The organism is Mesorhizobium sp. B2-4-18 (assembly GCF_006441385.1).
GTDB classification, from domain to species: Bacteria; Pseudomonadota; Alphaproteobacteria; order Rhizobiales; family Rhizobiaceae; genus Mesorhizobium; species Mesorhizobium australicum.
This window is the reverse complement of the sequence record NZ_VFUW01000007.1, coordinates 223,212-338,554: the sequence shown is the minus strand read 5'-3', so window position 1 is coordinate 338,554 and position 115,343 is coordinate 223,212. Positions and strand designations below refer to the sequence as shown.

Here is a 115,343-nt window from a genome sequence, read left to right as displayed (position 1 = left end):
GATCAATGGCGACGGTGGCTCGCTGCTCGGCGCCAAGGAAACGGCCAGGCGCATCGCCGCCGCCAAGGACGGTGATGTCATCATCTCCCACATCAATCAGCCGACCCATGCCGCCGGCGAGGGCGTGGTTCAGGGCCTGCTGGCGCTCAAGGACAAGGGCATGACCTTCGTGCGCCTCGACGATGCCGACGGAACGGGTAATCACGGCACCACCGACTAAGGGCCGGCATCACCCGAATATCAATGCCCCTGAGTGTCTTCAAGCCGAAGCGTTCAGTCCGGCTTGGCCTCGATGCTGACCTTGCTGGCGTAGAACGCGCCGTGGTCGCGGATGTCGGTCATCTCGTCGAAGGGCTGCCGATAGGCCCACATCGCGTCCTTGCCCGCTTCGCCCGCCGGCAGCACGCTCCAATAGCTGGCATCACCCTTGTAGGGGCAGTGCGTCGCGTGATCCGTTCGGCTGAGCTTGTCGAAATCGATGTCGGCGAACGGAATGTAGAAGGCGGCGGGGTAGGGGGCCTCCGTCAGCACTTTCGCCCTGGCGGAAGAAGCGATGACCGTACTGCCGGCGTGGATTGTGACGGTGCCGGAATAGGGCTCTATCGTGATGATCTTGTCGGGATTGCGCTGGAAGCCGGGTGCCGGGTTGGCGATCTTGTCCATGCTGGTTCTCCTTGCCCCGACTTTAGGTGTGGTGGGCGACCGGATAGAACAAGGCCCGTGGTCACAAACAAGCAGACACCAAGCGCCCGTGCGTGGCGCAAGACTGGCCTTGGCGTGGCAGCGGAAAATCAGGCAGCGGTTTTAAAGGCGTCCATCAGCCCGGCATAGGCGGCCGCGATGCCCGCCACCGGGTTGCTGCTTCTCGAGATCGTCTCGACCTTCAGCGCCCCTCCGACGGTTGGCAAGGTGAGCAGGAGGAACTGGCGATTGCCGCCATCACCGACGGATGCCGCCGCGACGTGCTGGCCTTCGCCTTCGTTCTGGACGCACATCTTGAACAGCAGTGTGCCGCCGACCGCTTCGAGCGCGCCGCCGACAACTTCGACGAACTCGTCTTCGGAAACGGTCTTTTCGTCCGGCACCAGATCGGCCAGGCTTTCGGCAAGCGTACTCTCGAGAACCTTATCGTCGAGCGCGTCCATGCGAACCTCTTTCAGTCGCCAATCGCACCCCTTTGCCCGTTAACGAAGCTTAACACCGACGATGGCCGGATTATGGCACTTTTTGCTGTTGGTCCGATCACGAGGAGTTTGCGCCGATGGAATCTATTTGAAGCTCCTGCCATTCGATCGGCGGCAGGGACCCCCAAATTTCAGGAGCGCTTCAGCAACGACCAGACGGCCGGCACGAGGCTGGCCGCGAGCGCGACCTTGATGAGATCGCCGACGATGAACGGCACGACGCCGAACTGCCAGGATTTTTCCGGACCGATGAGCAGCGCCAGCCAGGCAAAACCCATCGCCATCATCACCCCTTCGGCAACCAGCATGGCGTTGAAAAGCTTGATCGGATGACGGTCCCAGCCGCGGTCGGCGGCCCAGCCGACAATCGCCGCCAGGACCACGAAGCCGGCGAGATAGCCGCCGGTCGAGCCGAGCATATAGGCAATGCCGATGCCTTTTTCCGGCGTGCCCTGGAAGACCGGGAAGCCCATGGCGCCTTCCGCCATGTAGAGCAGCAGGGTGGCGACGCCGAGCCGCATGCCGAAGGCGGCGGCGATCAGCAGGACGGCAAGCGTCTGCATCGAGAGGTCGACAGGCCCGAGCATCACCTTGGTCTTGGCCGAAAGAGTCAGGAGCAGCGTCCCGGCGATCGCCAGCAAAAACTGCGTTGCAAGTCGCGCGGCACCTTCCTGCGGCAAGGCCAGGAAAACAAGCGGGCGCGTCGTCGTTGCGGTTGTCATGGTCTTCCCCAATCCAAACTTGCCGCGAACCAGAAATCGCGGTCTTGCATTTTCCTATATTGGCTTGCGTGCTATGCGGCAATCGGTTTTGCGTTCCGGGAACAATGCGCCGACATGGCTCTCAAATTCGATATCAGCTTCGACCCCGCTTACGGCCGAGGTGTAAGCGTGGCCCCCGACGTGCAACGCGTCACGGCCCCTAATCCCAGTCCCTTCACTTTCCATGGCACCAACAGCTACGTCGTGGGCCACGATACGCTGGCGGTGATCGATCCGGGGCCCGATGACGAGGCGCATCTTCAGACCTTGCTCGACGTGATCGCGGGCCGGCCGGTGAGCCACATTTTCGTCAGCCACACGCATCGCGACCATTCTCCGCTGGCGGCCCGGTTGAAGGAGCGCACCGGCGCCCAAGTGCTGGCGGAGGGACCGCACCGGCGGGCGAGGCCCTTGCACATTGGCGAAACCAATGCGCTCGACGCCAGCGCCGACACCGCTTTCGTTCCCGATATCGCCTTGCCGGACGGCGAGTTGGTCAGCGGCGACGGCTGGGCGATCCGGACCGTCCTGACGCCCGGCCATACCGCCAACCATGCCGCATTCGCGCTGGAAGGCACCGGCATCCTGTTTTCAGCCGATCACGTCATGGGCTGGGCAACCTCGATCGTCGCGCCGCCGGACGGGGCAATGGCCGACTACATGGCATCGCTGGACCGCCTGATCGAGCGCGGCGACCGGCTGCTGCTGCCTGGCCATGGGGGACCGGTGACGGCGCCACGCGCTTTCATGCGCGGGCTGAAGACCCATCGCAAGATGCGCGAACGAGCCATATTGGAACGGATCAGGGCCGGCGACAGGACAATCCCCGACATGGTCAAGGCGATCTACAGGGATACCGATCCCCGGCTGCACGGCGCCGCCGGCCTGTCGGTGCTTGCCCATCTGGAGGACCTGGTGGCGCGCGGCGTGGTGGCGACGGACGCCGCTCCCGCCATAGATGGCATTTTCACGCCTGGCCGATAGCCCTGCCGCCGCCCACCCGTTCACCCAAGCATCGTCGCGGCGCGCGATTTGCTCGAAAAATGGCTATTGTGCCGGCGCCGCGCCGATCTGGCCGGCGACTTCCTGATCCAGTTCCGTGAGGAATTCAGTGATGCGCGCGGCATTGTCGCCAAGGTCATGGCGGCCGTAACGCGAGGCGGAGCGCATGTCGACGATGACCGTGTCGCCGTCATCCGTGACGCGAATGGCGACGTCCGCGGGAAGGCCAAGAACGAAACTCGAGGCGACGGCAGTGATTGTCACCTCCGTCTGTCCGGCGAGTTCGGGATAAGGCTCCGAAAGGTCCCAGCCGCGCCGGTCGAGCACGGTTTCAACGGCATTGACGACGGTCTCGAACGGCAGGTCGTAGCTGCGTGCGGTGACCAATGGATAGCTGTCCGTCTGCAACGTCTGCTCACCCGGCGTCGACGGGGACACTGCGTTCATGTCCTTGGTCCGGTCGCTGACATCGAGCGCGGGCGGTTCATCGAAATCGGTCGAAATGTCCCGCAGCGGCGGATAGATCGTCGCCCAGTAGGCGGCAACGCCGTACGGGGTGAGCACCAGCAGCGCCAGCAAGGCGCCGACGGTGAGATCACGGCCACCACGGTCACCGAAATTCCACAGCCTCGCAAAGGCCAGGCCGGCAAACAGCAGCGCCAGCGCCGCCAGCAGGGCAGCAATGCCCAGCACCCACAGGAAGACCGGCGTTTGGACGAGGCCGAACCGATGGCCGACAAAGTTCGTCAGCAAAAGCACCGCTGAAAAGGCGCCCGTGCGCCGCGACCAGCCGGCAGCCTTCGACGTTTGCCGTTCGGGAATGCTAACCATTATTCTCTGCGCTGCCCCAACCCGGATGGAGGTTTAGTGCCTTTTTGCGGAAACACGCAACATCCTCTCAATCCGTCGGCAAGCGATAGTCCCTGAACTGCTGACGCAAGGTGATCTTCTGGATCTTGCCTGTGGCGGTATGCGGTATCTCACCGACGAAAGCGACGTCGTCCGGCATCCACCATTTGGCCACCTTGCCATCCATGAAATCGAGAATCCCGGCCTTGGTCGGTTCCTTGCCCGGCTTGGCAACGACGACCAGCAGAGGCCGCTCGCCCCATTTCGAATGCTTGACGCCGATGGCCGCGGCTTCCGCCACATCGGGATGGCCAACGGCCAGATTCTCCAGGTCGATGGTCGAAATCCATTCGCCGCCGGACTTGATGACGTCCTTGGCACGGTCGGTGATCTGCATGTAGCCGCCGGCATCGATATGGGCGACGTCTCCAGTGTCGAACCAGCCGTCCACGTCGAACTGCTCCGCGCCCGCACCGCCATAATAGGCGCGGGCGACGGCCGGGCCGCGCACCTTCAGCCGGCCGAACGTTTTGCCGTCCCAAGGCTGCGGATTGTTCTCGTCGTCGGTCACCTTCATTTCGACGCCGAAAGGCGGGTAACCCTGCTTGCTCTGGACGTCGAGCCGAGCCTCGCCTTCGAGGCCGGCATAGTCCGGCTTCAAGGTGCACAGCGTGCCGAGCGGCGACATTTCGGTCATGCCCCAGGCATGGATGACCTGGACACCGTAATCGTCCTGGAATTTCGTCATGATCGTGCGCGGGCACGACGAGCCGCCGATCACGACCTTGCCGAGATGGGGAAGCGTCTTGCCAGTCTCCTCCAGATATTGCAGCAGCATCATCCACACGGTCGGCACGGCGGCGCTGAACGTCACCTTTTCCTGATCGAGCAATTCATAGATAGAGGCGCCATCCATCTTGCAGCCGGGCATGACCAGCTTGGCGCCGATCATCGGGCCGCTCTGGCCAAGACCCCAGGCATTGGCGTGGAACATCGGCACCACCGGCAGAATCGTGTCGCGCGACGACAGGCCCATGGCGTCGGGCATGGCCGCGATCATGGCGTGCAGCACGTTCGAGCGATGACTGTAGACGACGCCCTTGGGATCGCCCGTCGTGCCCGACGTGTAGCACATGCCGGCGGCGGTGCCTTCGTCGAAGCTCCTCCAGGCGAAATCGCCATCGACCTCTCCTAGCCACTCCTCATAGGCGACGGCGTTGGGCAGGGTCGTTTGCGGCATGTGCGCCTTGTCGGTGAGCACGATCACTTTCTTCAGCGATTTGACGGCACCCGCGATCTTCTCGAGCAACGGGATGAAGGTGAGGTCGACGAAGACGGCCTTGTCCTCGGCGTGGTTCATGATCCAGACGATCTGTTCGGGAAACAGGCGCGGATTGAGGGTGTGGTAGATAGCACCGATGCCCATGATGCCGTACCAGGCCTCGATGTGGCGGGCGGTGTTCCAGGCCAGCGTCGCGATGCGGTCGCCCAAGGCAAAACCGTCGCGCTCCAGGCGCTGGGCGACCTTGAGGGAACGACGATGAAGGTCGGCATAGGTGGTGCGCACGATCGGCCCCTCGATCGAACGCGACACGATCTCCCGCGCACCATGCTGCCGCTCGGCGTTGTCGATCAGCTTGTGGCACAGCAGCGGCCATTCCTGCATCAGTCCCAGCATACCGGGTTCCTCCATCACGCTTTTCACGGTGCGCTTTTGATCGCATTGTGAAGCGAACCGGGGAATTGTCCAGCGTCCACAAGCGCAGCGGGCGAAAGTCGGAGTTCGAACCTGTATCGGCAAACGGTTGAATCCGGACGGCTTTTTGATTTCGCTTGGCTGCATCGGGCCCGGACCGGCCATCGATGGCGATCTGGCCAGGCGGTTGGCCGATTTGGCATGGGCGCTTGGTCGGCACCAAAGACATCACCTCTATATATCGGCTGAGGGTTCGGCAGGTTTCTCAAGGATTGGAGAATAAGCCGGACATTAGCCGCGGCTTTTAAATTGCAATGCAGCAATGCTGCCGATCAGAACTTCTGCCAACTATTCCCGCTAAATAGATGCTTGCTGGTGAGGTCGCACTGGCGTAGCTCTTGATCTTCGACTGAGTCGAATCGCCAATGGTGAGGGGTCCGGTTCGCTTTGCGAAGGAACGGCCTGCCAAGTGTAGTGGCGATTGCCGACACGGGCACCTTTCGGGGGAAGGGGAAGAAGTTGAATGTCGCAACATCAACGATTGTCGGAAGCCGGCACTTCCTGTTCAGAATTCGTTTTCAACTCATCGGCGGACTGACATTCGCGATCATCGCGCCAGCACTGATCCGGATAGCATCCTATCCGGACGCGATCTATTCGGCCAATCTGCAGATAACGGTCGCGGCTGCCATCATTGCGCATGTTACCGGCTTTCTTGCCTATCGCCGCATTGGCAATTTTCCGGGCGTGGCCGCGGCCAGTTATATCCTGCCGACATTCGTCCTGTCCTACGGTCTTGTTTTCTTGACGATTTTCTTTTTCCGCTTCGAGTATAGCCGGTTTCAGGCCGCCGCCAGCTTCACGCAGTCCACGCTCTGGTATTTCGGCCTGAGCCTCATGACCCGGCGTCTTGAGCCGTACCGGCTGGCCGTCATTCCCGGCGGCAATGTCGAGCGCCTCAGGGCCCTGCCGGGCGTGCACTGGTTCTGGCTCAAGTCGCCCGGCACCGTTATCGAAAGAGTTAACGGCGTTGTTGTCGATTTGCGTGCGGACCTCGGCGCCGAATGGGAGCGCTACATCGCCGACCGGGCGCTGTCGGGCACGCCCGTCTATCACGTCAAGCAGGTCAGCGAATCGTTGACCGGTCGTGTCGAGATCGAACATCTATCGGAGAACACGCTCGGCTCGCTCAATCCGAACCAGGCTTATCTCAAGATCAAGCAGGCCATCGACTGGACCTCCGCGCTTGTCCTTGTCGTGGTTCTTTGTCCCGTTCTGCTGCTGGTCGCCCTATCGATCCGGCTGGACTCGGAAGGCCCCGTGCTGTTTCGCCAACCCCGCATGGGCTACCGGGGCAGGATCTGCACCGTCTACAAATTTCGTTCGATGAGGCAGCAGACCGGCTCCGGCAGCGACAAGGACAAGGCGATCACCAAACGGGATGACGATCGCATCACGCGGGTCGGGAGCTTCCTGCGCAAGTTCAGGATCGACGAGCTGCCGCAGGCCATCAACATCCTGCGCGGTGAGATGAGCTGGATCGGGCCACGGCCGGAAGCTGTCGTGCTGTCGCAATGGTATGAGGCGGAATTGCCGTTCTACCGGTACCGGCACATCGTCAGGCCGGGCGTGAGCGGGTGGGCACAAGTAAATCAGGGCCATGTCGCAGCGGTCGGCGATGTCATGGAAAAATTGCACTATGATTTTTACTACATAAAGAACTTCTCACCTTGGTTGGACGTGCTGATCGTTCTCAGGACCATAAAAACGATGTTCACCGGTTTTGGTGCGCGATAGCCAAATCAGGGCCTGAATCCGATCGCACGTGCAGGAAGCAATGGATCTCGCCTCAAGGAAAATAGCTGTCATCGGACTTGGCTATGTCGGTCTGCCGCTGGCTGTGGCCTTCGGGGCGACCAGGGATGTGATCGGCTTCGACATCAACCCGTCGCGCGTGGAGGCACTGAAGCGCGGCGAGGACCATACGTTAGAAGCCAGCGAGGAGGAAATCGCCGCCGCCAGAGGGCTGAAGTTCACCAGCGAGAAAGCCGATCTGCACGACTGCGGAATTTTCATCGTTACCGTGCCCACGCCGATCGACCGGGCCAACAGGCCGGACCTGAAGCCTCTCGTCATGGCGTCGACGACGGTCGGCGAGGTCATATCCCCGGGCGCGGTGGTGATCTTTGAATCCACCGTCTATCCCGGCTGCACGCAGGAAGTCTGCGCACCGCTGATCGAGAAACATTCCGGGCTGCGTTACAACAGCGATTTCTTCCTCGGCTACAGTCCAGAGCGCATCAACCCCGGCGATCGCGAGCACCGGCTGCAGACGATCGTCAAGGTCACCAGCGGTTCCACGCCAGAGGCGGCGGAGGCCATCGACGCGCTCTATGCCTCGATCGTGCCGGCGGGTACGCATCGTGCCTCCAGCATTGCCGTGGCCGAGGCCGCCAAGGTCATCGAGAACACGCAGCGCGACTTGAACATCGCCCTGATGAACGAGCTGTCGCTGATCTTCGGCAAGCTGGGCATCGACACGTCGGAGGTGCTAGAGGCGGCCTGCACCAAATGGAATTTCCTGCGCTTCACGCCGGGCCTCGTCGGCGGGCACTGCATCGGCGTCGATCCTTATTATCTCACCCACAAGGCCCAGGAACTCGGCTATCATCCCGAGGTGATTCTTGCCGGGCGCCGCATCAATGACGGCATGGGCCAGCATGCGGCGGACCAGACGGCCCGCCTGATGATGCGCAAGGGCATACCTGTCGTTGGCAGCCGGATTCTGGTCATGGGTGCGGCCTTCAAGGAAAACTGTCCGGACTTGAGGAATTCCAAGGTCGTCGACGTCGTCGCGCAACTGAGGCAGTACAATGCCGGCATCGATATCTGGGACCCTTGGGTCGACGCGCAGGAATGCGCACGCGCTTTCGGCACGGCGAGCGTGAAGGAGATGCCCGCCGCGCGCTATGACGGCGTCATCGTCGCTGTCGGACACGCGCAGTTCCGCAGCTTGGGCGTTGCGGGGCTGAAGTCGCTTTGCAAGGACCCCAGTGTAATCTACGACATCAAGGGGCTGTTCCCTAGGGACGTTACGGACGGGCGCTTCTGATGAAGGTACTGGTCACCGGCGCTGCCGGCTTCATAGGCTATCATGTCGCCAGGCGGCTCCTGGAGCGCGGTGACGAGGTTGTCGGCATCGACAGCATCAACGATTACTACGACCCGCAAATCAAGCAGGCGCGGCTGCGGCTCCTGGACGAAGCGAGCCGCAAGACCAATGCCGGCTATCATTTCATCCACGGCGATCTCGCCGACAGGGGCGTGATCGACGGCTGCTTTGCCGACCATGGCTTCGACCGGGTGATCCATCTCGCCGCCCAGGCCGGCGTGCGCTACAGCCTGGAAAATCCGCGCGCCTATGTCGAGAGCAACATCATCGCCTACACCAACATGCTCGAGGCCTGCCGCGGCAGCCGTGTCGGGCACCTGACCTATGCCAGCACCTCGAGCGTCTACGGTGCCAACACCGACATGCCGTTTTCCGAGCATCGGCCGGCCGACCATCCGCTGCAGTTCTACGCCGCCACCAAGCGCGCCAACGAACTGATGGCGCACAGCTACAGCCACCTGTTCGGCCTGCCGACCACGGGGCTGCGCTTCTTCACCGTGTACGGCCCCTGGGGCCGCCCTGACATGGCGCTGTTCCTGTTCACCAGGAACATCCTGGCCGGTGAGCCGATCAAGCTGTTCAACAACGGCAACCACACGCGCGACTTCACTTATGTCGAGGACATCGCCGAGGGCGTGATCCGTGCCAGCGACAGCCCCGCCGCGGCCAACCCGGCCTGGGATTCCGGCCGCCCGGATCCGGCGACCAGCAGCGCGCCCTGGCGCATCTTCAACATCGGCAACAACAACCCGGTGAAGCTGACCGCCTATGTCGAGGCGCTGGAAAACGCGCTCGGCCGCAAGGCGGTGATCGAGCTGCTGCCGCTGCAGGCCGGCGACGTGCCCGACACTTTCGCCGACACTTCGGCGCTGCAGGCGGCGGTCGGCTATCGTCCCCGCACCTCCGTCACCGAGGGGGTGGGGCGGTTCGTCGCGTGGTACCAGGATTATTTTGGGCGGGGATAGCGCGAACCGATAAGGAGGCAGTGTCGTTGCTGAGGGGGTTTGTACGCGCGAACGTGGCGGTCTCTGAATATCTTGACAGGGCTTTGCCGCCACGCCTTCGCGCGGACGGCAATAGCACGTTTGCGACCGAAATCGCGCCGGCGCTGCTGTCTCCGGACACATTGGTCTACGATCTGGGTGGAGGCGCAAGACCGCTCGTCAGCCTGCCGCAGAAGCGGTGCCTCGGGCTCGTCGTGGTCGGGCTTGATCTCGCTGCCGAGGAACTGTCCAAGGCCCCCGATGGACTCTATGACGAGCAGATCGAGGCGGACCTTACCGTGTTCAAGGGAAGGCAGGACGCTGATCTGGTCATATGCCAGGCGACCCTGGAACATGTTCGCGACGGAGAGGGCGCGCTTCGCGGCATCGCCAGTTGCGTCAAGCCGGGCGGTTTGGTTGCCATTTTCTCGCCGTCACGCAATGCCGTTTTCGCCAGGTTGAACCTGATTTTGCCAGAGAGGATCAAGCGGCGGCTGCTGTTTGCCATCTATCCCGACAAAGGCAGGGGTCATGACGGATTTCCGGCTTTCTATGACAAATGCCTGCCAAGCGAAGTGGAAAGGATCGCGGCGCAAAATGGGCTGGAGCTTGTCCAGCGGCGCCTGTTCTGGAGAAGTTCATACTTCTATTCCTTCGTGCCGGCTTTCCTAGCCTGGCGCCTCTGGCTTGGCATCACCGCTCTCTTGCTCGGCAAGGATGCGGCGGAGACCTATGCCTATGTCTTTCGGCGAAAACAGTGATCCGTCGAAGATATTCTCCGCCGGTCCTGGCCCGTTTCCGGTTGCGCCTGCTTTCCAACGGGAGAGGTAGAGCCGAACGAAGCGGTATGGCGGCGACCGGGCTTCGAACCGGATGAAGCGAACGAGGAAAGATAGAAAGTCGCCGGGCGGTCCGGATGCCCGGATCGCCGTCTTCATCCCCTCGCTGCGGGCAGGTGGCACCGAGCGCGCGATGCTTACCCTGGCCCGGGAATTCGATCGGCGTGGGCTGGTGACGGATCTCGTACTTGGATGTGCGATAGGTGAATATCTTCCCCTGGTTCCCGACACGATAAGGATAGTGGATCTGCAGGCGTCTCGCATGCTGTTTTCCCTGTCCGGCCTTATTCGCTACGTCAAGGCGGAGCAGCCGCGGGTGATGCTGGCGGCGCTGCCTCACGCGAACATCCTGGCAATAATGTCGTCCTTCCTGTCACGGCAAGGGGTGCGTACGGTCATATCCGAGAGAAGCAACCTGTCCAGGACCCTTGCGGATACGAAACTGATCCGTGAGAGATTTCTGCCGTTCCTTATGCGAATGACATACGGTTATGCCGACAGGATAATAGCCGTCTCACATGGCGTTGCGGACGATCTGATCAGGCGCATCGGGCTCGACCCGAATTCTGTCGAAGTGATCCACAACCCGTTGGATATAGAACACATTCAGGCACAGGCCAGCGCGCCCATCGATCATCCGTTCGCGGACGAGGACGGCAGGTCCCTGCTGGTCGCCGTCGGTCGCCTCGATTTCGCAAAGGACCATGCCACTCTGATTAGCAGCTTTTCACAGGTCGTAAGGAAACGACCCGTCAAACTGGCGATTGTGGGGGAAGGGCCGCTGCGCGCGTCGCTGCAGACGATGATCGATGAACTCGAGTTGCGTTCCTCGGTCGCCCTGGTCGGCTTTTCGAAAAATCCGTATCCGTGGATGCACCGCGCCGCGCTGTTTCTCCATTCGTCGCGAAGGGAGGGCTTTCCCAATACGATTATCGAAGCCATGGCCTGCGGAGCCAGGGTGGTGAGCACGAATTGCGAAAGCGGCCCAGCGGAAATCCTGGAGGACGGCAAATGGGGGCGGCTTGTCGCGGTGGGCGACGTGCAAGCCTTCGCGGCCGCGATATTGGCCGGCCTCGATGACGTCAGCCCGCCCGACGTCAGACGTCGGGCCCAGGATTTCAGTGTCGAAAAAGTGGCTGACGCGTATCTGCTCGCGATGGGTATGGGCTTGGCGAGCGCTACCCGAAAGGAGATCCCGGATTAAAGTCCTGCATGTCATCACCGGGCTGCACAATGGCGGTGCTGAGGCGGCTTTGTTCCGTCTCTGCATGGCCGAGCACACTCATTCGCACGCAGTGGTCTCGCTTTCAGACGAAGGAAAATATGGCCCGCTGCTTCGGGAGGCGGGGGTGCCCCTGACCTGTCTGTCGATGCCGAAGGGGAGGCTAAGCCTCGGCGGGCTCGCGGCATTTCGGCGTGCCTTGTCAACCCATCGGCCCGATATCGTCCAGTGCTGGATGTACCACGCAAACCTGGTTGGAGGCGTCCTGTCGCGGCTTGCGGGTATCCGGCTGGTGGTTTGGGGGATGCACAATTCCGGTCTGGATCCGCTTGTCGCCCCCTTGGCCACGCGGATGGCGGACCGGGCCTGCGCGCTGATATCCCGGGTGGTCCCGACCCAGATCGTGAGCTGTTCGCAACAGGCGTCACGGCGCCATATGAGTGCGGGTTACTCGGCTTCGAACTGGACGATAATTCCGAACGGTTATGATCTGGCTGTCTTCGAGCCGGATGAGAGGGCGCGCAGTCGGCTGCGTCGGACCTGGTCGATAGATGAAGGCCAATTCGTCATCGGAAGCGTCGCCCGCTGGCATCCCGACAAGGATCACAGGAATCTCGCCGCTGCCTTGGCCAAGCTGTCCGCGCGCGCCGAGTTCCCTTTCAAATGTATTCTCGCCGGCCCCGGAATCTCTCCTGAAAATACCGACCTTGCCGGACTGCTGGACCGTTACGGCGTTCGCGACAAGGTGATGCTGCTTGGTCCGAGCGACGGTGTCGCTGCTCTCATGAGTGCGTTCGACATCCATGTCCTTGCCTCGAGGCGCGAGGCATTCCCTAACGTCGTCGCCGAAGCCATGGCGTGCGGTACGCCTTGCGTAGCGACGGATGTCGGCGATATCGGCATGATTGTCGGCAACACCGGATGTGTTGTTCCGAGCCGGGATCCCGACGCGCTTTCTCGCGCCATTACAAACATGGCTCTGGAAAACCGTGACTCGCCATCCTGGGAGACAAGACAGCAGGCATGCCGCAACCGCGTCGCTTCCGATTTTTCAGTTGAGCGGATGGCAAGGGCATACAGCGCGCTATGGGAGAGATTGTCTGCCAAGGGCTAGCGCACGGAAAACGACCAGGAACAGACAATTATATGTTAAGCTTGCGAGTCATCAGGCAGACGGTGGGGATTGTCATGTTGGAAACCGACAAGCTGTTCGCGGGCTCAATTCCGGAAAACTACGACCGCTACATGGTGCCTTTGATCTTTGAGCCGTTCGCTGCGGATATCGCGCGGCGAGCAGCGGCCCTATCGCCCGGCGCGGTCCTGGAAATCGCCGCGGGCACCGGGGTCGTCACCCGCGCATTGGCGCCAAGACTGTCGCCCGACGCAAGCTATGTCGTGACCGACCTAAACCAGCCGATGCTCGACTACGCTGCTTCGCGACAAACTCCTGATAGCCGCATCGAGTGGCGCCAAGCGGATGCGATGGCGCTGCCATTTGAAGATGCGGCCTTCGATCTTGTCTGTTGTCAGTTCGGTGCGATGTTCTTTCCGAACCGCACGTCCGCTTATCGCGAAGCCAGGCGGGTCCTGAAGCCCGGCGGACGGTTTTTGTTCAATGTATGGGATCGCATCGAGGAGAATGTGTTCGCCGATGACGTGACCAACGCTCTGGCACGGATCTTTCCCGACGATCCCCCGCGCTTCCTGGCACGCACGCCGCACGGCTATCACGACAAGGTGCTGATCCGTCGCGACCTAGAGGATGCAGGCTTCTCTCGAGTGGTGATCGAGACGAGAGCCGAACAGAGCCGCGCATCCTCGCCACGCCTTCCGGCCGTTGCCTACTGTCAAGGCACTGTTCTTCGCACCGAAATCGAGGCCAGGGAAGCTGGAAAACTGGACGCTGCAACCGATTACGCGGCATCCGCCATCGCTGACCGACACGGCAGCGGTGAAGTCGCCGCCAAAATTCAGGCCCATGTAATCATGGCCGAGGTCTAGGTGTCGGCAGGCCCGTTCCGCACGACATGTCGCCCGCCGTACCGCACTCGGATGGCATTCGGAGGGCCGCAGACACCAGCCGGATTTGTGAGCCGCCGGGCGTGAGGATATTGGGAGCTAGGCAATAGGGTGAAGGCGCGGGACGTCAGAAGAGATTACCTGGTTTCACCCTTTGCGCTTACGCCGCAAATGCTTTTGCTTATATCGAGCCTACTTTATTTTGTTCCATTTCTTGCCGGCGGCTTTCAGTACGTTGACGTTGGCGGAAGGAAGTATGATTTTACATATGATTTGGGCACGGGGTATGCCATCGCCGTTTCCATGGTTTGCATCGCCGCGGCGATGGTTGGCTTCGTTCCGAGACGCCAGAGTTTCGAAATTGAGGGAGATAGCCAAGGAGAGTCGTTGATAATAATCGCGATGATCATTATTTTCGGCGGAATTTCGATTGCGAACCCGGCACTTTTCTCCGCGTCTAAGGCGGATGTTTTATCGTCAACTAGTCGGTTTCAGTATATATTTTACAATGCCTGTATCATCGGCGTGGTCTTTGGGGCTCTGGCCGGGTGGAGGAAATCCAAGCTTGTTATGGCCCTGAGCTGCCTAGGATTAATTTTAACGCTCTATATTGGGCATAGATCCTCGGTTGCGATAACTATCCTATCTTTACTGTATTTAAGATACAGGAATGTTCCGTTGATGATGATAAGAAAACGGTATGTTATCGGCGGATTTTCAGCATTCTTTTTTTTGGCGGTGTACAAGTCTGTCTACTCCGCGGTGAAGGCGGGGAATTTCGAACTTGTCGGCCAAAAAATAAAATTCGACCAGTTGTCAGATTCCACCCTTGTCGGGTTGGAGCAGTTCGTGACATTGGCTCATTTGGACCTTATCGTAAAATATAACTACACCTTGCCTTGTTCCAATCTCTGGTTGGTGCCACTTTCTTTCATTCCATTTTCGGATGCGGTCTTCGGCAAGGATGGCTGTACTTACAACGAGCAGGTCCAGCCGCTGCTTTTTCCGGGCTACAGTGGCGGTGTGGCGGCAAATATCTGGGCGGAGTTCTATGCAAATTTCGGATACGCCGGATTTCCGCTGCTCGTCATTATTCTTTCCCTGGTCTGTGTCGCCATCGAAGCAATAATCCGCAACGTGCGCAGCGCGACGCTCAAGTCTGGTCTGATCGTGGCGATCATCCACCTCACATTCTACATCCAGCGCAAGGAACTGCTCGGCGCGTTCATCTCCGCCAAGCGGGTCATCCTTGTGTCGCTTTTCATATTCGGGCTGGTGTATGTCCATCGAAAGTGCTTCCCGCAAGCGCCTGCGATGGAAGCGGGAGTGCGGGGCCTGCGCCGGGACCATGGCTGAGGACATGACGGCGATAGCCAAACCTTCTGGATGGATACGCGCGCGCAGGGTCGCTCGGGACGTCACCATGACCACATCCTCAAGTGGAGTGGCGGCTTTGTGTTCCGTCATCGCGTTGGCGCTCAATGCACGCTCGCTCGGCCCCGGAGATTTTGGCACCCTCGCCGTAATCCAGGCCTATGTCACGTTCATCTCCGGCCTCGCTACTTTTGAGAGTTGGCAGCCTGTCATCAGGCTGTCCGCCAGGTCCCGCTCGCGCCTTGGCCGGGCAGCTTCATGCGGGATCGCGCTCGACGTTTCGGCGGCCGTTGTCGCCACTGCGGTGGCGGTTGGTGGGGTCCTGCTGTTTGGGGAGTCGATCGGCGTATCCCACCAGGATCGGCTTCTGGCGCTGATCTATAGTCTCACCTTGCTGGCCAGCCTCGCGGGCACCCCCAAAGGCGTGCTTCGCCTGAATGGGCGGTACGACGTCATTGCCGGCAATCAACTCGCCCAGGGGGCTGCCGTGGTTGTTGCCTCGCTCGTCCTTTGGGCCATCGAAGCGCCTCTGATCGCCTATGTGGCTGTGTTGGCGGCGATCGGTGCGCTCTACAATCTGACGCTGTTCGTCCGGCTGCTTGTCTATGCCCGACGCGAGAACATCAAGCTATTCAATCCGCTTCGTTCCCGTTCCAGGCGGCGTTTCTTTTGGACATTCCTTGTCATGGCCACTGGGACCAGTGTGCTGTCGACTCTGGTGAGTGCTAGACGACATGTAGCCTTGTTCCTTGTCGCCGGTCTTTTAGGAGATGTTGCCGCCGGCGCCTATTCCGTGGCGTCGCGTCTGGCGACGATGATGTCCCGGTTGACTGGGCCCTTGAACCAGGTGATCTTTCCCGAACTCGCGAGACTGTCCAACGAAGAATCTCCGTCCCGCCTAAACAGGCTGAACGCCCGCATCACGATGGTCTCGGCATGTGTCGCCGCGGGCATGGCGGCGGGCGGTGTCGTGCTGCAAAAATTCATCGTGGTTCTGGCCGCCGGTTCGGCCTATGCCGATGCCTCGCTGCTTTTCGCTATCTTGTTCGCGGCCGAGTGTCTCGGCCTGGCCGGAATGCATTTCAATCCTTTGATCCAGGTTCTGGCCGGAACAAAACCGCTTCTCAAGATCATGGCGTCGGCATTCATCGTCTACCTGCCGCTTTCGTTCGTCCTGTCGGGGTGGATCGGAATTCCGGGTATCGCCTGGGCCGGTCTGATCGCATCGGCGCTGGTCTACACGGCAATGATGGTGGTTTCGCAATTATTGCTGAAAAAGCAGATCCGAATCACGGAAAATATCCCAGGTCTGACAGTTTGAGATACTTGTTTTGCCTACCAAGATACCACACCAATGTTGTGCCTTGGGTGCGCATACTGACCTCGGCCGGGCATCATGTTGCAATCGACGTCGTCGAAACAGGGGCAACGGAGAATTACACACTTGTTTCTCCCAATGTAGTGGCACCATCGGCGCTGTCACGAAGAGTTATGCACATGGGTCCGAGCGATATCCCAAACTCGCCCTTTTCCTTTCCCGGTCTTGTTTCCTACTGGAGACATCTTCGGGTCGAGAATCCCGATGTGGTGATCGTGCGCGGCGTGACGCGATGGTTCTGCAGGGTCGCCGCGTTGTGTGCGATTTTGCAAGGCCGCAAGCTGGTTATCTACGATCAGGAGAATGTCAGGCCTCAGGCATGGAGCGGCACATGGATCCGCAGAGCTGTCTTTCGGCAACTCGGGATTGCGCACTTCACGTCACGGCTCCCGTCGAATCCTGGCTCCGTCGGTGCGGGAGGCGCCATGCCCCTGCCATTCGGAAATCCCTTCGAGCCGATCCGGATCGGAGCGCTGCGAGGCAGGCCGTTGCATTCGCCGCCCCGAATCCTGATGGTGGCAAAATACCGGGAGCGAAAGGGGCACAGTTTGCTTCTGAGGGCACTGGCGGTGATCTCGGCGTCCACACCATTCTCCATAACGTTGTGCGGCGAGGAGGCGACGCATTCCGACGCGGCTTTTTGTGAGGCCTTGCGGCAAGAGGCCCAAGCGCTTGGACTGGCGGACAGACTTCGGTTTCAAAACAACATAGCTCATGACAGGATGATCTCGATCTATGCCAGCCATGATCTCTTGATATTGCCCTCGCGTACGGAACCTGCCGCGGTATCTCCCGTCGAGGCCGCCTGGGCGGGATGTGCCGTATTGATGTCGCGCGACAGCGGCACGAGGCATTACCTCCCTCCGGGGTCCGGGTTCGACTTTGACCCAGACGACCCGCAAGACATCGCTCGCGCGGTTGCCGGGCTTATTGCCCGGCCCGAGGACCTGCGGCTTGCAAGGGATGCATGTTTCATGCGCATTTCTTCAGTTGCGGATGATGACGTGATCTTGCGGTTGTTCGAGACTTTTGGGACTGGAACCGGGCGGACGCGCGCGTCGATGAGCTGAAGGACATCCGGAGGGGCGGGGAGTGGGGTCCGAGGTGGGAAGGAAGATTGTCATCTCGATCAACACGTCCTGGAACGTAGTCAATTTCCGCAAGGGCCTGATCGAGGCGTTGCGGCGGCGCGGCTATGATGTCGTCGTCGTCGCGCCGAGGGACGAGTATTCATCCTTGATCCCAGGGATGGGTTGCCGCCACGTCGACATCGAAATCGACAATTCCGGCACCTCGCCTGTTCGCGACCTTGCGCTTCTGTGGCGCTACTGGCTTATCCTGCGCCGCGAGAAGCCGCTGGCGTTCGTAGGCTTCACCATCAAGCCCAACGTGTTCGGCTCGATGGCTGCAAACCTGAATGGCATTCCGGTCATAAACAATGTTTCAGGGCTCGGCACTGTCTTCCTCCAGGGCGGCCTTCTCCAGGGAATCGCCAAAGCCCTTTATCGCCTGGCGCTGGCCCGTTCGAAGGTGGTCTTCTTTCAGAACGACGACGACCGGATGCTGTTCGTCGGCGCGCGCATCGTGCGCAAGGAACGGACCGCGCTGCTGCCCGGCTCAGGCGTCGATCTCGCGCGCTTCTCGCCGTCGCCGCGCCAGCGCGCGCCGTCCGGTGCCATCGTATTTCTGCTGGTGGCTAGGCTGCTATGGGACAAGGGTGTCGGTGAGTTCATCGAGGCTGCCCGCCTCGTCCGTCGCCAAGCGCCTGCGGTGCGCTTCCAACTCCTTGGCTTTCTCGATGTCGAGAACCGAACCGCGGTCAGCCGCGCCGAAATCGAGCAATGGGTCGACGAGGGTTTGGTCGAGTATCTCGGTGCCACCGACGACGTTCGCCCTTTCCTGGACGCTGCCGATTGTGTCGTCCTGCCTTCCTACAGGGAGGGTACCCCACGCTCACTGCTCGAGGCGGCCGCGATGGGCAAACCTCTGATCGCCACGGACGTGCCCGGTTGCAAGGAGGTGGTGGACCATGCCGTCAACGGTTTCCTTTGCAAGGTCAGGGATGCCAGCGACCTGTCGGCACGGATGATCGATTTCGTGACGATGGACGGCCACTCCAGGGACGCGATGGGGAACGAGAGCCGGAAAAAGGTTGAACGGCAGTTTTCGGAAACGATCGTCGTCGAGAGCTACATGCATCAGATAGAGAAGCTTACGGCTGCCGCCACGTGATGAGCGGCCATCGCCTTCCGCTTCTCGGCCGTGAGCCGGCTGACACCGGATCTATTTCCGTCTTAGCGGCCGATCGCCGGGGCTTCATGAGCCGCTGCCAGTCCACGATTGTCCGACCAGGCGCAAGCTGCCGTGGCTGCATCGGTGATGGTGAACCACCTTCCCGTTCGCCAAGTCTGATCAGGAGCGCTCGCGCGCAGTCACGGGGCAAAGGATATCTCAATTGTTTTTCGGGTAATCTGAAATTCGCCGGCGATAATCAGAACTTTTCATGCGCTATTGCTAAAGTGGTGAGCTCCCAAAGGCACGAGGCAAGTCAAAATTCTAGCGCCGGCGCGAAACAGGTTGGAATTGTGGCAAAAAACTGTTACGCGCTGATGTCATAAACTTTTGATTTGCAAGTTCCAAGGAGCGGCTTCGAGAGAAGGGCAAAACGAATGAATCTCATCGTCAGAACCGTGGTGGTTGGATTTGTTGTTTCCGTCGGTTTCGGTTCCGCTTCCGCATTTGCTCAGAAAGCATCTTGCAGTTGCGCGACTGCCTATCATGGTGCGTCAAATCCGGTTGGATCCATTGTTTCCGTCAATGGCGATGTGATGGTGTCGCAGGCCGCCGGCTACGGCCCGGCCAAGGCAGGAAATATGCTTGATTCCGGCAGTCGTGTGGTGGTCGGCGCCAAGGGGTCGGCGTCCGTGGCCGTTGGCGGCTGCAACCTGGATGTGCCGGCGAGTTCGAGCCTGGATGTCTCTCGCGTCGAGGGCAACATCTGCCTCAAGCTGGTTGGCTCCGAGCAGACCGCCGCCATCCAGCAGTCTGGCGGAGCGGTCGGCGGTTTCGGTCCGCCCGAGGGAATTTTTTCTGGTGCGCTTCTTGCGACCGGCGTGCTTGCGGCCACGCAGGACGACGACAGCGCTGTCAGCCGTTGAAGGCTGTGGCCCATTGCCGTGATTGGCCGCGGCGCGCCGATAGTGTCTTTAGATGGGTTCGTTAACTATATTGCATTAGTAGTTGTTGAAATAGTGTGGGCGATCCTGGCGGGGAATAGCTGGTTTCGATGGGGCGGAAATGACGGGTCGAGTTGGAGTTGTTATTGCTTTTGTAGCGCTCGCAGCGGGAAATGTTTTGTTTGCCGGGTCCGCGGCTTTCGCACAGGCAGCGCAGTGTTCCTGCCTTGCGGCCATACCGGTTTCGGGAAGTGTGGTCGGCCAGTTGACCAACGTCCAGGGTGACGTGCGGATGTCACAGGCTGGCGGTTATGCCGGTGTGAATGGCGAGGCGCCGGTCTATTCGGGCGCACGCATCATGACAGGGGCGCAGGCTTCGGCTTCCCTGGTTGTAGGCACCAATTGCGGGTTCGACGTTCCGGCGAATGTGACCGTCCAGATCGACGCTGTCGAGGGCGGTATGTGCGTGTCGTTCGATGCACCGCAAGCCGCTGTCGTGCCGGCCGGTTCCGAGCCCGGCGTTTTGCCGGTTCTCCTCGGTGCCGGTGCGATTGGCGGTGGCGCGGCCCTTCTTCTCGGCCTGCAGGATGACGATGACGCCGTCAGCCGCTAGTCGGTCCCCAGCGTTCCTGTTCTGCGTAAGCTTGTGAAATGCGTCATTCGCCGCCATGCGGGTGATGCGTTTGTATTTTGTCGAGGCAGCGGCATCGCTTTGCCTCCATGCAGACAGAAACGCCAATGATTGACCTGCATTCCCATATTCTGCCTGGTCTCGACGATGGCTCTTCCAGTCTGGCTGAATCGCTCGAAATGGCGCGGCTGGCAGCGGCTGATGGGACAACGCATATGGTGTGCACCCCGCACGTCATGCCCGGCGTCTATGAGAACGGCACGACAAATATTGCCCAGGCAGTCGAGGCGCTGGTCAGGGAACTTGCTTGCGCCAGCATCCCGCTTGTCCTCTACGTCGGCGCCGACGTTCATGTTTCGCCTGATCTTCCCGACCGGCTGAAGCTCGGCAAAGTGCCGACGTTGAACGGATCGCGCTATTTCCTCTTTGAGCCACCGCATCACATCTTGCCGCCGCGGCTCGAGGATCTCGCTTCCCGCCTCGTTGGCGCGGGCTATATTCCGATCCTGACCCATCCTGAACGGTTGACCTGGATCAAATCGAACTATGACGTAGTCGAGCGATTGAACGCATTGGGCTGCCTTATCCAGCTCACGGCGGATTCGGTCGTAGGAGCCTTTGGCCGGACCGCTCTCTACTACTCGGAAAAGCTGCTCGACGAAGGCAGGGTGGACATCATCGCATCCGATGCGCACGGCCCGTCGAGGCGTCGGCCGGGGCTTTCCCAGGCGGTGGTCGCCATCGCAAATCGGTGCGGCGAAGATGAAGCCTACAATATGGCGGTGAAACGCCCGGGCGCGATATTGCAGAATCAGCTGCTCGCGCCCATTGGAAAAGTGAGCACCAAGAAATTGTATGCCGGCAGCGCGAGCCGTTTCGGCGGATTGGGTCGGCTGTTCAAGAGCGGGTCTCTGGGATGAACATTTTCGATCTTGCCAGAAACAATGCAGGTATGCCGACGCTGGCCGCGTTGCTTGCACTCTCTGCTTGCGCGAGCTCTTCTTCGACATCATCGACGGCCTCCGTCGAAGCGTTGCAACCGACATCGTCTTCGACGGCCCTTGCCGGCGGTGGTGCGCTGCAGGTGGTGAAAGACCTGCCAGCGCCGCAAAACACGCAAAATGGCAGCGAGCAGCCGCTGTCAGCCAACGACGTGCTCGAAGTCAGCGTCTTCCAGGTCGATAATTTGAACAGGACCGTTCAGGTCGATGCCAGCGGCCAGATTTCCCTTCCGCTCATTGGCGCGATGACCGCGGCCGGCAAGACCGTTCGTCAGCTCGAGAAGGAAATCGAGACCGCGTACGGCGCAAAATATCTGCAATCGCCCGACGTGACGATTGTCGTGAAGGAATCGGTAGGCCAGCGCATTACGGTCGACGGCGAAGTCAACAGGGCAGGCATCTATCCGGTGTCCAGCAGCGCTTCCCTGCTGGATGCGATCGCACTCGCCGGAGGATTCAATGCTGTCGGCGACGCCGGCAAGGTCTTCGTCTATCGCAATTTTGGCCAGAGCAGGCTGGTCGCCAACTACAATGTCGAGGAAATTCGCGCAGGCAAAAATCGCAACCCGCGCATCTACGGCGGCGACGTGATCGTCGTTTTCGCTTCGAAGTCGAAAATCGCGATGAACAATCTCAAGGACGCGTTGGGTCTCGCCTCGAGCGCGGCCCGCATTGCGGTCATTCCATAAGACAGGCACGGCCGGCCACGGACAAACCAGGATGACTTTGCGCCATGCTCGATCGCAACAGGCAGCCCCAAATTGCCGGCCCCGGATATGGCCAAGCCCTGTCCGCGGATCTTTATTACGATGGGGCGCAGAATTATAGCCCGTATGGTCGTGACTATGCCGCCCAGGACGAGGGCTTCAATCCGCTCCGTTTGCTGTTCTATGTCATCCAGTATCGCTGGCTGATCGTCATGATGGCCGTCGCGGGCCTCGTCGCCGGTGTCATTGTGACGATGATGCAGACACCCAAATATCAAGCGACGACGCAGCTGGAGGTTCTGGTCCCTTCGGCAAAGGTCTTCCAGGACATTGAGGTGGTTTCCGAAAACAGTGACGTCCGGGCGTTTCTGACCGCCCGGGAGAAATTGAAGAGCAGGGCCTTGGCGCAGCGCGTGGTCTTTCAACTGGGCCTAGCCGAAAAGCCGGACTTCCTGTTTCCGACTCCGAGTTTTTCAATCGGCAACATCTTCTACCGCGCCTTCGGAATTTCCAAATCGCTCTCGATCCAGGAAAAGACGCCCGAAGAGCGGGAAGGCATGGCGATCAAGCGCGTCCTCGATGACCTCACGGTCAATCTGGTGACGAACACCAGCCTGCTGTCGATCACCTTCGTCGACCAGAAGCCGAAATATGCGAGCGATGTCGCCAATCAGGTCGCCCAGAGCTTCATCGATCAACGTCTCGACCAGACCAGCGAGACGTCGGATCTGGCAAGGCAGTTCATTCAGGAGCAGGTCCTGCAGGTCAAACAGAAGCTGCAGAAGTCCGAGGAGGAACTGGTCGCCTATGCCAAGGATGCCGGCATTACCGTCACCGGCGGCGACAAATCGCTGATCGGGTCAAACATCGAGGCCCTCAACACGGCACTCGCGACCGCAATCCAGGAGCGTCTCGATGCCGGGCGGATGGTGGATCAGGTGGACAAGGGGCGTGGCGCCAGTCTCGGTCCGGTTCTGGAGAGCGAAGGCCTGCAGAAGCTCAGTGAAAAGCTCGCGGACCTCACAAGCCAATACCAGCAGAAATTAGGCATCCTGAAACCTGGCTTTCCAGAAATGCAGCAGTTGCAGTCGCAGATCAAGGAACTGCAGCGGCTCTACAACAATGGCGTGCTGGCGATAACCGACTCGCTACGGTTGAAATTTCAGGAAGCGCAGAACAAGGAAGCCGACCTCAAGGCCAAGCTCACGGAGCTGGAAAAGCAGCAGATCGTCTTCAACGACAAGAACATCAAATACACCATCCTCAAGCGCGAGGTCGATTCCAACCGGTCGCAGTACGACGGCCTGATCGCCAAGCTGAACGAAGTCGGCGTGAGTTCTGAGCTCAAGACGCAAAGCGCTGCCGTTGTCGATGTCGCGACCCGGCCCTTGAGCCCTTATTCTCCTCGCCTCAGCATCAATCTTGCAATAGCCTTGGTGCTCTTCATGGCCTTGAGTGCGTCGATCATCTACATCGTCGAATTGCTCAACAACACCTTCACAAATCCGGAGCAGATCGAAAAAGAGCTCGGATTGGCCATGCTCGGCATCTTGCCGCTCGTCGACGACCGGGAACTCATAGCCAGCATAGCCGATCAGAAGTCGGGGCTTTCGGAGGCCTATCGTTCGTTGCGGACGTCGCTGCAATTCTCAGGAGCGGAAGGGGCGCCGCGTTCGCTGCTGATGACCAGCTCCGAACCGTCGGAGGGTAAATCGACCACATCGTTCAAGCTTGGCCAGGATTTTGCCGCTCTCGGCGCAAAGGTTCTGCTTGTCGACGGTGATTTGCGCAAACCCAATCTGCATCGGCTGTTCGGCCTCGACAACGCGATCGGCTTAAGCAATCTCCTGACAAACACCGTTCGCAAGGAAGATCTGGCCGGTATCTTCAGAGCGACGAAATATCCCAATGTGACTGTTCTGACATCGGGGACGATACCGCCGAACCCGGCGGACCTGCTCTCTTCGCCCAAAATGGCGCTGATCATCACCAATCTCGGCAAGCGCTTCGATCTGGTCATCATCGATGCGCCGCCCGTCGTTGGCCTTTCGGATGCGCCGATCCTCGGCCGGCTTGCCGAAGGCACGCTGATGGTGATTTCCACCAACCAGGTAACCCGCAAATCCGCCAAAACGGCTCTGAAGCGTCTACGAGCAGCCGGAGCGAATGTCATCGGGGCAGCGATGTCGAAATTCCAGGTGAACAAGTTCGACTACAACTACGCCTACAAATACATGAATTCCCAGTATTACGAATACGGCACGAATACCCCGAAAATCGAGGGCAAAGTCGATGGTGGAGCAGGCCAGCCCGCGCGTGCAAAGTCTCCTGCGTTCAGGCGTTTGGTTCGTCGCCTCCGTTCTGGTGTTGATGGCTTCGTCGACCGGGCTAAGTCGTCTTCTTGAGACGGGGACGCCAAGCGTCTCTCTCGCGCTGGATCCGTTGAACGTAGATGCTTTGATAGGCGAGATCGCCGGCGAACTGAACCAGACGAACGACGGTGCCGATCTCGACGGGTTGGCCGCAAAGGCCCGGAATGCGCTTCGCTTCAACGTCGCGGATGCACGCCTCTATAGCCTGATCGGTGAGATCAAGTATCGCCAGGGCGAGAAGGACCAGGCGTTCGAACTCTTTGATCGGGCTCGAATGCTGTCCAAGACCGAAATACACGCATTGCAGAGATCCATCGATCGCTCCGTCGAGACGGGCAACCTGGTAAGGGCTGTAGCCGAGATCGATATCTTGCTGCGTCGGTGGCCTGATCAATTTTCAACCGTGGCCGCCGGTTGGCCGGCCATTCTCGCCAATCCCGAAGGGTACGGGGCCGTGCTCGCCGCCATCCGGGCGGAGGCGCCATGGCGGGGCAAGCTTTTTTCGACCCTTGGCCAGAACCCCCAGGGTTTGGCAGCCGCAAACCAACTGTTGCTCGATCTCGCGGGGTCCCCGACGTCTCCAACGTCCAACGAATTGTCGGCCGTGATCGATGGCTACATCAAGCAAAGGCAATATGACCCGGCCTATCGGCTGTTTCTCTTCAGCCTGTCCGACGAGGAACGGAAACTGGGCGGCTACATTTTCAACGGCGGCTTCGAACCGGTCCACAGCGGCAAACCATTCGACTGGGTGATACACGACCGGTCGGGTATGGAGATCACCTTCGCCGGATCGCGGGATGCAGGTGAAAGCGACAGCGGAGCGACGATTCGATTTCTGAACACGCCCGTCAAGAACGCGGCGCTTCAGCAATTTATCGAACTTCCTCCTGGCTCCTACAGGATTTCCCTGAACGCTTCGGCCACGAATCTCAAACTGCCGAAGGAATTGTTCTGGTCTCTCAGATGCGTCGCTCCCTCACATGAGATCGCGCGCTTCAACATACCGGAAGGCACCTTCAACAGGCGAAGCCTGAGCCTGGACTTCACGGTTGGGCCGGCGGCGTGCCCGATGCAGTTGCTGAGACTGGAAACGGCCGCGATCGCACAGAGTTGGCGGTTTCGATATGTCGGGACGTTGGTCATGCACAAATTGAGCATCGAAAGAGTATCGTCGTGAGAGAACGGTCGCGACAGCCCACGCAGTGGGATAAATATCTTCTTGGCTCGGTGCTCTTTCTATCGATGCTGATTGGTGGCGGCACCGCGAGCGGTCTGTACACCGAGACGCTGATCGAGATTGCGGCGGTCATCTCCGCCACGGCGATCCTCTCGAGGCCGTCGGAACAGGCAATTCCCCGCGCCGTGTTGTGGTTGCTTGCTCTTGTGGTTGCGGTGTTCTGTTTTCAGGTCGTGCCGCTGCCCGGCGCCCTGCTCGAGGGGGTGCGACCCGCGGTGCTGCTTGCGGATCCATGGCTGGATGGCGAAAGCCGGTTGCGCTTCGTCAGCGTCGGAGTGGGGCGCACCATCGAGTGCATGCTCTATTTTGTCGCGGCCGCGGCGTTCTTCCTCGCCGTCCTGCGCCTGCGCGCCGAGCAGGTCCACGGTCTTCTGCCGTTCTTTTTCATGGGGGTGATCTGCAATGGCCTGGCGGCGGCGATCCAGTATTCGCTCTCCGATACCGTCGCCATCGAGGGACTACTGCCGTTTACCATCAATGCGGGTCTCTTTGCCAACCAGAACCACTTCTCGGCCTTGCTCTTCGTCTCGATCCCCTTCGTGGTTTATTATGGCTTGTTCCGCCGCCACCTTCTTTCAGGAGCGCTCGGTCTGGTAACCCTCCTGCTGCTGCTTCTGGCCGCCGGTTCGCGGGCCGGCATTTTGATCGGGCTGGCGATCACCGCCATCTCCGTTGTCTTCCTGTCCGCGCGCTCGAGGGTTGGTGGTTATGGCATCCTCGCGGTTTTCATCGGCCTTTCGATCTACACGATCGGCGCGTGGGCAAAGATCGATGCCAAAGTGGTCGACCCGGCCTTCGGACGAGCCGAATTCGCACGGACCACGATTGAGGGAATTGAGCAGAATTGGACCACCGGTGTCGGATTTGGCGCTTTTCAGAAGGTTTACCAGATCCATGAAAAAGGCAGCATGATCTTCAAGTCTTATGTCAATCATGCGCACAACGATTATCTGGAATTGGCGCTAGAGGGCGGTTTGCCAGTTATCTTGCTGATGGTTGCCTATGCGGTGCTGCTGTCCGCATCGTCCACCAGAATTCGCGGGGAACCGTTGCAGAAGGCGGCTTTTCTGTCGCTAGCTTTTCTGCTCGTTCATTCCCTCGTCGATTATCCCCTGCGAACCGCCGCCCTTGCGATGACGTTTGCCTGTTTGAACGGTATTGTCTTTCACCGCGGTTTTGCCGATCGGCTCAACCAGAGGGATGTACCGGGCAAGGCCAGCCGCCGTGACGAGGACAATCTGCTTGTCCCGGCCAGGGCATCGGCCTTGCCAAGGTAGGACCAGGTGGGTTCGGCCGAAGCGGGAGGCGCCAGCCGATTGCCCGTGCGTGGCCAATGCGTTTGTTGTGTGCCGCATTGACAAGCCAATGCATGAAACCTAAGCACAGGCACTCAGGGCCGGGGGGCTTTGGCATGTCGAGGAGAGCTTCTTGAAAGGAATTATCCTTGCTGGAGGCAGTGGAACGCGTCTCTATCCACTAACATTAGCAGTCTCTAAGCAAATTCTTCCCATCTACGACAAGCCGATGATCTATTATCCGCTGAGCGTTCTGATGCTCGCGGGGATAAGAGAGATCCTGGTCATTTCGACGCCGCGTGATCTGCCGGCTTTCCGTGACTTGCTCGGCGACGGATCGGACTTCGGGCTGGCGCTGTCCTACGCGGAGCAGCCGCAGCCCAATGGCCTTGCCGAAGCCTTCATCATCGGCCGCGATTTCATCGGCAAGGACAGCGTGTCGATGATCCTGGGCGACAACATCTATTTTGGTGACGGGCTGTCGCAGCTTTGCCGCGCCGCTGCATCGCGCCAGACAGGCGCTTCGGTGTTCGCCTACCATGTCGAGGATCCCGAACGTTATGGCGTGGTGTCCTTCGACAAGGCGACCGGGACCGCGCTGACGATCGAGGAAAAGCCACAAAGCCCGAAGTCCAACTGGGCCGTCACGGGTCTCTATTTCTACGACAATGACGTCGTCGACATCGCCCCGACCATCCGCCCTTCGGCGCGGGGCGAGATCGAGATCACGGCGGTCAACAATGTCTATCTCGAGCGCGGACAGCTCCATGTTCACCGGCTGGGACGCGGCTATGCCTGGCTCGACACCGGCACGCATGACAGCCTGCATGAAGCCTCTTCCTTCGTGCGCACGATCGAACACCGCCAGGGCATCAAGGTCGCCTGTCCGGAGGAAATCGCCTTCGAACAAGGCTGGCTGAGCGCTGACGAGGTGTTGCAGCGTGCAGCTCGCCTGGGAAAGAACGAATACGCCGCCTATCTGCGCCGGCGTGTCGCCGATCTGTCGGAGGGCTAGATGCTGGAGGTGAGATCCCTTGGCATCGACGGGGTGCTGGAAATCGTTCCCAAACGCCATGGCGACGCGCGCGGTTTCTTCATGGAAACCTACAATGCCGAGCGCTTTTCGCAGGCCGGCATCGATCTGGTTTTCGTGCAGGACAACCACTCCTATTCCGCCGCTGCCGGCGTGCTGCGCGGGCTCCATTACCAGCTGGCGCCGCGTGCCCAGGACAAGCTGCTGCGCGTCATCAGGGGCGCGCTGCTGGACGTCGCGGTCGACATTCGCCGCAGCTCGCCGACTTTCGGAAGATGGGTTGCGCTCGAAATTACCGCCGAAAAAGGCAACCAGATCCTGGTGCCCAGGGGCTTCGCGCACGGCTTCGTCACGCTCGTGCCCGACACCGAGGTGCTGTACAAGGTGACCGACACCTATTCGCCCGAGCATGACCGGTCGATCCGTTTCGACGATCCTGCCATCGGCATCGAATGGCCGTCGCTGGCCGGCGGCTTCCAGCTTTCGGACAAGGACCTCAAGGCGCCGCTGCTCGCCGTCGCCGAGGTATTCGCCTGATGGGTGTTTGCGTGAGGACTGCGGTATGAATTTTCTGGTGACGGGCGGTGCCGGCTTCATCGGCTCGGCGGTATGCAGGCATTTGTGCGCCAACCCGGCCTACCGGGTGACCAATCTCGACAAGCTGACCTATGCGGGCAATCTGGCCTCGCTGCGGCCGATCGAGAACGCCCATAATTACAGCTTCGCCCAGGCCGACATCTGTGACGAGAGGGCGGTGCTCGACCTTCTGCGCCGGCACGACATCGACATCGTCATGAACCTGGCCGCCGAGAGCCATGTCGACCGCTCGATCGACGGACCGGGCGCCTTCATCGAGACCAACATCGTCGGCACCTACAAGATCCTCAACGCCGCGCTGGAATACTGGCGTGGCCTGTCCGACGACAGGAAAAGCCGCTTCCGCTTCCATCACGTCTCCACCGACGAGGTGTTCGGCGACCTGCCTTTCGACGGCGGCATGTTCGTCGAGGAGACGCCCTACGCGCCGTCCTCGCCCTATTCCGCGTCGAAGGCGGCCTCGGACCATCTGGTGCGCGCCTGGCACGAGACCTACGGCCTGCCGGTCGTGCTTTCCAACTGTTCGAACAATTACGGCCCCTATCATTTTCCCGAGAAGCTGATCCCGCTCGTCATCCTCAACGCGCTCGACGAAAAGCCGCTGCCGGTCTATGGCGCCGGCGCCAATGTGCGCGACTGGCTGTTCGTCGAGGATCACGCGCGCGCCCTGGAACTCGTCGCCACGAAAGGGCAGCCGGGCGAGAGCTACAATGTCGGCGGCAATTCGGAACGCACCAACCTTGCCGTCGTCGAGACGATCTGCGACCTGCTCGACACCAGGCGTCCGCGCGCCGGCGGCAGGCGCTATCGCGAGCTGATCTCCTTCGTCACCGACCGTCCCGGCCACGACCGCCGCTACGCCATCGACGCCACCAAGATAAGCCGCGAGCTCGGCTGGACGCCCAGGGAGAATTTCGACAGCGGCCTTGCCAGGACCGTGGACTGGTTCCTCGACAACGAATGGTGGTGGGGGCCGATCCGCGAACAGCGCTATGCCGGCGAAAGACTGGGCGAAGCCCGCAAGGTGGGCGCGTGAGGCTGCTTGTCACCGGACGCGACGGCCAGGTCGCGGCAAGCCTGCTCGCGGCCGGCCAGGCGCGCGCGGGCGTGGAGGTCGTCGCCATCGGTCGCCCGGAGCTTGACCTGGCATGGCCCGACACCATCATCGACGCCATCGCGGGTGCCAAGCCCGATATCGTCGTGTCGGCCGCCGCCTACACCGCCGTCGACCAGGCCGAGGACGAGCCCGATCTGGCCTTTGCGGTCAACGCGACCGGTGCCGGCAAGGTGGCGGAGGCCGCGGCGAGGCTGGGCGTGCCGGTCATCCATCTTTCGACCGACTATGTCTTCGATGGAACCAAGGCCGATGCCTATATCGAAAGCGACCCGACCGCGCCGCTCGGTGTCTACGGTGCCTCCAAGCTAGCCGGCGAGCAGGCGGTGGCATCAGCCAATCCGCGCCACCTGATCCTGCGCACCGCCTGGGTCTACAGTCCGTTTGGCAAGAATTTCGTGAAAACCATGCTGCGGCTCGCCGCCGACCGCGATGAGATTTCGGTGGTATCAGATCAATGGGGAAATCCCACATCCGCGCTTGATGTCGCCGACGCGATCCTGCATGCGGCCACCATGCTGCATGGCGACAAGAGCTTCGCCGCGTTCGGCACCTGTCATCTGGCCGGCAGTGGCGAGACCAACTGGAGCGGCTTCGCCCGTCATATCCTCGACACAAGCCTGAAGTTTGGTGGTCCCTGGGCGCGGGTACGGGATATCACGACGATGGACTACCCAACCAAGGCGCGCCGCCCTGTCAATTCCCGGCTATCGAGCACGAAATTCGCCGGGGTGTTCGGGTGGGATGCGCCTGATTGGCGGATGTCGACGGGGGAGGTGGTGCGGCGGCTGATGGTTGACGAGACGAGACAGATATTGAGCGCATGAACAAGCATCCATCCCCTGAGAACCTGCAAGGCGCGACGCCTGATCCGCAGCCGGCCGACCGACGGCCGGCAAAAGCTCGCACCAAGGCAAAGCCGGCGGCTGCAAAGGAGCCAGCGATCAAGCGCACATGCATCATGGTGCTCGGCATGCACCGTTCGGGCACCAGCGCGCTGACGAGGGCCATCAGCCTGCTCGGCGCTGAACTGCCGAAGAATACACTTGGTGCCAATCCAACGAACCCCACTGGCCATTGGGAGCCGCTGCGGCTGATGGAACTTCATGATCGTATGCTTGCGGAGGCCGGCAGCAGTTGGGATGACTGGCGGCCCTTCGAGCAAACCGATCTTGGCGCCGCTCGCTTACGTTTTTACAAATCGGAGATCGCAAGGCTGATCGACGAGGAGTATGGCGCTGCGTCGCTTTTCGTCCTTAAGGAGCCGAGAATCTCACGTTTGGTGCCGCTTTATGCTGAAATCCTGAAGCGGATAAATGTCGAGGTTCGCTATGTCTTGACGCAGCGCAATCCCTTGGCGGTGATTGCTTCACTCGAAAAGCGGGATGGATTCACATCAGGCTTTAGCGCCCTTTTATGGCTGCGGCACGAGTTGGAGGCCGAACATGACACCAGAGGCAAACCTCGCGTGTTTGTCTCCTATGAAGCTTTGCTTGAAGATTGGCGGGTCGACATTGAGAAAATTTCCGGGGCTCTGCATATAAAATGGCCGCAATCCATCTCTGCGCTGCAGACAAGCCTGTCGACCCATTTCTCTACTGATCATCAGCATCATGCCGCAAGCGCGGATCTGCTCGACGCCGATCCACGCATCGCTGATTGGGTAAAGCAAGCTTACGGTGCGTTGAGAGCACTTGAAAAAGACCCCAATGATCCTATCGCGATGGCGTTGCTAGATGCCGTGCGGATCTCCTTCGACACAGTCAGTCCGGTGTTTGGCGAAGCGTTCTTCGATGAGATGGGTTCGCGCGTCCAAAGATTAAAGCAGGCGAGTTCACTGGCGCAGCATTTAGCGGACGAGAGGGCGGCTGAAATAGACCAGCACACAGTCGAGTTGACGAGTGTCCGTCGAGAAGTGGAGCTAAAAGACGAGCAATTATTACGGCAGCAAGAAGCTCTCAAGCGTTTGGCTGACGAACGCAATGCTGATACTTACCGATACACAACAGAACTCGAAAAGTTGCGAGTGAAAATAGCGAGGAAGGATGTCGAACTCGCCGGAGTACGCAACGCGCTGGCTGAGACCGAGCGGGAGCGGCAGCGTGCTACCGACGCGGAAAGCCGAGAGCGTCATTTAACTCAAGAGTTGGAGGCGCTTCATTTCCGTCATGCAAGTGTATCGTTAGAGCGGGATCAAGCTCTCGGCGAGCTTCAGAGCGTACGAGATCGCCTTGATGCCGTTTATAGCAGTACGTCTTGGCATCTGACGTCTCAACTCCGTTCGACAACGCGTCTCGTAAAGCGCGCATCGTTCGGGCTCGGCTATCCCTTTTCGGTTCTTTGGAACGCTGCAACCAAGCTTTCCCTAAGTCCAGTGCGCGACGTGCGGGCAGCCGGCATCATCAGGCGATCCGGAGCTTTCGATAGGGGCTGGTACCTCAAGAACAATCCTGACGTGGCTGAGTGGCGAATTGATCCGCTGCGGCACTACGTTGTCTTTGGTGCTCGCGAGGGGCGCGATCCAAATTCACGCTTCAGCAGCAGTAACTATTTGCTCCGCAACCCCGACGTTGCGCTCGCCGGCCTAAACCCTTTTGCCCATTTCTTGGCACACGGCAGAAATGAAGGAAGAGAGGGCGAAGGACACGAACTTAGTTCGCCAAAAGAGTCGTTCACCCCACCTCGTCAGCGTCTGAGCCTACCGTCTGTCCTCAGGTTAACTCCCGATGCTTTGCGGTTCTCGGGTGGTGTCGCGCCCCTCGTAGCCACCAGTTGGCGTGTACTTCGTAGAGAGGGCATTAGAGGTATTGGATATCGTATTAGAATTCTGATGCAACGGAGAGCGAAAGAGGAGCACGTTGAGCAGTGTTTCGACGTGGTCTCGCCGCATGACCAAGCATTCCCCCAACGTTCGAAAGTGGTTCGCCGCCATGTTGCGAGCGTAGATATTATAATTTGTGTCCATAACGCTTTGGAAGACGTTCGTAGATGTCTGGAATCCGTGACAGCACGTACAATGCCTCCTTACAATTTGATTATTGTGGATGATGGCAGTGACGAGATAACTGCGTCATATCTGAGAGAGTTTATGATTGGACAGCCTGGTCAACTGTTGAGGCATGAAATCGCGTTGGGCTATACACGTGCAGCAAACGTTGGTCTGAAGGCGTCCAGCGCCGATTTTACTGTCCTCTTAAACAGCGACACTATCGTTACCCCATTTTGGCTTGACCGCTTAGTCGAATGTGCTCAGTCCGACGACAAGATTGGAATCGTTGGCCCTCTGAGTAATACTGCATCATGGCAATCTGTGCCCTTGACGACGGAAGGCGGTGACTGGGCGCTGAATTCGCTTCCAGAGGGTTTGGATGTGAATAGCATGGCCATGTGCGTTGCGGAGTGTTCCCCCCGTGCCTATCCCAAAGTCGGGTTTCTCAATGGTTTTTGTATTCTTCTCCGGCGCTCCCTGATCGAAGACATAGGTTACTTTGATGAGGCGGCGTTTGGCGAGGGCTATGGAGAGGAAAACGACTACTGTTTGCGCGCTTCTGGAGCCGGATGGCTTCTTGCTGTGGCTGAGGACACGTATGTTTACCATGCGCAATCCAAAAGCTACTCCAATGAACGGCGGCGCAAGCTTGTGGAGCGCTCCGATCAGATGCTGCGTGAAAAACACGACAGCCGGATTTTGTTGTCTCTAGATGCTACTAAAGAAAATCCTGGTCTCGCGGCAATGCGGGCCAGAATATCAGTGGGCCCGGAACGCATCCTGAACCGAGATCAAATTCGTGATCGCCATGAGGGGCGTCGTGTCTTGTTCTTGCTGCCGGTACGCGATTCTGGCGGCGGCGCCAATGTTGTGCTCACAGAGGCGCAATGCATGATGCGGGCGGGTGTCGATGTGACGATTGCAAACTTGAAAATGCATAAAGATGCGTTCGAGCTTAGCTACCCCAATGTGGAGGTTCCGATAATCTATCTGGAAAACCCTCAGTCGCTGTCAAAAGTAAAGAACAGTTTTGACGCAGTAATAGCAACTGTATTTTTTACAGTAGAATGGTTTAGGGGGCTAGGGTTAGGCGAACGGCAATGCTTTGGTTATTACGTACAAGATTTCGAACCCTATTTCTTCGATGAATCGGACCCATTGCACGCGCAAGCATTGAGCAGCTACACAGCGATACCAAACATGAAGTTATTCACCAAAACCGCTTGGAACGCCAGGGAGTTAAAACGGTATACCGGCATTGATCCTTCAATTGTCGGACCGAGTTACGATTGCGACCGCTTTTTCCCGAGCGCCCGAGGCGACACCGGTGTCACACGAATCGCCGCCATGATACGTCCGTCAACTCCCCGTCGGGCGCCCGAACTAACCGCTTCTGTGTTAGAGCGCATCTGTCGGAGTGAGCCGAAGCGTGTAGAAGTCCATGTCTTTGGCTGCTCCCCAGAAGATCCGCTCGTGAGGCGATTCGTTCCGCTTCCGAATGCCGTGATAAGAGGCCACCTAAATCCTGACGAAATGTCGGCACTTCTCGCGTCTGTAGACATCTTTGCAGATTTTTCGGTTTACCAAGCGATGGGCCTGACTGCGCTGGAGGCGATGGGTTGCGCCACCGCCGTGGTAGGTCCGGCAAATGGAGGCCTGGGAGAGATAGTCACCGACCACAGGAATGGATTGATCGTGGATACCACGGATGAAAATGCCTGCTACGAGGCGCTTGTGGAGCTTGTTAGCGACAACGAGTTGCTTAGGAAAATACAGTTGGGAGGCGTTGAAACTGCCGCAGGGTACTATTCGGAAGGAGCAGCCGTTCGAATCCTGGACGCTCTGTTTCCTGAAAGCGACCTGAGCCAGTGATTTTGGGAATGTAGGATGTTGTCAAAAAAGCTCAAGGTTCATGTGCTGTTTGAAAGTGGAGATGGTCGGACACCTTTTGGGACCAGCTATATCCGGCTGCTAAGGCCGCTTGGACACCCTTCAAACGCTCAGAGGATCGAACTGTCGTCCGGCGTGGAGTTGCCCGGTGAAGCAATCGACGTTGTCATTGTGGACCGCTTATGGCGTCAAGATTTGGGCGGTGAGGGTCAAGCGGATGTGCAAAACGCTCTATTCTCTGAGCTCGAATATAGAGGAATCTCTCTTGTTTACGCTCTAGATGACAATCTTCTTGATCTAAATGATGAGCCGGGGCGTGCATCTTGGCCAGGGGCGCTGCAACGGACGATATGCCGGCGCTTTATTCAAAGAGCAGTCGGCGTTATCACTTCGACTCCTAACCTGGCAAAGCGTATCGCTAAGCTGAACGGCAACGTTGCTATTCTGCCTAACCAAATAGACGATACGTTATTCAGACGCCCTAGACGGAATGCACTCCCGTCCAAACCAGAGAAGCTTCGCTTTGGATACATGGGCACTTTTACCCATCTGGAAGATCTCTTAGGCGTCATACAGCCAGTTCGTAGATTGATATCGTCAATCTCTGACATTGAATTCGAAGTCGTGGGTGTTGCCGATCCTTCAGATGTTCTTTCTGTGTTCGGGAATCTCCCTGTTCGTCTGTCAAGCGTTCCACACGAAAGTGTCGAGTATCCGAAATTTGTAGAATGGATGCAAAATAAGATAGACTGGGACTTTGCAATCGCCCCTTTAAGCAGAAGTCGATTTAACGACTCCAAATCTGACATAAAATTTCTAGACTACAGTGCACTTGGTATTCCTGCCATATATAGTGATGTGCCAGCATACAGAGATACGGTGCGCCATGAAGGCAACGGTCTTCTGATCGGTACAAATTACGACGACTGGACACGTGCCCTGGAGCAGATGGCCCAGGATGCTGAGATGCGCAGTCGCATTGCGCTCGATTGCTCGAATGAAGTGTGGCATTCGCGGGTACTGGCGGCGCACGCAGGAAAATGGGTCGACTCAATAGAACGTTTCTTATCGGAGAACCGATCGTCGCCGGGAAATCTCAGCTTCAGCGCTTATAATTTGGTCTCGTCTCAAACAGGGAGAGTTTCTTCCGACCTTAAAGCGGGTCAGGATGTTGAGGCCGCTGTGAATTTGAGAAGTGCAAAGAAGGAAAGAGCGAGCCAACAATTGGATAGGCGGCAGAAATTGCTGTGGCACATCGACCCCAGCGGTATAGGCCTGGAAATAGGTCCAGGGTACAATCCACTGCTTCCAAAAGCGCAGGGATATCGTGTCGAGACCCTGGACCATGCGCCTGCCGATGAGCTGCGCCGAAAATACAAAGGCATGGGTGTCGACACAAAACTAATTGAGGAGGTCGATTTCGTTTGGCAAGGTGAGCCACTCGATGGCCTGACAGGCCGACGAGATTATTACGATTTTGTTCTCGCATCACATGTCATTGAGCATACGACGGACTTGGTCAGTTTTGTGCAGCAATGCGAGTCTATGTTGAAGCCGGGTGGAGTGCTTTCGTTGGCTATACCCGATTGCCGGTATTGTTTCGATATTTTCCGAGGTGTAACGACGACAGGAGATGTCCTTCAAGCCTTTCTCGAGAAGCGCAAGCGCCATACTCCAGGAACCATCTTCGACCACGTATCCCTCGCTGCGTTTCTAGACGGCAAGCCGTCATGGCATCATGGGGCCAATGGAAACTTGGAATTCTTGCATACTTTCCAGCAAGCTGAAGAACTATATGAAAGGGTTCAGAGGGAGCCGCAATATTTTGATGTCCATAATTGGCGGTTCACACCGTCGTCATTTTCTTTAATTATGAACGACCTTCGGTCACTTAATTTGATTTACTGCTCCGAGCAGATTTCATTCGACACCGAGGGGTATGAATTCATCGTTAATTTAGCCAAGGGCGGCCCCCGAGGACTTGCTGATCGGTTGGTTCTGGCTCGATGCGCTCGTGCCGAGATCTCCGAATCTCACGTTCCCGCAAAGTAGAGTTGCCGTAGTGGCGGTCGCGCACAACATGCCAAATGCAGATATCGTTTTTTCCCTCGTCCGCCGAGAAGTTACCGGGCGCTACCGCGGCTCCGCCCTGGGGCTGTTATGGTCCCTGCTCAATCCCCTGTTCATGCTCGCTGTCTATACATTCGTGTTTGGTGTGGTGATGAAGTCGCGCTGGACTATCCCCGGTCAGCAAAGCGGCACAGATTCAACGGGGGAGTATGCGGTCGTTCTATTCTGCGGATTGATCGTTTTCCAATTTTTCGCGGAGGTGGTTTCGCTGGCGCCCGGTCTGATCGTTGCCAATGCCAACTACGTCAAAAAGATCGTGTTTCCGATTCAGATCCTACCCTTGGTTTCTGCCGGCGCGGCGTTGTTCCATGCGGCAGTCAGTTTGCTCGTGCTATTGGTCTTCGCCTTCATCGTTTTTGGCCAGGTTCCGCTTACGGTGGTTCTGGCACCATTGGTTTTCGCGCCTCTGATCATCATGGTGCTCGGCATAGCCTGGATATTGGCATCAATCGGCGTGTATTTTCGTGACATGAGCCAGATCGTAGCACCTCTGGTGACGGCGACCATGTTCCTTTCGCCGGTTTTCTTCCAGAGAACCTCGCTGCCCGTATGGCTCCAGCCATGGCTTTCACTAAACCCGCTCGCTATTCCCGTCGAAAGTTTCCGCGACGTAGTTCTTTTTGGTGTGCAACCGAATTGGCTGGCGCTTTGCTACTATTCGCTCGTGGCGATTGCGATCGCATTTCTCGGCTATCAATTTTTCCAAAAGACACGGCGGGGATTTGCCGATGTCCTCTGATAAGCCCGGTGCTTCCGACATCGCTATTCGCGTGCACGACATATCCAAACATTATGTCATGTTCGAACGGCCTGAAGATCGCTTCAAGCAGATGGTGGTGCCGCGGCTGGAGCGGCTGATCGGCCGTCCACCGCGTCGCTATTTTCGCGACTTCGCAGCTCTGTCGCGAGTGTCTTTCGAAGTTGGTCGTGGCGAAACTGTCGGTATCATCGGCCGCAATGGCTCCGGCAAGTCGACGCTGCTGCAAATCATCTGCGGTACGCTGCAGCCAACCAGCGGCTCGGTCGAAGTCAACGGCCGCATCGCCGCGCTCCTGGAGCTTGGTGCCGGGTTCAACCCCGAGTTCACAGGCCGCGAAAACGTCTTCCTCAATGCCTCGATCCTTGGTGTGCCCCGCAAGGAAATGGAGTGGCGTTTCGATGAGATAGCCCGTTTCGCGGATATCGGCCCGTTTATGGACCAGCCGGTGAAGACTTATTCGTCAGGCATGTACGTGCGGTTGGCTTTCGCCACCGCTATCAATGTCGATCCCGATATTCTGATAGTGGACGAAGCGCTATCGGTGGGGGATGAAGCCTTTCAGCGCAAATGTTTCGCCCGCATTGAGGATATCAAGGACAAAGGCGGCACCATCCTTTTTGTCAGTCATGGTGCGCAAACCATTGTGCAGCTATGCACGCGGGCAATCCTTCTTGATGGCGGCGAAAAGATTCTTGAGGGTAAGCCGAAGGCTGTGACCGGCCAGTATCAGCGGCTGGTAAATGCGAGTGCTGATGGCGCCGCGGAGATCCGATCGAATATCCTCTCCATTAAGGGGTCATCTCCAGATGAGCCTTCGGTGGCGAAGGCCCAGGTACGCCAGCAAGCAGTTAGTAATCCAAGTGACAGCTCCCTCTGGGCGGAACATTTGGAAGAATTCCCCGGGGCATTCACGGACATCGGCGATTATCTCGATGACGGCATGCAGTCTCAATCGATTGAGTCTCACGAAGTTCGTGGGGCACGCATTCATAGCATGCGCGTATTGACGCTCAGCGGTAAACCTGTGAACGTCCTCCGTCTTGGGCGTCGTTATGTCTTTGAATACCAAGTCGATTTCATAGCCAGCGCCCGGGATGTTGGGTTTGGAATTTGGATTCGAACCACTGAGGGTTACGGGCTCGGTGGGGCTCAAACCATTCGCTCTCCGGATCAAAGAACGAAGTCTGTGTCCTCTGGGCAATCGATCTCTGTTCGTTGGGAGTTTTCTTGCTCGATGCTTCCAGGTGTCTATTTCCTCAGCAGCGGCGTTAGCGGAACACGAGATTCCGAGCGCATCGTGATGCATAGGATTGTGGATGCGGTGATGGTAAGGGTGGCGCCTGAAATCGGATCGCTTGCGGTAGGGCGTGTCGACTTCGGCGCACAGCCCTACCTATCAACGGTTACCTCAAGGGTTGAGGATCGGTGAGCTTGTGGATGGCAGCCTGGTCGATGCGTTCGAGTCATGAATTGTGAACCAGCAGTAGCCTGGTTCCACTTTAACCGAATTGGCGAAGAATTTTGGCAATTTCAAATGAGACTGCTCGTAGGAGAATATATAACCGGCCCCCTCATTTTGCACGATTGCGAAGAATGGGGACCCGGCTTCTGGGCCATAATCGGCTTTCAGGTCGTATTGCGTCAGGTTTTCGAGATTAAATATCATAGGCTGGAAACAGATATGGAGGGAGCTTGATCGGTTCTTTGATATCTCATGATGTATTCTGTCCAGGTAGTCTTGTCTAATGAGGTCGTCGCTGTCAAGTCCAACCTGTATTCGATAGGGAGGAAGGCCAACAACATCTCGCCAGTAAGTAAAATCAATATGGTATTCGGCCGCTCGCTCAACATCCTCTGTACGAATGAAGCCGTCAACTTCGGGGCGTACGCCGAAAACTCTGATTTTATCAGAAAGGGCGAGAAACATGTCTTGGTGCCAGGGGTTGCACCAGATGGCGATCTCGAATTCTTTGACGGTCTGTGAGAGTATACGTGGAAGCACTACAGAGCGAAAATACGCAAACCGCCAGTCAAACCGTTGATCACTTGGACCGTAATGAAACCGAATTACAAAAGCCGTATCCATCGTTTCCTGCTTAAGACCGTGAGAAGAGGATCAGTGGGCGTCAAGCCGACGCCATCCGATGTCCCAATTCGAGAGTGGCATTTTTCAAGGATTGGAAACATCGGTGACGTGGTGAGCCCGGACGTGATTGAGCATGTCTCGCGTCAACGTACAATATTTTCCACTGACTCCAATCAGGCGAGGCTTTTTTCAATCGGCAGTATCGCAGGTAGCGCCAACTCTAGGACGATCTTGTGGGGGACCGGCCTCATGGACCCGGATCAGCAAGTGTCGCAAATCCTTGCCTCAAATGTGTATGCATTACGAGGCAAGCTGACCCATCAGAAGTTTAAATCGGCGGGCGTCGATGTCCCTGACATCCCACTCGGTGATCCGGGTTTTCTCGTACCCGATTTCCTTCCCCGGCTAGACTCTGAGCAAAGGTTCCGTATGGGGCTTATTCCCCACTACGTGGATCGCCAACATCCTCTTTTTCAGCGCCTTCTTCGCGAAGAGGGGGTGGTTGACGTTAATGTCCACGGCTCACCCGCCGAGTTTTTTCGCACCCTGCAGTCATGCGACGCCATAGTAAGCTCAAGCCTACACGGGTTAATATTCGCCGAGGCATTTGGCATCCCCAATCTTTGGATCAAGCTTTCGGATCGCGTCGTCAGGAGCGGATTCAAATTTCGGGATTGGTTCTCGCTGGCCAATCAGCCTCAGAATCAACCGTATGAACCAGCAATCGACATAGACGTTAATGAATTGGTGGCTCGTGCCACTTTGCATGACATGCAGATCGATCGGGCGGCTATGATTTCGAATTTTCCTAACAGCCGAATAGGCGAGCTTTCGCATGACCTTGGCCAGCGCTCTTATCAGACTTTGTCATCATGCAGGAAAAACCCTTTGCCGATTTTCGTAATCTCTTACAATCGCGGCAAATTCTTGAGAACTGCGATTAATTCATATAGGAAAATGAAAAGAAGTGTCGAAGTAATCATACATGACAACGGATCCGATGACCCTGAAACACTTCACATTCTGGATGATTTAAAATCCGAGGGGTGCATAATATATAAGAGAGAAAGAATTTTTAACCAAGATGACCTCAATGACGTTGATGAAACGATTAAAGACTATTTTTCATCATGGGCCCAGCCAACCAGATATGTTGTAACAGACTGCGACATCGATCTTTCTGTCGCGAATGCCGAAGCGCTCGACGTCTATGACGAGCTCCTTGATCGCTATACCTCAGTGCAATGCGTTGGGCCGATGATTCGCATCCGCGATATTCCACACGATTACCCACTGTTTCAAGATGTGATGAATCGCCACATTGAGCAGTTTTGGCATCGCAAGCCTGAATGGGTGGAGACTTCGCATGGCCGAATTGCCAGTATTGAAGCCCCAATTGATACCACTTTTGCGCTGCACAGAGCTGGCGAGCCGTTTAACAGAATGAAGACGGCAAGGCGTGTCTACTATCCTTTTGAAGCCGCGCACCTCGACTGGTATTTAAAGGCAGCCGATTATTCGTCCTCCGCATATTTCAAAACCTCTTCTGGTTCTATCTCTCACTGGAACAACCTAGCCGCGGACAAGCTTGCGACAAACGGGCCAACGGAGTTCGGCCATTTCATCTATGTCGACACCGATGCAAATGGAGTTTTGGTTGAACGCACGCAGTTCTTAGATCAGGGAGCACCTACTCCTTGATCAGGTCTAGCGCTCCGACCGCGCAGCCCCCAAAAAAACATCTGGCTATGCCTCGCGGCCCGCAGTATGCGATACAGCACGGCGGGGGCCGGAGATGCTGCTGGAAGTGTGATGGTCGCGAATGATTCTCGTGCTCACACACTTTGCTGGCAGTCACTCCGACAGCCTGGAGTTTAGTACTGCCTAATGAATACTTCCCTGGAAGCTGTGTTCGGGCTTAGGCCACAGATTCGGCGCGCCTTCATCATGGTCCAGGATGTGGTCATGGTCCTGGTCGCCGTGGCGCTCAGCCTTGTCCTGTCGCGGTCGGATCTTTCGTTCGGGGCGCTCTCCACGGAGGGCCTTGTCACCTGGGCCGGCATCGTGCTCATCAGCCATCTTCTGTTCAGATATTGCGGCCTCTACACCACGGTCTGGCGCTTCGCCTCGACGCCTGATTTCTTCAACATCCTGAAGAGCTGCGCGATACTGACATTCGTGCTCTACGCCGTTTCGCTGGTCGTGCGTTCCTTTCAGCCTGTCGCGGGGCTCAACGAGCGCCAGTTCATCGTCTTCCTGCTCGTCTCCTTCACCATCATCTCGGCGCCCCGGCTGTTCTACCGCTTCCTGCGTGACGGCGCGAGCTGGGGTGTCCTCAGCGGCAAGGCCGACACGGCGCGCACCAAGCAGGCCCTGTTCGTCGGGCGGCTCGGCGAGGCTGACCTGATCATTCGTTTCACGCGCACGGCGCACCCCCCCGACCATACAATAGCGGGCATCATGGCCACCGAGCATGGCGCACCGCTCGGCACGCGCATTCAAGGGGTCCCGGTGGTGGCGACCCGGCCGCGCCTGATCGATGTCCTGGAGGATTATGCGAGCGGCACCAAAAGCCTCGATCTGCTGATCTTCGGCAGCGGCGCCGAGCATGAGATCGAGGAATATTCGGAGCTGGTCCGCGTCGCGCGTCACGGCGACATAGCGGTCGTGCAGTTCGCGGGGCTTTCGCAGGTCGGCCAGGAGGGAAAGCTCGTTCTCGACGCCGTCGAGATGGAAACGATCCTGCGACGCCCGACTGTGCCATCCGACATCGAGCGCATCGGCGCCTTCGTCGGCGGCAAGCGCGTCCTGGTCACGGGGGGCGCCGGCTCCATCGGGCGAACGCTGGTCAAGCGGTCGCTGGAGCTTGGAGCCGAGGCCGTGCTGGTCGCCGACAATTCCGAATTCGGCATCTTCCAGTTGAGCCAGTATGTCGACGAGAAGCACCATGAGCGCCTCAAGGTCCGCATCGTCGATGTCGCGGACCGGCGCCAGATGACGCGCGTCGTCACGGAGTTCAAACCCGACATCATCTTCCATGCCGCGGCCTTGAAGCATGTTCCGCTGCTGGAGGAGAATTGGGAATCCGCCATCCAGACCAATGTCTTCGGCACGCTTGTCTGCGCCGAGGTCGCCGCCAAATGCGGCGTGGCGCAATTCGTCATGGTCTCGAGCGACAAGGCCGTCGATCCGACATCCGTGCTCGGCATGACCAAGCGGACCGCCGAACAGATCGTCAGCGCGCTGCACGGGACACCGGCCGGCGAACCGGGCGGCCGCCGCGCGGCCACCAAGTTCATCGCGGTGCGCTTCGGCAATGTCTTCGGCAGCAATGGCTCGGTGGCGACCATATTCCAGGCGCAGATCGAGGCCGGCGGGCCGGTCACCATAACCGACCGGCGCATGACGCGCTATTTCATGACCGTCGCCGAGGCCGTCGATCTCGTCATCATGTCGGCGGCCGATGCCGCCTCGCGGCCGGCCGGCCAGGACTACGCCGTCTACATGCTCGACATGGGCAAGCCCGTGCCGATCGTCGAAGTGGCCGAGACGATGATCCGCATGGCCGGAAAAAGCCCCTATACGGATATTCCAATCCGCTTCACGGGCATTCGCCCAGGCGAAAAGCTCCACGAGACGCTGCACGGCGAGGACGAGGAACTGGTCGAGCTCAGCATTGCCAAGATCTTCGGCCTGAGCACCGATGTCGCACTGTGGTCGGATGTCCAGGCAGCACTTGCGGCGCTGCAGCAATCCATGAAGGCCCAGGACAAGGCAGCCTCGCTCACCATCCTGGCCGATCTCGACCGCGCGACGAAGACAAGGGCGAACGCGCGGCAGGGCGCGGTCCCGAAAACGGCCGGGCAGGCGAGCTAAAGCAATTCCAGGAAAAGTGCGCAGCGGTTTTCCGTCCGGAATTGCGTGAAGGCAAGGATGAGCAATTCCAGGAAAAGTGCGCAGCGGTTTTCCGTCCGGAATTGCGTAAAGGCAAGGATGAGCAATTCCAGGAAAAGTGCGCAGCGGCGGCAAGGCGTTTGACATCGGTGGATAAGACAGATCTGCGCATTGCGGTCCTGATGGGCACGAAGGATGGCGCCGCCTTTATCGACGAGCAGGTGCAGTCGCTGCTCGCGCAGACCCATCCTCTGATCGACCTTTGGATATCCGACGACGGCTCCGTCGATGGCACGATTGCCGTCGTCGAAGCCTGGAAGCCCCGCTGGACAAAAGGTCGGATAAATCTGGTGGAGGGGCCACGGCAAGGCTTTGCCGCCAATTTCCGGTCGATGATCCTGGACCCGAGCATCGACGCGGATTGTTACGCCTTCTGCGATCAGGACGATGTCTGGGAGCCCGACCGGCTTGAAAGCGCCCTTGGCTGGATGCAGGCGTTTGATGCTGACATTCCGCTGATGTTCTGCTCGCGAACCGCGACCATGACCGAAACCGGACGCCTGGTCGGCCATTCGCCGCTGTTTAGCCGTCCGCCGTCGTTCCGCAATGCGCTGGTGCAGAGTATCGCCGGCGGCAACACCATGCTGCTCAACCGCGCGGCGCGCGATCTGCTGGCCAAGGCCTCCGCGCGCACCGGTTTCGTCAGTCACGATTGGTGGGCCTATCTGATCGTCACCGGTGCCGGCGGGGTCGTCCGCTACGATCCGCGGCCATTGGTACGCTACCGCCAGCATGCGGCAAATCTGGTCGGCGCCAATGCATCGTGGCAGGCGCGGATCTCCCGGCTGGGTCGCCTGTTCAAGGGCCAGTTCGCGGACTGGACCGATCTCAATCTTGCCGGCCTTGCCGTCAATCGCGATCTCCTTACGAAGGATGCGGTGGCGTGCCTCGACCTGTTCGCGAACGGTCGGCGAGGTTCCCTTTTCCAACGCCTGGGCGCCCTGCGCAAAAGCGGCGTCTATCGACAGACTTTCGCCGGCACCCTTGGGCTCTATCTCGCCTTTGTCCTGGGTCGTATCTGAAATCGCGGACCGCGCGGCGCGCTTGGTTGGGAAGGCGACCTCGTGCTACGCCGGCCGGATTGACGGGCATCGCTGGCGGTTATCGCGTAGAGCCCTGGCAGGGAGCCCTATCGGCCACATGAAGACAGCCAAGACAATCTTCGATCTCGCCGGTGCGGCTGTGCTGCTGGTGGCAACCTCTCCCATTCTATTGCTGGCCATTGTCGCCGTCCGGGTATCCTCGCCCGGTCCGGTGATTTTTTCACAAACGCGGATTGGCCGCGAAGGTGTGCTTTTTCGCTGCCACAAGTTGCGGACGATGTACCAGGGAACGCCATCCTTGCCCTCGCATGAGACCCCGGTGAGCGCCGTGACATCGGTTGGAAGGGGCTTGCGGAAATTCAAGCTCGACGAGTTGCCGCAGCTGTGGAATGTCCTGCGCGGCGAAATGAGCCTGGTCGGGCCGCGTCCTTGCCTGCCGACCCAGACGGAACTGATCGAATGCCGCAGGCGGCTGGGCGTTTTGCAGGCTTTGCCCGGGATGACAGGCTTGGCCCAGATCAGGGGCATCGACATGTCGAACCCGCAACTTCTGGCCGAAACCGATGCCACCTATCTCAGGACCGCGTCGTTCTGGCTCGACCTTCGGATCCTGTTTGGAACACTTTATCGCGGCTGAGCAGCCCCGCTCCTGAAGCGGAAACCTGTCTTTGAGCCGGGATCAAACAGGACGTCGAGGGTTTCGGAGGCGCGCTATCTCGGTCAGCCGCTCCAGCGTGCTGGTTTCCGGCGCCCAGCCTTCCGAGACAAGCAGCGACGGGTCGCATATTTGCGTCGCCGTCAGGCTGTCCCAGAACATCCGCTTGCCAAGCAGTGTGGCGGCTGTCCGCATTGGTCCAGCCGGCACGGTCATCAGGCGCGTCGGCCTCCGCAAGCCGCGGCGAAAGGCACCGATGACGGCAGCGACGGACACCGGCGGCTCGTCGCTGGCGAGATAGATCGGACGAAGTGGCTGGGAATGGCAAAGCAGATGCCACACCGCCCGTGCCGCGGATTGCGATGACAGCAGCGAACGGTTCGCCGTCAATGCGCCCGTTGGCATCGGCAGAGCCGTATCGGCGAGCCGCATCAGCGTCGCCAGGTTTCCTTTCATGCCGATCCCGTAGACTGGCGGCAGCCGCAATATGGCCGCGTCGGCACGGCCATGCGAGGCATAGGCGCCCAACACGGCGATTTCTGCTTCACGTTTCGAGCGCCCGTAGGCGTCTTGTGGGTCGGGGATCGTGTTTTCGTCGATGGTTGCGCTGGCACGCGCGCCGATCACGGCCCGGATCGAGGAAAGATGAATGAACCGTCCGCTTGCCTGCGTGGCGGCGGCATGCGCCAGGCGTGCGCTCAATTGCGCATTGGCTGCTCGAAAATCAGCTTCGGTGGCATTGCCCTGATCATTGTTCAGACCCGCGCAATGGACGACATCCGTAACATCCCTGGTCAGCGCCAGGAAAGCCTCGGCAGGTGCATCGTACCCCGGCATCTGCATCGCGTCGGGCCCGGCATCAAGTCTATCCGGCTGGCGGGAGGCAAGGCGAAGTTCGACGCCGGCCTCACGAAGCCGATGGACCACCTGGCGGCCGATGAAACCCGTCGCGCCCGTAACCAGGACTTTCATTGTCTTGCCCGGACCGGCTATCGGGCGGCTGGCGGAGGCGCCAGGTCTGATGGAATGGCTTCCGTCACCAGTGGAACGGCTTGGCTTTTCGGTGGTGACATCGCCTGGGCTCCCACCACTGGTGGAAGGGCTTGCCTTTCCACCAACACGGCCTGGCGCCCGCAGGCAAGATATGTTCCCGACACCAGGAAGACCATAAAGACCGAGTCCAGAATGTCATGGCCGATCAGAATGCCCGTCATGCCGGCAGTCAGGTAGGTGATCACGACGGCGACGATCATGGTGGCGCCGAACCGTTCGATCGGATCGGTGCTGTCGCGAAGGGCCAGGGCTGCATTTCTAACGGCAGCCACAAAGATCGCCGCCAGCGTCACCGCACCCAAGATTCCCGCTTGTACCAAGGCGGTCAGGAAGCCGTTGTGGAAATGACTGAAACCTGCATCCATCCCGAACTGATCCTGAAAGCCCTGCTTGATCAAGAGCCGGGTGGCACCCACCCCATGTCCAAACAATGGCATCTCATGAAATGCCTTCAGGCCGATATCCCAAAGCGCGACGCGTAGTCCCAAAGCAGTCGTGTGGTCACCATGGGCCGCCAGCGCATCCCAGTCGGAGTGCAGAAATGCGACGCGCCCCGCTATCGTCTGGAACCCGAAAAACGCGATAGCGACCGCAATCGCGGCCAGCAGCAAAAGCACGCGAACGGCATCTCTCCCTCTTAGCTTCTGCTGGTTGATCAACAGAACGGCGACACCCGCAATCAGCAGTGCCAGCCAGACGATGCGCGTACCGGAGTAGATGATGGCGATCGTTCCGCCGAGTGCGGCGCAGGCGAGGGCGATCCTGTATTTCTCTATACCGGATACGGCAGCGGCCACGCAGATCACCACCGCAAGGCAGAGGACCTCAGCAAAAACGATCGCATTCCCCGCCCCGCCCTCAGCGCGCATACCAAGTCGATATTGCTGATAAACCGCCAGCAGCAGCGCTCCGAAACAAGCCGCCATGCTGGCCAACACAATGATGCGGACGAGCGTTGTTTTTTGCGTAGTGCTCCAGGTCGAATAGGAAATGGGAAAAAACAGAAAGGTGATCAGCGGGACAAGATGCCGTGCGTCCTTGACGATCGCGTGGTTGACGATGGACGCCAGGACATTGCTTGCGCAATAGGCGTAGATCGCGATCGTTAGCGCCATCATCGCCCGGTCGACATTGAAGTGCCTTCTCTTCAAGACGATTAACAGGACGGACCATAGTCCGCCGCCATTGAACACGAAGCTGACCGCCGATCCCAGGACCGGGGGAGAAAAGAAGCAGAGAATGGAGAAGTAGACATTGATCCGCGAAGGCGTGATTTGCTGTCTTATGAATGAAAGCCGGTTCAATTTTCGGACCCGCTATTCTCGAGAAAATTTATGCGGCACATCGTGTTCGGTGAAACCCAACATGCTCACCTCGAAATTGGCCATTCATAATGCATCTTGCCCTCTCTCAAAAAGCGTATAGCGGCTGTGCCGCTGTTTCGATAGTGCGCCCTGATCGAAACCTGCGGTCGGCACCGGTTGACCCTGCAGCATCCCCAGCGATCTCGCAGGCAATATTTTTCCAGCCTTTTCCCGGCTGGAAGCTCTCCAAGCAGAAATTTCCGGGTTTTGGCGCAATCGTGGAAAATTCATTCCCGAACGGATGGCTGTCGGGCTCGTCTTGCATTGTTCTGGGCCGCGACGATCTGCTAGAACGCCCGCACGAAACACTTGTGCAGAAGCGAAGCTTTGAACCGGGCGCAAAAGGCTCGATGATTTGACGCAGGATCTTCTATTGCAAGGCATGAGAGAACGCTCACGGTCCATGGTACCAGCGATTACGCATCTGCAGCGGCTTGAAGCCGAGTCCATTCACATATTCCGCGAGGTCGCGGCAGCCTTCACCAAGCCGGTCATGCTCTATTCCGTCGGCAAGGATTCGTCGGTGCTGATGCATCTGGCGATGAAGGCGTTCTATCCGGCCAAGCCGCCATTCCCGTTTCTTCACGTCGACACCACCTGGAAATTTCGCGAGATGATCGCATTTCGCGATCAGATGGCGCAGAAGCTGGGTTTCGATCTTCTGGTTCATGTCAACGAAGATGGCGTGCGCGACAACATCAATCCGTTCGATCACGGCTCGAACACCCACACTCATGTGATGAAAACCGTGGCGCTGCGCCAGGCGCTCGACAAATACGGCTTCGACGCTGCCTTTGGCGGCGCCCGTCGCGACGAGGAAAAGTCGCGCGCCAAGGAGCGCATCTTCTCTTTCCGCAACGCCCAGCATGTGTGGGATCCGAAGAACCAGCGGCCCGAAATGTGGAAGATCTTCAACACACGTATCGCGCAGGGTGAATCGATCCGCGTCTTCCCGCTGTCGAACTGGACCGAGCTCGACATCTGGCAGTACATTCTGCAGGAAAATATCCCGATCGTGCCGCTCTATTTCGCCAAGCGGCGGCCGGTTGTCGAACGCGATGGCATGCTGATCCTCAAGGATGATGATCGCATGAAGCTACTGCCTGGCGAGGTCGTGGAGGACAGGTTGGTGCGATTCCGTACGCTCGGCTGCTATCCGCTGACCGGCGCCATCGAATCCGACGCCGACACACTTGAAGCCATCGTTGGCGAGATGCTGACGGCACGCACCTCCGAACGGCAGGGTCGGTTGATCGACCGCGATGAAGCCGGTTCGATGGAAAAGAAGAAGCGCGAGGGGTACTTCTGACCATGCGCCACATCATGGCAAAGAGCCTCGCTCCAACGGACGGCGTCCGCGATTATCTGGCCGCGCAGGAGAAGAAGTCGCTGCTGCGCTTCCTGACCTGCGGTTCGGTGGATGATGGCAAGTCGACGTTGATCGGACGCCTGCTCTCCGACACCAAGCAGATTTTCGAGGACCAGCTCGCCGCGCTCGAACGCGATTCGCGCAAGCACGGCACGACGGGCGACGACGTCGACTTCGCGCTGTTGGTCGACGGCCTCGAGGCGGAGCGCGAGCAAGGCATTACCATCGACGTCGCCTACCGCTTCTTTGCCACGCCGAAGCGCAAGTTCATCGTCGCCGACACGCCCGGCCACGAGCAATATACCCGCAACATGGCGACAGGCGCTTCGACCGCCGACCTGGCGATCGTGCTGATCGATGCCCGGCAGGGGGTGCTGCGCCAGACGCGGCGCCATTCGATCATCGCCTCGCTGCTCGGCATCCGCCACATCGTGCTGGCGGTCAACAAGATCGATCTCGTCGGGTTTGACCAGGCGGTCTTCAACAGGATCGTCGAGGACTACCGGCAGTTCTCACGCGATCTCGGCTTCCAGAGCATCGCGCCGATCCCGATGTCGGCCCGCTACGGCGACAATGTCAGCGGCCGCTCCGAAAACACGCATTGGTATTCCGGCCCGACATTGATCGAGCATCTCGAAACCGTCTCCGTCGACGAAGCCACGGCCGAGCTGCCGTTCCGCTTTCCGGTTCAGTACGTCAATCGCCCCAATCTCGATTTTCGCGGTTTTGCCGGCACCATCGCGTCCGGCATTGTTGCGCAAGGCGACGAGGTCGTGGTCGCCAAGTCGGGCAAGTCCTCGCATGTCAAACGCATCGTCGCCTATGGCGGCGATCTCAAACAGGCGGTGGCCGGCCAGGCCATAACGCTCGTTCTCGACGACGAGGTCGAGGTTTCCAGGGGCAACATGCTGGTTTCGCCGTCCGCACGGCCGCAGGTCGCCGACCAGTTCGCCGCCAACATCGTCTGGTTCGACGAGCACGCCCTGCTGCCGGGCCGTTCCTATATCCTGCGCACCGAGACCGACCAGACCAGCGCCACCGTCACCGACTTGAAGTACCGCATCAACGTCAACGACTTTGCGCATGAGGCGGCCAAGTCGCTTGAAATGAACGAGGTCGGTATCTGCAACATTTCGACCCGGGCGCCGATTGCCTTCGATCCGTTTGGCGAGAACCGGACCACTGGCGCCTTTATCCTGATCGATCGCATCAGCAACGCCACGGTTGGCGCAGGCATGATCGTGCACTCGCTGCGCCGCGCCGAAAACATCCATTGGCAATCGCTCGATGTCGGCAAGCGCGTGCGTGCCGACATGAAAAACCAGCGGCCCGCCGTGTTCTGGTTCACGGGGCTTTCGGGCTCCGGCAAGTCGACCATCGCCAACCTGTTCGAGAAGAAGCTTTTCGCTACTGGGCGTCATACCTACATTCTCGATGGCGACAATGTCCGCCACGGTCTCAACCGCGACCTTGGATTCACCGATGCCGATCGCGTCGAGAACATTCGCCGCGTCGCCGAAGTGGCCAAGCTGATGGCCGACGCCGGGCTGATCGTCATTGTCTCCTTCATTTCCCCGTTCAGCGCCGAGCGGCGGATGGCCAGGGAATTGATGGCCGATGGCGAGTTCATCGAGGTGTTTGTCGATACGCCTTTCGAGGAATGCGCCAGGCGTGATCCGAAGGGCCTCTATGCCCGCGCGCTGAATGGCGAGATCAAGAATTTCACCGGCGTCGATTCGCCTTACGAAGCACCGGAGAAACCGGAGATCCATCTGAAGACGCTCGGCAGATCGGCTGAAGAGATGGTAGATGCCCTGGAACACTGGCTGAACGAGCGTGACATTGCCGAAGACCAATATGACAATGGCGGCGGTATCTGACGACACGTCGATGCTTGAAATCTTCGAGCGGCTGGCGCTAGCGGCCGGGCGCGAGGTGATGCGCGTATTCCACGCCGGCTGCGCGGTCGACCGCAAGTCGGACGCCTCGCCGGTCACCGAGGCGGACCGCGAGAGCGAGAAGATCATTCTTGCAGGCCTGCGCGCCGCATTCCCCGATATTCCCTGCGTGGCCGAGGAGGAAGCGGCGGCCGGCGTCATGCCGGGCGAACTTGGCGAGGCCTTCTTCCTCATTGATCCGCTTGATGGCACCAAGGAATTCGTCAACCGGCGCACCGACTTCACCGTCAACATCGCGCTTGTCCGCCATGGCGTGCCGGAAGTCGGCGTTGTCTTCGCACCCTGCAGCGGCCGGTTTTTTTCCGGGCGACCGGGCAGGGCGGAAGCCCTCGAAGTCGATGGCGACTACCAGATCGTTTCCCGCCGGCCGATTTCGGTGAGAACGGCCGCGACGCCGCTGGCCGTGGTTGCCAGCCGCTCGCACAACACGCCGGAAACCGAAGCCTATATTCGCGACCTTGGTGCCGCCGAGATCGTCTCGGTCGGTTCGTCACTGAAATTCTGCCTCCTCGCCAATGCCGAGGCGGATGTTTATCCGCGGTTCGGTCGCACCATGGAATGGGACACCGCTGCGGGTGACGCGGTGCTGCGTGCCGCCGGCGGCACGACGCGGACGCTGGACGGCAAGCCCTTGACCTATGGCAAGCGCAACCAGGCCGATGACGCGGACTTCGCCAATCCGCATTTCATCGCCAGCGGCGAGGCTGCAATCGGGGGACGTATCGAACGTAGGTGAAAAGCCCTCGTCGATGGCTTATCCTTTGCCGACGTCCCCTGAGTCGGTAAGTGAATGTCCTTGTTTCAGAAATGCCATGCCGTCATTTTGGGCGGCTTTCCCGCATGGACCAGCAATCGTGATGAAATAGTCTTCAGGATGTTGCTGGGCCTCTACGCCCTCTCTCCCGCCCTTTTCGCCTTCGTCGAAATGTCCCCAACGGTCTTGGCGCTTGTCGGGGCACTCATGGGCGCTCTCGCCCTTTTGACGAAGCGTGCGCGTTTTGGCAGAGGCACGATAGGCCTCGCAATTGTTCTCGCTCTCTTGTCAGGCTTTGTCCTTTCGAGCGCCCTGTGGTCGGTCGATGCGAGCCGCTCTCTCACGGCGGCGAGGGACGTGTTTGGCTACTCGATCGCCGCTATCCTGCTGTTTCAGGGCGTCCTCGCGCTTGCGAGCGCTCAACGCGAGCGGCTCGCGCGGGTGTCATTGGCCGGCATGCTGATCGGCGTCGTGTCGGTGATGGGCTGGGAACTGTATTTTGCGTTTCTGACCGAAGATCCACGCTTTGTGGAGAACGTTTTCACCCTCCACAAGATCACGGTGTACGGAGCTTTTTTTGCCGTCATATTTCTTGCCCAGCCGAGGCTGGTCTGGAAAGGGCTTGCGGCTCTCTTCGCCGTGCTGACATTGCTCTACGGCCAATCGACCGGCGTCAATCTGGCGATTGTCTTCGTGGCGGTGATGTTTGTCATGCCCGCGAAATACCACCAACACGTTTTGGTTGGATTGTTCTCCGTCTATTTGTCTCTTGCCCTGATTGCCCCCTTCGTCGTCGCGCCGCTGTTCGCCTACCTCAAAACAACGGGATGGCTGGTTTTCTATCCAGGAACCTTCGCAGCGCGGCTTGATCTATGGCAGATGATTTCGCCCCACATCGCGGACCAGCCGATCCTCGGCCATGGCGCCAATACGATGAGAAACGCGGCCGGGGTCGTCGTGAGTCCCACATATTATGCCCAGGCGGATCTCCCAAGCGCACATAATATCGTATTCGATTTGTGGTACGAACTGGGAGCGCTGGGCATCATCGTATATGGAGTGCTCCTGGCGGCGATCATAAGAATGATCGGTGGTTTGAGCGGCCCCTGCCATTTCATAGCCAGCTGCTACCTGATGATAGCTGTCGTCGAACTCTCGGTCGACCATCGGATCTGGTTGTCATGGGTGCTGGGCACTTTGGTCTTCGCGGCGGGGATCTGCATAGTGCAGTGCCGTTCCATGACCCGATCGGGAATGGAAGAGGGGATCACCAGACACGCGGCGGCCTTCTCAAAATAACGGGCGAAGCGCACGGCCTGCGCCGTCGTCGCCCTATGCCAAGGAGGTGTCGGTCGGATATCCCGTGCCCGACGCCTATTCGGCCGCGGCCTGCGCCGAGTTCGAGCCGATATAATTGCGGATCGTTTCGATGATCCGGTCCTGGTCGGCCTCGCTGAGATAGGGGTGCATCGGCAGGCACAGGATGCGTTTCGGCAGGTCCTCCGAAACGGCAAGACCGGTCGGCGTGCGCGGGTAGTCGCGATAGGCGATCTGCTCATGCAGCGGCTTGACGTAGTAGATGACGGACGGAATGTCCTTTTCGCTCAAATGCGCTCTAAGCCCGTCGCGTTTCGGCGTTTCGATCGCGTATTGCGCCCAGGCCGAGCGGCTGCCACCCAGGTTGCGGGCTGCGGTGACGACGTCACCGAGGCCTTCAGCGTAGCGTTGGGCCACCACCTGCCGCGCCACCATCTCTTCCTCGAGGATGGCGAGCTTCTCAAGCAGGATCGCCGCCTGCAGCGTGTCGAGCCGTGAATTGATGCCGACGCGAATGTTGTCGTACTGCGTCTCGCCCTTGCCATGGAAGGCGAAGGATCTGAGCGCGTCGGCCAGCGCGTCATTATTGGTGAACATCGCACCGCCGTCGCCATAGCAGCCGAGCGGCTTGGCCGGATAGAAGCTGGTCGAGCCGACATGGCCGAACGCGCCGCACATCCTGCCTTCGAGCGAGCCCCCCATGGACTGGGCTGCGTCCTCGATCACCAATAAGCCTTCGCGATTGGCAATAGTCATGAGCGCCTCATAGTCGGCGGCAAGACCGAACAGGTCGACAGGGATGATCGCCTTCGGCTTCAGTCGACCTTCCTTCTTGACGGCCGCGATCGCCGCCTCGAGGCTGGCGATGTCGATGTTGTAGGTTGTCGGATCGACATCGACGAAAACCGGCTCGGCCTTGGCCAGCGCCACCACTTCCGCCGTGGCGGCGAAGGTGAAGCTCGGCACGAACACCGCGTCACCCGGGCCGATGCCGGCGGCGAACAGCGGCAAAAGCAGTGCGTCGGTGCCGTTGGCGCAAGCAATCACATGCTTGACGCCGACATAGGCGGCGAGCTTCTTCTCGAATTCGGCGACCTGCGGGCCAAGGATGTAGCGGCCATCCTCGACCACGTGGTCGATCGCGGCTTTCAGCCGATCGCGGATTCGTTCGCGCTGCGCGCCAAGATCGATGAATTGCATGTCGGCCTCAATATACCTGCCAATAACCGGCCCGCTGGTACCAGACTTGGCGCGGCTGAAAAAGCCAGCTGCGGATCGGGGACTTGGTGCAAGTGTCGCAGCCCGTTACCACGTTTTGCCGGCATATTGTCCCACAAAGCCGGGAATCCGGGCTTGGCGGTGCAATTCAGCCCATTCTTATCGAGGTTTTCCGGCGCCTGGAAACATAAAGTGATCGCGCTGGAGAGCCGATTAGCCGATCTCGTGCCGCCAGGGGGGATTGGCGCCGGCTCGTGAGACTGTCACTGCCGCCGCCTTGGCGCCGAGCGCCAATGCTTTGCGGATGGCGTCTTCGGACAGGCTGGAAATCGCCGCCTTCGTCAACAGGCCTTGCTCATGCAGGGAGGCAAGGATGCCGGCGTTGAACGTGTCTCCGGCGCCGACGGTGTCCACCACCTTCACTGTCTCCGGCATGACGGTGACACGATGCTGTTTGCTGTAGCCAACGGCACCCTCGCTGCCATGCGTGACGACGATCAGCTTCGGGCCGCGGTCGAGCCAATTGCGCACGACATCCTCGTGCGAGCCGGCTTCGCCGAACCAGTGGAGGTCTTCGTCCGACAGTTTGACGATATCGGCCATCGCCATCATCTCCCGGATGCGCCTGAGGTGCTTGGCCTTGTCGGGAATGAAGTTCGGCCGGATGTTGGGATCGAGCATCATCACGCGGGTCTCATGCTCGCGCTGCATGAATTCCTCATAGGCCGACCCAGCCGGCTCCGAGATCAGGCTGATGGCGCCGAACAGCATAGCCTCGATCTCGCTGCCGAGTTGCGGCAGGTCTTCGATGGTCAGCATGCGCCCGGCCGTGTTCTCGTCATAGAAGGTGTAGGTCGCCTGGCCATTGTTCAGCCGCACGAAGGCCAGGGTCGTCGGTCGGGGCGAGGTGTGCGCGTAGGTGGAACTGACCTTGCTCGCCCCCAACGCGTCCCTGAACTGACCGCCGAACAGGTCCGACGACAGGCCCGAGAAAAAGCCGGCCGGCGCGCCCAAGCGGCCGAGCGCGATCGCTGTGTTGAAGACAGCGCCGCCGACATAGGGGGCAAAAGCCGGCTCATTCTCCGTAGTGGTGCGCGGCAGCATGTCGATCAGGGCTTCGCCGCAGCAGAGGATCATGGCTTCTCGGTCTCCGGCGGATAGATCACGCCCTTGCGGATGATGATATTGGCGTAAAGCCGCGGCTCGCTTGTCGCGACGATGGCATGCGCCGATTTGACCCGTGCATAGAAGTCGGCGCCGGCCAGTGCAACCACCTTGCGGCCAGGCGCGCGTTTGGCGCAGATCGCCTCCATTTCACGATGGACGGGGTCGGCAAGCGACGGATCGCCTTTCACCGAGGCGCGAAACAGCGCCTCCGGCACGACATCGTCGACCGGAAGCAGCGTCAGTATCGCGTCGAGTACGGGCATGAGGGCGTGGCCGTCGGTCCTGATGAGGCGCCTTGCCTGCTCCTGTGCCGGATAGTTCCCGTCGACCACGGCAATCTCGTCACCATGGCCCATGGCGCGCAACGTCGCCAGAAGCTCTGGACCAAGCAGCGCCGGAATCCCGATCAGCATTTCACGCGCCCCTGGAGATCGTCGTCGAACCGATCAGGAAGCGTTCGGAAAGCGGCAGGCTGGCGCCGCCGAGCGCCCGGGCATGGATACCCACGCTTCCCTCGCGGACGGCCGGAAGTTTCAGCCCTTCGCCGTCGATCGCGCCGATTGCCGTCACGACCGCCTCGACCAGCCTCTGGCGCACGGCCTTCGGCATCCAGCCGTCGATCACCGCGGCTTCGAAATCGATGACCGAGGACGCTGCCACGATGGCGTAGGCGAGCGCCTGCGAGGCGCTGGCGATCCACTCGTCCAGCGCGGCGCCGATCTCCCCCCAATCCTCGGGTGAGGTCCACAGATAAGAGGCCTCGACGCCACGCGCGTTGAGTGTTTTTTCGAGCATGGCGATCGAGGCCACGTCGATCAGCTGGGTCGGCTTTCCATCCGGCCCCGGCACAGGCATTGAGCCGAGCGCGCCGGCATTGCCGGTCGGCCCGCCAAACAGCCGGCCGTTGAGCACGATGCCGCCGCCAGCAAAGGCGCCGATATAGAAATAGACGAAATCCCGCGCCGCGCCCGTCTGGCCAAAGACCAGTTCGGCGCCGCAGGCGGAGGTGGCATCGTTCTGCAGATAGACCGGAAAATCGCATTGCGCCTGGATGTCGGTCCTGATGTCACGATGGCGCCATTCGTCCATCACGTCGCGCGGCGCGCCGGCGGTGTCGGCCCAGTTCCAGAGCTCGAACGGCATTGCGATGCCAAGTCCGGCGATGCGCTTGTCCTGTGCCGGCGTCAGCTCGCCGCGCATCGTCTTCATGCCTGACGTGACGAACTCGACCGTCTCGTGGGGGGCAGGGTAGCGGTAGGAATGCTGCAGCATCGCGCGCACCTGTCCGAGGAAATCGATCAGCACGAGTTCGGCGCTGCGGCGGCCGATCTTGAGGCCGATGAAGAAGGCGCCTTCGGGGTTGAGTGCCATGGGGATTGAGGGCTGTCCGATCTTACCGCGCAACGGCGCCTGGCGCACGAGCAGGCTTTCTTCCTCCAGTTCGCGCATGATGACCGAGACCGTCTGCGCCGAAAGTCCGGTCATCCGGGCAATGTCGGACTTCGCCAGACTGCCGTGCTGGCGCACCAGCGAAAGCACCAGGCGCTCGTTGTGGTCGCGCATGCCACTCTGGTTGGTGCCGCGGTGAATGAGGCTCTCGTTCGCTTCGGGCGAACCATGCCTCGCAGTGGCCGTCTCCACCCTGTTCCTCCCGTCGTTTCCCCACAATGCTTTTGGGTCAGAATGAGTGAACGACGCAAGGGTGTCAATAATAAATAAGAGTGATTTAATTATTGACAGATGCGCTGGCGTGGTGTTCCTTGAGGGAGCATCCGCGCTGGGAGAAGTCGCTGGATGCCGTGCGGGTGCCGGTTGGCCGGCATTCGAAAAATGTTCCACTGGGAGGAAATCGTGACCAATACAAAACTGTTGAAGTCCACCGTTTTCGCGGCGGCCGCGCTGGGTCTGATGGCGTTCGCTTCGTCTGCGTCCGCGGCCGGCGTCGGCGCCTGCCTGATCACCAAGACCGACACCAATCCGTTCTTCGTCAAGATGAAGGAGGGCGCGACCGCCAAGGCCAAGGAACTTGGTGTCGATCTCAAGACCTATGCGGGCAAGATCGACGGTGACAGCGAGAGCCAGGTGGCGGCGATCGAAAGCTGCATCGCCGACGGCGCCAAGGGCATTTTGATCACCGCGTCCGACACCAAGGGCATCGTGCCGACGGTGAAGAAGGCGCGCGATGCGGGCCTGCTGGTGATTGCGCTGGACACGCCGCTCGATCCGATCGACGCCGCCGACGCGACCTTCGCCACCGACAATCTGGAGGCCGGCAAGCTGATCGGCGCCTGGGCCGCCGCCACGCTCGGTGACAAGGCCAAGGACGCCAAGATCGGCTTCCTCGACCTGACACCCTCGCAGCCGACCGTGGACGTTCTGCGCGACCAGGGCTTCATGATGGGCTACGGCATCGACGTGAAGGACCCCAACAAGATCGGCGATGAGACCGATCCGCGCATCGTCGGCCATGATGTGACGAACGGTAACGAGGAAGGCGGCCGCAAGGCGATGGAAAACCTTCTGCAGAAGGACAACACCATCACCGTCATCCACACCATCAATGAGCCGGCCGCGGTCGGTGCCTACCAGGCGCTCAAGGCTGTCGGCCTCGAAAGCCAGGTGCTGATCGTCTCGGTCGACGGCGGTTGCCCCGGCGTGAAGTCGGTCGCCGAAGGCGTCATCGGCGCCACCTCGCAGCAATATCCGCTGCAGATGGCCGCACTTGGCATCGAGGCGATCGCCGCTTTCGCCAAGGACGGCACCAAGCCGAAGCCGACCGAGGGCAAGAACTTCTTCGACACCGGCGTCAACCTCGTCACCGACAAGCCGGCGACGGGCGTCAAGTCCATCGACACCAAGGAAGGCCTCGCCAAGTGCTGGGGCTGATACTGGCCTGACCGGCAACGGAACCGATGCGACCGGGGGGACTTGATCCCCGGTCGCATCGGGTGGACGATGCATCACTGTAAACGCGAATAATCCCGGCGACAGACCGGAAGGCGTGGACGGCGTCAGCGTGTGGCTGAAGCCCTACGGGGAGGAAACATGGCTCAAGCTCAGGAATTCGAGAAGGTTCTCTCGGCCAGCGATACAAGTGTAGCCGCTTTTGACGAGCACAAATCAGCCGTCAAGCGCATCCAGCATTTTCTGCATTCGACGCCGGCGGCGGTGCCGCTGATCGTGCTGCTTCTGTCGATCGTCATCTTTGGCATCACGATCGGGGGGCGGTTCTTCTCGTCCTACACGCTGACACTGATCCTGCAGCAGATCGCCATCGTCGGCATTCTCGGCGCCGCGCAGACACTGGTCATCCTGACCGCCGGCATCGACCTGTCGATCGGGGTGATCATGGTGATTTCGGCCGTGATCATGGGCAATTGCGCGGTCAGCTACGGCATGCCGAGCGTGCTCGCCGTGGCGATCGGGCTTGCCGCCGGTGCGGCTTGCGGGCTGCTGAACGGGCTGCTGGTCGCCTATATGAAGCTGCCGCCCTTCATCGTGACGCTTGGCACCTGGAACATCGTCATGGCCACGAACTTCATCTATTCGGCCAATGAGACGATCCGCGACACCGACGTCGACAACCAGGCACCGCTGCTGCACCTGTTTGCCCTGAGCTTCAAGGTTGGCACGGCCGTGCTGACGCTCGGCGTCATCGCCACGGTCGTGCTCGTGCTGGTTCTTTGGTACGTGCTCAACCACACCGCATGGGGCCGTCATGTCTACGCCGTCGGCGACGACCAGGAGGCGGCGAAGCTGTCGGGTATCCAGACCAAGAAGGTGCTGATGACGGTCTACACCCTTGCCGGGCTGATCGCCGCTTTCGCGGCCTGGGTCTCCATCGGCCGCAACGGCTCGATCTCGCCGTCCGCCGCTGTTACCGACTACAATCTGCAGGCGATCACCGCGACCGTGATCGGCGGTATTTCTCTCTTCGGCGGCCGCGGCTCCATCCTCGGCACGCTGTTCGGCGCGATGATCGTCGGCGTCGTCTCGATGGGCCTCAACATGCTCGGCGCCGATCCGCAATGGAAAGTGCTGCTTACCGGCGTGCTGATCATCGGCGCCGTCGCCATCGACCAATGGATCAGAAAGGTTTCGGCATGACCCAGGAACCCATCCTCACCGCACGCGGCCTGGTCAAGCGCTATGGCCGCGTCACCGCTCTCGACAATGCCGATTTCGACCTTTACCCCGGCGAAATCCTTGCCGTCATCGGCGACAACGGCGCCGGCAAGTCGTCGCTCATCAAGGCGATTTCCGGCGCGGCCGTGCCGGACGAAGGCGAAATCCGGCTTGAAGGCAAACCCGTCTCCTTCAAGTCGCCCATGGAAGCCCGTGAAGCCGGCATCGAAACTGTCTACCAGAACCTGGCCTTGTCGCCGGCGCTTTCGATCGCCGACAATATGTTCCTTGGCCGCGAGATCCGCAAACCCGGCTTCGTCGGCCAGTGGCTTCGCATGCTGGACCGTCCGGCAATGGAAAAGCGTGCCCGCGACAAGCTCACCGAACTAGGCTTGATGACCATCCAGAACATCAGCCAGGCGGTGGAGACCCTGTCGGGCGGCCAACGCCAGGGCGTGGCTGTGGCCCGCGCCGCCGCCTTCGGGTCGAAAATGGTCATCATGGACGAGCCGACGGCGGCGCTCGGCGTCAAGGAGAGCCGCCGCGTGCTTGAACTGATCCTCGACGTGAAGAAGCGCGGCCTGCCGATCGTGCTCATCTCGCACAACATGCCACACGTCTTCGAGGTGGCGGACCGTATCCACATCCACCGTCTGGGCCGTCGACTGTGCGTCATCGACCCCAAGCAATATACGATGTCCGACGCCGTTGCCTTCATGACCGGGGCAAAAGCACCCCCGGAGGCGGCATTGGCGGCCTGACTGCCAACTTGCCGCAGGGTAAGTAGATGATGGCGATTCTCTAAATCGATTGAAAAGATGTTGCAATGCACTAGGATGGGCTGGGAGAAACGGTGAAAGCCGGTATGATCAGGCCAAACCGAACGAGAGGCGATATGACATCCGCCATGACGATCGAAGCACCCGCTCTCGACAATCCCGATCCCAAGACGCTTGCTGAAGAAGTCTTGATGTCCCTGAAGTACCGGGTCGGCAAGGACACCACCGTCGCGACCCAGTACGACTGGCTGACCGCCACGATCAAGGTCGTGCGCGACCGCGTCGTCGACCATTGGATGCAGGCGACCAAGGAAGCCTACGACCAACAGGAAAAGCGCGTTTATTACCTGTCGCTCGAATTCCTGATTGGGCGTCTGATGCGCGACGCCTTTTCCAACCTCGGCCTGATGGAGAACATGCGTGAGGCGCTGTCGTCGCTCGGCGTCGATCTCGACCTGATCGCCGCGCTGGAACCGGACGCGGCCCTCGGCAATGGCGGCCTTGGCCGGCTCGCCGCCTGCTTCATGGAAAGCATGGCCACCGTCGACATCCCCGCGCATGGCTACGGCATCCGCTATGCCAACGGCATGTTCCGCCAGGAAATCCACGATGGCTGGCAGGTCGAGTTGCCCGAGACCTGGCTTGACCACGGCAACCCCTGGGAATTCGAGCGGCGCGAGCGCTCCTTCGAAGTCGGTTTCGGTGGTTCGGTCGAATCGATCACCTCGAAGGACGGCCGCCTCGAACGCCATGTCTGGAAGCCGAGGGAGCATGTGCTTGCGGTCGCCTATGACACGCCCGTGGCTGGCTGGCGGGCCAAGCGCGTCAACACGCTGCGCCTTTGGTCCGGCATGCCGATCGACCCGATCCGGCTCGACAAGTTCAACGCCGGCGACCACATCGGGGCGCTGGCCGAAAGCAACAAGGCCGATGCACTGTCGCGGGTGCTCTATCCAGCCGATTCCCACATGGCCGGCCAGGAACTCAGGCTTCGCCAGGAATACTTCTTCTCCACCGCTTCGCTGCAGGACATCCTGCAGCGCCATCTCAGCCAATATGGCGATCTCAAGTCTCTGCCCGACAAGGCGGCGATCCACCTCAACGACACCCATCCGGCGATCGCCGTGCCCGAGCTGATGCGGCTCTTGATGGATGTCCATGGCATGGATTTCGATCTCGCCTGGGATGTCACCAAGCGCACCTTCGGCTACACCAACCACACGCTGTTGCCAGAGGCACTGGAAAGCTGGCCCGTGCCGCTGTTCGAGAGGCTTTTGCCCCGCCACATGCAGATCGTCTACGCCATCAACGCGCAGGTGCTGCTCGAAGCCCGCGCCACCGATCAGTTCTCGGACGAGCAGATCAGCCGTATCTCGCTTATCCAGGAGAATGGCGACCGCAGGGTGCGCATGGGCAATTTGGCCTTTGTCGGCTCGCATTCGATCAACGGCGTGTCGGCGCTGCACACCGAGTTGATGAAGGAGACGGTCTTCGCCGACCTCCACAAACTTTATCCCGATCGCATCAACAACAAGACCAACGGCATCACGCCGCGGCGCTGGCTCATCCAGTGCAATCCAGGCCTCACCGCGCTTGCCCGCGAGGCGATCGGCGACCGCTTCATGGATGACATCGAAGCGATCAAGGGGCTCGATCCCTTAGCCGACGACACCGCCTTTCGCGAAAAATTCGCCGCGGTGAAACGCCAGAACAAGGTGAGGCTTGCCAATCTGGTCGCCGATCGCCTTGGCATCAAGCTCGACCCTTCGGCGCTCTTCGACATTCAGGTCAAGCGTATCCACGAATACAAGCGCCAGCTGCTCAACATCCTCGAAGCGATCGCGCTCTATGACCAGATCCGTTCGCATCCCGAACGCGACTGGATGCCACGCGTGAAATTCTTCGGCGGCAAGGCCGCGCCCAGCTACCATAACGCCAAGCTGATCATCAAACTGGCCAACGACGTCGCCAGGGTGATCAACAGCGACCCTTCGGTGCGCGGCCTGCTGAAGGTCGTGTTCGTGCCGAACTACAATGTCAGCCTGGCCGAGGTGCTGATGCCAGCCGCCGATCTTTCCGAGCAGATCTCGACCGCCGGCATGGAAGCCTCCGGCACGGGCAACATGAAGTTCGCGCTGAACGGCGCGCTGACCATCGGCACGCTCGACGGCGCCAATGTCGAGATCAAGGAGCATGTCGGCGACGACAATATCTTCATCTTCGGCCTCACCACCGAAGAAGTCGCCGAGCGGCGCAACAATGGCTACAATCCGCGCGGCGTCATCGAGGCATCGCCCGAACTGGCGCAGGCGGTTGCGGCCGTTTCATCGGGCGTCTTCTCGCCCGATGATCCCAATCGCTACCGCGACCTCATCAATGGCGTCTATGACAGCGACTGGTTCATGGTCGCGGCGGATTTCGACGCCTATGCCGCTTGTCAGCGCGAGGTGGACGCTGTCTGGCGCAACAGCCCGGACTGGTACGCGCGCGCCATCCGCAACGTCGCGCGCGTCGGCTGGTTCTCCTCCGATCGCACGATCCGTCAATATGCGAAAGAAATCTGGAACGTACCCGTCTGATATGATTGCATAAGGCCACGAACGATGGCCGCAAAAACAAACACTTGGTGCCCGGGGAGGGCGACCGCCTGATGAGGAAGCCGCGCGCGACCGCTGCGACAAGCGGGCCGGACGGACTGGCGCCAGCCAGCGATGTCGAGGCGATTGTCGCCGGTACGCACGGCAATCCCTTTGCGGTTCTCGGTGTCCAGGAGGCCGGCAAGAGCCTGTTCGCACGCTGCTTCGTTCCGCACGCGGAGTCGGTTACGGCCTACACCCTGACCGGCGTCGAGGTCGGCGAATTGACCAGGCGCGACGAGGCCGGTTTCTTCGAAGGCAAGCTGTCGATCAAGAAGCGCCAGCCGCTGCGCTACCACGCCCGCAATGCCGGCGGCGACTGGTGGCTGACCGACCCCTATTCGTTCGGTCCGGTACTCGGTCCGATGGACGATTACTACATCGCCGAGGGTTCGCACCTCAGGCTGTTCGACAAGCTCGGCGCGCATGTCATCGAGCACGAAGGCGCGTCCGGCGTGCATTTCGCTGTATGGGCCCCAAATGCCAGGCGCGTTTCGGTGGTCGGTGACTTCAACGACTGGGACGGCCGCCAGCATACGATGCGCGACCGTCGCGACACCGGCATCTGGGAGCTGTTCATTCCCGATATCGGTGCCGGCCGGCCCTATAAATATGAAATCATCGGTCCCGATGGCGTGAGGTTGCCGCTGAAGGCCGATCCGTTCGCCTTCAAATCAGAGCTGCGCCCGGCAACCGCCTCGGTGACCGCGATGCCGCCGGCGCATGCATGGGGTGACGAGGCGCATCGCAATTTCTGGCGCAACGCCGACCCTCGCCGCGAGGCCATCTCGATCTACGAGGTCCACGCCGGGTCCTGGCAGCTTGGCGATGACGGCTCCTTCCTGTCATGGGATGAACTGGCCGACCGGCTGATCCCCTATGTAATCGAGACCGGTTTCACCCATATTGAATTCCTGCCGATCTCCGAGCATCCCTATGATCCCTCCTGGGGTTACCAGACAACCGGCCTCTACGCGCCATCGGCCCGCTTCGGCGATCCGGACGGCTTTGCCCGCTTTGTCGACGGCGCCCACCGTGCCGGCGTCGGCGTCATCCTCGACTGGGTGCCGGCGCATTTTCCTGTCGACGAGCACGGTCTGGTCCATTTCGACGGCACCGCGCTCTACGAGCATGCCGACCCACGCAAGGGCTTCCATCCGGACTGGAACACCGCGATCTACAATTTCGGCCGCCGCGAGGTAGTGTCGTTCCTGGTCAACAACGCGCTGTTCTGGGCCGAAAAATACCATGTCGACGGTCTTCGCGTCGACGCGGTCGCCTCGATGCTCTACCTCGACTATTCGCGCAAGGCCGGCGAATGGATCCCCAATGAGAAGGGTGGGCGCGAAAACCTCGAGGCGGTCAGCTTCCTGCAGAAGATGAACAAGGAGGTGTACGGCCACCATCCGGGCGTCATGACCATCGCCGAGGAATCGACCTCATGGCCAAAGGTCTCGGCGCCTGTCCATGAAGGCGGGCTGGGCTTCGGCTTCAAATGGAACATGGGCTTCATGCACGACACGCTGGAGTATTTTTCCAAGGAGCCGATTTTCCGCAAGCATCACCACAACGAGCTGACCTTCGGCCTGACCTACGCCTTCTCGGAGAATTTCGTGCTGCCGCTCTCGCATGACGAGGTCGTGCACGGCAAAGGCACGCTGCTGGGCAAGATGGCCGGCGACGACTGGCAGAAATTCGCGACCTTGCGTGCCTATTACGGCTTCATGTGGGGTTATCCCGGCAAGAAGCTGCTGTTCATGGGCCAGGAATTCGCGCAGCGCCGCGAATGGAGCGAAGCGCGCGCGCTTGATTGGGACCTGCTCGATTTCCGCCCGCATCGCGGGGTCTGGCAGACGGTGCGCGACCTCAACTATCTCTATCGTTCACGCCCGGCCCTGCATGGCCGCGACTGCGAGCCGGAAGGGTTTTCCTGGCTGATCGTCGACGACAGCCAGAATTCGGTTTTCGCCTGGGTGCGCAGCGCTCCCGGCGGTGATCCGGTCGCCGTCATCTCCAATTTCACACCGGTGCCGCGCGACAATTATCGTGTGCCGCTGCCGAAGGCCGGCAAGTGGCGCGAGATCATCAACACCGACGCTTCCGAATATGGCGGTTCCGGCATGGGCAATGGCGGCATGGTCGAGGCAAGGGCGGAGGGCAAGGGCATCTCGGCAACGATGCTCCTGCCTCCGCTGTCGACGATCATGCTTGAACTCGCTGCCGACTGAACTCGTTAAGGCTGGTTAGCGCATCGATACGAGTAACTTGGGAGGGTATAAATGGCAGACTTGAAGAGAACGCAGCCGCTGGCCCGCGACGCCATGGCCTACGTGTTGGCCGGCGGGCGCGGCAGCCGCCTCAAGGAACTGACCGACCGGCGCGCCAAGCCCGCGGTCTATTTCGGCGGCAAGACACGCATCATCGATTTCGCGCTCTCCAATGCGCTCAACTCCGGCATCCGCCGCCTCGGCGTCGCCACCCAATACAAGGCGCATTCGCTGATCCGCCACCTGCAGCGCGGCTGGAACTTCCTGCGGCCCGAACGAAACGAGAGTTTTGACATCCTGCCGGCCAGCCAGCGTGTGTCGGAAACGCAGTGGTATGAGGGCACGGCGGACGCCGTCTACCAGAACATCGATATCATCGAGGCCTATGGCCCGGAATACATGGTAATCCTGGCCGGCGATCACATCTACAAGATGGACTACGAGATGATGCTGCGCCAGCATGTCGATGCCGGCGCCGATGTCACGGTCGGCTGCCTCGAAGTGCCGCGCATGGAGGCGACCGGCTTCGGCGTCATGCATGTCGATGCCAAGGACAACATCATCGCCTTCGTCGAAAAGCCCGCTGACCCGCCCGGCATTCCGGGTAACCCGGAATTCGCCTTGGCCTCGATGGGCATCTACGTCTTCAAGACCAAGTTCCTGATGGAGCAACTGCGCCGCGATGCCGCCGAGCCGGGCTCCAGCCGCGACTTCGGCAAGGACATCATCCCCTATATCGTCACGCACGGTAAGGCGATCGCGCACCGCTTCACCAAGTCCTGCGTGCGTTCGACCGCCGAAAACGAGGCGTACTGGCGCGATGTCGGCACGGTTGATGCTTATTGGGAGGCCAACATCGACCTGACCGACGTGACGCCCGAACTCGACCTCTACGACCGCGATTGGCCGATCTGGACCTATGCCGAACTGAAGCCGCCGGCAAAGTTCGTGCATGACGAGGACGGCAGGCGCGGTTCCGCCATTTCGTCACTGGTGTCGGGCGATTGCATCGTCTCGGGCGCTTCGCTGAAGAAAAGCCTGATCTTCACCGGCGCGCGCATCAATTCCTATTCGACGCTGGAAGAGGTTGTCATGCTGCCCGACGTTCATGTCGGCCGGAACGCAAAGTTGAAGCGCGTCGTCATCGACCACGGCGTAAGGATACCCGAAGGGCTGGTGGTCGGCGAGGATCCCGTCCTCGACGCCAAGCGCTTCCGGGTTTCGGAAAAGGGTATCTGCCTGATCACACAGGACATGATCAACAAGTTGTCAACCTGAACAGGTGATCAACAAGCTGTCACTTTAGGGTGTTTTGTGCATGTCGTGGTCCAAACCGCACACGGTTGGGCGGCATGGATGGGAAGCGGATCGTTAAGCGCATGCAGGTTCTGTCGGTCACTCCCGAAATCTTCCCGCTGATCAAGACCGGCGGGCTTGCCGACGTGACCGGGGCGCTGCCCATCGCGCTCGCGGCCAAGGGCGTGGCCATGCGTACGCTCGTTCCGGGCTTTCCTGTGGTGATGAGCGCCTTCAAGAAAAAGAAGGCCGTCTATCAGTATCCCTTGCTGCAAGGCGGCAAGGCCGCGGTCCATGCTGTCCAAGTCGCCGGGCTCGATTTGTTCGTGCTCGACGCGCCGCATCTGTTCGACCGCCCCGGCGGCCCCTATGGTAACGCCTCGGGCGCGGACTGGCCGGACAATTGGCGGCGCTTCGCGGCGCTGAGCCAGGCCGGCGCCGATATCGCCGGGGGCGCCATCTCGGGCTACCTCCCCGACATCGTCCATGCCCATGACTGGCAGTCGGCGATGACGCTGGCCTATATGCGCTATGGCAAGGCGGTCGGCACCCCATCCATGATGACCGTCCACAATCTCGCCTTCCAGGGCCAGTTCGGGGCCGGCATCTTCGGCGAGCTCGGCCTGCCTGCCGCGGCGATGGCGCTTGATGGCGTCGAATATTATGGCGGCGTCGGCTTCCTCAAGGCTGGCCTGCAGGCCGCCTGGGCGATCACCACGGTGAGCCCGACCTATGCGCAGGAAATCCGTTCGCCGGAATTCGGCATGGGCCTCGACGGCCTTATCAACATGCGTTCCAGCGATCTCCATGGCATCGTCAATGGCATTGACACTGCCATCTGGGATCCGGCAACCGACAAGCATCTGGTATCGACCTATACGGCCGAAACCTTGAAGGCCCGCGCGCCGAACAGGGCCGCCGTCGAGGACCGTTTCGGCCTCGACCGCGACGGCAGTCCGATTGTCTGCGTCGTCAGCCGCCTGACATGGCAGAAGGGCATGGACATATTGGCGACTGTGGTCGACGGCATCGTCGCGACAGGCGCAAGGCTGGCCATCCTCGGCTCGGGCGACGCCGGCCTCGAAGGCGCGCTGCTGGCCGCGGCCGCACGCCATCGTGACCGCATCGGCGTGGTCGTCGGCTATGACGAGGGACTGTCGCACACCATGCAGGGCGGCTGCGACGCCATTGTCATCCCGTCGCGCTTCGAGCCTTGCGGGCTGACGCAGCTTTACGGCCTGCGCTATGGCTGCGTGCCGGTCGTCGCCCGCACCGGCGGCCTGGCGGACACCATCATTGATGCCAATGAAGCAGCGTTTGCCGCCGGCGTGGCGACCGGCTTCCAGTTTGCCCCCAACAATGGTGGCGCGCTGCTGCACGCGATCCGACGCCTGGCCGACGCCCACGCCAGTCCCGCAATCTTCGAAACCATCCAGCGCCAGGGCATGAAGACCGATGTGTCGTGGGATCGAAGCGCCGAAAAATACGTCGAACTCTATCGCCTGCTGCTTTCGAAAAGGGTTGCCTGAAGCATGATACGCACCGTTCCCACCAAGCCCTATTCCGACCAGAAGCCCGGCACGTCGGGGCTGCGCAAGAAGGTGCCAGTGTTCCAGCAGGAGCACTATGCCGAGAACTTCATCCAGTCGATTTTCGATGCGCTCGACGGGTTCAAGGGCAAGACCCTGGTGATCGGTGGCGACGGCCGTTTCTATAACCGGGAGGTCATCCAGAAGGCCATCGCCATGGCGGCCGCCAATGGCTTCGGCAAGGTGATGGTCGGGCAGGGCGGCATCCTGTCGACGCCCGCGGCCTCGCATGTCATCCGCAAATACAAGACCTTCGGCGGCATCATACTCTCGGCTAGCCACAATCCCGGCGGCCCGCACGAGGACTTCGGCATCAAGTACAATGCCGGCAATGGCGGCCCGGCGCCGGAAAAGCTGACCGACGCCATCTTTGCCAAGACCAAGACGATTTCGAGCTTCAAGATCGCCGACATCGACCCGATCGACATCGATACGGTCGCGACAGTCGAGGCTGCCGGCATGACCGTCGAGATCATCGATCCGGTTACCGACTATGCCGAGTTGATGGAGAGCCTGTTCGATTTCGATGCGCTGCGCAAACTGTTCAAGTCGGGCTTCCGCATGCGCTTCGACGCCATGCATGCGGTGACCGGGCCCTACGCCAAGGAAATCCTCGAACACCGCCTCGGCGCACCGAACGGCACCTGCCGCAATTTCAAGCCGCTGCCCGATTTCGGCGGTCATCACCCGGACCCTAACCTGGTCCATGCCAAGCACCTTTATGATGAGATGATGGGACCGGACGCGCCCGATTTCGGCGCCGCCTCCGATGGCGATGGAGACCGCAACCTGATCATCGGCAAGGGCATTTTCGTCACCCCTTCGGATTCGGTCGCCATGCTCGCCGCCAATGCCCGGCTGGCGCCGGGCTACAAGGATGGGCTGAAAGGCATCGCCCGTTCGATGCCGACCAGTGGCGCGGCCGACCGCGTCGCTCACAAGCTAGGTGTCGGGATTTACGAGACGCCGACCGGCTGGAAGTTCTTCGGCAATCTGCTCGACGCCGGCATGGCGACGATCTGCGGCGAGGAAAGTGCCGGCACCGGTTCCAACCATGTCCGCGAAAAGGACGGCCTGTGGGCGGTCCTCTTGTGGCTCAACATCCTCGCCGCGCGCGGCGAAAGCTGCAAGCAGATCGTCACCGAGCATTGGGAGACCTATGGCCGGAACTACTACTCGCGCCATGATTATGAGGAGGTTGAGAGCGGCCGCGCCAATGCGCTGGTCGACGAACTCAGGGCCAAGCTCGGCTCGCTACCGGGCACCAGCGTGCGCGGCCTGAAGATCGCCAATGCCGATGATTTCGCCTATCACGACCCGGTCGACGGCTCGACCAGCGAGCACCAGGGCATAAGGGTGCTGTTCGAAGGCGGCTCGCGCGTGGTCTTTCGGCTTTCGGGCACCGGTACGTCTGGCGCGACCTTGCGCGTCTATATCGAGCGCTACGAGCCGGACAAGTCGAGGCACGACCTCGACACGCAGGAGGCGCTCGCCGACCTGATTTCGGCGGCCGACGACATTGCCGGGATCAAGAGCCACACCGGGCGCAACAAGCCGAGCGTCATTACTTGAGGGCGGTGGAGCGCTCTTGACCCAGCTCGGCCCCACCATCACCAGCGAAGGCATCCGCTTCGCCGCATGGTCCTCGTCGGCAAGACGGCTCTGGGTTTCGATCTTTGACGAGCAGGGAAACCGCGAACTCGATCGTCTCGAGCTGGCGTCGGAAGGCAACGGCGTCCATTCACTCTTTGTCTCCGGCCTGGCCGCGGGCGCGCGCTATGGCCTGCGCGCCGATGGCGACTATGCGCCCGAGCGGGGGCTGTGGTTCGACCCCGACAAGTTGCTCACCGATCCCTACGCCGTCGAAATCGACCGGGCCTACGCCTATCACTGGCGGCTCGCCGCGCGGCGCAATGAGGGCGCCGACACCGCGTCGCTGATGCCCAAGGCCGTGACCAAGGCCTCGCCCACGGCTCCACCGATCCTGCCGCCCCTGTTTCGCCCGGGCGGCCTGATCTACGAACTGAACGTCCGCGCTTTCACCAAGCTGCATCCGGATGTACCGCAAGAAAAGCGCGGCACGATCGCCGCTCTTGCCCATCCGGCCATCATCGAGCATCTGCAAAGGCTCGGCGTCTCCGCCGTGGAACTGATGCCGATCACGGCCTCCATCGACGAGCGGCATCTGCCGCCGCTGGGCCTGAGCAACGCCTGGGGCTACAATCCCGTCACCTTCATGGCGCTCGACCCGCGCCTCGCGCCCGGCGGCCTGACGGAATTGCAGGACACGGTCGCCGCGTTGCGCCGGGCCGGCATCGGCACCATTCTCGACCTGGTCTTCAACCACACCGGCGAAAGCGACAGGCTGGGGCCGACGCTCTCGCTGCGCGGCCTCGACAATAAGGCCTATTATCGGCACTGGCCGGATGGCGGGCTGGTCAATGACACCGGCACCGGCAACACGATCGCTTGCGACCATCCGGTGATGCGGGAAATGGTGCTCGACACACTTCGTCACTTCGTTCGCCAGACCGGTGTCGACGGCTTCCGTTTCGATCTGGCTCCGGTGCTGGGCCGGGTCGATGGTGCTTTCGATCCGGAAGCGCCGCTGCTCCAGGCCATCACCCATGATGCGGTGCTTTACGACCGCGTGCTGATCGCCGAGCCTTGGGACATCGGGGCAAACGGCTATCAACTCGGCAATTTCCGGCCGCCTTTCCTTGAATGGAACGACCGCTATCGCGACGATGTCAGACGCTTCTGGCGCGGCGATGCCGGCATGGTCGGTGCTCTCGCAACGCGCCTTGCTGGTTCGTCCGACGTGTTTAACAGGGCAGGGGAGCCGGCAAGCCGCGGCGTGAATTTTATCGCCGCCCATGACGGCATGACGCTGGCTGACATCGTCGCCTATGAGCGCAAGCACAACGCGGCCAATGGCGAGCAGGACCGCGACGGCCATAACGAGAACCTGTCCTGGAACAATGGCGTCGAAGGCGAGACGGACGACACGGCGATCGTCAAGGCCCGTTTCGACGACCAGCGCGCTCTGCTCGCCACGCTGTTCGCCTCGCACGGCACCATCATGCTGACCGCGGGCGATGAATTCGGTCGTACCCAGAAGGGCAACAACAACGCCTACGCCCAAGACAACCCCACCACCTGGCTTGACTGGGCAGGCCGCGATCAGAAGCTGGAGCGTTACGCATTCGTACTCGCGGCACTTCGCCAGGCGGTGCCCGCATTGTCGGACACGCGTTTCCTGACCGGAGAACCGATTGCGGCTTCAGGCGTTCCCGAAATCGTCTGGCTGACCGAGACCGGTGAGCCGCTCGACGCGACCGACTGGAACGATACCAGCCGGCATCGCCTCGTCATGCTGCTTGGCGGCGAGGAAGGCAGGCTTGCCGTCCTGATCAATGGCGACCGCCGCCAATGCGTCTTCACCTTGCCGGCGCGGGAAGGTTTTCGATGGCATCCGGCGATCGAAACGCACGTGACTGACCTTGCGCGCCCGCTGCCGGGGCGCAGCGTCAATTTCATGATCGAGAGCCGAACCGGAAACGGCGGCGTCAGGAAGGGTTCGTGATGACCGGTGAGAGTTTGGGGCAGGGAGCCGAATGGTGGCGCGGCTGCGTCATCTATCAGGTCTATCCGCGCTCTTTTCAGGACACGACCGGTGATGGCAGCGGCGATCTCGGCGGCATTACGTCGAGGCTCGCTTATATCGCCTCGCTCGGCGTCGACGCTGTCTGGCTGTCGCCCTTCTTCAAGTCTCCGATGGCCGACATGGGCTATGATGTATCGGATTATCGCGACGTCGACCCGATGTTCGGCACATTGGCCGATTTTGATGCGCTGGTCGCCGAAGCCCATCGGCTCGGCCTGAAGATCATCATCGACCAGGTGCTGTCGCATTCATCCGACAAGCATGAATGGTTCATCGAAAGCCGGGCCAGCCGCGATAATGCCAAGGCCGACTGGTACGTCTGGGCCGATGCGAAGCCTGACGGCGGCGCGCCCAACAACTGGCTGTCGGTCTTCGGGGGGCCGTCCTGGGAATGGGACGCGACCCGCCGCCAATATTACATGCATAATTTCCTTGCCTCGCAGCCAGACCTCAATTTCCACAACCCGGAAGTCCAGGATGCGTTGCTTGACACGGTGCGGTTCTGGCTCGATCGCGGTGTCGACGGCTTCCGGCTCGACACGGTCAATTACTATGTCCACGACCGCTGGCTGCGCGGCAATCCGCCCTTGGCGTCGAGCGTCGCCGGCACCAACACAGAGACCAATACCTATCTCTATCAGGAGCATCTGTTCGACAAGACGCAGCCCGAAAACCTGGCGTTCCTGCGGCGCTTCCGCGCGTTGCTCGACGAATATGGCGACCGCGCCGCCGTCGGCGAAATCGGCGACGAGGGCCGCTCGCTGCAGACGCTCGCCGCCTACACCTCCGGTGGCGACAAGCTTCAGATGAGCTACACTTTCGACCTGCTGGGTTCGCAATTTTCGGCGGCGCATGTGCGTGGCTGCGTCGAGGCCTTCGAAAGCGCGGTGGCCGACGGCTGGGTTTGTTGGGCGTTTTCCAACCATGACGTGGTGCGCCATGTCAGCCGCTGGATGCGGCCTGGTGGCGATCCCGATCTTGTGGCCAAATTCTCGATCATGCTGCTCGCCTGCTTGCGCGGCTCGATCTGCCTCTATCAGGGCGAGGAACTCGGCCTTGAGGAGGCGGAGCTTGCCTACGAGGATCTGCGCGATCCGGTCGGCATCCGCTTCTGGCCCGGCGTGAAGGGCAGGGATGGTTGCCGCACGCCGATGGTCTGGGAGGCCGACGCCGACAATGCGGGTTTTTCCACTGCAAAACCCTGGCTGCCTGTGCCGGCAAGCCATCGCGCCCGCGCTGTCGATGTGCAGATCGGCGATGAGCAATCGGTGCTGTTGGCCTACCGCTCGGCGCTTGCCTTGCGCAAACAGCATCCGGCGCTGGTCGGCGGCTCGATCCGCTTTCTCGATACCGAGGGCGACGTGCTCGCCTTCATCCGCGAAGGTGGCGGGGAGAGGTTGATCTGTGTCTTCAATTTCGCTGAGGAGCCGGCGACCTTGCCGTTGGTGGGTGATATCGGACCCGTCACGGCTATCTTCGGCGGGACCGCTTCTGTCGAGGAAAACACCCTCTCGCTGCCAACTCTCGGCTGCTTTCTCGGTCGGCTCGACTGATTGGCACTTCGGTTGTGGCTAGGCGGTCCTACTGAACGAGCACCGCCCGGCCGCAGGTCGCGCCGGTGACGCGCACGTCGGCCTGGCCGACACGCACACCAAGGGCTCCGAGCAAATTGTAAACCAACTCGTCGACCGGCGCCGCCACGCCGTTCAAGAGCGCAACCACTGCCGGCCGCACGGTGGAAAGCAAGGTATTCAGATTCAGCAGCGGCAAGCCCAGCAAATTGGTCGTCAGCGACAGATCAGTGATCAGGGAGGTCGTCAAAGACTGTGTCAGGTTTTGCGTGGAGACTGTCTTTATCGTTTTGGCGTCGATGTCGGCCTTGTTGAAGGTCAATGCGGTCGGCGCGTTGTTGGCCATTTCAAATGCCGCTGAGCCCGTCACTGAAAGTAGATTGATCAGAAGACTGACCTTTGCGATTTCAGTGTCGGAGAACGATTCCGGTTTGGTGAAATCGGCAAAGCCGGAGCTACTGCTGTCGGCCAAATGCGCTTCCACAACACCGGGGCGGGCAGAAACGGTGACCTTGATGCTGTCGGGACCCGTAGGACAGCTTATGTCGGTGAGTTTGGCTTCGGCGTAGGCGACTTCCACATGCAGTGGCAGGTTGACCGACACCAGAGTAATGCCCCCACCGACATTGCCGCCTGCGCCGCCGACTGTCGCGGCTACTTTGATGCGCGTCTGGGCGGTCCGCACGACAGTGCCGATACCATCGATCGCCAGCCAGGGCGAGGACTGCATCGGCTCGCCGATGGCGATGCTGAGTTTGGTGGAGAGCAGCCCCGGAATGGTGGCGCCGAGATCGATCGCGGCCTGGTTGGTACCGTTGGCGAGCACGGCGGCTGCCGTCAGCATGCCCATGGCGCTTGCGTCTACCCCAAGCCCGGACGGCTGTTGGCCGAGGCCCAGGCTGCCGACCGAACCAAGGTCGACAAGGCTGCTGAGCGGGATCTTGACGGTGCTGGTCGATTTGGAGGCGATGGTCTGCAGGGCGACCTTGGCCGTATTGCCGAGGCCGGGAACATTGGCCATGGCGGTAGCGATCTGGCCGACCGTCGCCTTCGATGCCAGAACGTCGGAATAGGTACCGGCCGTGATGTTCAGTTGCGTGGCGAGCGCACTGATGAAGGAAAGCACGCTCACATCCGCCGAGATCAGCCCGTTGTAGTCCATGACGCTGAGAGAGATGTTGCCGCCGAGAAGTCCGCTCAAAAGTGCGTTGAGGATGCCGCCATTGACGCTGAGCAACCGCGATCCGACCGAGAACGTCGCCAGCGGCGTCATGCTGGCCGTGGCCTGGGTGCCGATGACGGGAGTGGGGATCAGCGAACTTGCGAAATAGCGGTTCGGAATCTTTGCCAAAGTGACGCGGACGGCATTGTAAGGCGTCACACCCGCCTGGAAGCGCTGGCTGACATTGGCGGTCGATGAGGCGTATCGGCCCTGCGTGACCGTCACCACCGTTTTGCCGGTGGCCGGGGCAATGGTCTGGCCCGAAGCTTGAACGACGACGCCCGGCATGCCGTTGTCGGTCAGTGTGGTGACGACCGCGGTGTTGACGTTGTTGATGTTCGAGGCGGCGGTAATCGCCGCCAGGTCGACCATCGCCTGGGCTTCCCGGCGCTCGGTATAGATGGAGGCTTCGTCAATGGCCACCGCTGCCAGCGCCAATGCAACCGGCGCGCTCAATGCGGTCATGACGGCGAAGTTCGCCTTCCTGTCTCCCATCATCGACCGTGCAAGCCGACCCATACCCTTGCCCGCCCGCCGCAGCATTCAGATACCCCCGACCCTGATCGTTGACTGACGCTTGATGGTCGTCCCTGGCATGGCTATGCCGGGGAACAGGTTCCAGATCGGCAGGTTGCGGGCATCGTAGGAGATGGACACCACGAACTGGCTTCCGTCGGCGATGCTGTCGTTGGCCTGGTAGGTCAGTTTGCTGGCGTCCACGAAGGGGTAGCCGCCGGCATTGTTGGTGAGATAGCTGGCCACGAGCGTCTGCCGCTCGGTCTGGTTCACCCCAGCGATGGCTGTTCGGGCAGCGTCGGCTGCAATTTGCTGGATCGAATTGGCGGCGCCAAAATAGATGCCGTATGCAACCATTCCGAGTAGGAGAAGAATGAAAAGCGGTGACAGCAAAGCGAACTCGACGGCTGAAGTTCCCGAGTTGTCTGATCGGAAACGGCGACTTCGGGCCTCGAAAATGGGGTGGTGAACCATGGCACCAGCATGCCCAAATTCGCATGCAGAAAGCGAAAACTCTGGGTGCAACCAAAGGGTGCGGTCGATTGAAAACGAATCTCTAATTTAGCCGTTGCTTTCTCGACAATGGGGATTGACTTAGGGTCAATCAGTACTCGGTTGAAAAGAGCTTACCTCCTGTCTAGTCTCCTGCCACCAGCCGCCGGAGGGAACCGGGGGCGCGCTCAAAGGAGCCAGTCATCGGCTTCGGGGCGTCAACACGTAAGGCGCGCCGATGGCAGCGCCGACAGGGAGAACTTCATGCTGAAAAACATGCTGAAGGCGACGGTATTCGCCACCACCATGGCCGTAACCGCCGGCGCATTCTACACGCCGGCTTTCGCGGAGAGTGTCTATAACAGGGGCACCGCCGCTGAATCGGAGTCGGTCGATCCGCACAAGACCTCGACGGTCTATGAAGCCAATGTGCTGCGTGACCTGTTCCAGGGATTGGTCATGCAGGACCAGAAGGCGAACCTCATTCCGGGCGCGGCCGAAAGCTGGACGGTATCGGATGACGGCACCGTCTACACCTTCAAGCTGCGCAAGGACGGCATGTGGTCTGACGGCAGCCCGGTGACGGCGGACGACTTCGTCTATGCCTTCCACCGGCTGGAAGATCCGGCGACCGGCGCCGAATACGCCTCGATGCTGTATCCGGTGAAGGGCGCGGAGGACGTCAACACCAAGAAAGGCAAGCCCGAGGACATGGGTGTCAAGGCGATCGACGCCGGCACCCTGGAGGTGACGCTGAAGGCGCCGACGCCGTACTTCCTGGAGATGCTGACCCATCAGGCGACCTATCCGGTCAGCAAGGCCTCGATTGAAAAGCTTGGCGCCGACTGGATCAAGCCCGGCAATCTGGTTTCGAACGGCGCCTATACGCTGGCCGAATGGGTTCCCAACGACCACATGAAACTGGTCAAGAATCCCAAATTCTGGGACGCCGCGACCGTCAAGTTCGACGTGGTCAACTACATTCCGACCGAGGATCGTTCGTCGGCGATGAAGCGCTTCGAGGCGGGCGAACTCGACAGCTATGACGATCTGCCGACCGAACAGCTCGCCGACCTCAAGACCAAGTTCGGCGACCAGATCCATGTCGGGCCGTATCTCGGCACCTACTATTATGCCATCAAGACCGACAAGGCGCCGTGGAACAACCCCGAACTGCGTAACGCCATCTCGATGGCGATCGACCGTGATTTCATCGCCGAGAAGGTCTGGCAGAATTCGATGCTGCCCGGCTATTCGATGGTGCCCCCCGGCATCGAGGGCTATACGCCCGCAATGGCCAAATACGCCGACATGCCGCAGATCGACCGCGAGGACGCGGCCAAGAAGATCCTCGAGAAGCTTGGCTACACCCCCGAACATCCGCTGAAGATGGAAATCCGCTACAACACCTCGGAAAACCACAAGAACACGGCAGTGGCGATCCAGGAACAATTGAAGCCGCTTGGCGTCGACGTCACGCTGCTCAACACCGACACCAAGACCCACTACTCCTTCCTCGAGCAGAAGGGCGACTATGACGTGGCGCGTGCCGCCTGGATTGCCGACTATAAGGATCCAGAGACCTTCCTCGGTATCACGCGCAAGGCCAGCGGCAACAACTATTCCAACTACAACAGCCCGCAATACGAAGCGGCAATGGACAAGGCGGCGGCCGCGGGCGGCAAGCCCGAAGAGCGCATGAAGGACCTCTCCGCGGCCGAGCGCATCCTCATCGACGACGTCGGCCAGATCCCGCTTCTCTACTACAGCTACCACGACATCGTTTCCTCGAAGCTGCATGGCTTCGTCGACAATGTGATGGACGTGCATCCGTCGCGCTTCGTCAGCAAGGATTGATCCCTGGCCAAGCCGCCGCGCTCTAAAGAGCGCGGCGGCTGGTTTGCCATCGCATCGGCCCGGGAAGCGGAAATCGATTTTCGGAAGAATCCGGTGTGAAGATTTGAAGGCTGGAGCGCAATCGTCCGAGTGGAAGGGCGTGCTCTGGATCAAGTGGGGCACCGATGCTGCGATACGTATTCCGGCGGCTTTTGACCGCCATCCCGACGCTGTTCGTCATCGTGACGATGGCGTTCTTCCTCATGCGCGTCGCGCCAGGCGGTCCATTCAACCAGGAGCGGGGGCTGAGCCCAGAGATCAAGGCCAACTTGGAAGCCCAGTTCGGCCTCAACGATCCGCTCTGGCTGCAATATGTCCATTATCTCGGCAATCTGCTGCGCGGCAATTTCGGCCCGAGCTACAACATGCCGGATTTCACCGTCACCGAACTGTTTGCCAAGGGCCTGCCCATTTCCGTGCAGCTCGGAGCCTCGGCGCTGATCCTGGCGCTGCTGCTCGGCAGCGTGCTCGGCACCATCGCCGCGCTCAACCAGAACAAGCTTGGCGACTATACGGTGATTGCCCTGGCGACCGCCGGCAGCACCATCCCGACCTTCGTCATCGCGCCGGTGATCCAGCTTGTCTTCGGGCTGACCTGGAGGCTGCTGCCGATCGGCGGCTGGGGTGACGGCGCCTTCATCAACAAGGTCGGCCCGGTGCTGACACTTGCCTTGCCGCAAATCGCCATCGTTGCCCGGCTGATGCGCGGCTCGATGATCGAATCGCTGCGATCCCATCATATCCGAACGGCGCGCGCGCTCGGCCTTTCCGACTGGTCGGTGGTGGTCAAGCACGCGTTGCGCGGCGCCATCCTGCCGATCGTCTCCTTCACCGGCCCGGCGGCGGCGGCACTGCTGACCGGCTCGGTCATCGTCGAGACGATCTTCTCCATTCCCGGCGTCGGCCGCTATTTCGTCGATGCCGCGCTCAACCGCGATTATACGCTGGTGATGGGAACGGTGGTGGTGATCGCCATTTTTACCATCGTCTTCAACCTGATCGTCGACGTCATGTACGCGGTCGTCGACCCGAGGGTGCGCTATGACTGACATCGCAGCCACGGCCCCCGCAATCGTTGGTCGCTCGCTTTGGGGCGATGCCTGGGCGCGCCTCAAGGCCAATCGCGCCGCCATGTTCAGCCTCTACTACCTCGTTCTGATTGGGATCATCAGCGTCTTTGGCCCGTGGTTCGTGCCCCATCAATACACGACCATCTACGCCGACTACGTGCGCATGCCGCCAAGCCTCTCGGCCTATCCGAAACCCGATATGATCGAGACCGCGCTCACTGAAGCGATCAAGCGCATGCGGGTCGACATCAAGGAGTGGCATCAGGAGGGGAGCCAGGTCTTCGTCACGGTCAAGTCGACCAAGCCGATCGACGACCGCAACATCCGCTACCTCGACCGGTCCGATGCCTTCGACGACACCAAGATCGAAAACAAGTCGCCCGACGGCCTCGAAGTGACGATGAGCGCATCGGTCAAGCAGCAGTATTTCCTGTTCGGCACCGACAATACCGGCCGCGATCTTCTCTCCCGCACGCTGATGGCCGGGCGCATATCGCTGGCCATCGGTCTGCTGGCCGGTGTCGTGGCGGTGGTGATCGGCGTGATCTACGGCGCCGCCGCCGGCTTTTCCGGAGGGAAGGTCGATGAAGTGATGATGCGCATCGTCGACGTGCTCTATTCCTTGCCGTTCATCTTCTTCGTCATCATGCTGGTGGTGTTCTTCGGCCGCAACTTCGTGCTGATGTTCCTGGCGGTCGGTGCCGTGCTGTGGCTCGACATGGCGCGCATCGTGCGCGGCCAGGCGCTGTCGATTCGCCGGCAGGAATATGTCCAGGCGGCGGAAGCCATGGGCATTGGCCAGCGTGGCATCCTGATCCGCCATGTCATCCCGAACCTGCTTGGCCCAGTGGTGATCTACATGACACTACTGGTGCCGCAGGTCATCATCCTGGAGAGCTTCCTGTCGTTCCTCGGGCTTGGCATCCAGGAGCCGATGACCAGCTGGGGCGTGCTGATCTCGGTCGGCGCCAAGAACATCGGCACCGCCAACTGGCTGCTCCTGTTTCCCGCCTTCTTTCTGGTCTCGACGCTGTTCGCCTTGAATTTCGTCGGCGACGGCCTGCGCGACGCGCTCGACCCACGGGATCGATAAAGATGGAGACCGCTGAAATGGCTGCTTCCGAAACGATCCTCAGCGTCAAGGACCTTCGCGTCCGCTTCCGCACGCTCGACGGTGCGGTCGAAGCGGTCAAGGGCATCAACATCCACGTCAACGCGGGCGAAACGGTTGCCGTGGTCGGCGAGTCCGGCTCCGGCAAGAGCCAGACGATGATGGCGGCGATGAGCCTGCTGGCCTCCAATGGCGAAGCGTCAGGCCATGTCGACTATCGCGGCCGCAACCTGCTGACCCTGAGCAAGTCCGAGCTGAACAAGGTCCGCGGCCGCAAGATCAGCATGATCTTCCAGGAACCGATGACTTCGCTCGATCCGCTCTATTCGATCGGCAACCAGCTGATCGAGCCGATCCGCCGCCATCGGGGCCTGAGCGCTGCCGCAGCGCATGAAGAGGCGCTCAAGCTGCTGCGGCTCGTGCATATTCCCGATCCGGAACGGCGGATGAAATCCTATCCGCACGAAATGTCCGGCGGCCAGCGCCAGCGCGTGATGATCGCGATGGCGCTCGCCAATGACCCAGACATCCTGATCGCCGACGAGCCGACGACGGCGCTTGACGTCACCATCCAGGCGCAGATCCTGATGCTTTTGGCCGAACTGCAGCGCAAACTCGGCATGGCGATCGTCTTCATCACCCATGACCTCGGTATCGTCCGGCGCTTTGCCGACCGTGTCTATGTCATGCGCCAGGGCGAGGTGGTCGAGGAAGGCGAGGCGGAAGCCATTTTTGCCAATCCGCGGCACGCCTACACCAAAATGCTGCTGGCGGCCGAGCCGACGGGAACCAAGGCGCCGCCGCCAGCCGATGCGCCGGTGGTGCTCGAAGGTAGGAATGTCGAAGTCACATTCAGGATCGGCGGTGGGTTTCCAGCCGGCGAACCGCTGATGCTGCGGGCCGTCGATCACATCTCGATCCGGCTGCAGCGCAACCAGACCATCGGCATTGTCGGCGAATCCGGCTCGGGCAAGTCGACGCTCGGCCGCGCCTTGCTGCGGTTGCTGCCGAGCGATGGGCTCATTCGGTTCGGCGATCGCGATATCTCCACTGCCGACCGGCAGCAGATGCGGCCACTGCGGCGCCAGATGCAACTCGTCTTCCAGGATCCGTTCGGCTCGCTGTCGCCGCGCATGACCGTCGGTCAGGTCGTCACCGAGGGGCTGCTGGTGCATGAGCCCAACCTTTCAGGAAAGCAGCGCGACCAGCGCGCGGTCGAGGCCCTGCGCGAGGTCGGCCTCGACCCCAATGCCCGCAACCGCTACCCGCACGAATTTTCCGGCGGACAACGGCAGCGCATCGCCATTGCCCGCGCCATGATTCTGAAGCCGAAGATGGTCGTGCTGGACGAGCCGACATCGGCGCTTGACCGCTCGGTGCAGAAACAGATCGTCGAACTGCTGCGCAAGCTGCAAGCCGACCACGAACTGTCCTACCTCTTCATCAGCCACGATCTGTCGGTCGTGCGCGCCATGGCCGACTACATCATCGTCATGAAGCAAGGCAAGATCGTCGAAGAGGGGCCGACGGAAGAGATCTTCAACAATCCACGGGCGCATTATACGCAGACGCTGATGAACGCCGCGATCGACGTCACACGGTTTCGACTGAGCGCGTAAGGCGCCGGCAGGGGCAATTGTCGTGGCGTCGTCTGTCGCTCAGCTCGCGCACTTGCGTGCGCGCACAGCGACAATGGCATCCTGCTGTCGCTTCAGCCGGTCGATCCTGGCCGTTTCACGGTTGGCGACCGCGGTCTTGACGCGCGATCCGCCCAGCAGCCAGCGCGGCACGCTGGTGTTGACGACCTTGCCGCGGGTGATCGCCGTCTGCGAGATGTCGCGCGCGCTGCTTCCCAGCGCACTGTTGAGGTCGCTACAGCTCATGCTCTCGTATTTGGCCGGATCGGCCGTCCTGCCGATCGATGAGCATCCGGCAGCCATGAAGGCCGCAGCCAGAAGAGCGGGTGCCGACCTTGTCCTTGAAATCAAACTCATGCGCGCGTCCGGCCCGGCCGTTTTTGCCGCCTCCCCGATCTTCATCGATCAACCTAGCGCTGATAGCCAATTCGTCAAAGTTTCACCGGCCGGCCAGTGCTCGCGTTCTGCACTGGCTATCGGCCAATTATCGCTGTCGGAATTTTTACGCTGCTTGGGCGGCCAATTCGGTCATGGAGTCACAACCGCCGAGCATCATCTGGGCAATGTCGGTCGCATTGTCGTCGACATGCGCCGTCACCAGCACAATCCCCCCGCCAATACTTGGCCGCTCGGGTCTTCTGGCGGCCGCGACAATGGCTTCGAGCAATCCGCCAAGGCCGCCGCAGAACACGCTGGCCAAGGCTATAGCCGATAGGCCGGTCGGGAAAAGGTTGATGTCGTAAACAGCAACGGCGCCGAGGCACGCCAACAGCCCGGCGGCAGCGCCCAGCATGACACCCGGAGACCTCAGGACATCGATTTCGTCACGGTAGGGCCCGATAATGGCGACCTGTACGCGCGGAACCCCGGCCGCCAACAGGTCGCCGGCAATCCGCGCCGCTTCGGCATGGGATTCGAAAAGCTTACTGATTGTTGGCATGGTTACTCGGACATCGCGTCCGTCAGCGTGTCGGTAACGAAGGATGCGGCGATCAGATCGTCGCCGTCGATGCGGCCTCGCCCGCCTTCAATCACGGCCGCTACCTTTTGGAAGGTCTTCATTTCACCCTCGGTGATCTGAGCGTGTTGCATTCTGGTTTTGAGGCTATCTATGCGCATCCCCAACACATGGGATGTTACAGTCTCATGGTTCGACATGGTGGTGCTCATCCGTTCCCGCTTCGCTTGGTTTTCCCGCGCCCGATCTCGAACTTGGGCCGAGCGGAAACGTTCCCAGGGCAGGGCTTCGGTCGGGCGGAGGTCGGACCTAAGTCTGGGCCTGGAACGCATTGGTCTTGCCAAGCGGGCCGGCCGGAACAGTCGCTCTTCGTCACCGTTGTCTGCTGCAAATACCGGAGGAATTTGATGGAGAAGAGTGTTGGTCAGGCGCGCTGGTTGCTCGCACCGATTTTCGCGGTTGCCATCACCTTCATGGTGGCTGGAATAGTCCTCAGCTAGTCTCTTGGCACATTGGCGCAGCCCAGTTCTTTCCTAGGCCGATAGGCTTCGTCCGTCGCATGCAAGTGTGAGCGAGCATGGATCTGGCGAACCCTGAAGTCTTGGCCAGGCCAGCTCAATGACCTGGTCAACCAGCAGAATTCCCACGCTTCCGAGCGGTATGGAAGATTCGAAGTTGAAACGATCGCTTCGCATGGTTGCATTTCAGCCGCGGGCGAGAACTCGAAGCTATTCGCATGAAACGCGCGCGCAGCGTGCTGGGCAAAGTCACCTGGTGGCCGGGCTCGCGAGAGCCCGGCCCCTAGTCGGGCATCAGTAACCGCCGTTTTCCATTACCACCGGATGATGGTGACGGTGGTGGGTGGAAACGGAGCCGGTGACGACGACTGCATTCCGATCGTGATGCCGGCGGCCATGGTCATAGAATGCCACCGTCCCGTGGTGTCGGTGATGCAGGCGCTGGCCTTCCTCATTGATGATCCTAACGTTGTGGTGGTGCCGATGGTGGGTCCTGATGACGACGTCGGCCTCGGCTGCCGAAGCCAAAGCGGGCAATCCCATTGAAAGCGCCAAAGCGCACATGATCATTGTTTTCATTGCAAGTTCTCCAACTGCTTTGATTAGCCCTTCGTTGGTTACAACTGCTGCTGATCCCTTTGGTTCCGGTTCCCGGGGGACAGCCGCACGCAAGCGAAGGGCTGGCTATCGCGTCGCCACGATTGGCAAAGAGGAGGCTTGCTTCCGGCCATCTGCGCAGGCGGCGGCAAACGTCACCCGCGTTCTGTCACTGCCAGGGAGGAACGCTCTGTCGCAATTGTTAAGACAGTTCGCCCACCTGTCGCCAGATCCCCGTCAGGCGACGGAACATTAGGCCGGCCTAACAGTTCTTCCCGCAGCGGACATCACGGTTTGGTGTTCGCTGAAGATCAGCAGGCAAAGGCTGATCGGCCCGCGTCCTCCGCCAGAGGCGCGGGCTTCACCAGGCAACAGGAGTGAGATTATGAACAACATCATTTGGCTTGTGGGAGCGGTGGTCGTCGTCATAGCGGTATTGAGCTTTTTCGGCCTGCGTTAAACGCCTGCATATGGGGGCAGGGACTTCGTGGCCCATGCCCCAAAGAGGAACGAATCTCGTGTCCGTTCCCTAGGAACAGGCATCATCTTGGACAAGGCTCTATCTCTGGTGAATCTCGGGTGGGGCGCCAAAGTCGGGATGCGCTAACACATTGTTTTTTCTGGTCGGAGTGGCAGGATTTGAACCTGCGACCCCCTCGTCCCGAACGAGGTGCGCTACCAGGCTGCGCTACACTCCGTGACCAGATCGCGGGCTTATAGCCGCCACACATCGTTCCTGCAAGCGGCAATGGCAGCCCTTCTGTCGCATTTCGTCCGCTTTCTGCGGGCATTGCCGGAAGGCCCGAATTTCCATCCGGGATAAACGTGGCTTAAAGCCTTGTGTGCTAAGCCGCTGCCTTGATGGATCGTATTTCTGCCGCTAGGAGCCCTGCCGTCTTGCCCCTAAAAATCGTCGGCGAAGCGTGGCCAAACAGCTTCGAATTCGAAACCGCGGCGCTGATCAAGCCATCCGGTTTTCGTGAATATGATGCGCGCTGGTGGTTCGGCCATCCCGGTTCGGCAGTGCCGCCTGAACTCAATCTGATCGGGGTCCAGGCGCTTGGCATGGGGCTCGGCACGCTGATCCGGCGGCTCGGCGCCGGGCCTGACATCGTCACCGGGCATGATTTCAGATCCTATTCGCTCGGCATCAAACTGGCGTTGGTTTCTGGACTGATGGCGGCCGGCGCACAGGTGAAGGATATCGGTCTGGCGCTGTCGCCGATGGCCTATTTCGCGCAGTTCGCGCTGGAGACGCAGTCGGTGGCCATGGTCACCGCATCGCACAACGAGAATGGCTGGACCGGCGTCAAGATGGGAGCGGCGCGGCCGCTGACCTTCGGCCCCGAGGAGATGAGCGCGCTGAAGGCGATCGTGCTGGCCGCCGATTTCGACCTTACCGGCGGCGGCTCCTATGATTTCGTCGACAATTTTCGCGCCACCTATCTCGACGATGTGACAAGGGACAAGCGCATCACACGAAAGCTGAAAGTGGTCGCCGCCTGCGGCAACGGCACTGCTGGCGCCTTTGCTCCGGAAGCCCTGCAGCGCATCGGCTGCGAAGTGATCCCGCTCGATGTCGAGCTTGATCATACGTTTCCAAACTACAACCCCAATCCGGAAGACATGCAGATGCTGCATGCAATCCGGGACAAGGTGCTGGAGACAGGGGCCGATGTCGGTCTGGGCTTCGATGGCGACGGCGACCGCTGCGGTGTCGTCGACAATGAAGGCAACGAGATCTTTGCCGATAAGGTCGGCGTCATGCTTGCGCGGGATATTTCGCGGCTCCATCCGGGTTCGACCTTCGTTGTCGACGTCAAGTCGACCGGACTGTTCAACACCGACACGGTGCTGCGCGCCAATGGCGCCGTTACCGACTATTGGAAGACCGGCCATTCCTACATCAAGCGCCGGGTTGCCGAACTCGGCGCGGTCGCCGGCTTCGAAAAATCAGGCCACTTCTTCTTCAACCCCCCGATCGGGCGCGGCTATGACGACGGACTGGTCACGGCAATCGCCATCTGTCAGATGCTGGACCGTAACCCCGCCAGTTCGATGGCCGATCTCTACGGGGCACTGCCACTGACCTTCGGCACGCCCACAATGTCCCCGCAATGCGCGGACGATGTGAAGTACGGCGTGGTCGAGCGGGTGGTCTCCGATTTTCACGCGATGAAGCGGGACGGCTCCAGTTTCGCCGGCCAGAAGATCGTCGACCTTGTCACCGTCAATGGCGTGCGGGTCATTGCGGAGGACGGCACCTGGGGTCTGGTGCGCGCCTCGTCGAACAAGCCGGAATTGGTCGTGGTCGTCGAAAGTCCGGTCTCGTCCGAGCGTCGCCGGCAGATGTTCGATGCCGTCGATGCCGTGCTGCGCCGCAGTCCGGAAGTCGGCGCTTACAACCAGACTTTTTGACAGGGCATCCATGGGCCAGCGCATCGTCAGTTTTGTCATGAGCGGCGGCGTCGGCTCTCGGCTGTGGCCGCTGTCACGCGAGGACAATCCCAAGCAGTTCCACGATCTGTCGGGCGACGGTTCCATGCTCGCCAAGACCTTGCGCCGCCTGACGGCGAGACCGGCTGGCGAGTCGCCGATCTTCCTGATCGCATCGGAGCGTCACGCCGATCGTGTCCATGCCGACTTGGCCGGTCTCGATCTTGCCGGCGGCGGCCCGCTGTTCGAGCCGGCGGGACGCAACACGGCCGCCGTCGTCGCACTGGCGACCCTGCGCACGCTGTCGGAATTCGGCGACAGCCTGGTTCTGGTGGTGCCCTCGGACCATGAAATAGCGACGGCAGGGCAATTCTGGCAAAGTATCGAGGCGGGATCGCAGGCGGCGCGCGCCGGTCGTCTGGTGGTGTTCGGCATCAAACCGACCCAGCCGGAAACCGGTTACGGCTATATCGAGGTATCGGCCGAGAAGGGCGGGGTGTTCGACGTTTCGCGCTTCGTCGAGAAGCCCGACCTTGCGACGGCCAACGACTATCTCAAGGCGGGAAATTTCTACTGGAACACCGGCATCTTCCTGTTTCGGGCCGGTGCCATGCGCGACGCCTTCAAGACATTCCAGCCCGACATCTGGCACGCCACCGAAGCGGCCTACGAGGCGGCCACGACGGACCTGTCCGGCCTCTATATGCCGCTGGAACTTTACGCGGCGATCCCGTCGAACTCGATCGACTATGCCATCATGGAGCGGGCAAAAGACATAGCCATGGTGCCGGCCGGCTTCCGCTGGAACGACCTCGGCTCCTGGCAATCGCTCCTCGATGTCGGTCCCGCCGACGACCGGGGCAACGTCGTTGTCGGCGATGTCGTCGCCATAGATTGCGAGAATTCCTATATCCGCAGCGACGGCCGCCTGCTGTCGGCGATCGGCATGAAGGACGTTGCCATTGTCTCGACGGCGGATGCCACTTTCGTTGCCCCGGTGAGCCACAGCCAGCACGTCAAGAAGATCGTCGAACAACTCGAAAAATCGGGACGGCTGGAAACCAGGTTCACGCCGGCGCATGACCGCGTCATCGAAAGTGGCGCCTGGCGGCGGCGCGTTCATCACTGGCTGTTCCAGGAGACCTTGCCGTTGTGGTCGACATCAGGCGTCGACGAGCGCCACGGTGGCTTCCACGAGGCGCTGGGTTTCGACGCCAAGCCGCTCGTCAAGCCCAAGCGCATGCGCACCCAGGCCAGGCAGGTCTATGCCTTCGCGGTTGCCAAGGAGCGCGGTTGGACCGGGCCGGCCGACCGGCTGATCGCGCATGGCATCGACTTCATGGCGGGGCAGGGCCGCACCGAACGGGGCGGTTGGGTGCGCACGCTGAATGTCGATGGCTCCGTCGCCGATCCCGTCGAGGACGCCTACGATCATTCCTGCATCCTGCTGGCGCTGGCGTATGCGCATATGTCGGGCAATGCCGATGCCTTGCGGCTCGGCCAAGAGACCTTCACCTTCCTCGATGCGCATCTGGAGGACAGCCGCATGACCGGCTTCCTCGACACCTCGGACGGGGCGGGCGAGCGACGCTCCAACCCCCACATGCATCTGCTCGAAGCTTTCCTGGCTTGGCACCAGGCAACCGGTGAGCGTGCGCATCTGCGTCGCGCGGCGCGCATCATCGACCTCTTCCGCAGCCATTTCTTCGACGCCGAGAGCTGGACGCTCGGCGAGTATTTCGATGCAGAATGGAAACCGGTACCGGGAGAGAAGGGGGCCTGGACCGAACCTGGCCATCACTTCGAATGGGCCTCGCTGCTGGTCGATTTCGCCGGCCGCAGCGGTCAGGCCGAACTGAGCGTCTTTGCCCGAAAACTCTACGCCTCGGCAATCGCCAATGGCCTCAACCGGGCCACCGGCCTTGCTTATGGCGCAGTCTCGCGGCAAGGACTGCCGCTCGACCTGATATCGCGCAGCTGGCCGCAGGCCGAGGCGCTCAAGGCGGCGATCGCGCTGGATGGCTCGGGCGGCCCCGATCTGAAGCCGGAGATCGAGGCGAGGGTCGGCCGGCTGTTCCGCTGGCATATCGACCCGGCGCCGCTGGGTCTTTGGATCGATCGCATGGACGAGCGCGGCCGCTCGCTGGCATCTGACGTGCCGGCGAGCATCTTCTACCATCTGGTCTGTGCGCTGACGCAGTATCTGGATGGAACGGCGGAGAAGTAGGCGGGATCAGTACGGACTGGCGACGTCCCCGGTCTCGACATAGATCGACTTCAGCTGCGAATAGAGCGCCAGCGCCGCCAGCGAGTTCTCCCGCCCGATGCCCGATTGCTTGACGCCGCCGAAGGGAATTTCCACCGGTGTCAGATTGTAGGCATTGATCCAGCAGGTTCCGGCCTGCAACTCGGCGATGACGCGGTGGGCGCGCGGCAGGTCGCGCGTGAAGACGCCGGCGGCAAGACCGAACTCGGTGTCGTTGGCGCGGTCGATCACCTCGTCCTCGCTGTCGAATTTCAGCACGCTCATGACCGGGCCGAAAATCTCCTCGCGGGCGATCCGCATCGTGTCGGTAACGGCGGTGAACACGGTCGGCTCGACGAAGAAGCCGCCCTGGAAGCCCTGCAGCGACGGCACATTGCCGCCACAGGCCAGCGTCGCCCCATCGTGCTTGCCGGCCTCGATATAGCCGACGACTTTGTCTTGCTGTGCCTTGGAGACCAGCGGCCCCATCTGCGTTTCCGGGTCGAGCGGATCGCCGATGCGGATTTTCTTGGTCCGTTCGATCAGCCGCTCGACAAAGCGGTCGTGAATGCCACTCTGGACGAAAACGCGCGTGCCGTTGGAACAGATCTGGCCGGTCGAATAGAAGTTGCCGAGCATGGCGCCGCCAATCGCATTTTCGAGATCGGCATCGTCGAAGACGATCAGCGGCGACTTGCCGCCGAGTTCCATCGTCGCGTGCTTCATCCTGGAGCCCGCTAGCGACAGCACCTTGCGCCCGGTCGGCACCGAGCCGGTCACCGAGACCTTGGCCACGACATCATGGCCGACAAGGCCGGCGCCGACGTCGCCATAGCCTTGCACGACGTTGAACAGCCCGTCGGGCAGGCCGGCTTCCGAGTAGATCTCGGCCAGCGCCAGCGCCGAAAGCGGCGTGTTTTCCGATGGCTTGAACACCATGGCATTGCCCATGGCGAGTGCGGGTGCGGATTTCCAGCCGGCGATCTGGATCGGATAGTTCCATGCGCCGATGCCGACACAGACGCCGAGCGCCTCGCGGCGCGTATAGGCGAACGGCCCGCCGAGGTCGACCGCTTCGCCGTTGAAGACAGCGACCGCGCCGGCGAAATATTCAAGGCAGTCCGCAGCGGAAGGTGCATCCGCCACCAGTGTCTCCTGGATCGCCTTCCCGGTGTCGAGCGTCTCGATGCGGGCAAGATCGGCGTTGCGGGCGCGCAAAATGTCGGCGGCTCGGCGCAGGATGCGGCCGCGCTCGACCGGCTTAAGCCGCGCCCAGGCCGGCTGTGCGGCGCGGGCGGCCTCGACCGCCAGTTCCAGCACGTTCGGCGTCGCCGATCGCAGCATGGCGATGGTCTCGCCCGTGGCCGGATAGATCACCGGCAGCGGCGCGCCGCCTTCGTCCTCGATATAGCGTCCGTTGACATAGTGCGAAGCCGTGGGCTGGGCGCGCATGGGAGGTCTCCAATCGTTGTGCCCAAGACGGCTATTGGGCGGGCGCCTGTCGGGCAGCTCACTCTATCGGCGGATCATGGCCTATCTGTCGGAAGCCTGCCAGCGCGGATTGATCCATGGTTCCTGGTTGGACGGCGCGAGCGGCGTGCGGCCAAGGATGTGATCGGACGCTTTTTCGCCGGTCATGATCGATGGCGCGTTGAGGTTGCCGTTGGTCACGCGCGGGAAGATCGAGGAGTCGGCGACCCGCAATCCGTCGACGCCGATGACCCGGCATTCCGGATCGACCACGCTCGATTGATCATCGACGCGGCCCATTCGGCAGGTGCCGCAGGGGTGGTAGGCGCTTTCGGCATGGTCGCGGATGAACACGTCGAGATCGTCGTCCGACTGGACATGGCTGCCCGGCGAGAGTTCCTGTCCGCGATAGGCATCGAAGGCCGACTGGCCGAAGATCTCGCGGGTCAGGCGGATGCAGTGGCGGAACTCCGCCCAGTCGTCCGGATGCGACATGTAGTTGAAGCGGATGACCGGCTTCGCTTTCGGATCCGGCGAGCGCAGCGTCACCGAGCCGCGCGACTTCGAGCGCATCGGTCCGACATGCGCCTGGAAGCCGTGCGACTTCGCCGCCGCCTTGCCGTCGTAACGCACCGCCGCCGGGATGAAGTGGTACTGGATGTCGGGATAGTCGACGCCTGCCTGCGAGCGCACGAAGGCGGCCGCCTCGAAATGATTGGTGGCGCCAAGGCCCGATTTGAAGAACAGCCACTGCGCCCCGATCATCGCCTTGGAGAACGGGTTCAGCACTGAATTCAGCGTGATCGGTTTGGTCGATTCCTGCTGGATGTAGAGCTCCAGATGGTCCTGCAGGTTGCCGCCGACGCCAGGCCGGTCGGCCACGACGGCAATGCCGTTTTCGTGCAAATGCCCGGCCGGGCCGATACCGGACAGCATCAGGATCTTCGGCGAGTTGATCGACGACGCCGCGACGATTACTTCACGTCGCGCCTTAACGACCTGAATCTGTTTGTGAGCTTCGATCTCGACGCCGATGGCGCGTTGATTCTCGATGATCACCCGGCGCGCAAAGCCTTTGACCAGTCTGACGTTTTTGCGCCGGAGCGCCGGCTTCAGATAGGCTGATGCCGCCGACCAGCGGCGGCCGCCCAGAATGGTCTGCTCCATCGGGCCGAAGCCTTCCTGCTTGGCGCCATTGTAGTCGTCGGTCAGTTCAAACCCTGCCTGGCGGCCCGCTTCGACGAAGGCGCCATAGAGCGGATTGCGCCGGGAGCCGCGCTGCACATGCAGCGGGCCGCCGTGCCCGCGCCAGCCATCCTCGCCGCCATCTGAATCCTCCATGCGTTTGAAGTAGGGCAGCACGTCGGCGAAGCCCCAGCCGGCCGCGCCCTGTTCGGCCCAATGGTCGAAGTCGCGGGCGTGGCCGCGCACATAGACCATGCCGTTGATCGAGGACGAGCCGCCGATCACCTTGCCGCGCGGCGTCGCCAGCACGCGGCCACCCAGATGCGGTTCCGGTTCACTGGCGAATCCCCAGTCGTAGAGGCTCATGTTGAGCGGTATCGACAGCGCCGAAGGCATCTGGATCAGCGGCCCGATATCAGTGCCGCCGAATTCGATGACGATGACCGAATGCTTGCCGTCTTCCGACAAGCGATAGGCCATGGCCGAGCCGGCGGAGCCGGAGCCGATGATAACGAAATCCGCTTCAAGCATGGTTCATATGCGCCATAAAATCGGCGAGCGAAACGTTGCCGCCGGTAGCCACCACCAGGACGGTTTTTCCCGCCACATCCACCTTGCCACCGAGCAATGCCGCCAGCGACGCCGCACCTGACGGTTCGAGCACCAGCTTCATCCGCTCGAAAGCGATCCGCATCGCGCGCCGCACCGACTGATCGTCGACCGTGATGCCGCGCACGCCAGCGGTCTTGACCGCGGCGAACGGCGCGTCGCCGGGCCGGCGCGACATCAGTCCGTCGCAGATCGATTTCGGACCGATCGGCATGGTCTCGATGCTGCCATGCGCCAGTGAAGAGCCCATGCCGTCGAACCCTTCGGGCTCTACGCCGATGATCTCGGTCGCCGGCGACAGATAGTGGAAGGCGAGCGAAACGCCGCCGATCAGCCCACCGCCGCCGACCGAGCAGAACAAGAGATCGGCGCTGGCATCCTTACCCGACAGCTGGTCGAGCGCTTCGAGGCCGGCACCCGCCTGACCGGCGACGATCTCGGGATCGTCGAATGGATGCAGGAGCGCTAGCCCTTCTGTTTCAGCGATTTCGCGCGCCTTGGCCGCCGCGACCTCTTCACGCGCGCGATCGTCATGGTCGGTCAGCACGACGCGCGCGCCATAACCCGCGGTAGCATCGCGCTTGGCGGCCGGCGCGTCGATCGGCATGACGATGGTCACGGGAATGCCGAGCGCCTGGCCGGCCGCGGCCAGCCCTTGCGCGAAATTGCCCGAGGAATAGGCGACGACGCCCTTCTTCGCCTCGTCGGGCGAAAGCCGCTTCAGCCGCCAATAAGCGCCGCGAACCTTGAAGGATCCGGCCCATTGCAGCGATTCCGGCTTGATGAAGACCCGGGCCGCGCCGGTTTCTCTGGCGAGCGCCGCCGATTCCAGCAGCGGCGTGACCTGTGTCGCCCGTGACGTTACCGCGTAGGCCTGCCTGAGATGGTCGAGAGTGGGAACGAGAAGGTCTGCCATCATTCGCCTCGCGGATACCTTTTGCTCTCTTCGAGATTGTCGAGGTTCATGTGATTGCGCATGTACCGCTCTGACGCTTTCTGCAACGGCTGGAAATCCCAAGGGTAGTAGGCGCCGTTGCGCAGCGCCGGATAGACGACCCAGCGGCGTGCCTGGTTTTCGCGCACGGCGGCATCGAAGCCGGCCATGTCCCAACGCGCCCGGACCTTTTCCAGGAATGCCGCCACAAGACCCGCATTGGCGGGGTCGGCGGCCAGATTGTCCCGCTCGAGCGGATCGGCTTCGAGATCGAACAATTGCGGCGGATCGAGTTCGCAATGGACGAATTTGTACCTGCCTTCGCGGATTGCCACCAAGGGCGCATAGGAGCCCTCCGCCGCGTACTCGATCAGCACCGGTGCCGTGCGCTGCCCGCCCTTGGTGAACGGCAGCAGCGACTGGCCGTCGGTCCACGGCGCGATCGCCCCGATGTCGATGCCGGCAAGGTCGCAAAGCGTTGGTGCTACGTCGAGATTGGAGACCGGCGCCTCGATCAGCCCGGCACGAATGCCCTTGCCGGCAATCATCAACGGCACTCGCGCCGAGCCTTCGAAGAAGCTCATCTTGAACCACAGGCCTCGCTCGCCGAGCATGTCGCCGTGATCCGAGCAGAACAGGATGATCGTGTCGTCGAGCATGCGCGTCCGCGTGAGAACGTCGAGGAGCTCGCCGACCTTGTCGTCGACATAGGAGATGTTGGCGAAATAGCCGCGCCGCGAACGACGCACCTCTTCAGGCGTGATCTCGAAAGAGGGATAGTCGCTGGCATGGTACAGCCGCCGAGAATGCGGATCCTGCTCGTCTTCGGCGATGTACCCGGTTTCCGGATCCAGCACCTGGCAATGCTCATAGAGATCCCAATACTGCTTGCGCGCGACATAGGGATCGTGCGGATGCGACAGCGAGACGGTGAGGCACCAGGGCCGATGGCTCGCATCGTCCTGTTCGCGCGAAAGCTGATAGACCTTCTGAGACGCAAGGAACACGACCTCGTCGTCATACTCCATCTGGTTGGTTGTTTCCGCAACGCCGGCGCCGGTCACCGAACCCAGATTATGATACCACCACTCTATGCGCTCACCGGGTTTGCGGTAGTCCGGCGTCCAGCCGAAATCCGCCGGATAGATGTCGGTGGTCAGCCGTTCCTCGAAACCGTGCAGCTGATCCGGTCCGACGAAATGCATCTTGCCCGACAGGCAGGTGTAGTAGCCGGCCGCACGCAAATGATGGGCGAAGGTCGGGATCGACGAGGCGAACTCGGCGGCATTGTCATAGACCCCGGTGCGCGACGGCAACTGGCCGCTCATAAACGAGGCACGGCCCGGCGCGCAGAGTGGCGAGGCGGTGTAGTTGTTGGCAAAGCGCGCCGAACGCGCCGCCAGTGCCTTCAGATGCGGTGTGTGCAGAAATTCCGCCGGCCCATCCGGGAACAAGGTCCCGTTGAGTTGGTCGACCATGACGATCAGGAAATTGGGTCGCTTCGCTGTCACTGCTTGTGCCGTCCGCCAAGTTTGGTTTCGAGATAATCCTCGACCAGCGCGATCGCGGTCGCGGCGTCAGGCACGCCATCCTTCAGCGCGCGCCTGATGTAGAGCCCGTCGATCATCGCCGCCGTCGCTTCCGCGGCGCGGTCGGCTTCGGTCCTCGGCAGGATGCCGGTCAATCCACTCATCAGGTTGGAATGCAGCCGCCGGGCATAGATTCTAAGCAGCCGGCGCAGCGAAGACGATTGCTGCGCCTCGACATAGAAAGCGAGCCATGCGGCAATGGTTTCGGCCTGGAACTGGACATCGGAGAAGTTGACGGCGACCACGGCCGAGACGCGCTCGCGCGCGGTGCCGGCGCACTGCAGGGCGCGGCGCATATCGATGGTCAGTTCGGCCAGGATGTGCCGCATCGTCGCGAACAACAGCTCGTCCTTGGCGCCGAAATAGTGGTGGGCGAGCGCCGAAGACACACCGGCGCGTCCGGCGATCTCGGACATGGTCACGTCAAGCGAGCCACGCTCGCCGATCGCCGAGATCGTCGCGTCGATGAGCGCCCTGCGGCGCAATGGCTCCATTCCGACTTTTGGCATGCCGTTTCCGATTTTTGCGGGAGATTATTTTTTATTGACGCGTCAATCAATAAAAAATCGACCTCGACGCGACCTGTACCAAGCGATTGTTGCGTTGCGGCCCTTCACGGCCCGGGCGAGAATGTTTATATTTGAACAATAAAGGCGAAGTGCGTCACGAGCCGTGGGCGCTGGCGCCAAGGATGGAGACCGCCATGACCGCATGCATCGTTGGCTGGGCGCATTCGCGCTTCGGCAAGCTTGAGGGCGAGACGCTCGAAAACCTGATCGTCAAGGTCGCGACGGACGCGCTCGACCATGCCGGCATCGGCCCGGACGAGGTCGACGAGATCGTGCTCGGCCATTTCAATGCCGGGTTTTCGGCGCAGGATTTCACGGCAAGTCTGGTTCTCCAGGCGGACGACCGGCTGCGCTTCAAGCCGGCGACACGCGTCGAGAACGCTTGCGCCACCGGTTCGGCGGCGGTCAGGCAAGGCATCCGCGCCATCGATGCAAACGCCGCCCGCATCGTGCTGGTGGTTGGCGCCGAGCAGATGACGACGACGCCCGGGCCCGAAATCGGCAAGAATTTGCTGAAAGCTTCCTATCTGCCCGAGGACGGCGAGACGCCAGCCGGCTTCGCCGGCGTCTTCGGCAAGATCGCGCAGGCCTATTTCCAGCGCTATGGCGACCAGTCGGATGCGCTCGCCATGATCGCTGCCAAGAACCACAAGAATGGCGTCGACAATCCCTATGCGCAGATGCGCAAGGATTTCGGCTATGACTTCTGCCGGCAAGAGAGCGAGAAAAACCCGTTCGTCGCTGGACCCTTGAAGCGCACCGACTGCTCGCTGGTCTCCGACGGCGCTGCTGCCCTTGTCCTTGCCGACACGGCAACGGCGCTGAAGATGCGCCGCGCGGTCGCCTTCCGCGCCAACGAGCATGTGCAGGATTTCCTGCCGATGTCGAAGCGCGACATCCTGACCTTCGAAGGTTGCGAACAGGCCTGGACCCGCGCGCTGAAGAACGCCGGCGTCACGCTCGACGATCTCTCCTTCGTCGAAACGCATGACTGCTTCACCATCGCCGAATTGATCGAGTATGAAGCGATGGGACTGGCCAAGCCGGGTGAGGGCGCCAAACTGGCGCTGGATGGCACAACGGCGAAAGACGGCCGCCTGCCGGTCAATCCCTCCGGCGGACTGAAGGCCAAGGGCCATCCGATCGGCGCCACCGGCGTCTCCATGCATGTCTTGACCGCCATGCAGCTTGTCGGCGAAGCCGGTGGCATCCAGGTGCCGGGCGCGAAACTCGGCGGCATCTTCAACATGGGCGGTGCGGCGGTCGCCAACTACGTTTCCATTCTCGACCGGATCAGGTAAACCGCCCCGGCATTCGCGGGAGGTAGCATGGCAAATCCGGTTCTGATCGAAGTTTTGCGCGGTGCCATTGTCGAGAGCGCCCATCGCGGCGCCGTTGCCGTCTTCGATGCCGACGGCAAGCCGGTGCTGGAGATCGGCGATACGTCGAAGCCGGTCTTTCCGCGTTCCGCCGTAAAGGCGATCCAGGCCCTGCCGCTTGTCGAAACGGGTGCCGCGGATGCCTATGGCTTCGGTGACCGCGAACTGGCGCTGGCCTGTGCCTCCCACTCCGGCGAGCCGGCGCATGTCGAACTGGCGCGGTCCATGCTGGCCAGGGCCGGGCTGGACGGGTCGGCGCTCGAATGCGGGGTCCACTGGCCCTCGAACCATGACGCCGAGATTGCGCTCGCGCGTGCCGGCGGCTCACCGAATGCGCTGCACAACAATTGTTCCGGCAAGCACTCCGGTTTCCTCTGTACCTGCGTCCATTCGGGCATCGCGCATCGCGGCTATGTCAGGCCGGATCACGCCCTGCAGGAAATGGTGCGCGACGCCATGCAGGCAGTCACCGGCGCTGTGCACGGCCCCGCCGAACGCGCGATCGACGGCTGCTCGATCCCGACCTACGCGGTGCCGCTCAGGAGTTTCGCGCTCGGCTTTGCCCGCATGGCCACGGCCCAGGGCTTTGGCCCGGAGCGGGCGAAGGCCGCGAAGCGGCTGCTTTCGGCCTGCATGGCGGAGCCGTTCTTCGTCGCCGGCACCGGCCGTGCGGACCTGTTGCTGATGGAAGCCGCTCCGGGGCGAATTTTCGCGAAAGGCGGGGCCGAGGGCGTCCACTGTGCCGCAATTCCGGAACTCGGCCTCGGCATCGCGGTCAAATGCGATGACGGTGCCGGGCGCGCCGGCGATGCAATCGCCGCCGCGGTCCTCGCCAGGCTGCTGCGGGCGGACGAGGCCTTGGCGGCGAAGCTGCTCGAACTGGCGAATGCGCCTATCGAAAGCCGGATTGGCGCCAAGGTCGGGGCGCTGAGGCCGACGCCGGCCCTGAATTGAAGGTGGTAATCAGCTGACGCGGTTGCGCTCGACGGTCAAGTGCGCATAGCCGCTGCTGCTGGTCTGGGTGAGGTCTGATGTCACCGGCTCGGCCCAGCGCTGGCCGATGACCGCTCCGTTCGACGCGCCATCGATGACGTTGTCGGAGATGACGGCCGTGCCGGCACCTTCGACCACACTGACGACGATGCCGGTGCCTGCCTTGCGAATGATGTTGCCGGTGGCCACGACGTTGCGCAGATACGGCCCCCAGCCGATCGACATGCCGTAGAGCGGCGCGTTCTCGATGACATTGTTGGAAGCGACGGTGTCGGCCTCGACGGCGATGCCAACGCCGAAGCCGGGTGGATCCGCGGTGTAGGGGCCTGATGTCGACAGATTGCGCACGATGTTGCCGGAGCAGACACCCATGCGGCCGCCCTCGTTGAAGTTGACGATCGAGATGCCGTTGGCGGCACCGTCGACGATGTTGTTGGAGATGACGGCGCCCTCGAACGAGAACTCGGAATAGACCGCGGTCTCGCCCGAGCGTGAGCAGGTGTTGCCCGATACCTGCAAATTGCTGGAGCTGTTGGCCCGGATCGCCGAGAAGGCGCAGTCGGAAACCACATTGCCCGAGATGACGACATTGCCAGCGCGGAAGGCATTGATGCCGTTGCCGTTCTGCCCTGTACCGCCGCTGCGCGCGCCAATGCGTTCGACGCGGTTGCCGGTGACCATGGTGCCGTCTTCCGCAGCTTGCCAGCGATGCACCAGGATGCCGCCATTGGCGCAATCGGAGACGGTGTTGCCTGATATCGCCAGCCCTGCGGCCTCCACCGAATAGATGCCGGCGTCCGCCGCCCCCGATATGTCCGAACGCTCGATCCGGCCCGTCGCATGTTCCAGCGCCAGCCCATTCTTGCCGCTGCCCGTGATCTGGCAGTTGCCCACCACCAGATGCGCCACCCGGCGCAGATCCAGCAGCCCTTGCGCGTAGTCGCCCATAGAGCGATTCGCGCCGTCGAAAACCAGTCCGCTGAGTTCGATATGGTCGGCCTGTTCGGCCATGAACAAATGGCCATCGCCGCCATAGACGATCCGCGTCGCGCCCGGCACGCCGGAAAGACGCACGCGGCCAGGCAGCGAGAGATTGGAAACCACATAGGTGCCGGGCGGCAGGAAGACCGGCATGTCGCGGCCGTTCGCGTCGCGCAGCAGCTTGGCGAAGGCCTTGCTCTGGTCGTCAAACGTACCGGGCTGGACGCCAAGTTCGGTGGCGTTGATCGAGCCGCGCATCGAGGCTTTCTCGATGCCGGTCAGGCTGGCGGCCGCCGCCTTGCCGAGCGCGAGGCCCATGACGGCAAAGCCGGTGGTCTGCGTCAGCAGCGTTCGTCTGTTCAACATCGGCACAGAATCCCAGTGTTCAGCCCCGACACCGCAGGAATCATGCCAGACGTTCAACGCGCCTCTTCTCGGCGGCAATGACTTGTCGGGCAGCCACTCGGCGCCTAAGTTCAGGGGATGAGCAGAGCTTTTACCCGCGAAGAAGACAGCGAAAACGCCATCGCCGGTGTTGGCGAGCGGCCGATCAGCACGCACCGCAACCTGGTGACGGAGCGCGGCCTTGCGCAGATCGACGACAATCTGGCCGATCTGCGCGATATCATGGCGAAAGCGGAGCGGAAAGCCGATCGCGAGCGCATTGCGGTCGTGTCGCGCGACCTGCGCTACTGGACCGCGCGGCGCGAGAGTGCCGAGCTTTCCGTGCCGGAGCCCGGCAGCGATGTCGTCCGCTTCGGCATGGGTGTCACGCTGCAAAGTGACGACGGCAAGAAGGTGCACTGGAAGATCGTCGGCGAGGATGAAGCCGATCCGGCCAAGGGCAGCATCTCGCACGTCTCGCCTATGGCGGTCGCGCTGTTCGGCAAGAAGGTCGGCGACGTGGCCAGCGTCAACGGCAAGGAGTGGGAGATCGTCAAGCTCTCGGAGAGTTAGTCCTCAAGCTTGACGACATGGTCGCGGAAGAATGCGGCCGCACCCGCTTCGTCGATCTCGCCGGCAGCGACCATCATCACCAATTGGATGATCTCTTCCTGTTCGGCTTCGATGCTTAACCCGTTGAAATACAGAAACAAGTCGGCCGCAGCGAAGGCCGTGCGCTTGTTCCCATCGACGAACGGATGGTTCTTTGCGATGCCGAAGAGATAGGCGGCAGCGAGTTCGCTCAGATCCGGCTCGCCATATGCTTCTTTCTGTTGCGGACGTGCGAGCGCCGATTCCAACAGGCCTTCATCGCGGATCCCCGACGCGCCGCCGTGAAGACGCAACTGCTCGGCATGCATCGCCTCCACGAACTCTCGCGAATGATGTGCCGTCATTTTGCGAGCGCGCGGTAGGCAACCTCGTATTTCCTCATCCGCTCGCGCGCTACCTTCATCTTGCGCTCGAATTCTTCGGCAGAATCTTCCAATCGGCGCAAGCGAAGCTCTTGACCTTCCTGGACGACGACCACGTTGTCGCCTGTCTTGAGATTCAATCGATCGAGAAGCTCTTTCGGCAGAATCACGCCGTCCGAATTACCGATCTTGCGAATTGTGGTGTTCATGATGAAACATCCTGTTGCAACGCTAATTATAACGCGGTGCGCCGGGTGTTGCAACAGATATTATAACAGATTCGTCACGAGGATAGCAGCCGATCCAGCAGCCGCTCCGCCGCTTCCGGAATGACCGTGCCCGGCGGGAAGATTTCCGCCGCGCCGGCTTGCAGCACCGCATCATAGTCCTGCGGCGGAATGACGCCGCCGGCCACGATCAGCATGTCGCCGCGGCCGAGCTTCTTCAGCGTGTCGCGCAATTCTGGGATCAGCGTCAGGTGACCCGCTGCCAGCGATGAGGCGCCGATGATGTGGACGTCATTCTGGACAGCCAGTTTCGCGATCTCTTCCGGCGTCTGGAACATGGCGCCGACGGTAACGTCGAAGCCGAGATCGGCGAAGGCCGTGGCGATCACCTTCTGCCCGCGGTCGTGGCCGTCCTGTCCCATCTTGGCCACGAGGATGCGCGGCTTGCCGCCGTTTTTCTTTTCGAAGGCACCGAGCTTGTCCTGCAGGCGGTCGACCACCGGACTGTCGCCAAGCGCCTTGCGGTAGACACCGGAAATGGTCTGCACCGTGGCCACATGGCGGCCATAAGCTCTTTCCAGGGCGAACGAGATTTCGCCGACAGTGGCATTGGCGCGCGCGGCGCGGATGGCGAACTCCAGGAGGTTGTCCTCGCTCTGTGCGGCACGGGTCAGCGCATCGAGCGCGCTTTCGACGGCGGCGACGTCGCGCGTGCCCTTCAGCCGTTGCAGCTTCGAGAGTTGCCGGGCCCTGACCTCGGCATTGTCTATCTTCAGCACGTCGACCTCGATATCGGTCCCGGGGCGATGCGCATTGACGCCGACCAGCATCTGCTCGCCGGAATCGATGCGCGCCTGCGTGCGGGCGGCGGCTTCCTCGATGCGCAGCTTGGGTATGCCCTTTTCGATCGCCGCCGCCATGCCGCCGAGAGCCTCGACCTCCTCGATATGGGCGAGCGCACGCGCCGCCAGATCATGCGTCAGCCGTTCGAGATAGGCCGAACCGCCCCACGGATCGATGATGCGCGTGGTGCCGGATTCCTTCTGCAGGACGAGTTGCGTGTTGCGGGCGATGCGCGCCGAATGGTCGGTCGGCAGCGCCATTGCCTCGTCGAACGAGTTGGTGTGCAGCGACTGGGTATGCCCCTGGGTCGCGGCCATCGCCTCGATCATGGTGCGGATGATGTTGTTGTAGGGATCCTGCGCCGTCAGAGACCAGCCGGAGGTCTGGCAATGGGTGCGCAGGGACAGCGACCGCTCGTCCTTTGGCGCGAAGTTCTTTTTCATCAGCGTCGCCCACAACAGGCGTGCGGCCCTGAGCTTGGCCACTTCCATGAAGAAATTCATGCCGATCGCCCAGAAGAACGACAGGCGCGGCGCGAAACGGTCGATGTCGAGCCCCGCCGCGACGCCGGCGCGGGCATATTCGATCCCGTCGGCGATCGTATAGGCGAGCTCCAGGTCGGCGGTCGCGCCGGCCTCCTGCATGTGATAGCCGGAGATCGAAATCGAATTGAACTTCGGCATGTTCTTCGAGGTGTAGGAGAAGATGTCCGAGACGATCCGCATCGAGGGCTTCGGCGGATAGATGTAGGTGTTGCGGACCATGAACTCCTTCAGAATGTCGTTCTGAATGGTCCCGGCCAAATCCTTCTGCGCGACGCCTTGCTCTTCCGCCGCCACGATGTAGAGCGCCATGATCGGCAGCACCGCGCCGTTCATCGTCATCGACACGGTCATCTCGCCGAGCGGAATGCCGTCGAACAATTGCCGCATGTCGAGGATGGAATCGATAGCCACACCCGCCATGCCGACATCGCCGGCGACGCGCGGATGGTCCGAGTCATAGCCGCGGTGCGTGGCGAGATCGAAGGCAACCGAAAGGCCTTTCTGGCCGGCGGCAAGGTTGCGCCGGTAGAAGGCGTTGGATTCTTCGGCGGTCGAGAAACCGGCATATTGCCGGATGGTCCAGGGTTGCTGGACATACATGGTCGGGTAGGGGCCGCGCACGAAGGGCGGCAGGCCCGGATAGGTGTCGAGATGCGACAATCCCTTGAGGTCGGCCTGACTGTACAGCTGCTTGACGACAAGGCCTTCCGGCGTTGTTCGCTGTCCCTTGACCTCGACAGGCGCGCGGCGCGGCGGCACCCAGCCGATCTGACTGAAATCCGGAATCAAGAAGCGGCCCCGATGGATTGATCGATGCGGACCGGAGACAACGCTTCGCACAGGACGACGCCCTCGGTGAAGGCAGGTCGCTTCTCTGCGTCCAGCGTCTCGACCGGGCGCTCGCTTTTCAACGGATAAAGCGTGGCGCCGACAATGGCCCGCTCGTCTGACTTGAAGGCTATGGCGCGATGGGCGGCGGCGTTGCGGACGCGCTGCTGGATATGTCCGTCCCGAAGGCTGGACAGCACGCCACCCTCAGCCTCGATGGCCTGTAATTCCGCCCACGCGGCTTCGCAAAGGTCTGAGGTGAGCGCTTCGACGGCGCCGGAGCCATGGGCGGGATCGGCGACATGATCGACATGGCTTTCATTGGCCATGATCAGCTGCGCGTTGCGCGCGACGCGGCGGGCAAAGGCCGCCGGCAGGCCGTGCGCGATCGTATGCGGCAGGATTGAGATCGAATCGGCGCCTCCCGCCGCCGCGGCGAAGCAGCCGATCGTCGTGCGCAGGATGTTGGTTTCGGAATCCAATGCCGTCATCATGCGAAATGATGTCTCGGCATGGATGTTGGCCGTGGAATTGGGGATCGAGCAGGCCTCCTGCACCCGTGCCCACAGCCTGCGCAGGGCTCGCACCTTGGCCATCGACAGGAACTGGTCCTGGTCGACGCTGAGCGCGAAACCGATATGAGGCGCGGCATAGACGAGCGGCTGCCGCGCCTTCTCGAACATTCGCAGATACGAGACCGCCGAGGCCAGCATGATGCCGAGTTCCTGCGCTTCCGTGGCGCCGGCATTGTGGAAGACGCGACCGTCCGCCTCCAGAAGCACACCCGGAACGCCCATCGAGAAGAAATGCGCCAGCGATTGCGGCATGGATTCCTGCAGCGCCTCGATCGACATGCGCAGCCGGCCGGTGCCGGCGAGGATAGCAGCCGGATCGATGCCGAAGGAAAGGTTGAGCTTTGCCGGATCGGAGCGGCGCTTGCTCAGGAACGCCACCAGCCAGTCGGCCATGGGGCGGCTCCAGGGGTGGGTGTCGATACGGATCTGGACCCGGTTGAGGGGCACGCCCTCCAGCACCGTCTCGAGCGCCTGCGCCGTCCTCGGCAGGCCGTAGCCAAACGCGTTCGGGGCGCCCTCGAAGACGAGCGACAACCCCGTCGCGCCCTGGGCGACATCTTCCAGGACCTGCCTCTTGGCGCGTTCGACATCGGGGTCGTCGACGCGCTGGCTGACGATCCACGGCGATTGAGGATTGGCGCGCACGATCGGTTCCGTTCCGGTCGCGCGTTCATAGAGCGGCTCGACGCGGATATTGTCGTCGGTATGCGAGACCAGCTTTTCCTCGAAGGAGGCGCCGGCCAACGCTTTTCCCGCCAGCGTCAGCCATCGCTGACGCTCCGCATTCGTTGGCTCAACATCCCTGGTCAAGGCTCCGGCGCCCATTCATCGTCCTCATTCTATATGGCCGCACCAGCCCGGGCAGCTCAATCTACGGTCCCCGGTCAGTTATCGCAATGCACGCCCAAGGCTTGAATTCGACCCACCTGATATTCGATCCACCTGATATAGGTCGCTTGCGTGGACGGACCATGAACGATTGCCAAACACCATCGAAATCCGCAAGTTCCAAAATCCGATTTTGGCGATTGGTCCGATTTGGACGATAGCCCTGATTGGACGATTGGTCCTGCCTTGGACAATTGTCATTGTCGCTGTGCGGCAGCCTCACTATACCATCGGGCAAAGGCTGGCTTTAGACACATCAGTTTTGCGGAGACCCGAGCTATGGCTGACGACACCAGTATTTTTATCGGCGCCAGCCGCAAGCCCGACGACAGCTATCAGCGCGCCGAAAACCTGCTGCTGCAATACGGAAATCGCCATGGCCTGGTGACCGGCGCCACCGGTACGGGCAAGACCGTCACCTTGCAGATCCTGGCCGAGGGATTTTCCAACGCCGGCGTTCCGGTCTTCTGCGCCGACATCAAGGGCGACCTTTCCGGTATCGCCATGATAGGCACCGCCCAGGATTTCCTGGTCAAGCGGGCAGAACAGGTCAAGCTCGACCCTTACGACTTCCAGGAATTTCCCGTCATCTTCTGGGATCTGTTTGGCGAGCAGGGTCACCCCATCCGCGCCACCATTTCGGAGATGGGACCGCTGCTTCTGTCGCGGCTGATGAACCTGACCGACGCGCAGGAAGGCATCATGAACATTGCCTTCCGCATTGCCGATGAAGAGGGCCTTCTTCTCCTCGACCTCAAGGACCTGCAGGCGCTGCTCGCCAACATCGCGGAGCGCGCCGAGGAAATCAGCGCCCGTTACGGCAACGTCACCAAGCCGTCGGTGGGGGCGATTCAGCGCACGCTGCTGGTACTTGAGCAGCAGGGCGCGGCGAACTTCTTCGGCGAGCCGGCTTTGCGCATTGCCGACATCATGCGCACCACCCGCGACGGTCGCGGCGCCATCAGCGTGCTGGCCGCCGACAAGCTGATGATGAATCCGCGCCTCTACGCGACGTTCCTGCTCTGGCTGATGTCGGAGCTGTTCGAGGAACTGCCGGAGGTTGGCGACCCCGACAAGCCGAAGCTGGTGTTCTTCTTCGACGAGGCACACCTCTTGTTCGACGAGGCGCCGAAGGTGCTGATCGACCGGGTCGAGCAGGTGGTCCGCCTGATCCGCTCGAAAGGCGTCGGCGTCTATTTCGTCACGCAGAACCCCTTGGATATCCCCGAAAAGGTCCTGGCCCAGCTCGGCAACCGCGTGCAGCACGCGTTGCGCGCCTACACGCCCCGCGAGCAGCAGGCGGTGAGGACGGCGGCCGAAACCTTCCGGCCCAATCCGGATTTCGACTGCGCCATCGCCATCACCCAGCTCGCCACCGGCGAGGCCCTGGTCTCGACCCTGGAGGCCAAGGGCATTCCGTCCATGGTCCAGCGCACGCTGATCCGTCCGCCGTCATCGCGGCTTGGACCCATCACCCCGGCCGAGCGGCAGAAGCTGATCGGGGAAAGCCCGGTCACCGGCCAGTATGACCAGGTTATCGACCGCGAATCGGCCTTCGAAATGCTGCAGAAGAAGGCCAAGCAGGCGCAGGACGCCGAGGCGCAGGCGCAGCAGGCCGGCACCGGCGGCTCGCGCTGGACCATTCCAGGCTTCGGTAATGACGATCCCGCGCCGCAGTCCGGTGGCCGGCGCGCGCCGGCGCCGCGCCCCTCCAATCGCCAGACGGTGGCCGAGGCCGCGATCAAGTCGGTGGTCCGCTCGGTCGGCTCGTCGGTTGGACGTGCCATTGTGCGCGGGATTCTGGGTAGTTTGTCGCGGGGACGGTAGGATCGGGGCAGCCGCAACGCCACTGCCCCCTGAAACTCAGAAGCACCTGAAACTCAGAAGATCGCGTTCGTGACCGCTTTGACTGGGCCGAGCAGCACGGATCCATCCGGCACGCCGGCATCGATCGGGATCGCCTTGTGGTTGGCCGTCGCCACCATCGGCTGGCGAGCGTCGCTGGTCACGATGACCGGCGTCTTCGAGGGCACGCGGTCATAAAGGTCGATAATGTCCTGGTTCATCAGGCGCACGCAGCCCGACGACACCGATTTGCCGATCGAGCGCCATTCCGGCGAGCCGTGCAGGCGATAGAGCGTGTCCACATTGCCCTGGAAGAGATAGAGCGCACGTGCGCCGAGCGGGTTCTTTAGGCCGCCGGGCATGCCGCCATTGTCGGCGCTGTACTGCTTCAATTCCGGCTGGCGGGCGATCATCTCATCCGGCGGCGTCCACTTCGGCCATTTCTGCTTCCACTGGACGACAGCGTCGCCCGACCATTCGAAGCCGGCGCGGCCAAGGCCGACACCATAGCGAATGGCCTGGCCGCCAGGGCGAACCAGATAGAGGAAATGGCCTGTCGTATCGACGACGATGGTCCCCGGCTTCTGCCCGGTCGGGTCGGGTACGATCTGGCGCAGGAACTGCGGATCGATCCTGTCGACGGGGATGGCCGGCAGATCGAAACCGCCATCGTTGACCGCAGCGTACATCGACGCATAGTCGGCGAGCGGAGGCTCGACATACGTTGGTGGCGGCGGCGGCTCGACTGGTCCCGGTCCGGTGGTGGCGCATGCGGAAACCGCGATCGAGGCGGCGCCCAGGGCTGCGGCGTTGAGGAAGCCGCGACGGCTCAGGCGATAGGATTCGATTTCGGTTATGGACATGGCTGCCTTCTTTAAGACTCAAATCGCAACAAAGCGTCAACACGCGACGTTCGCTGCGGGTGCCTGACAACACCTGAGGCGATAGGCGGTTCCGATTCTGGCTCGAACGTGGACAAACAAAGGCGAAGCTGTGACTGCGCCGCCACTGTGGCGCTGGGGCCACAGGTCAGTTAGGCGCCGGATACGAGTGCCTCCAACGATGGCAGGATCAGGGCCGGTGGCAAGTCCTGGTATTCCTCCGGCTGGTTGGAGCGGTTGATCCAGACCGTGCGGAAGCCGAATTTGGTGGCGCCCGCAATGTCCCAGCGATTGGAGGACTGGAAGGAGACCGCGCCGGGATAGAGGCGCCATCCGGTGGCGACCATGTCGTAGACAACAGGATCGGTCTTGAAGCGACGCACCGCGTCGACCGAATAGATGTCGTCCAGGACTTGGTCGAGTGCCGCCGACTTGACCGCTGCCTGCAGCATTTCGGGCGAACCGTTGGAGAGGATCGCCAGCCTGGCGCCCGAAGCCTTGAGCGCTTTCAGCACGGCCGGCACTTCGGGATAACAGTCCAGCCGCCAGTAGGCTTCCAGAAGTTTCGCCTTGAGGCTCGGATCGGCCGAAGGGACCTTGCGCAAGGCGAAGTCCAGCGCCTGTTCGGTCAGCTGCCAGAAATCGGCATAGGCGCCCATCAGCGTGCGAACCCAGGAATACTCGAGCTGTTTGGCGCGCCAGATTTCGGACAGGAGTTGGCCGTCCGGGCCGATCGCGTCCGCATGGCGGCGCACGGCGGCGTGCACGTCGAACAGCGTGCCATAGGCGTCGAACACGTAGGCGGCGTATTGCATGGCAACAGTTTTGAGGCGAGGCGGGACAAGGTGCAAGCCTTGATTGCAGCGCACCCGTCGCTGGCCTCAACAAAACTCCCCGATGCTGGTTGACGGCGGCGGTCAAAGCGTCATCCAATGTTGTCACAAGATTGACCGGAACGGGAAAACGCGATGACACTGGCGGCGGCGGCGCAATCCGCGACATGGACTTTCGTCGATGGCGATTGGTACGAAGGCAATGTCGCCGTTTTGGGGCCGCGCAGCCATGCCATGTGGCTGGGCACCAGCGTGTTCGACGGGGCGCGCTGGTTCGAAGGCGTGGCGCCAGATCTCGAACTCCATGCCGCACGCGTCAATGCCTCGGCGATCGGGCTTGGGCTGGCGCCGAACATGACGCCCGAGCAGATCGTCGGGCTGACCTGGGACGGATTGAAGAAATTCGACGGCAAGACGGCGGTCTACATCAGGCCGATGTACTGGGCCGAGCATGGCGGCTACATGGGCGTGCCGGCCGATCCCGCCTCGACCCGTTTCTGCCTCTGCCTCTATGAATCGCCGATGATCTCACCGACCGGCTTTTCGGTGACCGTGTCGCCATTCCGGCGCCCGACCATCGAAACCATGCCGACCAACGCAAAGGCCGGCTGCCTCTATCCCAACAACGGCCGCGCCATCCTCGAGGCCAAGGCGCGCGGCTTCGACAACGCGCTTGTGCTCGACATGCTGGGCAATGTCGCGGAGACCGGAAGCTCGAACATCTTCCTGGTCAAGGACGGCCATGTGCTGACGCCGGCGCCGAACGGAACCTTCCTGTCCGGCATTACCCGCGCGCGCACGATGACGCTGCTTGGCGACTATGGGTTCACGACGACTGAAAAGACGCTGTCGGTGCGGGATTTCCTCGAAGCGGACGAAATCTTCTCGACCGGCAACCACTCCAAGGTGGTGCCGGTCACCCGCATGGAGGGCCGTGATCTGCAACCCGGCCCGGTGGCCAAGAAGGCACGTGAACTCTATTGGGAGTGGGCGCGTTCGACCTCGGCTGGCTGAGATAGCCGGCCTTTTTGTCGCCGCGCGGCTGGTCACAGGAAAAGCATGTGACAGTTCCCGGGAACCCGCTTAGAAAGGGACCGGCGCTTCACTTCCGGAGTTGCTCCAGCTCAATCCCGACCTATCTTACTCCGGTATCCACACCGGATTTTCCACGAGGGAGTACTACCCATGGCTTTCGAATTGCCCGCTCTGCCCTACGACTATGAGGCCCTGCAGCCCTATATGTCCAAAGAGACGCTGGAGTATCACCACGACAAGCATCACAAGGCCTATGTCGACAACGGCAACAAGCTCGCCGCCGAAGCCGGCCTTGGCGATCTTTCGGTCGAAGAGGTGGTCAAGCAATCGTTCGGCAAGAATGCCGGTCTCTTCAACAATGCTGCCCAGCACTACAATCACATCCATTTCTGGAAATGGATGAAGAAGGGCGGCGGTGGCAACAAGCTCCCTGGCGCGCTGCAGAAGGCTTTCGACAGCGATCTCGGCGGTTACGACAAGTTCAAGGCTGATTTCATTGCCGCCGGCACAACGCAGTTCGGTTCGGGCTGGGCCTGGGTTTCGGTCAAGGACGGCAAGCTGGCGATATCGAAGACGCCGAACGGCGAGAACCCGCTGGTTCATGGCGCATCGCCGATCCTCGGCGTCGACGTCTGGGAGCACTCCTACTACATCGATTATCGCAACGCCCGGCCGAAATACCTCGAGGCCTTCGTAGATAGCCTGATCAACTGGGATCACGTGCTTGAACTCTACGAAAAGGCGAATGCCTGATCAATCTTCCGAAAGGCCCGGCACTCCCGGGCCTTTTCTTTTCGTCTCGAACCCCACGGCTAGGGTCATGCAATTTCATGCGGGAGAATGGGAATATTCCACCTCCCGCATCCGTTAACGTCCTGTCCTGAAATGCCTTCACCACGGAGCCAAATGAATGAGAAAGCTTGTCATCGCCATCTCCATGCTCGCACTCGCCGCATCGGCGGCCTTTGCCGATCCGATCCTCGATCGGCAGGCTCTGATGAAGGAACGCGGAAAGATCGTCGGCGGCCTGTCGAAAGTGGTCAAGGGCGAGGAGCCCTTTGATGCCGCCGCGGTGCTGACGCAGTTGCAGGCACTGCAGGCAAATGCCGAGAAGTTCGACGTAGAGGCCTTGTTCCCGAAGGGCACCGACACCGGCGACACCACGGCGGCGCCAAAAATCTGGGAAGACATGGCCGGCTTCAAGGCGACCGAGGACAAGTATCTCGCCGATGTCAAGGCCGCGGTCGCGGCGGCTCCGGCCGACGTCGATGCGCTGAAGACGCAGATCGGCACCATCGGCTCGGACTGTGGTACCTGCCACCAGGGCTACAGGGTCAAAAAGGGCTGATCGCCAGCCATGGCATGGCTGAAGAAGCTCGTCGGCGCGGCCCTCGTCCTGGGCGTCGCCGGCGCGTCGGCCGGGTGGCTGCTGTCGGCACCGGTCACGCTTGATGCGGCGACCCTGGCGCAACTCGGCCCAGGCGATGTTGCCCGGGGCAAGCGCATCTTCTATGCCGGCGGCTGCACCTCCTGCCATGCCAAGCCCGGGTCGCAGGGCGATGCACGGCTTCAGCTCATAGGCGGGCTCGAACTCAAGACGCCATTCGGCATCTTTGTTCCGCCCAATATTTCGCAAGATCCTAAGGACGGCATCGGCGCATGGTCGGCCGGGGATCTCGCTAACGCCATGCTGAAAGGTGTGTCGCCTTCGGGCGAGCATTTCTATCCGGCATTCCCCTATGCCTCCTATGCTCGCATGAAACCGTCAGATGTCGCCGACCTTTACGCTTTCTTGAAGACGCTTCCCGCCGTCGCCGGCAAGGCGCCCGGCAATTCGCTGGCGTTCCCGTTCAGCATCCGGCGCGGCATTGGCCTGTGGAAGCGGCTCTATCTCAGTGACAAGCCTGTCGTGCCCCTGCCTGATGGCGCGCCAGACCCTGTGATGGCAGGCCGCTACCTGGTCGAAGGACCGGGCCATTGCGGCGAATGCCACACGCCGCGCGACCTCGCTGGAGGCACCAGGAAAAGCGAATGGCTGGCCGGTGCGGTGGCCGCCGAGGGCTCGGGCGTCGTGCCGAACATCACTTCGGGCGAGGGAGGTATCGGCAGCTGGTCCGCGTCCGACATCGCAAACTACCTCGAAACCGGATTCACGCCGGACTTCGATTCCGTCGGCGGCGCCATGGTCGACGTGCAGCGCAACATGGCCGAGCTGACGGCGGACGACCGTGCGGCGATTGCTGCCTATCTGAAGGCGGTGCCGCCGCATCCCAACGGCTATCCGGCGCGCAAGAAAAGTACGAACTAATCCTCGGACTGCAGGTGGCGATCGCCGAGGAAATCGAAGCCCGTTTCGAAGAAAAGGTTGTAGTTGCAGGTCATCTCCTCGCCAGGCGCGATGTCGCGCAAGGCGTAGGTCTCCTCGGGCGACGAGACATCGCAATTCGGCTCGTCGTCATGGTTCATGTAGCGGGCGTCGTCGGCTTCGAAGACGATATAGGCGGGATCGCGACGGTCGGGGTAGGAATAGCGGTCGAGGTAGTTCTTCACCGGCCCGGTTTCGCTCTCATAGGTCTCGACGTCGATGATCCGATCGAACCGGGGGTCGAGCTTCCAGACCAGCGTGCCCTTGGCAATATGGTTCTTGGCAAACACACCGATGCCCTGGATCGGCGATTTGTCGAGATAGACGTCGACGAGCAGCATAATGGACCCTTGTGCAAGTGCGGACTTCGTGCCCGGGAAAATCGTGCTTTGGGTAGCGCGCGACCGTCGCAATTGCGAGCGGAAATGAGCCGCGCGGAATTCAAAAAGTGATGATCATCAGGCCTGCCAGCGGACGTGGGTCGCCTGGCCTCAGCGCTCTTGCAAGGCGAGGCGGACACCCAGGGCGCAGTAGATGCCGCCGACAACCTTGCCTTGCCATTTCAGCACTGTCGGATTTCGGCGCAGGAAACTGCCGAGCCGCCCTGCGCTCACGGCAAACACGACCGTGCTGAAAAGCCCCAGCATGACGAAGATGATCCCCAATACGGCCAATTGAACCATCACTGATCCGTTTTCGGGCCGCACGAACTGAGGCAGGAACGCCAGGAAGAAAAGCGCGGTCTTGGGGTTGAGCACCTCGGTCAGGACAGCCTGTCGAAACGCCTTGCCGGCGGAGCTTGCAAGCGCGCCGGCGGTCGGATCGGTTGGCGCTTTCTCGATGATGGCCCGAATGCCGAGGTAAACGAGGTAGGCCGCGCCGATATACTTTACGATGCTGAACAGCGTCGCCGATGTGGCGATGATCGCCGAGATCCCAACCATCGCCATGGCGGTATGAAACACATCGCCGGCCGCGATCCCGCCGCCTGTGGCGATTCCGACTCTCGTCCCCGAACTCGTTGCGCGGGCGATCGTCAACAGCGTGGCCGGGCCAGGAATGAAGACAAAGCCGAGCACAACCGCGATGTAAGCTATCGTTGTGGCCAGATCGATCATCGCAGCGTTCCTCCGTGAGCTATGCCTTGTCCGTCACCTTCAGCGTGAAGGCATAAGTATAGGCGATCTCCTCCAGGCGTGAAAACCGGCCGGAGGCACCGGCATGGCCGGAATCCATGTTGATCCTGAACAGTACCGGATTGTCGCCGCTCTTGCGGTCGCGCAGCCGCGCAACCCATTTGGCCGGCTCCCAATAGGTGACGCGCGGATCGGTGAGACCGGCGAGCGCCAGGATCGGCGGATAGTCGAGCGCGGCGACATTGTCGTATGGCGAATAGGCGGCGATCGTCAGGTAATCGTCGGCCGACGCGATCGGATTGCCCCATTCCGGCCATTCCGGCGGGGTCAGCGGCAGCGTTGCATCGAGCATGGTGGTGAGTACATCGACGAAGGGAACCTCGGCCACGATGCCGCCGAAGCAATCCGGCGCCATGTTGGCGATGGCGCCCATCAGCATACCGCCGGCCGAGCCGCCTTGCGCGACGATTCGGTCATGCGCGGTATAGCGCTCGGCAACGAGGTGGCGGGCGCAGGCGATGAAATCGGTGAAGGTGTTCATCTTGTGCGCCCGCTTGCCGTCGTCGTACCAGCCATATCCCTTGTCCTTGCCGCCGCGCACGTGGGCAATGGCAAACACGAACCCACGGTCCACCAGCGAGAACCAGTTGGTGTTGAAGGCGGCCGGCACGGTGATACCGTAGGAGCCGTAACCGTAGAGCAGGCATGGCGCGGAGCCATCCAGCGGCGTGTCGCGGTGATGCAGAAGCGAGATCGGCACCAGTTCGCCATCGGCCGCCGGCGCCATCAGCCGCCTCGTGACGTAGAGGTGCGGATCGTGGCCGGACGGCACTTCCTGGGTCTTGAGCAGCACACGCTCACGAGTGCGCATGTTGTAGTCGAACATCTGTGACGGTGTCGTCATCGACGAGTAGGAAAAACGCATCATCTCGGTGTCGTATTCCAGGGACCCTGAAAGGCCGAGCGAGAAGGCTTCCTCGTCGAAGGAAATCAGATGCTCTTCGCCGCTGGCCCGATCCCGCACGACGATGCGCGGCAGGCCTTCCTTGCGCTCGAGCCGCACCATGTGGTCCTTGAAGCCGATCACCGACAGGATCAGCCGGCCGGGTTCATGCGGCACCAATTCCTGCCAGTTGGCGCGGACCGGGTCGCTCGCCGGCGCCGTCATGATCTTGAAGTCCTTGGCACCGTCCGCGTTGGTCAGGACGAAGAAGATATCGCCGCCTTCCTCAAGTTCATATTGAAGGCCGGTCTCGCGCGCCGAAACCAGCTTCGGCTTGGCAAATGGATCGCTGGCGCTCAACAGGCGGTATTCCGAAGTCTCGTGATCGTTGATGCCGATCATGATCCATTGGTTGTTGCGGGTCCCGTCGACGTTCATGAAGAAGCCGGGGTCGGTTTCCTCGTAGATCAGCCGGTCGTTTTCAGGGGCCTGCCCCAGTGCGTGGAACAGCACCTTCGACGGCCGGTGGTTTGGGTCGAGACGCGTATAGAAGAACCCGTCATTGCCCGCGTCCCAGACCCCCGAACCGCCGGTGGCCTGTATCTGGTCCGCCAGTTCCTTGCCGTCGGCAAGGTCGCGCACACGCAGCGTGTAGAATTCCGAACCCTTGTCGTCGAAGGCCCATAGCAGCTTGCTATGATCGGCCGAATGATCGACGCCGCCAAGCCGGAAATAGGCCTTGCCCTCGGCCTCGGCGTCGCCGTCGAGCAGGATCTGCTCGGGTCCGCCGCCGCGCGGCGTTCGGAAATAGCGCGGCTGCTCGCCGCCGAGCTTGAAGGAAGAGCCGTAGGCATAAGGCCCGTCCTTCATGGGAACGGAAGAATCATCTTCCTTGATGCGGCCCTTCATTTCCTTGAAAAGCTGCTTTTGCAGATCTGACGTGTCGGCCATCAGCGTCGACTGATAGGCATTCTCGGCTTCGAGTTCGGCGCGGATACCTGGATCGAGCAAGGAAGGATCCCTGAACATTTCTTGCCAGTTATCCGCTCGCAGCCAGGCATATTCATCGGTTCGCGTGATGCCGTGATGCGTGTCCGAGACGGGCCTTTTCTCGGGGGCAGGGGCGCTGGCGATTGGAAATCGGGAAGTCCTGGTCATTGCGTCTCGCTCTGGAAATATCTTGAATGACGAATGAACACGCCGATCAGGGCAGGTTCAAGAGCTGTGGCGTAGAGTTGGTGTCGGCCCATGCGACGGCCGGGGGAGAGAAGATGACTATTCGGTCTCGTATTGCTGCGGCTTTCGCCGTCGCTTCGCTAAGTCTGGTCTTTGCCGGCCAGTCTCATGCGACCGTATTTTCGGCTTGGCAAGTGGCCAATGTGCCGTTCGGCGACACGCTCAATGTGCGCAAATATCCGTCAGGAACATCCCAGAAGCAGGTCGCATACCCGAACGGGACCGTCCTGCAGATGACCGGACGATGCACCGGCGGCATAAACCTGCTCGATATCGCCAATCAACCGGCATGGAAACAGCAGCAGACGGTTCGCTATCGCTGGTGCGAAGTCTGGCATGAGCCGGCCAAGAACGGCACCTTCGTGACCGGCTGGGCCTATGGCAGATATATCATCCCGTATTGAACGACCATCGATTTTGGCCCCGACGGGTTCGACCGGCGGGCATGTCGCCTGGTTGCCTGCCCGACAGAGAGGAGCGGCAACCTGTGGTTTTGAGGACAGATGCGAACAACCAAGTTTGCCGAAGCGACGGCAAAGCAAACGAGAGCATTGAAACCTGATTTGTGAGTTATCGCGAATGTAACGGTGAACTGACGTTACGTCAGGCTTTATCGGTTTGGCGGGCGAAATATCGAAAAATTACATGATGCACGAAAGATTGAAGCTGATCGCGGAATAGTTGATCAAGATTCATAAATATAATGCGCGCAACGAATTGACTTACTTGACCTGCGGCCGCATTGATGTCCCCGTGACACGAATCGCGGCAGCTCTATCTGCGCAAATTCGTGCAATGCCCTGCCTGTAAAAAGGGGCACAGACCGACGTAACTCTTGTTGGGGCCTGAAGACCATGGATATTGTCGAAACACCTTCCAGAAACAATGATGCGCTGATAGAGCTCACCGCCGACGTGGTGGCTGCCTATGTCAGCAACAATCCGGTGCCGGTCGGCGAACTGCCGAACCTTATATCCGATGTCCATGCCGCCCTCGGGCGTGTGGGCGGAACCGTCGAACAGGCGCCTGCCGACAAGCAGAAGCCGGCTGTCAACCCGAAGCGCTCGGTTCATGACGACTACATTGTCTGTCTTGAAGACGGCAAGAAGTTCAAGTCGCTCAAGCGTCACCTGATGACCCACTACGATCTGACGCCCGATCAGTATCGCGAAAAGTGGAACCTGGACCCAAGCTATCCGATGGTTGCCCCGAATTACGCGGCGGCCCGCTCGCAGCTTGCCAAGAAGATGGGCCTCGGCCGCAAGCGCAAGGCGGCGCGGTAGTCGCTGCTTGCCAGATTGGATTGAAATCAAACGGCGCCTTCGGGCGCCGTTTTGATTTCAGGGGTGGGCGGAAGATCGACAGGTCGATCAGGCAGTCTGGGCGAGCGCCATCTCGGCGTCGCGTTTGATGCGCTTGACCATCGAGCGAAGACCGTTGGCACGCTGGGGCGACAGGTGCTCGTCGAGGCCGAGTGCCTTCAGCGTCGCTTCCGCATCGATTTTCTGGATTTCGCTGGCCGTCTTTCCGGAAAACAGCGCCAGCATGATCGCAACCAGTCCGCGCACGATATGGGCGTCCGAATCGCCGGTGAAGGTGATGACGGGGTCGGCGCCCGGACCCCGTTCGGTGGTCAGCCAGACCTGGCTGACGCAACCTGGCACCTTGTTGGTGGCGTTGCGCTCCGCATCGGGAAAGGGCGGCAGCGCTTCGCCGAGTTCGATGACGTAACGATAACGATCCTCCCATTCGTCAAGGAACGAGAAGTCGTCGCGGATCGTCTGGATCGTCGTCGTCATGACCCGGATATAGTCACGCGGCGGCGCCGCGTCACGGAAAAAACAAGGACACCGCGGGCGTCGAGAGGGCAGACTGCCCGCGGTGCGCCGTCGAGACGGCTTAATTGTTTATCGGCAGGTTGACCGTTTCAGGCAGGACGACTTCCGGTACGCTGCCCGTCATTGTCGAGGTATCGGAGCCGGCGGACTTGTCGTCCAGCATGGCCGCCGCGATCTTGGCGGTTTCCTTGGCGCGTGCGGTGATGGTGTGCATCGCCGACTTGCCCGTCTCGCAGACATCGGGCTTGCGTTCGCAGATACCGGCAATGTCGCCGACG

98 protein-coding genes and 1 tRNA gene (2 of these 99 cut by a window edge) are annotated in these 115,343 nt (G+C 61.0%); 63 read left to right on the top strand and 36 right to left on the bottom strand.

What is annotated here, in order from left to right; genetic code table 11:
• Positions 1–220, top strand: the 3' portion of a protein-coding gene (locus tag FJ527_RS19230; RefSeq protein ID WP_015318750.1) for a polysaccharide deacetylase family protein. The gene continues 521 nt to the left of window position 1, outside the view; the window shows 220 of its 741 coding nt (coding positions 522–741); its start codon lies beyond the left edge, outside the window; its stop codon occupies positions 218–220.
• A gap of 53 nt (positions 221–273) precedes the next feature.
• On the opposite strand, the gene FJ527_RS19225 is transcribed toward FJ527_RS19230, so the two are convergent.
• The 3 genes from FJ527_RS19225 to FJ527_RS19215 all read right to left on the bottom strand — a co-directional run bounded on the left by FJ527_RS19225 (position 274) and on the right by FJ527_RS19215 (position 1,906).
• Entirely contained in the window at positions 274–663 is a 390-nt protein-coding gene (locus FJ527_RS19225) for a DUF427 domain-containing protein (RefSeq protein ID WP_140823853.1), read from the bottom strand.
• A 128-nt stretch (positions 664–791) separates the two neighbouring features.
• On the bottom strand, positions 792–1,145 hold the full coding sequence (locus FJ527_RS19220; RefSeq protein WP_015318748.1) for a hypothetical protein: 354 nt from the start codon (positions 1,143–1,145) through the stop codon (positions 792–794).
• A 170-nt stretch (positions 1,146–1,315) separates the two neighbouring features.
• Positions 1,316–1,906 (bottom strand): biotin transporter BioY, encoded by a 591-nt coding sequence (locus FJ527_RS19215; protein WP_140823852.1) that lies wholly within the window; start codon positions 1,904–1,906, stop codon positions 1,316–1,318.
• A 114-nt stretch (positions 1,907–2,020) separates the two neighbouring features.
• Between FJ527_RS19215 and FJ527_RS19210 the strand changes: the two genes are divergently transcribed.
• Complete coding sequence (locus FJ527_RS19210; RefSeq protein ID WP_140823851.1) at positions 2,021–2,929, top strand: MBL fold metallo-hydrolase; 909 nt, start codon at positions 2,021–2,023, stop codon at positions 2,927–2,929.
• 63 nt (positions 2,930–2,992) lie between these two features.
• On the opposite strand, the gene FJ527_RS19205 is transcribed toward FJ527_RS19210, so the two are convergent.
• Complete coding sequence (locus tag FJ527_RS19205) at positions 2,993–3,778, bottom strand: DUF1499 domain-containing protein (protein WP_140663254.1); 786 nt, start codon at positions 3,776–3,778, stop codon at positions 2,993–2,995.
• A gap of 67 nt (positions 3,779–3,845) precedes the next feature.
• Positions 3,846–5,474 carry a fatty-acid--CoA ligase gene (locus tag FJ527_RS19200; RefSeq protein WP_140823850.1) on the bottom strand — a complete coding sequence of 543 codons (1,629 nt, stop codon included), beginning with the start codon at positions 5,472–5,474 and terminating at the stop codon, positions 3,846–3,848.
• Positions 5,475–6,011: 537 nt separating this feature from the next.
• On the opposite strand from FJ527_RS19200, the gene FJ527_RS19195 reads away from it, so the two are divergent.
• The 26 genes from FJ527_RS19195 to FJ527_RS19070 all read left to right on the top strand — a co-directional run bounded on the left by FJ527_RS19195 (position 6,012) and on the right by FJ527_RS19070 (position 38,843).
• Complete coding sequence (locus FJ527_RS19195) at positions 6,012–7,289, top strand: sugar transferase (protein ID WP_224526043.1); 1,278 nt, start codon at positions 6,012–6,014, stop codon at positions 7,287–7,289.
• 40 nt (positions 7,290–7,329) lie between these two features.
• A complete protein-coding gene (locus FJ527_RS19190; RefSeq protein WP_140823849.1) occupies positions 7,330–8,604 on the top strand; it encodes a nucleotide sugar dehydrogenase in 1,275 nt (424 codons plus the stop codon).
• The gene (locus tag FJ527_RS19185) at positions 8,604–9,629 is read left to right on the top strand and encodes an NAD-dependent epimerase (RefSeq protein ID WP_140823848.1); all 1,026 of its coding nucleotides are present in this window, start codon (positions 8,604–8,606) and stop codon (positions 9,627–9,629) included. Before FJ527_RS19190 ends, FJ527_RS19185 begins: the two co-directional genes overlap by 1 nt.
• 83 nt (positions 9,630–9,712) lie before the next feature.
• Positions 9,713–10,408: a methyltransferase domain-containing protein gene (locus FJ527_RS19180; RefSeq protein WP_181166401.1), complete on the top strand. Its 696-nt coding sequence runs from the start codon at positions 9,713–9,715 to the stop codon at positions 10,406–10,408.
• Positions 10,409–10,520: 112 nt separating this feature from the next.
• Entirely contained in the window at positions 10,521–11,690 is a 1,170-nt protein-coding gene (locus tag FJ527_RS19175; protein ID WP_140823846.1) for a glycosyltransferase, read from the top strand.
• Positions 11,608–12,822, top strand: a complete 1,215-nt coding sequence (locus FJ527_RS19170) for a glycosyltransferase (protein ID WP_281406528.1) — start codon at positions 11,608–11,610, stop codon at positions 12,820–12,822. The genes FJ527_RS19175 and FJ527_RS19170 overlap by 83 nt, the downstream gene beginning before the upstream one ends.
• A gap of 74 nt (positions 12,823–12,896) precedes the next feature.
• Complete coding sequence (locus FJ527_RS19165) at positions 12,897–13,709, top strand: class I SAM-dependent methyltransferase (protein ID WP_140663246.1); 813 nt, start codon at positions 12,897–12,899, stop codon at positions 13,707–13,709.
• Positions 13,710–13,838: 129 nt separating this feature from the next.
• Complete coding sequence (locus tag FJ527_RS19160; RefSeq protein ID WP_140823844.1) at positions 13,839–15,083, top strand: hypothetical protein; 1,245 nt, start codon at positions 13,839–13,841, stop codon at positions 15,081–15,083.
• Positions 15,007–16,422: a lipopolysaccharide biosynthesis protein gene (locus FJ527_RS19155; RefSeq protein WP_140823843.1), complete on the top strand. Its 1,416-nt coding sequence runs from the start codon at positions 15,007–15,009 to the stop codon at positions 16,420–16,422. Before FJ527_RS19160 ends, FJ527_RS19155 begins: the two co-directional genes overlap by 77 nt.
• A gap of 176 nt (positions 16,423–16,598) precedes the next feature.
• Positions 16,599–17,549, top strand: a complete 951-nt coding sequence (locus FJ527_RS29350; protein ID WP_181166398.1) for a glycosyltransferase family 4 protein — start codon at positions 16,599–16,601, stop codon at positions 17,547–17,549.
• A 34-nt stretch (positions 17,550–17,583) separates the two neighbouring features.
• Positions 17,584–18,711 (top strand): glycosyltransferase family 4 protein, encoded by a 1,128-nt coding sequence (locus FJ527_RS19145; RefSeq protein ID WP_140717757.1) that lies wholly within the window; start codon positions 17,584–17,586, stop codon positions 18,709–18,711.
• Positions 18,712–19,148: 437 nt separating this feature from the next.
• The gene (locus FJ527_RS19140) at positions 19,149–19,637 is read left to right on the top strand and encodes a hypothetical protein (RefSeq protein ID WP_015318732.1); all 489 of its coding nucleotides are present in this window, start codon (positions 19,149–19,151) and stop codon (positions 19,635–19,637) included.
• Between the two features lie 310 nt (positions 19,638–19,947).
• Entirely contained in the window at positions 19,948–20,268 is a 321-nt protein-coding gene (locus FJ527_RS19135) for a hypothetical protein (protein WP_140663240.1), read from the top strand.
• A 125-nt stretch (positions 20,269–20,393) separates the two neighbouring features.
• Positions 20,394–21,206: a CpsB/CapC family capsule biosynthesis tyrosine phosphatase gene (locus FJ527_RS19130; RefSeq protein WP_140618677.1), complete on the top strand. Its 813-nt coding sequence runs from the start codon at positions 20,394–20,396 to the stop codon at positions 21,204–21,206.
• The gene (locus FJ527_RS19125) at positions 21,203–21,976 is read left to right on the top strand and encodes a polysaccharide biosynthesis/export family protein (protein WP_140823841.1); all 774 of its coding nucleotides are present in this window, start codon (positions 21,203–21,205) and stop codon (positions 21,974–21,976) included. The genes FJ527_RS19130 and FJ527_RS19125 overlap by 4 nt, the downstream gene beginning before the upstream one ends.
• A 44-nt stretch (positions 21,977–22,020) precedes the next feature.
• Positions 22,021–24,399 carry a polysaccharide biosynthesis tyrosine autokinase gene (locus FJ527_RS19120; protein ID WP_140823840.1) on the top strand — a complete coding sequence of 793 codons (2,379 nt, stop codon included), beginning with the start codon at positions 22,021–22,023 and terminating at the stop codon, positions 24,397–24,399.
• Positions 24,287–25,546, top strand: a complete 1,260-nt coding sequence (locus FJ527_RS19115; protein ID WP_246677739.1) for a hypothetical protein — start codon at positions 24,287–24,289, stop codon at positions 25,544–25,546. Before FJ527_RS19120 ends, FJ527_RS19115 begins: the two co-directional genes overlap by 113 nt.
• A complete protein-coding gene (locus FJ527_RS19110) occupies positions 25,543–26,883 on the top strand; it encodes an O-antigen ligase family protein (RefSeq protein WP_140823839.1) in 1,341 nt (446 codons plus the stop codon). Before FJ527_RS19115 ends, FJ527_RS19110 begins: the two co-directional genes overlap by 4 nt.
• 151 nt (positions 26,884–27,034) lie before the next feature.
• Positions 27,035–27,916 carry a glucose-1-phosphate thymidylyltransferase RfbA gene (rfbA, locus tag FJ527_RS19105; RefSeq protein ID WP_140618669.1) on the top strand — a complete coding sequence of 294 codons (882 nt, stop codon included), beginning with the start codon at positions 27,035–27,037 and terminating at the stop codon, positions 27,914–27,916.
• A complete protein-coding gene (rfbC, locus tag FJ527_RS19100; RefSeq protein ID WP_140823838.1) occupies positions 27,917–28,471 on the top strand; it encodes a dTDP-4-dehydrorhamnose 3,5-epimerase in 555 nt (184 codons plus the stop codon).
• A 25-nt stretch (positions 28,472–28,496) separates the two neighbouring features.
• Positions 28,497–29,567 (top strand): dTDP-glucose 4,6-dehydratase, encoded by a 1,071-nt coding sequence (gene rfbB, locus FJ527_RS19095; protein ID WP_140726552.1) that lies wholly within the window; start codon positions 28,497–28,499, stop codon positions 29,565–29,567.
• Positions 29,564–30,472: a dTDP-4-dehydrorhamnose reductase gene (gene rfbD, locus FJ527_RS19090; RefSeq protein WP_140823837.1), complete on the top strand. Its 909-nt coding sequence runs from the start codon at positions 29,564–29,566 to the stop codon at positions 30,470–30,472. The genes rfbB and rfbD overlap by 4 nt, the downstream gene beginning before the upstream one ends.
• Entirely contained in the window at positions 30,469–34,506 is a 4,038-nt protein-coding gene (locus tag FJ527_RS19085; RefSeq protein WP_140823836.1) for a glycosyltransferase, read from the top strand. The genes rfbD and FJ527_RS19085 overlap by 4 nt, the downstream gene beginning before the upstream one ends.
• Before the next feature lie 15 nt (positions 34,507–34,521).
• Positions 34,522–36,576, top strand: a complete 2,055-nt coding sequence (locus FJ527_RS19080) for a methyltransferase domain-containing protein (RefSeq protein ID WP_140618660.1) — start codon at positions 34,522–34,524, stop codon at positions 36,574–36,576.
• A gap of 10 nt (positions 36,577–36,586) precedes the next feature.
• Entirely contained in the window at positions 36,587–37,393 is an 807-nt protein-coding gene (locus tag FJ527_RS19075) for an ABC transporter permease (RefSeq protein WP_210241252.1), read from the top strand.
• Entirely contained in the window at positions 37,383–38,843 is a 1,461-nt protein-coding gene (locus FJ527_RS19070) for an ABC transporter ATP-binding protein (protein ID WP_140618658.1), read from the top strand. The genes FJ527_RS19075 and FJ527_RS19070 overlap by 11 nt, the downstream gene beginning before the upstream one ends.
• Here the strand turns inward: FJ527_RS19070 and FJ527_RS19065 are convergent.
• Positions 38,823–39,500 carry a glycosyltransferase gene (locus FJ527_RS19065; protein ID WP_140618657.1) on the bottom strand — a complete coding sequence of 226 codons (678 nt, stop codon included), beginning with the start codon at positions 39,498–39,500 and terminating at the stop codon, positions 38,823–38,825. The genes FJ527_RS19070 and FJ527_RS19065 overlap by 21 nt on opposite strands.
• Before the next feature lie 33 nt (positions 39,501–39,533).
• Here FJ527_RS19065 and FJ527_RS19060 point away from each other — a divergent pair, with 33 nt between their 5' ends.
• The 4 genes from FJ527_RS19060 to FJ527_RS19040 all read left to right on the top strand — a co-directional run bounded on the left by FJ527_RS19060 (position 39,534) and on the right by FJ527_RS19040 (position 45,134).
• On the top strand, positions 39,534–41,201 hold the full coding sequence (locus tag FJ527_RS19060) for a polysaccharide pyruvyl transferase family protein (protein WP_181166397.1): 1,668 nt from the start codon (positions 39,534–39,536) through the stop codon (positions 41,199–41,201).
• Positions 41,202–41,387: 186 nt separating this feature from the next.
• Positions 41,388–43,376, top strand: coding sequence for a nucleoside-diphosphate sugar epimerase/dehydratase (locus FJ527_RS19055; protein ID WP_181166396.1), 1,989 nt, complete (start codon positions 41,388–41,390; stop codon positions 43,374–43,376).
• A gap of 167 nt (positions 43,377–43,543) precedes the next feature.
• Positions 43,544–44,476, top strand: coding sequence for a glycosyltransferase family 2 protein (locus tag FJ527_RS19045; RefSeq protein WP_140823834.1), 933 nt, complete (start codon positions 43,544–43,546; stop codon positions 44,474–44,476).
• A 118-nt stretch (positions 44,477–44,594) separates the two neighbouring features.
• Positions 44,595–45,134, top strand: a complete 540-nt coding sequence (locus FJ527_RS19040; RefSeq protein WP_140823833.1) for a sugar transferase — start codon at positions 44,595–44,597, stop codon at positions 45,132–45,134.
• A 42-nt stretch (positions 45,135–45,176) separates the two neighbouring features.
• Here FJ527_RS19040 and FJ527_RS19035 read toward each other — a convergent pair whose 3' ends face one another.
• Entirely contained in the window at positions 45,177–46,124 is a 948-nt protein-coding gene (locus FJ527_RS19035; protein WP_140823832.1) for an NAD-dependent epimerase/dehydratase family protein, read from the bottom strand.
• A gap of 17 nt (positions 46,125–46,141) precedes the next feature.
• The gene (locus FJ527_RS19030) at positions 46,142–47,509 is read right to left on the bottom strand and encodes an O-antigen ligase (protein ID WP_140823831.1); all 1,368 of its coding nucleotides are present in this window, start codon (positions 47,507–47,509) and stop codon (positions 46,142–46,144) included.
• A gap of 89 nt (positions 47,510–47,598) precedes the next feature.
• On the opposite strand from FJ527_RS19030, the gene FJ527_RS19025 reads away from it, so the two are divergent.
• The 5 genes from FJ527_RS19025 to FJ527_RS19005 are packed head-to-tail and all read left to right on the top strand — an operon-like array spanning position 47,599 to position 52,949.
• Complete coding sequence (locus tag FJ527_RS19025) at positions 47,599–47,928, top strand: hypothetical protein (protein WP_140823830.1); 330 nt, start codon at positions 47,599–47,601, stop codon at positions 47,926–47,928.
• A gap of 44 nt (positions 47,929–47,972) precedes the next feature.
• Positions 47,973–48,878: a sulfate adenylyltransferase subunit CysD gene (cysD, locus tag FJ527_RS19020; RefSeq protein WP_140823829.1), complete on the top strand. Its 906-nt coding sequence runs from the start codon at positions 47,973–47,975 to the stop codon at positions 48,876–48,878.
• 2 nt (positions 48,879–48,880) lie between these two features.
• Positions 48,881–50,818 (top strand): sulfate adenylyltransferase subunit CysN, encoded by a 1,938-nt coding sequence (gene cysN, locus FJ527_RS19015; protein ID WP_181166395.1) that lies wholly within the window; start codon positions 48,881–48,883, stop codon positions 50,816–50,818.
• Positions 50,819–50,828: 10 nt separating this feature from the next.
• On the top strand, positions 50,829–51,632 hold the full coding sequence (gene cysQ / locus FJ527_RS19010) for a 3'(2'),5'-bisphosphate nucleotidase CysQ (RefSeq protein WP_181166405.1): 804 nt from the start codon (positions 50,829–50,831) through the stop codon (positions 51,630–51,632).
• A gap of 54 nt (positions 51,633–51,686) precedes the next feature.
• Positions 51,687–52,949: an O-antigen ligase family protein gene (locus FJ527_RS19005; RefSeq protein WP_140823826.1), complete on the top strand. Its 1,263-nt coding sequence runs from the start codon at positions 51,687–51,689 to the stop codon at positions 52,947–52,949.
• Positions 52,950–53,024: 75 nt separating this feature from the next.
• Here the strand turns inward: FJ527_RS19005 and FJ527_RS19000 are convergent, their stop codons facing one another.
• The 4 genes from FJ527_RS19000 to FJ527_RS18985 all read right to left on the bottom strand — a co-directional run bounded on the left by FJ527_RS19000 (position 53,025) and on the right by FJ527_RS18985 (position 56,993).
• On the bottom strand, positions 53,025–54,167 hold the full coding sequence (locus FJ527_RS19000) for a DegT/DnrJ/EryC1/StrS aminotransferase family protein (protein WP_140823825.1): 1,143 nt from the start codon (positions 54,165–54,167) through the stop codon (positions 53,025–53,027).
• Positions 54,168–54,398: 231 nt separating this feature from the next.
• Entirely contained in the window at positions 54,399–55,322 is a 924-nt protein-coding gene (locus FJ527_RS18995) for a carbohydrate kinase (protein WP_140618637.1), read from the bottom strand.
• Entirely contained in the window at positions 55,319–55,765 is a 447-nt protein-coding gene (locus FJ527_RS18990; RefSeq protein WP_015318696.1) for an RbsD/FucU domain-containing protein, read from the bottom strand. Before FJ527_RS18990 ends, FJ527_RS18995 begins: the two co-directional genes overlap by 4 nt.
• 1 nt (position 55,766) lies before the next feature.
• Positions 55,767–56,993: an ROK family transcriptional regulator gene (locus FJ527_RS18985; protein WP_140663206.1), complete on the bottom strand. Its 1,227-nt coding sequence runs from the start codon at positions 56,991–56,993 to the stop codon at positions 55,767–55,769.
• A 228-nt stretch (positions 56,994–57,221) separates the two neighbouring features.
• Between FJ527_RS18985 and FJ527_RS18980 the strand changes: the two genes are divergently transcribed.
• The 10 genes from FJ527_RS18980 (at position 57,222) to FJ527_RS18935 (ending at position 73,264) form a co-directional block, all read left to right on the top strand.
• Positions 57,222–58,238, top strand: coding sequence for a sugar ABC transporter substrate-binding protein (locus tag FJ527_RS18980; protein WP_023771510.1), 1,017 nt, complete (start codon positions 57,222–57,224; stop codon positions 58,236–58,238).
• A gap of 159 nt (positions 58,239–58,397) precedes the next feature.
• Positions 58,398–59,459, top strand: a complete 1,062-nt coding sequence (locus FJ527_RS18975) for an ABC transporter permease (RefSeq protein ID WP_015318693.1) — start codon at positions 58,398–58,400, stop codon at positions 59,457–59,459.
• Complete coding sequence (locus tag FJ527_RS18970; RefSeq protein ID WP_023771512.1) at positions 59,456–60,238, top strand: ATP-binding cassette domain-containing protein; 783 nt, start codon at positions 59,456–59,458, stop codon at positions 60,236–60,238. Before FJ527_RS18975 ends, FJ527_RS18970 begins: the two co-directional genes overlap by 4 nt.
• Positions 60,239–60,372: 134 nt before the next feature.
• Positions 60,373–62,835: a glycogen/starch/alpha-glucan phosphorylase gene (locus tag FJ527_RS18965; RefSeq protein WP_140823824.1), complete on the top strand. Its 2,463-nt coding sequence runs from the start codon at positions 60,373–60,375 to the stop codon at positions 62,833–62,835.
• Positions 62,836–62,906: 71 nt separating this feature from the next.
• Positions 62,907–65,120 carry a 1,4-alpha-glucan branching protein GlgB gene (gene glgB / locus FJ527_RS18960; RefSeq protein WP_140823823.1) on the top strand — a complete coding sequence of 738 codons (2,214 nt, stop codon included), beginning with the start codon at positions 62,907–62,909 and terminating at the stop codon, positions 65,118–65,120.
• 51 nt (positions 65,121–65,171) lie between these two features.
• Positions 65,172–66,437, top strand: a complete 1,266-nt coding sequence (gene glgC / locus FJ527_RS18955; protein ID WP_015318689.1) for a glucose-1-phosphate adenylyltransferase — start codon at positions 65,172–65,174, stop codon at positions 66,435–66,437.
• Positions 66,438–66,538: 101 nt separating this feature from the next.
• Positions 66,539–67,984: a glycogen synthase GlgA gene (gene glgA, locus FJ527_RS18950; RefSeq protein WP_140823822.1), complete on the top strand. Its 1,446-nt coding sequence runs from the start codon at positions 66,539–66,541 to the stop codon at positions 67,982–67,984.
• Positions 67,985–67,987: 3 nt separating this feature from the next.
• Complete coding sequence (locus FJ527_RS18945; RefSeq protein WP_140663200.1) at positions 67,988–69,616, top strand: alpha-D-glucose phosphate-specific phosphoglucomutase; 1,629 nt, start codon at positions 67,988–67,990, stop codon at positions 69,614–69,616.
• Between the two features lie 16 nt (positions 69,617–69,632).
• Positions 69,633–71,630, top strand: a complete 1,998-nt coding sequence (gene glgX, locus FJ527_RS18940; protein WP_140823821.1) for a glycogen debranching protein GlgX — start codon at positions 69,633–69,635, stop codon at positions 71,628–71,630.
• A complete protein-coding gene (locus FJ527_RS18935) occupies positions 71,630–73,264 on the top strand; it encodes an alpha-glucosidase family protein (protein WP_140823820.1) in 1,635 nt (544 codons plus the stop codon). The genes glgX and FJ527_RS18935 overlap by 1 nt, the downstream gene beginning before the upstream one ends.
• A 28-nt stretch (positions 73,265–73,292) precedes the next feature.
• On the opposite strand, the gene FJ527_RS18930 is transcribed toward FJ527_RS18935, so the two are convergent.
• Together FJ527_RS18930 and FJ527_RS18925 are read right to left on the bottom strand one after the other, a co-directional pair.
• Positions 73,293–75,047: a TadG family pilus assembly protein gene (locus tag FJ527_RS18930; RefSeq protein WP_140823819.1), complete on the bottom strand. Its 1,755-nt coding sequence runs from the start codon at positions 75,045–75,047 to the stop codon at positions 73,293–73,295.
• Positions 75,048–75,494: a TadE/TadG family type IV pilus assembly protein gene (locus tag FJ527_RS18925; RefSeq protein WP_140618623.1), complete on the bottom strand. Its 447-nt coding sequence runs from the start codon at positions 75,492–75,494 to the stop codon at positions 75,048–75,050.
• A 282-nt stretch (positions 75,495–75,776) separates the two neighbouring features.
• Between FJ527_RS18925 and FJ527_RS18920 the strand changes: the two genes are divergently transcribed.
• From FJ527_RS18920 to FJ527_RS18905, 4 genes are all read left to right on the top strand, one after another.
• Positions 75,777–77,369, top strand: a complete 1,593-nt coding sequence (locus FJ527_RS18920) for a peptide ABC transporter substrate-binding protein (RefSeq protein ID WP_140618621.1) — start codon at positions 75,777–75,779, stop codon at positions 77,367–77,369.
• Positions 77,370–77,533: 164 nt separating this feature from the next.
• Complete coding sequence (locus tag FJ527_RS18915) at positions 77,534–78,457, top strand: ABC transporter permease subunit (RefSeq protein ID WP_015318681.1); 924 nt, start codon at positions 77,534–77,536, stop codon at positions 78,455–78,457.
• Positions 78,450–79,571 (top strand): ABC transporter permease subunit, encoded by a 1,122-nt coding sequence (locus FJ527_RS18910; RefSeq protein WP_140717821.1) that lies wholly within the window; start codon positions 78,450–78,452, stop codon positions 79,569–79,571. Before FJ527_RS18915 ends, FJ527_RS18910 begins: the two co-directional genes overlap by 8 nt.
• A 17-nt stretch (positions 79,572–79,588) precedes the next feature.
• Positions 79,589–81,208 carry an ABC transporter ATP-binding protein gene (locus FJ527_RS18905; RefSeq protein WP_140823818.1) on the top strand — a complete coding sequence of 540 codons (1,620 nt, stop codon included), beginning with the start codon at positions 79,589–79,591 and terminating at the stop codon, positions 81,206–81,208.
• 39 nt (positions 81,209–81,247) lie between these two features.
• On the opposite strand, the gene FJ527_RS18900 is transcribed toward FJ527_RS18905, so the two are convergent.
• From FJ527_RS18900 to FJ527_RS18880, 5 genes are all read right to left on the bottom strand, one after another.
• Positions 81,248–81,583: a hypothetical protein gene (locus tag FJ527_RS18900; RefSeq protein WP_140823817.1), complete on the bottom strand. Its 336-nt coding sequence runs from the start codon at positions 81,581–81,583 to the stop codon at positions 81,248–81,250.
• Between the two features lie 145 nt (positions 81,584–81,728).
• Positions 81,729–82,166: a hypothetical protein gene (locus tag FJ527_RS18895; protein WP_140717825.1), complete on the bottom strand. Its 438-nt coding sequence runs from the start codon at positions 82,164–82,166 to the stop codon at positions 81,729–81,731.
• A gap of 2 nt (positions 82,167–82,168) precedes the next feature.
• A complete protein-coding gene (locus tag FJ527_RS18890; protein ID WP_318011560.1) occupies positions 82,169–82,396 on the bottom strand; it encodes a hypothetical protein in 228 nt (75 codons plus the stop codon).
• Between the two features lie 600 nt (positions 82,397–82,996).
• Complete coding sequence (locus FJ527_RS18885) at positions 82,997–83,281, bottom strand: hypothetical protein (protein WP_140618613.1); 285 nt, start codon at positions 83,279–83,281, stop codon at positions 82,997–82,999.
• Between the two features lie 639 nt (positions 83,282–83,920).
• Positions 83,921–83,997, bottom strand: a tRNA-Pro gene (locus FJ527_RS18880).
• Positions 83,998–84,196: 199 nt separating this feature from the next.
• On the opposite strand from FJ527_RS18880, the gene FJ527_RS18875 reads away from it, so the two are divergent.
• On the top strand, positions 84,197–85,717 hold the full coding sequence (locus FJ527_RS18875) for a phosphomannomutase/phosphoglucomutase (RefSeq protein ID WP_140823816.1): 1,521 nt from the start codon (positions 84,197–84,199) through the stop codon (positions 85,715–85,717).
• A 10-nt stretch (positions 85,718–85,727) separates the two neighbouring features.
• On the top strand, positions 85,728–87,962 hold the full coding sequence (locus tag FJ527_RS18870) for a mannose-1-phosphate guanylyltransferase/mannose-6-phosphate isomerase (RefSeq protein WP_140823815.1): 2,235 nt from the start codon (positions 85,728–85,730) through the stop codon (positions 87,960–87,962).
• Positions 87,963–87,968: 6 nt separating this feature from the next.
• Here FJ527_RS18870 and betB read toward each other — a convergent pair whose 3' ends face one another.
• From betB to betI, 5 genes are all read right to left on the bottom strand, one after another.
• Complete coding sequence (betB, locus tag FJ527_RS18865; protein WP_140663187.1) at positions 87,969–89,432, bottom strand: betaine-aldehyde dehydrogenase; 1,464 nt, start codon at positions 89,430–89,432, stop codon at positions 87,969–87,971.
• An 81-nt stretch (positions 89,433–89,513) separates the two neighbouring features.
• Positions 89,514–91,166 (bottom strand): choline dehydrogenase, encoded by a 1,653-nt coding sequence (gene betA, locus FJ527_RS18860; protein WP_015318670.1) that lies wholly within the window; start codon positions 91,164–91,166, stop codon positions 89,514–89,516.
• Positions 91,159–92,163, bottom strand: coding sequence for a threonine/serine dehydratase (locus tag FJ527_RS18855; RefSeq protein ID WP_041163494.1), 1,005 nt, complete (start codon positions 92,161–92,163; stop codon positions 91,159–91,161). The genes betA and FJ527_RS18855 overlap by 8 nt, the downstream gene beginning before the upstream one ends.
• A complete protein-coding gene (gene betC / locus FJ527_RS18850; protein WP_140823814.1) occupies positions 92,160–93,689 on the bottom strand; it encodes a choline-sulfatase in 1,530 nt (509 codons plus the stop codon). Before betC ends, FJ527_RS18855 begins: the two co-directional genes overlap by 4 nt.
• Positions 93,686–94,276 carry a transcriptional regulator BetI gene (gene betI, locus FJ527_RS18845; RefSeq protein WP_015318667.1) on the bottom strand — a complete coding sequence of 197 codons (591 nt, stop codon included), beginning with the start codon at positions 94,274–94,276 and terminating at the stop codon, positions 93,686–93,688. The genes betC and betI overlap by 4 nt, the downstream gene beginning before the upstream one ends.
• Before the next feature lie 194 nt (positions 94,277–94,470).
• On the opposite strand from betI, the gene FJ527_RS18840 reads away from it, so the two are divergent.
• Both FJ527_RS18840 and FJ527_RS18835 read left to right on the top strand, forming a co-directional pair.
• On the top strand, positions 94,471–95,637 hold the full coding sequence (locus FJ527_RS18840) for an acetyl-CoA acetyltransferase (RefSeq protein WP_140823813.1): 1,167 nt from the start codon (positions 94,471–94,473) through the stop codon (positions 95,635–95,637).
• 27 nt (positions 95,638–95,664) lie between these two features.
• Positions 95,665–96,669, top strand: coding sequence for an asparaginase (locus tag FJ527_RS18835; RefSeq protein WP_140823812.1), 1,005 nt, complete (start codon positions 95,665–95,667; stop codon positions 96,667–96,669).
• Positions 96,670–96,678: 9 nt separating this feature from the next.
• On the opposite strand, the gene FJ527_RS18830 is transcribed toward FJ527_RS18835, so the two are convergent.
• Positions 96,679–98,055, bottom strand: coding sequence for a TIGR03808 family TAT-translocated repetitive protein (locus tag FJ527_RS18830; protein WP_140823811.1), 1,377 nt, complete (start codon positions 98,053–98,055; stop codon positions 96,679–96,681).
• 117 nt (positions 98,056–98,172) lie between these two features.
• On the opposite strand from FJ527_RS18830, the gene greA reads away from it, so the two are divergent.
• Complete coding sequence (gene greA / locus FJ527_RS18825) at positions 98,173–98,646, top strand: transcription elongation factor GreA (protein WP_140823810.1); 474 nt, start codon at positions 98,173–98,175, stop codon at positions 98,644–98,646.
• On the opposite strand, the gene FJ527_RS18820 is transcribed toward greA, so the two are convergent.
• From FJ527_RS18820 to FJ527_RS18805, 4 genes are all read right to left on the bottom strand, one after another.
• Positions 98,643–99,029, bottom strand: coding sequence for a type II toxin-antitoxin system death-on-curing family toxin (locus tag FJ527_RS18820; protein WP_140823809.1), 387 nt, complete (start codon positions 99,027–99,029; stop codon positions 98,643–98,645). The two genes, greA and FJ527_RS18820, sit on opposite strands and share 4 nt — an antisense overlap.
• Positions 99,026–99,256, bottom strand: coding sequence for an AbrB/MazE/SpoVT family DNA-binding domain-containing protein (locus FJ527_RS18815; protein ID WP_015318661.1), 231 nt, complete (start codon positions 99,254–99,256; stop codon positions 99,026–99,028). The genes FJ527_RS18820 and FJ527_RS18815 overlap by 4 nt, the downstream gene beginning before the upstream one ends.
• A 74-nt stretch (positions 99,257–99,330) precedes the next feature.
• The gene (gene scpA / locus FJ527_RS18810; protein WP_140823808.1) at positions 99,331–101,451 is read right to left on the bottom strand and encodes a methylmalonyl-CoA mutase; all 2,121 of its coding nucleotides are present in this window, start codon (positions 101,449–101,451) and stop codon (positions 99,331–99,333) included.
• The gene (locus FJ527_RS18805; RefSeq protein ID WP_140823807.1) at positions 101,448–102,890 is read right to left on the bottom strand and encodes a methylmalonyl-CoA mutase subunit beta; all 1,443 of its coding nucleotides are present in this window, start codon (positions 102,888–102,890) and stop codon (positions 101,448–101,450) included. The genes scpA and FJ527_RS18805 overlap by 4 nt, the downstream gene beginning before the upstream one ends.
• 342 nt (positions 102,891–103,232) lie before the next feature.
• Between FJ527_RS18805 and FJ527_RS18800 the strand changes: the two genes are divergently transcribed.
• Positions 103,233–104,780 (top strand): helicase HerA-like C-terminal domain-containing protein, encoded by a 1,548-nt coding sequence (locus FJ527_RS18800; RefSeq protein ID WP_140823806.1) that lies wholly within the window; start codon positions 103,233–103,235, stop codon positions 104,778–104,780.
• A gap of 53 nt (positions 104,781–104,833) precedes the next feature.
• On the opposite strand, the gene FJ527_RS18795 is transcribed toward FJ527_RS18800, so the two are convergent.
• Together FJ527_RS18795 and FJ527_RS18790 are read right to left on the bottom strand one after the other, a co-directional pair.
• Positions 104,834–105,661 carry a L,D-transpeptidase gene (locus FJ527_RS18795; RefSeq protein ID WP_015318657.1) on the bottom strand — a complete coding sequence of 276 codons (828 nt, stop codon included), beginning with the start codon at positions 105,659–105,661 and terminating at the stop codon, positions 104,834–104,836.
• Positions 105,662–105,831: 170 nt separating this feature from the next.
• Positions 105,832–106,494: a haloacid dehalogenase type II gene (locus tag FJ527_RS18790; RefSeq protein WP_140618589.1), complete on the bottom strand. Its 663-nt coding sequence runs from the start codon at positions 106,492–106,494 to the stop codon at positions 105,832–105,834.
• Between the two features lie 153 nt (positions 106,495–106,647).
• Between FJ527_RS18790 and FJ527_RS18785 the strand changes: the two genes are divergently transcribed.
• The 4 genes from FJ527_RS18785 (at position 106,648) to FJ527_RS18770 (ending at position 109,855) form a co-directional block, all read left to right on the top strand.
• Entirely contained in the window at positions 106,648–107,526 is an 879-nt protein-coding gene (locus FJ527_RS18785) for a branched-chain amino acid aminotransferase (RefSeq protein WP_140823805.1), read from the top strand.
• Between the two features lie 171 nt (positions 107,527–107,697).
• The gene (locus FJ527_RS18780) at positions 107,698–108,300 is read left to right on the top strand and encodes a superoxide dismutase (RefSeq protein WP_015318654.1); all 603 of its coding nucleotides are present in this window, start codon (positions 107,698–107,700) and stop codon (positions 108,298–108,300) included.
• A gap of 157 nt (positions 108,301–108,457) precedes the next feature.
• Entirely contained in the window at positions 108,458–108,895 is a 438-nt protein-coding gene (locus tag FJ527_RS18775) for a cytochrome c (protein WP_015318653.1), read from the top strand.
• A gap of 9 nt (positions 108,896–108,904) precedes the next feature.
• On the top strand, positions 108,905–109,855 hold the full coding sequence (locus tag FJ527_RS18770; protein ID WP_140618581.1) for a cytochrome c: 951 nt from the start codon (positions 108,905–108,907) through the stop codon (positions 109,853–109,855).
• Here the strand turns inward: FJ527_RS18770 and FJ527_RS18765 are convergent.
• From FJ527_RS18765 to FJ527_RS18755, 3 genes are all read right to left on the bottom strand, one after another.
• The gene (locus FJ527_RS18765; RefSeq protein ID WP_015318651.1) at positions 109,852–110,253 is read right to left on the bottom strand and encodes an SET domain-containing protein-lysine N-methyltransferase; all 402 of its coding nucleotides are present in this window, start codon (positions 110,251–110,253) and stop codon (positions 109,852–109,854) included. The two genes, FJ527_RS18770 and FJ527_RS18765, sit on opposite strands and share 4 nt — an antisense overlap.
• A gap of 150 nt (positions 110,254–110,403) precedes the next feature.
• A complete protein-coding gene (locus FJ527_RS18760) occupies positions 110,404–111,030 on the bottom strand; it encodes a LysE family translocator (RefSeq protein ID WP_140663171.1) in 627 nt (208 codons plus the stop codon).
• Positions 111,031–111,049: 19 nt separating this feature from the next.
• Positions 111,050–113,149: a S9 family peptidase gene (locus tag FJ527_RS18755; RefSeq protein ID WP_140823804.1), complete on the bottom strand. Its 2,100-nt coding sequence runs from the start codon at positions 113,147–113,149 to the stop codon at positions 111,050–111,052.
• Between the two features lie 113 nt (positions 113,150–113,262).
• On the opposite strand from FJ527_RS18755, the gene FJ527_RS18750 reads away from it, so the two are divergent.
• Both FJ527_RS18750 and FJ527_RS18745 read left to right on the top strand, forming a co-directional pair.
• A complete protein-coding gene (locus FJ527_RS18750; RefSeq protein ID WP_140618729.1) occupies positions 113,263–113,631 on the top strand; it encodes an SH3 domain-containing protein in 369 nt (122 codons plus the stop codon).
• A gap of 450 nt (positions 113,632–114,081) precedes the next feature.
• The gene (locus FJ527_RS18745; RefSeq protein ID WP_015318648.1) at positions 114,082–114,510 is read left to right on the top strand and encodes a MucR family transcriptional regulator; all 429 of its coding nucleotides are present in this window, start codon (positions 114,082–114,084) and stop codon (positions 114,508–114,510) included.
• Positions 114,511–114,597: 87 nt separating this feature from the next.
• Here FJ527_RS18745 and FJ527_RS18740 read toward each other — a convergent pair whose 3' ends face one another.
• Together FJ527_RS18740 and FJ527_RS18735 are read right to left on the bottom strand one after the other, a co-directional pair.
• Complete coding sequence (locus tag FJ527_RS18740) at positions 114,598–115,026, bottom strand: SufE family protein (RefSeq protein WP_015318647.1); 429 nt, start codon at positions 115,024–115,026, stop codon at positions 114,598–114,600.
• A 100-nt stretch (positions 115,027–115,126) separates the two neighbouring features.
• A protein-coding gene (locus FJ527_RS18735) for a DUF5330 domain-containing protein (protein ID WP_140823864.1) crosses the window boundary here: on the bottom strand, positions 115,127–115,343 show its 3' portion. It continues 131 nt past the right edge of the window; 217 of the gene's 348 nt are visible here — the last part of the coding sequence; its start codon lies beyond the right edge, outside the window — the gene reads right to left on this strand; it ends in the stop codon at positions 115,127–115,129.

What these genes read in the sequence shown, in the direction of transcription:
- FJ527_RS18750 (WP_140618729.1), top strand. Translation starts at nt 113,263, where the DNA reads ATGACTATTCGGTCTCGTATTGCTGCGGCTTTCGCCGTCGCTTCGCTA.
- rfbC (WP_140823838.1), top strand. Translation starts at nt 27,917, where the DNA reads ATGCTGGAGGTGAGATCCCTTGGCATCGACGGGGTGCTGGAAATCGTT.
- FJ527_RS18945 (WP_140663200.1), top strand. Translation starts at nt 67,988, where the DNA reads ATGATACGCACCGTTCCCACCAAGCCCTATTCCGACCAGAAGCCCGGC.
- FJ527_RS19155 (WP_140823843.1), top strand. Translation starts at nt 15,007, where the DNA reads ATGTCCATCGAAAGTGCTTCCCGCAAGCGCCTGCGATGGAAGCGGGAG.
- FJ527_RS19120 (WP_140823840.1), top strand. Translation starts at nt 22,021, where the DNA reads ATGCTCGATCGCAACAGGCAGCCCCAAATTGCCGGCCCCGGATATGGC.
- FJ527_RS19085 (WP_140823836.1), top strand. Translation starts at nt 30,469, where the DNA reads ATGAACAAGCATCCATCCCCTGAGAACCTGCAAGGCGCGACGCCTGAT.
- FJ527_RS18855 (WP_041163494.1), bottom strand. Translation starts at nt 92,163, where the DNA reads ATGATGGCAGACCTTCTCGTTCCCACTCTCGACCATCTCAGGCAGGCC.
- rfbB (WP_140726552.1), top strand. Translation starts at nt 28,497, where the DNA reads ATGAATTTTCTGGTGACGGGCGGTGCCGGCTTCATCGGCTCGGCGGTA.
- FJ527_RS19135 (WP_140663240.1), top strand. Translation starts at nt 19,948, where the DNA reads ATGTCACAGGCTGGCGGTTATGCCGGTGTGAATGGCGAGGCGCCGGTC.
- FJ527_RS18965 (WP_140823824.1), top strand. Translation starts at nt 60,373, where the DNA reads ATGACATCCGCCATGACGATCGAAGCACCCGCTCTCGACAATCCCGAT.
- cysQ (WP_181166405.1), top strand. Translation starts at nt 50,829, where the DNA reads ATGCTTGAAATCTTCGAGCGGCTGGCGCTAGCGGCCGGGCGCGAGGTG.
- FJ527_RS18995 (WP_140618637.1), bottom strand. Translation starts at nt 55,322, where the DNA reads ATGATCCTCTGCTGCGGCGAAGCCCTGATCGACATGCTGCCGCGCACC.
- glgC (WP_015318689.1), top strand. Translation starts at nt 65,172, where the DNA reads ATGGCAGACTTGAAGAGAACGCAGCCGCTGGCCCGCGACGCCATGGCC.
- FJ527_RS18925 (WP_140618623.1), bottom strand. Translation starts at nt 75,494, where the DNA reads ATGGTTCACCACCCCATTTTCGAGGCCCGAAGTCGCCGTTTCCGATCA.
- cysD (WP_140823829.1), top strand. Translation starts at nt 47,973, where the DNA reads ATGGTACCAGCGATTACGCATCTGCAGCGGCTTGAAGCCGAGTCCATT.
- FJ527_RS19220 (WP_015318748.1), bottom strand. Translation starts at nt 1,145, where the DNA reads ATGGACGCGCTCGACGATAAGGTTCTCGAGAGTACGCTTGCCGAAAGC.
- FJ527_RS18910 (WP_140717821.1), top strand. Translation starts at nt 78,450, where the DNA reads ATGACTGACATCGCAGCCACGGCCCCCGCAATCGTTGGTCGCTCGCTT.
- betI (WP_015318667.1), bottom strand. Translation starts at nt 94,276, where the DNA reads ATGCCAAAAGTCGGAATGGAGCCATTGCGCCGCAGGGCGCTCATCGAC.
- FJ527_RS18920 (WP_140618621.1), top strand. Translation starts at nt 75,777, where the DNA reads ATGCTGAAAAACATGCTGAAGGCGACGGTATTCGCCACCACCATGGCC.
- FJ527_RS18895 (WP_140717825.1), bottom strand. Translation starts at nt 82,166, where the DNA reads ATGCCAACAATCAGTAAGCTTTTCGAATCCCATGCCGAAGCGGCGCGG.
- FJ527_RS19205 (WP_140663254.1), bottom strand. Translation starts at nt 3,778, where the DNA reads ATGGTTAGCATTCCCGAACGGCAAACGTCGAAGGCTGCCGGCTGGTCG.
- FJ527_RS19190 (WP_140823849.1), top strand. Translation starts at nt 7,330, where the DNA reads ATGGATCTCGCCTCAAGGAAAATAGCTGTCATCGGACTTGGCTATGTC.
- FJ527_RS19200 (WP_140823850.1), bottom strand. Translation starts at nt 5,474, where the DNA reads ATGCTGGGACTGATGCAGGAATGGCCGCTGCTGTGCCACAAGCTGATC.
- FJ527_RS19125 (WP_140823841.1), top strand. Translation starts at nt 21,203, where the DNA reads ATGAACATTTTCGATCTTGCCAGAAACAATGCAGGTATGCCGACGCTG.
- FJ527_RS18935 (WP_140823820.1), top strand. Translation starts at nt 71,630, where the DNA reads ATGACCGGTGAGAGTTTGGGGCAGGGAGCCGAATGGTGGCGCGGCTGC.
- betB (WP_140663187.1), bottom strand. Translation starts at nt 89,432, where the DNA reads ATGCGCGCCCAGCCCACGGCTTCGCACTATGTCAACGGACGCTATATC.
- FJ527_RS18740 (WP_015318647.1), bottom strand. Translation starts at nt 115,026, where the DNA reads ATGACGACGACGATCCAGACGATCCGCGACGACTTCTCGTTCCTTGAC.
- FJ527_RS19175 (WP_140823846.1), top strand. Translation starts at nt 10,521, where the DNA reads ATGAAGCGAACGAGGAAAGATAGAAAGTCGCCGGGCGGTCCGGATGCC.
- FJ527_RS19165 (WP_140663246.1), top strand. Translation starts at nt 12,897, where the DNA reads ATGTTGGAAACCGACAAGCTGTTCGCGGGCTCAATTCCGGAAAACTAC.
- FJ527_RS18760 (WP_140663171.1), bottom strand. Translation starts at nt 111,030, where the DNA reads ATGATCGATCTGGCCACAACGATAGCTTACATCGCGGTTGTGCTCGGC.
- FJ527_RS19035 (WP_140823832.1), bottom strand. Translation starts at nt 46,124, where the DNA reads ATGAAAGTCCTGGTTACGGGCGCGACGGGTTTCATCGGCCGCCAGGTG.
- FJ527_RS19070 (WP_140618658.1), top strand. Translation starts at nt 37,383, where the DNA reads ATGTCCTCTGATAAGCCCGGTGCTTCCGACATCGCTATTCGCGTGCAC.
- FJ527_RS19055 (WP_181166396.1), top strand. Translation starts at nt 41,388, where the DNA reads ATGAATACTTCCCTGGAAGCTGTGTTCGGGCTTAGGCCACAGATTCGG.
- FJ527_RS29350 (WP_181166398.1), top strand. Translation starts at nt 16,599, where the DNA reads ATGGGTCCGAGCGATATCCCAAACTCGCCCTTTTCCTTTCCCGGTCTT.
- FJ527_RS18820 (WP_140823809.1), bottom strand. Translation starts at nt 99,029, where the DNA reads ATGACGGCACATCATTCGCGAGAGTTCGTGGAGGCGATGCATGCCGAG.
- FJ527_RS19140 (WP_015318732.1), top strand. Translation starts at nt 19,149, where the DNA reads ATGAATCTCATCGTCAGAACCGTGGTGGTTGGATTTGTTGTTTCCGTC.
- FJ527_RS18745 (WP_015318648.1), top strand. Translation starts at nt 114,082, where the DNA reads ATGGATATTGTCGAAACACCTTCCAGAAACAATGATGCGCTGATAGAG.
- FJ527_RS18885 (WP_140618613.1), bottom strand. Translation starts at nt 83,281, where the DNA reads ATGAAAACAATGATCATGTGCGCTTTGGCGCTTTCAATGGGATTGCCC.
- cysN (WP_181166395.1), top strand. Translation starts at nt 48,881, where the DNA reads ATGCGCCACATCATGGCAAAGAGCCTCGCTCCAACGGACGGCGTCCGC.
- FJ527_RS18970 (WP_023771512.1), top strand. Translation starts at nt 59,456, where the DNA reads ATGACCCAGGAACCCATCCTCACCGCACGCGGCCTGGTCAAGCGCTAT.
- FJ527_RS18800 (WP_140823806.1), top strand. Translation starts at nt 103,233, where the DNA reads ATGGCTGACGACACCAGTATTTTTATCGGCGCCAGCCGCAAGCCCGAC.
- greA (WP_140823810.1), top strand. Translation starts at nt 98,173, where the DNA reads ATGAGCAGAGCTTTTACCCGCGAAGAAGACAGCGAAAACGCCATCGCC.
- FJ527_RS19215 (WP_140823852.1), bottom strand. Translation starts at nt 1,906, where the DNA reads ATGACAACCGCAACGACGACGCGCCCGCTTGTTTTCCTGGCCTTGCCG.
- FJ527_RS18890 (WP_318011560.1), bottom strand. Translation starts at nt 82,396, where the DNA reads ATGAGCACCACCATGTCGAACCATGAGACTGTAACATCCCATGTGTTG.
- FJ527_RS18975 (WP_015318693.1), top strand. Translation starts at nt 58,398, where the DNA reads ATGGCTCAAGCTCAGGAATTCGAGAAGGTTCTCTCGGCCAGCGATACA.
- FJ527_RS18755 (WP_140823804.1), bottom strand. Translation starts at nt 113,149, where the DNA reads ATGACCAGGACTTCCCGATTTCCAATCGCCAGCGCCCCTGCCCCCGAG.
- FJ527_RS19025 (WP_140823830.1), top strand. Translation starts at nt 47,599, where the DNA reads ATGCATCTTGCCCTCTCTCAAAAAGCGTATAGCGGCTGTGCCGCTGTT.
- FJ527_RS18915 (WP_015318681.1), top strand. Translation starts at nt 77,534, where the DNA reads ATGCTGCGATACGTATTCCGGCGGCTTTTGACCGCCATCCCGACGCTG.
- FJ527_RS18905 (WP_140823818.1), top strand. Translation starts at nt 79,589, where the DNA reads ATGGCTGCTTCCGAAACGATCCTCAGCGTCAAGGACCTTCGCGTCCGC.
- FJ527_RS19040 (WP_140823833.1), top strand. Translation starts at nt 44,595, where the DNA reads ATGAAGACAGCCAAGACAATCTTCGATCTCGCCGGTGCGGCTGTGCTG.
- FJ527_RS18990 (WP_015318696.1), bottom strand. Translation starts at nt 55,765, where the DNA reads ATGCTGATCGGGATTCCGGCGCTGCTTGGTCCAGAGCTTCTGGCGACG.
- FJ527_RS18930 (WP_140823819.1), bottom strand. Translation starts at nt 75,047, where the DNA reads ATGCTGCGGCGGGCGGGCAAGGGTATGGGTCGGCTTGCACGGTCGATG.
- FJ527_RS18790 (WP_140618589.1), bottom strand. Translation starts at nt 106,494, where the DNA reads ATGCAATACGCCGCCTACGTGTTCGACGCCTATGGCACGCTGTTCGAC.
- FJ527_RS19210 (WP_140823851.1), top strand. Translation starts at nt 2,021, where the DNA reads ATGGCTCTCAAATTCGATATCAGCTTCGACCCCGCTTACGGCCGAGGT.
- FJ527_RS19185 (WP_140823848.1), top strand. Translation starts at nt 8,604, where the DNA reads ATGAAGGTACTGGTCACCGGCGCTGCCGGCTTCATAGGCTATCATGTC.
- FJ527_RS18775 (WP_015318653.1), top strand. Translation starts at nt 108,458, where the DNA reads ATGAGAAAGCTTGTCATCGCCATCTCCATGCTCGCACTCGCCGCATCG.
- FJ527_RS19065 (WP_140618657.1), bottom strand. Translation starts at nt 39,500, where the DNA reads ATGGATACGGCTTTTGTAATTCGGTTTCATTACGGTCCAAGTGATCAA.
- FJ527_RS19005 (WP_140823826.1), top strand. Translation starts at nt 51,687, where the DNA reads ATGTCCTTGTTTCAGAAATGCCATGCCGTCATTTTGGGCGGCTTTCCC.
- betA (WP_015318670.1), bottom strand. Translation starts at nt 91,166, where the DNA reads ATGCTTGAAGCGGATTTCGTTATCATCGGCTCCGGCTCCGCCGGCTCG.
- FJ527_RS18840 (WP_140823813.1), top strand. Translation starts at nt 94,471, where the DNA reads ATGACCGCATGCATCGTTGGCTGGGCGCATTCGCGCTTCGGCAAGCTT.
- FJ527_RS18870 (WP_140823815.1), top strand. Translation starts at nt 85,728, where the DNA reads ATGGGCCAGCGCATCGTCAGTTTTGTCATGAGCGGCGGCGTCGGCTCT.
- glgA (WP_140823822.1), top strand. Translation starts at nt 66,539, where the DNA reads ATGCAGGTTCTGTCGGTCACTCCCGAAATCTTCCCGCTGATCAAGACC.
- FJ527_RS18805 (WP_140823807.1), bottom strand. Translation starts at nt 102,890, where the DNA reads ATGGGCGCCGGAGCCTTGACCAGGGATGTTGAGCCAACGAATGCGGAG.
- glgB (WP_140823823.1), top strand. Translation starts at nt 62,907, where the DNA reads ATGAGGAAGCCGCGCGCGACCGCTGCGACAAGCGGGCCGGACGGACTG.
- FJ527_RS18815 (WP_015318661.1), bottom strand. Translation starts at nt 99,256, where the DNA reads ATGAACACCACAATTCGCAAGATCGGTAATTCGGACGGCGTGATTCTG.
- FJ527_RS18780 (WP_015318654.1), top strand. Translation starts at nt 107,698, where the DNA reads ATGGCTTTCGAATTGCCCGCTCTGCCCTACGACTATGAGGCCCTGCAG.
- FJ527_RS18835 (WP_140823812.1), top strand. Translation starts at nt 95,665, where the DNA reads ATGGCAAATCCGGTTCTGATCGAAGTTTTGCGCGGTGCCATTGTCGAG.
- FJ527_RS18785 (WP_140823805.1), top strand. Translation starts at nt 106,648, where the DNA reads ATGACACTGGCGGCGGCGGCGCAATCCGCGACATGGACTTTCGTCGAT.
- FJ527_RS18830 (WP_140823811.1), bottom strand. Translation starts at nt 98,055, where the DNA reads ATGTTGAACAGACGAACGCTGCTGACGCAGACCACCGGCTTTGCCGTC.
- FJ527_RS19115 (WP_246677739.1), top strand. Translation starts at nt 24,287, where the DNA reads ATGGTGGAGCAGGCCAGCCCGCGCGTGCAAAGTCTCCTGCGTTCAGGC.
- FJ527_RS19000 (WP_140823825.1), bottom strand. Translation starts at nt 54,167, where the DNA reads ATGCAATTCATCGATCTTGGCGCGCAGCGCGAACGAATCCGCGATCGG.
- FJ527_RS19130 (WP_140618677.1), top strand. Translation starts at nt 20,394, where the DNA reads ATGATTGACCTGCATTCCCATATTCTGCCTGGTCTCGACGATGGCTCT.
- FJ527_RS19080 (WP_140618660.1), top strand. Translation starts at nt 34,522, where the DNA reads ATGTTGTCAAAAAAGCTCAAGGTTCATGTGCTGTTTGAAAGTGGAGAT.
- FJ527_RS18900 (WP_140823817.1), bottom strand. Translation starts at nt 81,583, where the DNA reads ATGAGTTTGATTTCAAGGACAAGGTCGGCACCCGCTCTTCTGGCTGCG.
- FJ527_RS19225 (WP_140823853.1), bottom strand. Translation starts at nt 663, where the DNA reads ATGGACAAGATCGCCAACCCGGCACCCGGCTTCCAGCGCAATCCCGAC.
- FJ527_RS18765 (WP_015318651.1), bottom strand. Translation starts at nt 110,253, where the DNA reads ATGCTGCTCGTCGACGTCTATCTCGACAAATCGCCGATCCAGGGCATC.
- FJ527_RS18770 (WP_140618581.1), top strand. Translation starts at nt 108,905, where the DNA reads ATGGCATGGCTGAAGAAGCTCGTCGGCGCGGCCCTCGTCCTGGGCGTC.
- FJ527_RS18795 (WP_015318657.1), bottom strand. Translation starts at nt 105,661, where the DNA reads ATGTCCATAACCGAAATCGAATCCTATCGCCTGAGCCGTCGCGGCTTC.